The sequence below is a fragment of the Pseudaquidulcibacter saccharophilus genome, from assembly GCF_019455445.1.
In the GTDB taxonomy this organism is placed as follows: Bacteria; Pseudomonadota; Alphaproteobacteria; order Caulobacterales; family Aquidulcibacteraceae; genus Pseudaquidulcibacter; species Pseudaquidulcibacter saccharophilus.
Window position 1 is genome coordinate 1 of the sequence record NZ_JAHWUS010000001.1, and the last position, 115,343, is coordinate 115,343.

Annotated in this window: 94 protein-coding genes (1 of these 94 running past the window's edge); 38 read left to right on the forward strand and 56 right to left on the reverse strand. The window is 42.4% G+C overall.

Annotated elements, in window-relative coordinates; genetic code table 11:
• Positions 1–415: 415 nt before the first annotated feature.
• Both KXV15_RS00005 and KXV15_RS00010 read right to left on the reverse strand, forming a co-directional pair.
• On the reverse strand, positions 416–853 hold the full coding sequence (locus KXV15_RS00005; RefSeq protein ID WP_240006100.1) for a CBS domain-containing protein: 438 nt from the start codon (positions 851–853) through the stop codon (positions 416–418).
• A 132-nt stretch (positions 854–985) separates the two neighbouring features.
• Entirely contained in the window at positions 986–1,771 is a 786-nt protein-coding gene (locus tag KXV15_RS00010) for a rhomboid family intramembrane serine protease (RefSeq protein ID WP_240006101.1), read from the reverse strand.
• A 400-nt stretch (positions 1,772–2,171) separates the two neighbouring features.
• Between KXV15_RS00010 and hfaA the strand changes: the two genes are divergently transcribed.
• The 3 genes from hfaA (at position 2,172) to KXV15_RS00025 (ending at position 5,196) form a co-directional block, all read left to right on the forward strand.
• Positions 2,172–2,714 (forward strand): holdfast anchoring protein HfaA, encoded by a 543-nt coding sequence (hfaA, locus tag KXV15_RS00015; protein WP_240006102.1) that lies wholly within the window; start codon positions 2,172–2,174, stop codon positions 2,712–2,714.
• Entirely contained in the window at positions 2,714–3,718 is a 1,005-nt protein-coding gene (hfaB, locus tag KXV15_RS00020) for a holdfast anchoring protein HfaB (RefSeq protein ID WP_275671504.1), read from the forward strand. The genes hfaA and hfaB overlap by 1 nt, the downstream gene beginning before the upstream one ends.
• Positions 3,719–3,795: 77 nt before the next feature.
• Complete coding sequence (locus KXV15_RS00025) at positions 3,796–5,196, forward strand: hypothetical protein (RefSeq protein WP_240006103.1); 1,401 nt, start codon at positions 3,796–3,798, stop codon at positions 5,194–5,196.
• Between the two features lie 77 nt (positions 5,197–5,273).
• On the opposite strand, the gene KXV15_RS00030 is transcribed toward KXV15_RS00025, so the two are convergent.
• The 3 genes from KXV15_RS00030 to KXV15_RS00040 all read right to left on the reverse strand — a co-directional run bounded on the left by KXV15_RS00030 (position 5,274) and on the right by KXV15_RS00040 (position 10,481).
• Complete coding sequence (locus KXV15_RS00030; RefSeq protein ID WP_240006104.1) at positions 5,274–7,148, reverse strand: hypothetical protein; 1,875 nt, start codon at positions 7,146–7,148, stop codon at positions 5,274–5,276.
• Between the two features lie 121 nt (positions 7,149–7,269).
• A complete protein-coding gene (locus KXV15_RS00035) occupies positions 7,270–9,450 on the reverse strand; it encodes a transglycosylase domain-containing protein (RefSeq protein ID WP_240006105.1) in 2,181 nt (726 codons plus the stop codon).
• Positions 9,451–9,569: 119 nt separating this feature from the next.
• Positions 9,570–10,481, reverse strand: coding sequence for a LysR family transcriptional regulator (locus KXV15_RS00040; RefSeq protein ID WP_240006106.1), 912 nt, complete (start codon positions 10,479–10,481; stop codon positions 9,570–9,572).
• 95 nt (positions 10,482–10,576) lie between these two features.
• Here KXV15_RS00040 and KXV15_RS00045 point away from each other — a divergent pair, with 95 nt between their 5' ends.
• Entirely contained in the window at positions 10,577–11,332 is a 756-nt protein-coding gene (locus KXV15_RS00045; protein WP_240006107.1) for an SDR family NAD(P)-dependent oxidoreductase, read from the forward strand.
• A 61-nt stretch (positions 11,333–11,393) separates the two neighbouring features.
• A complete protein-coding gene (locus KXV15_RS00050) occupies positions 11,394–11,858 on the forward strand; it encodes a GNAT family N-acetyltransferase (RefSeq protein WP_240006108.1) in 465 nt (154 codons plus the stop codon).
• A gap of 105 nt (positions 11,859–11,963) precedes the next feature.
• On the opposite strand, the gene KXV15_RS00055 is transcribed toward KXV15_RS00050, so the two are convergent.
• The 9 genes from KXV15_RS00055 to KXV15_RS00095 form a co-directional block, all read right to left on the reverse strand.
• Positions 11,964–14,942 carry a TonB-dependent receptor gene (locus tag KXV15_RS00055; RefSeq protein ID WP_240006109.1) on the reverse strand — a complete coding sequence of 993 codons (2,979 nt, stop codon included), beginning with the start codon at positions 14,940–14,942 and terminating at the stop codon, positions 11,964–11,966.
• Between the two features lie 56 nt (positions 14,943–14,998).
• Complete coding sequence (locus KXV15_RS00060) at positions 14,999–16,018, reverse strand: LacI family DNA-binding transcriptional regulator (protein ID WP_240006110.1); 1,020 nt, start codon at positions 16,016–16,018, stop codon at positions 14,999–15,001.
• A 229-nt stretch (positions 16,019–16,247) separates the two neighbouring features.
• On the reverse strand, positions 16,248–16,718 hold the full coding sequence (locus KXV15_RS00065) for a PTS sugar transporter subunit IIA (protein ID WP_240006111.1): 471 nt from the start codon (positions 16,716–16,718) through the stop codon (positions 16,248–16,250).
• Between the two features lie 189 nt (positions 16,719–16,907).
• On the reverse strand, positions 16,908–17,249 hold the full coding sequence (hpf, locus tag KXV15_RS00070) for a ribosome hibernation-promoting factor, HPF/YfiA family (protein ID WP_240006112.1): 342 nt from the start codon (positions 17,247–17,249) through the stop codon (positions 16,908–16,910).
• A gap of 85 nt (positions 17,250–17,334) precedes the next feature.
• Positions 17,335–18,816 (reverse strand): RNA polymerase factor sigma-54, encoded by a 1,482-nt coding sequence (rpoN, locus tag KXV15_RS00075; protein WP_240006113.1) that lies wholly within the window; start codon positions 18,814–18,816, stop codon positions 17,335–17,337.
• A gap of 49 nt (positions 18,817–18,865) precedes the next feature.
• On the reverse strand, positions 18,866–19,606 hold the full coding sequence (gene lptB, locus KXV15_RS00080; RefSeq protein ID WP_240006114.1) for an LPS export ABC transporter ATP-binding protein: 741 nt from the start codon (positions 19,604–19,606) through the stop codon (positions 18,866–18,868).
• Between the two features lie 11 nt (positions 19,607–19,617).
• Complete coding sequence (locus tag KXV15_RS00085; RefSeq protein WP_240006115.1) at positions 19,618–20,169, reverse strand: LptA/OstA family protein; 552 nt, start codon at positions 20,167–20,169, stop codon at positions 19,618–19,620.
• 1 nt (position 20,170) lies between these two features.
• On the reverse strand, positions 20,171–21,118 hold the full coding sequence (gene lptC, locus KXV15_RS00090) for an LPS export ABC transporter periplasmic protein LptC (protein WP_240006116.1): 948 nt from the start codon (positions 21,116–21,118) through the stop codon (positions 20,171–20,173).
• On the reverse strand, positions 21,118–21,729 hold the full coding sequence (locus tag KXV15_RS00095) for a ribonuclease D (protein ID WP_240006117.1): 612 nt from the start codon (positions 21,727–21,729) through the stop codon (positions 21,118–21,120). The genes lptC and KXV15_RS00095 overlap by 1 nt, the downstream gene beginning before the upstream one ends.
• 254 nt (positions 21,730–21,983) lie before the next feature.
• Between KXV15_RS00095 and KXV15_RS00100 the strand changes: the two genes are divergently transcribed.
• Complete coding sequence (locus KXV15_RS00100) at positions 21,984–23,687, forward strand: methyl-accepting chemotaxis protein (RefSeq protein ID WP_240006118.1); 1,704 nt, start codon at positions 21,984–21,986, stop codon at positions 23,685–23,687.
• Positions 23,688–23,748: 61 nt separating this feature from the next.
• Here KXV15_RS00100 and KXV15_RS00105 read toward each other — a convergent pair whose 3' ends face one another.
• From KXV15_RS00105 to KXV15_RS00120, 4 genes are all read right to left on the reverse strand, one after another.
• Positions 23,749–24,339 (reverse strand): Tll0287-like domain-containing protein, encoded by a 591-nt coding sequence (locus tag KXV15_RS00105; RefSeq protein WP_240006119.1) that lies wholly within the window; start codon positions 24,337–24,339, stop codon positions 23,749–23,751.
• A 65-nt stretch (positions 24,340–24,404) separates the two neighbouring features.
• Complete coding sequence (locus KXV15_RS00110) at positions 24,405–27,761, reverse strand: trifunctional glycoside hydrolase family 18/polysaccharide deacetylase/glycosyltransferase family 2 protein (protein ID WP_240006120.1); 3,357 nt, start codon at positions 27,759–27,761, stop codon at positions 24,405–24,407.
• Positions 27,762–27,847: 86 nt separating this feature from the next.
• Positions 27,848–28,591, reverse strand: a complete 744-nt coding sequence (locus KXV15_RS00115) for a polysaccharide deacetylase family protein (protein ID WP_240006121.1) — start codon at positions 28,589–28,591, stop codon at positions 27,848–27,850.
• On the reverse strand, positions 28,591–30,387 hold the full coding sequence (locus KXV15_RS00120; RefSeq protein WP_240006122.1) for an HAD-IIIC family phosphatase: 1,797 nt from the start codon (positions 30,385–30,387) through the stop codon (positions 28,591–28,593). The genes KXV15_RS00115 and KXV15_RS00120 overlap by 1 nt, the downstream gene beginning before the upstream one ends.
• A gap of 148 nt (positions 30,388–30,535) precedes the next feature.
• Between KXV15_RS00120 and ettA the strand changes: the two genes are divergently transcribed.
• Positions 30,536–32,197 (forward strand): energy-dependent translational throttle protein EttA, encoded by a 1,662-nt coding sequence (gene ettA / locus KXV15_RS00125; RefSeq protein WP_240006123.1) that lies wholly within the window; start codon positions 30,536–30,538, stop codon positions 32,195–32,197.
• Between the two features lie 130 nt (positions 32,198–32,327).
• A complete protein-coding gene (locus tag KXV15_RS00130) occupies positions 32,328–33,245 on the forward strand; it encodes a DUF2971 domain-containing protein (protein ID WP_240006124.1) in 918 nt (305 codons plus the stop codon).
• A 595-nt stretch (positions 33,246–33,840) separates the two neighbouring features.
• On the opposite strand, the gene KXV15_RS00135 is transcribed toward KXV15_RS00130, so the two are convergent.
• From KXV15_RS00135 to hisI, 6 genes are all read right to left on the reverse strand, one after another.
• Positions 33,841–34,836, reverse strand: coding sequence for a bifunctional helix-turn-helix transcriptional regulator/GNAT family N-acetyltransferase (locus KXV15_RS00135; RefSeq protein WP_240006125.1), 996 nt, complete (start codon positions 34,834–34,836; stop codon positions 33,841–33,843).
• Between the two features lie 78 nt (positions 34,837–34,914).
• Positions 34,915–39,813 carry an NAD-glutamate dehydrogenase gene (locus KXV15_RS00140; protein ID WP_240006126.1) on the reverse strand — a complete coding sequence of 1,633 codons (4,899 nt, stop codon included), beginning with the start codon at positions 39,811–39,813 and terminating at the stop codon, positions 34,915–34,917.
• A 113-nt stretch (positions 39,814–39,926) separates the two neighbouring features.
• A complete protein-coding gene (locus KXV15_RS00145) occupies positions 39,927–41,036 on the reverse strand; it encodes an AI-2E family transporter (protein WP_240006127.1) in 1,110 nt (369 codons plus the stop codon).
• 26 nt (positions 41,037–41,062) lie between these two features.
• The gene (ccmB, locus tag KXV15_RS00150) at positions 41,063–41,740 is read right to left on the reverse strand and encodes a heme exporter protein CcmB (RefSeq protein ID WP_240006128.1); all 678 of its coding nucleotides are present in this window, start codon (positions 41,738–41,740) and stop codon (positions 41,063–41,065) included.
• Positions 41,737–42,372 (reverse strand): heme ABC exporter ATP-binding protein CcmA, encoded by a 636-nt coding sequence (gene ccmA, locus KXV15_RS00155; protein ID WP_240006129.1) that lies wholly within the window; start codon positions 42,370–42,372, stop codon positions 41,737–41,739. Before ccmA ends, ccmB begins: the two co-directional genes overlap by 4 nt.
• Positions 42,373–42,765 carry a phosphoribosyl-AMP cyclohydrolase gene (hisI, locus tag KXV15_RS00160; protein ID WP_240007181.1) on the reverse strand — a complete coding sequence of 131 codons (393 nt, stop codon included), beginning with the start codon at positions 42,763–42,765 and terminating at the stop codon, positions 42,373–42,375. It abuts the gene before it with no gap.
• 132 nt (positions 42,766–42,897) lie between these two features.
• Here hisI and KXV15_RS00165 point away from each other — a divergent pair, with 132 nt between their 5' ends.
• The gene (locus KXV15_RS00165) at positions 42,898–44,268 is read left to right on the forward strand and encodes an MATE family efflux transporter (protein ID WP_240006130.1); all 1,371 of its coding nucleotides are present in this window, start codon (positions 42,898–42,900) and stop codon (positions 44,266–44,268) included.
• On the opposite strand, the gene KXV15_RS00170 is transcribed toward KXV15_RS00165, so the two are convergent.
• Positions 44,269–44,580, reverse strand: coding sequence for a TM2 domain-containing protein (locus tag KXV15_RS00170; RefSeq protein WP_240006131.1), 312 nt, complete (start codon positions 44,578–44,580; stop codon positions 44,269–44,271).
• 115 nt (positions 44,581–44,695) lie between these two features.
• Positions 44,696–45,088: a helix-turn-helix domain-containing protein gene (locus KXV15_RS00175; RefSeq protein ID WP_240006132.1), complete on the reverse strand. Its 393-nt coding sequence runs from the start codon at positions 45,086–45,088 to the stop codon at positions 44,696–44,698.
• 225 nt (positions 45,089–45,313) lie between these two features.
• On the opposite strand from KXV15_RS00175, the gene KXV15_RS00180 reads away from it, so the two are divergent.
• Positions 45,314–46,192 (forward strand): 3-hydroxybutyryl-CoA dehydrogenase, encoded by an 879-nt coding sequence (locus tag KXV15_RS00180; RefSeq protein ID WP_240006133.1) that lies wholly within the window; start codon positions 45,314–45,316, stop codon positions 46,190–46,192.
• 32 nt (positions 46,193–46,224) lie between these two features.
• On the opposite strand, the gene KXV15_RS00185 is transcribed toward KXV15_RS00180, so the two are convergent.
• The 3 genes from KXV15_RS00185 to parE all read right to left on the reverse strand — a co-directional run bounded on the left by KXV15_RS00185 (position 46,225) and on the right by parE (position 49,545).
• On the reverse strand, positions 46,225–46,998 hold the full coding sequence (locus KXV15_RS00185) for a response regulator (protein WP_240006134.1): 774 nt from the start codon (positions 46,996–46,998) through the stop codon (positions 46,225–46,227).
• Between the two features lie 84 nt (positions 46,999–47,082).
• The gene (locus KXV15_RS00190; protein WP_240006135.1) at positions 47,083–47,412 is read right to left on the reverse strand and encodes a chorismate mutase; all 330 of its coding nucleotides are present in this window, start codon (positions 47,410–47,412) and stop codon (positions 47,083–47,085) included.
• Between the two features lie 96 nt (positions 47,413–47,508).
• Positions 47,509–49,545 carry a DNA topoisomerase IV subunit B gene (gene parE / locus KXV15_RS00195; protein WP_240006136.1) on the reverse strand — a complete coding sequence of 679 codons (2,037 nt, stop codon included), beginning with the start codon at positions 49,543–49,545 and terminating at the stop codon, positions 47,509–47,511.
• Positions 49,546–49,773: 228 nt separating this feature from the next.
• On the opposite strand from parE, the gene KXV15_RS00200 reads away from it, so the two are divergent.
• Positions 49,774–51,201 carry an aldehyde dehydrogenase family protein gene (locus KXV15_RS00200; protein WP_240006137.1) on the forward strand — a complete coding sequence of 476 codons (1,428 nt, stop codon included), beginning with the start codon at positions 49,774–49,776 and terminating at the stop codon, positions 51,199–51,201.
• 582 nt (positions 51,202–51,783) lie between these two features.
• Here KXV15_RS00200 and mutL read toward each other — a convergent pair.
• Genes mutL through lspA form a run of 3 tightly spaced genes read right to left on the reverse strand, consistent with a single transcriptional unit; the run spans position 51,784 to position 54,765 of the window.
• Positions 51,784–53,622, reverse strand: a complete 1,839-nt coding sequence (gene mutL / locus KXV15_RS00205; protein ID WP_240006138.1) for a DNA mismatch repair endonuclease MutL — start codon at positions 53,620–53,622, stop codon at positions 51,784–51,786.
• Positions 53,623–53,634: 12 nt separating this feature from the next.
• Positions 53,635–54,201, reverse strand: coding sequence for a DUF3035 domain-containing protein (locus tag KXV15_RS00210; protein ID WP_240006139.1), 567 nt, complete (start codon positions 54,199–54,201; stop codon positions 53,635–53,637).
• Between the two features lie 57 nt (positions 54,202–54,258).
• Positions 54,259–54,765, reverse strand: coding sequence for a signal peptidase II (gene lspA, locus KXV15_RS00215; protein ID WP_240006140.1), 507 nt, complete (start codon positions 54,763–54,765; stop codon positions 54,259–54,261).
• Positions 54,766–54,962: 197 nt separating this feature from the next.
• On the opposite strand from lspA, the gene KXV15_RS00220 reads away from it, so the two are divergent.
• Complete coding sequence (locus KXV15_RS00220) at positions 54,963–56,639, forward strand: MFS transporter (protein ID WP_240006141.1); 1,677 nt, start codon at positions 54,963–54,965, stop codon at positions 56,637–56,639.
• Between the two features lie 55 nt (positions 56,640–56,694).
• Here the strand turns inward: KXV15_RS00220 and KXV15_RS00225 are convergent, their stop codons facing one another.
• The 3 genes from KXV15_RS00225 to KXV15_RS00235 form a co-directional block, all read right to left on the reverse strand.
• Positions 56,695–57,405, reverse strand: coding sequence for a TorF family putative porin (locus tag KXV15_RS00225; RefSeq protein WP_240006142.1), 711 nt, complete (start codon positions 57,403–57,405; stop codon positions 56,695–56,697).
• 265 nt (positions 57,406–57,670) lie between these two features.
• The gene (locus KXV15_RS00230) at positions 57,671–58,567 is read right to left on the reverse strand and encodes a class I SAM-dependent rRNA methyltransferase (RefSeq protein ID WP_240006143.1); all 897 of its coding nucleotides are present in this window, start codon (positions 58,565–58,567) and stop codon (positions 57,671–57,673) included.
• Positions 58,568–58,584: 17 nt separating this feature from the next.
• Positions 58,585–59,403, reverse strand: a complete 819-nt coding sequence (locus KXV15_RS00235) for a TrmH family RNA methyltransferase (RefSeq protein WP_240006144.1) — start codon at positions 59,401–59,403, stop codon at positions 58,585–58,587.
• Between the two features lie 259 nt (positions 59,404–59,662).
• Here KXV15_RS00235 and KXV15_RS00240 point away from each other — a divergent pair, with 259 nt between their 5' ends.
• The 3 genes from KXV15_RS00240 (at position 59,663) to KXV15_RS00250 (ending at position 62,179) form a co-directional block, all read left to right on the forward strand.
• Positions 59,663–60,472, forward strand: a complete 810-nt coding sequence (locus KXV15_RS00240; RefSeq protein ID WP_240006145.1) for an OmpA family protein — start codon at positions 59,663–59,665, stop codon at positions 60,470–60,472.
• A gap of 30 nt (positions 60,473–60,502) precedes the next feature.
• A complete protein-coding gene (locus tag KXV15_RS00245; RefSeq protein ID WP_240006146.1) occupies positions 60,503–61,312 on the forward strand; it encodes a hypothetical protein in 810 nt (269 codons plus the stop codon).
• Positions 61,313–61,477: 165 nt separating this feature from the next.
• Positions 61,478–62,179, forward strand: coding sequence for a TorF family putative porin (locus tag KXV15_RS00250; protein WP_240006147.1), 702 nt, complete (start codon positions 61,478–61,480; stop codon positions 62,177–62,179).
• Between the two features lie 48 nt (positions 62,180–62,227).
• On the opposite strand, the gene KXV15_RS00255 is transcribed toward KXV15_RS00250, so the two are convergent.
• Positions 62,228–66,016: an intermembrane phospholipid transport protein YdbH family protein gene (locus tag KXV15_RS00255; RefSeq protein ID WP_240006148.1), complete on the reverse strand. Its 3,789-nt coding sequence runs from the start codon at positions 66,014–66,016 to the stop codon at positions 62,228–62,230.
• Positions 66,017–66,263: 247 nt separating this feature from the next.
• Between KXV15_RS00255 and KXV15_RS00260 the strand changes: the two genes are divergently transcribed.
• Positions 66,264–67,682: a M23 family metallopeptidase gene (locus tag KXV15_RS00260; RefSeq protein ID WP_240006149.1), complete on the forward strand. Its 1,419-nt coding sequence runs from the start codon at positions 66,264–66,266 to the stop codon at positions 67,680–67,682.
• A gap of 34 nt (positions 67,683–67,716) precedes the next feature.
• Here KXV15_RS00260 and mutM read toward each other — a convergent pair whose 3' ends face one another.
• Complete coding sequence (gene mutM, locus KXV15_RS00265) at positions 67,717–68,589, reverse strand: bifunctional DNA-formamidopyrimidine glycosylase/DNA-(apurinic or apyrimidinic site) lyase (RefSeq protein WP_240006150.1); 873 nt, start codon at positions 68,587–68,589, stop codon at positions 67,717–67,719.
• 205 nt (positions 68,590–68,794) lie between these two features.
• Here mutM and KXV15_RS00270 point away from each other — a divergent pair, with 205 nt between their 5' ends.
• Entirely contained in the window at positions 68,795–69,391 is a 597-nt protein-coding gene (locus KXV15_RS00270; RefSeq protein ID WP_240006151.1) for a TetR/AcrR family transcriptional regulator, read from the forward strand.
• 83 nt (positions 69,392–69,474) lie between these two features.
• Positions 69,475–69,870, forward strand: coding sequence for a hypothetical protein (locus KXV15_RS00275; RefSeq protein ID WP_240006152.1), 396 nt, complete (start codon positions 69,475–69,477; stop codon positions 69,868–69,870).
• Here the strand turns inward: KXV15_RS00275 and KXV15_RS00280 are convergent.
• Positions 69,867–70,655: a type 1 glutamine amidotransferase gene (locus KXV15_RS00280; protein ID WP_240006153.1), complete on the reverse strand. Its 789-nt coding sequence runs from the start codon at positions 70,653–70,655 to the stop codon at positions 69,867–69,869. The genes KXV15_RS00275 and KXV15_RS00280 overlap by 4 nt on opposite strands.
• A 370-nt stretch (positions 70,656–71,025) precedes the next feature.
• Here KXV15_RS00280 and sdhC point away from each other — a divergent pair, with 370 nt between their 5' ends.
• The 3 genes from sdhC to sdhA are packed head-to-tail and all read left to right on the forward strand — an operon-like array spanning position 71,026 to position 73,639.
• A complete protein-coding gene (sdhC, locus tag KXV15_RS00285; RefSeq protein ID WP_240006154.1) occupies positions 71,026–71,436 on the forward strand; it encodes a succinate dehydrogenase, cytochrome b556 subunit in 411 nt (136 codons plus the stop codon).
• Positions 71,437–71,445: 9 nt separating this feature from the next.
• On the forward strand, positions 71,446–71,838 hold the full coding sequence (gene sdhD / locus KXV15_RS00290) for a succinate dehydrogenase, hydrophobic membrane anchor protein (protein ID WP_240006155.1): 393 nt from the start codon (positions 71,446–71,448) through the stop codon (positions 71,836–71,838).
• Between the two features lie 4 nt (positions 71,839–71,842).
• Positions 71,843–73,639 (forward strand): succinate dehydrogenase flavoprotein subunit, encoded by a 1,797-nt coding sequence (sdhA, locus tag KXV15_RS00295; protein ID WP_240006156.1) that lies wholly within the window; start codon positions 71,843–71,845, stop codon positions 73,637–73,639.
• A 192-nt stretch (positions 73,640–73,831) separates the two neighbouring features.
• On the opposite strand, the gene KXV15_RS00300 is transcribed toward sdhA, so the two are convergent.
• Entirely contained in the window at positions 73,832–74,164 is a 333-nt protein-coding gene (locus tag KXV15_RS00300) for a winged helix-turn-helix transcriptional regulator (protein WP_240006157.1), read from the reverse strand.
• An 83-nt stretch (positions 74,165–74,247) separates the two neighbouring features.
• Between KXV15_RS00300 and KXV15_RS00305 the strand changes: the two genes are divergently transcribed.
• Positions 74,248–74,559, forward strand: coding sequence for a nuclear transport factor 2-like protein (locus KXV15_RS00305; protein ID WP_240006158.1), 312 nt, complete (start codon positions 74,248–74,250; stop codon positions 74,557–74,559).
• Between the two features lie 113 nt (positions 74,560–74,672).
• Here the strand turns inward: KXV15_RS00305 and KXV15_RS00310 are convergent, their stop codons facing one another.
• Positions 74,673–74,993 (reverse strand): 2Fe-2S iron-sulfur cluster-binding protein, encoded by a 321-nt coding sequence (locus KXV15_RS00310; protein WP_240006159.1) that lies wholly within the window; start codon positions 74,991–74,993, stop codon positions 74,673–74,675.
• A 13-nt stretch (positions 74,994–75,006) separates the two neighbouring features.
• Positions 75,007–76,236: an NAD(P)/FAD-dependent oxidoreductase gene (locus KXV15_RS00315; RefSeq protein WP_240006160.1), complete on the reverse strand. Its 1,230-nt coding sequence runs from the start codon at positions 76,234–76,236 to the stop codon at positions 75,007–75,009.
• A 333-nt stretch (positions 76,237–76,569) separates the two neighbouring features.
• Here KXV15_RS00315 and KXV15_RS00320 point away from each other — a divergent pair, with 333 nt between their 5' ends.
• Both KXV15_RS00320 and KXV15_RS00325 read left to right on the forward strand, forming a co-directional pair.
• Positions 76,570–77,754 carry a type III PLP-dependent enzyme gene (locus KXV15_RS00320; RefSeq protein WP_240006161.1) on the forward strand — a complete coding sequence of 395 codons (1,185 nt, stop codon included), beginning with the start codon at positions 76,570–76,572 and terminating at the stop codon, positions 77,752–77,754.
• A 44-nt stretch (positions 77,755–77,798) separates the two neighbouring features.
• Positions 77,799–78,839, forward strand: a complete 1,041-nt coding sequence (locus tag KXV15_RS00325; protein ID WP_240006162.1) for a 1,9-bis(guanidino)-5-aza-nonane synthase — start codon at positions 77,799–77,801, stop codon at positions 78,837–78,839.
• A gap of 33 nt (positions 78,840–78,872) precedes the next feature.
• On the opposite strand, the gene KXV15_RS00330 is transcribed toward KXV15_RS00325, so the two are convergent.
• Positions 78,873–79,919 (reverse strand): AraC family transcriptional regulator, encoded by a 1,047-nt coding sequence (locus tag KXV15_RS00330; protein WP_240006163.1) that lies wholly within the window; start codon positions 79,917–79,919, stop codon positions 78,873–78,875.
• 21 nt (positions 79,920–79,940) lie between these two features.
• Entirely contained in the window at positions 79,941–80,987 is a 1,047-nt protein-coding gene (locus KXV15_RS00335) for an AraC family transcriptional regulator (protein ID WP_240006164.1), read from the reverse strand.
• Between the two features lie 807 nt (positions 80,988–81,794).
• Here KXV15_RS00335 and KXV15_RS00340 point away from each other — a divergent pair.
• From KXV15_RS00340 to KXV15_RS00350, 3 genes are all read left to right on the forward strand, one after another.
• Positions 81,795–82,886: a methylmalonyl-CoA mutase family protein gene (locus tag KXV15_RS00340; RefSeq protein ID WP_240006165.1), complete on the forward strand. Its 1,092-nt coding sequence runs from the start codon at positions 81,795–81,797 to the stop codon at positions 82,884–82,886.
• A 10-nt stretch (positions 82,887–82,896) separates the two neighbouring features.
• Positions 82,897–85,038, forward strand: coding sequence for a methylmalonyl-CoA mutase (scpA, locus tag KXV15_RS00345; protein WP_240006166.1), 2,142 nt, complete (start codon positions 82,897–82,899; stop codon positions 85,036–85,038).
• A 151-nt stretch (positions 85,039–85,189) separates the two neighbouring features.
• Complete coding sequence (locus KXV15_RS00350; RefSeq protein WP_240006167.1) at positions 85,190–85,480, forward strand: DUF1294 domain-containing protein; 291 nt, start codon at positions 85,190–85,192, stop codon at positions 85,478–85,480.
• 11 nt (positions 85,481–85,491) lie between these two features.
• Here the strand turns inward: KXV15_RS00350 and KXV15_RS00355 are convergent, their stop codons facing one another.
• The 5 genes from KXV15_RS00355 to KXV15_RS00375 form a co-directional block, all read right to left on the reverse strand.
• Entirely contained in the window at positions 85,492–86,319 is an 828-nt protein-coding gene (locus KXV15_RS00355) for a glycosyltransferase family 2 protein (protein WP_240006168.1), read from the reverse strand.
• Between the two features lie 46 nt (positions 86,320–86,365).
• The gene (metZ, locus tag KXV15_RS00360; RefSeq protein WP_240006169.1) at positions 86,366–87,568 is read right to left on the reverse strand and encodes an O-succinylhomoserine sulfhydrylase; all 1,203 of its coding nucleotides are present in this window, start codon (positions 87,566–87,568) and stop codon (positions 86,366–86,368) included.
• Positions 87,569–87,844: 276 nt separating this feature from the next.
• Positions 87,845–89,422: a phosphoglycerate dehydrogenase gene (serA, locus tag KXV15_RS00365; RefSeq protein WP_240006170.1), complete on the reverse strand. Its 1,578-nt coding sequence runs from the start codon at positions 89,420–89,422 to the stop codon at positions 87,845–87,847.
• Positions 89,423–89,563: 141 nt separating this feature from the next.
• A complete protein-coding gene (locus tag KXV15_RS00370; protein WP_240006171.1) occupies positions 89,564–90,739 on the reverse strand; it encodes a phosphoserine transaminase in 1,176 nt (391 codons plus the stop codon).
• A 169-nt stretch (positions 90,740–90,908) separates the two neighbouring features.
• Entirely contained in the window at positions 90,909–92,477 is a 1,569-nt protein-coding gene (locus tag KXV15_RS00375) for an ATP-binding protein (protein WP_240006172.1), read from the reverse strand.
• Positions 92,478–93,014: 537 nt separating this feature from the next.
• Here KXV15_RS00375 and KXV15_RS00380 point away from each other — a divergent pair.
• Positions 93,015–93,545: a hypothetical protein gene (locus KXV15_RS00380; RefSeq protein ID WP_240006173.1), complete on the forward strand. Its 531-nt coding sequence runs from the start codon at positions 93,015–93,017 to the stop codon at positions 93,543–93,545.
• A gap of 163 nt (positions 93,546–93,708) precedes the next feature.
• Here the strand turns inward: KXV15_RS00380 and odhB are convergent, their stop codons facing one another.
• From odhB to sucC, 4 genes are all read right to left on the reverse strand, one after another.
• Entirely contained in the window at positions 93,709–94,893 is a 1,185-nt protein-coding gene (gene odhB / locus KXV15_RS00385) for a 2-oxoglutarate dehydrogenase complex dihydrolipoyllysine-residue succinyltransferase (protein ID WP_240006174.1), read from the reverse strand.
• A 9-nt stretch (positions 94,894–94,902) separates the two neighbouring features.
• On the reverse strand, positions 94,903–97,857 hold the full coding sequence (locus KXV15_RS00390) for a 2-oxoglutarate dehydrogenase E1 component (protein ID WP_240006175.1): 2,955 nt from the start codon (positions 97,855–97,857) through the stop codon (positions 94,903–94,905).
• Between the two features lie 65 nt (positions 97,858–97,922).
• Positions 97,923–98,807: a succinate--CoA ligase subunit alpha gene (gene sucD / locus KXV15_RS00395; protein ID WP_240006176.1), complete on the reverse strand. Its 885-nt coding sequence runs from the start codon at positions 98,805–98,807 to the stop codon at positions 97,923–97,925.
• 2 nt (positions 98,808–98,809) lie between these two features.
• Positions 98,810–100,021: an ADP-forming succinate--CoA ligase subunit beta gene (gene sucC / locus KXV15_RS00400; RefSeq protein WP_240006177.1), complete on the reverse strand. Its 1,212-nt coding sequence runs from the start codon at positions 100,019–100,021 to the stop codon at positions 98,810–98,812.
• A gap of 291 nt (positions 100,022–100,312) precedes the next feature.
• On the opposite strand from sucC, the gene KXV15_RS00405 reads away from it, so the two are divergent.
• The 5 genes from KXV15_RS00405 to leuD all read left to right on the forward strand — a co-directional run bounded on the left by KXV15_RS00405 (position 100,313) and on the right by leuD (position 105,479).
• Entirely contained in the window at positions 100,313–101,089 is a 777-nt protein-coding gene (locus KXV15_RS00405) for a LytTR family DNA-binding domain-containing protein (RefSeq protein ID WP_240006178.1), read from the forward strand.
• A 53-nt stretch (positions 101,090–101,142) separates the two neighbouring features.
• Positions 101,143–101,649, forward strand: coding sequence for a hypothetical protein (locus tag KXV15_RS00410; RefSeq protein WP_240006179.1), 507 nt, complete (start codon positions 101,143–101,145; stop codon positions 101,647–101,649).
• A gap of 179 nt (positions 101,650–101,828) precedes the next feature.
• The gene (locus KXV15_RS00415; RefSeq protein ID WP_240006180.1) at positions 101,829–103,880 is read left to right on the forward strand and encodes a TonB-dependent receptor; all 2,052 of its coding nucleotides are present in this window, start codon (positions 101,829–101,831) and stop codon (positions 103,878–103,880) included.
• Positions 103,881–104,015: 135 nt separating this feature from the next.
• Positions 104,016–104,867 carry a 3-deoxy-8-phosphooctulonate synthase gene (gene kdsA / locus KXV15_RS00420; protein ID WP_240006181.1) on the forward strand — a complete coding sequence of 284 codons (852 nt, stop codon included), beginning with the start codon at positions 104,016–104,018 and terminating at the stop codon, positions 104,865–104,867.
• Positions 104,868–104,876: 9 nt separating this feature from the next.
• A complete protein-coding gene (gene leuD, locus KXV15_RS00425) occupies positions 104,877–105,479 on the forward strand; it encodes a 3-isopropylmalate dehydratase small subunit (RefSeq protein ID WP_240006182.1) in 603 nt (200 codons plus the stop codon).
• Positions 105,480–105,485: 6 nt separating this feature from the next.
• Here leuD and KXV15_RS00430 read toward each other — a convergent pair whose 3' ends face one another.
• Both KXV15_RS00430 and KXV15_RS00435 read right to left on the reverse strand, forming a co-directional pair.
• Positions 105,486–107,291 (reverse strand): cation:proton antiporter domain-containing protein, encoded by a 1,806-nt coding sequence (locus KXV15_RS00430; RefSeq protein WP_240006183.1) that lies wholly within the window; start codon positions 107,289–107,291, stop codon positions 105,486–105,488.
• 1 nt (position 107,292) lies between these two features.
• A complete protein-coding gene (locus KXV15_RS00435) occupies positions 107,293–107,646 on the reverse strand; it encodes a Rieske (2Fe-2S) protein (RefSeq protein ID WP_240006184.1) in 354 nt (117 codons plus the stop codon).
• A gap of 65 nt (positions 107,647–107,711) precedes the next feature.
• On the opposite strand from KXV15_RS00435, the gene KXV15_RS00440 reads away from it, so the two are divergent.
• Positions 107,712–108,590, forward strand: coding sequence for a sterol desaturase family protein (locus KXV15_RS00440; RefSeq protein WP_240006185.1), 879 nt, complete (start codon positions 107,712–107,714; stop codon positions 108,588–108,590).
• On the opposite strand, the gene KXV15_RS00445 is transcribed toward KXV15_RS00440, so the two are convergent.
• Both KXV15_RS00445 and KXV15_RS00450 read right to left on the reverse strand, forming a co-directional pair.
• Positions 108,559–110,004 carry an NAD-dependent succinate-semialdehyde dehydrogenase gene (locus KXV15_RS00445; protein ID WP_240006186.1) on the reverse strand — a complete coding sequence of 482 codons (1,446 nt, stop codon included), beginning with the start codon at positions 110,002–110,004 and terminating at the stop codon, positions 108,559–108,561. The two genes, KXV15_RS00440 and KXV15_RS00445, sit on opposite strands and share 32 nt — an antisense overlap.
• A gap of 10 nt (positions 110,005–110,014) precedes the next feature.
• Positions 110,015–111,301, reverse strand: a complete 1,287-nt coding sequence (locus KXV15_RS00450) for an NAD(P)/FAD-dependent oxidoreductase (RefSeq protein WP_240006187.1) — start codon at positions 111,299–111,301, stop codon at positions 110,015–110,017.
• A 143-nt stretch (positions 111,302–111,444) separates the two neighbouring features.
• Between KXV15_RS00450 and KXV15_RS00455 the strand changes: the two genes are divergently transcribed.
• The 4 genes from KXV15_RS00455 to KXV15_RS00470 form a co-directional block, all read left to right on the forward strand.
• Complete coding sequence (locus KXV15_RS00455) at positions 111,445–112,107, forward strand: GntR family transcriptional regulator (RefSeq protein ID WP_240006188.1); 663 nt, start codon at positions 111,445–111,447, stop codon at positions 112,105–112,107.
• Positions 112,108–112,185: 78 nt separating this feature from the next.
• Complete coding sequence (locus KXV15_RS00460) at positions 112,186–113,601, forward strand: transaminase (protein ID WP_240006189.1); 1,416 nt, start codon at positions 112,186–112,188, stop codon at positions 113,599–113,601.
• Positions 113,602–113,611: 10 nt separating this feature from the next.
• On the forward strand, positions 113,612–114,982 hold the full coding sequence (locus KXV15_RS00465; protein WP_240006190.1) for a glutamine synthetase family protein: 1,371 nt from the start codon (positions 113,612–113,614) through the stop codon (positions 114,980–114,982).
• 11 nt (positions 114,983–114,993) lie between these two features.
• On the forward strand, positions 114,994–115,343 hold the 5' end (the start) of the coding sequence (locus KXV15_RS00470; RefSeq protein WP_240006191.1) for a glutamine synthetase family protein. Its footprint extends 1,042 nt past the window's final position; the window shows 350 of its 1,392 coding nt (coding positions 1–350); the start codon lies at positions 114,994–114,996; its stop codon lies off the right edge, out of view.

Below are 115,343 nucleotides of genomic sequence, written 5' to 3' on the forward strand. Positions count from 1 at the left end.
GCAAATGAGCGCAAAAATTACCGTCGAGACCTATCACTAAATCCCGCCATATTGTCTTCACTCATTGCTTGAGGTCGGCTTAACTAGTCGCTTCAACCAACCATGTCAACTACCATCTGCAGTCAACTAGCAGCGAAAATTTCTTCTGATTAAATTGCTCGCAAAAGCACGAAAATCAAAGGGTTTTCACCATTTCTCGAAGGTCTTTCAACCACCCCGTCAAACCGTCTTTCGAAGGATTTCAGAGCCGCGTTGCCGCGCCGAGGTGGGCTATCTAGTGGGCGGCAAAAAACTTTGCAACCCCCTTTTGCAGCGCAATATCAGCAATCATCACGCATGGCGTTACCGCGTTTTTTCATATCGTATAGGGCATAGGGATTCTATGACTGATTCATGACACTGAATTAAGTGCAGCTTATGATGTGATATATGTTTTTATGGCATCAGCCTCGGCAAGTATCATATCTATTTGCGCTTTTACGAGATCGCCAATGGATACAATTCCCACTAAATGCCCAGAATCTACAACTGGCAAATGGCGAATCCTACGGTCTGTCATACGGGCAAGTGCACTTTCGACAGAATTTTCAGAGGTTGCCAGCTCAAGATTCCTTGTCATTGCCTCCTGAACTTTATAATCAAGTGGATTATTTGCCGCCAATGCACAAATTCTTACAATATCGCGCTCTGACAATATACCGATAAGCGCCCCGTTGGTATCAACAACAGGCAAAGCCCCGATTTTACGCGCATTCAACGTCTCGGCAGCAGAGCGCAACGTAGCATCAGGCGTAATGCTTATCATTATTGCGCCCTTGGCTTTATGATTTTCCAATATGTGTTTTATAAGCATGCGGCTCTCCCTTACAATATAATGTTCAAGCACCTTAGAATGGTGCCATTATTCTTGCCGGTTAATCCGACATATATTGGGAGAGGTTTTTAATAGAATGAAAGGTTTTTATATTTTTGCAAGCTGATTCTTTTAATAGCCCGCAAATCTTTCGGATATTTTCATAAAAACTGGATAAAGAATCATTCCAGCCACAAATCCGGCAAGGTGCGCCTCCCAGGCAATTGGAATCATTCCCGATGCCCGCAGTAAATATGCACCAAGAACGTTAACCAGCAAAAATACAATTCCAGAGCTTACGACTGGTTTAAAGACATACCGGCCCTCTGGTGCCATTTTAAATGCCGCAATAAGGTAGCCGCCGAAAATACCACTAATCGAACCAGAGGCACCAACAAGATACCCCTGTGAATTCATATTAAGCAGATAATAGCCAATGCCAGCCGCAACCCCACACACTAAGAAATAAATTATAAACAGGATTGCCGCCGCAATCTTTGCCCCCTGCACTTGCGGCAAATATTTAATATGGCGATAATTAACAATATTCGCACCCTTTATAAAAGAGATTTCGGTAAATGGCCCAACCTGCATAAGCATTGCCGCATTCATAACCAAATGGAAAACCCCACTATGGATGAATTGATAACCTATTAATGGCCAATAGCGTTGCACAAACCCCATGCCATCATATTCAGAGGTGCCTTTTAATATGTTGGTATCAAATACAGAATCTGCCGCCCAGTTAAACTCATAACCCTGCGGTGCAAATTGTCTAACGATATGAACAAGCACCATAATGCCAAGCAGGATAACCGTTCCATAATTTAAATTATTAAACATAGGCTCGTGCTTATTGCCTTGTTCAATTAATTCGGGCGGTTGGTTTTCTTGTGACATATCAGATGGTTCGGACATATATAACCCTAATGTGGTAATTTATCATTATATATAATGACGCGATGACCAAAGTTACAAGTCGCATATACATACGCGATTTATAATAAAGATTACTTTTAATTATAGAAAACAAAATAAAATTGCAGTTTTGTTTACCATATATAAATCTCACTATAATAGTTTTAAGTAATATTAGAGATTTATTAACTTTTGAAAGAAAAGAGCCAAATAAAGAAATACAATTAATAACATTTAATCAAACATTACAATCCGATGTGTGGTTAATTATTTTCATTGATACTGTCCCATTTTGGGAATTTTGGCACAGCACTTGCATGGTTAACAAAGAATAAAAAAATATAGGACTTTTTTGCCTAGCCCAAAGCAAAGATAAAAGCGTCCGAATAAGGAGTTAAATATGATGGAAGCCGATTACGAGCCGACAGAATCATTAGAAGACAATGATTTAGCCGTGCCATACGATGGCTTGAAGTTTAAAAGGCGTGCTGGTGCAGCATTCAGTCTTGCCGTAATTGTTTTATCGGGGGCGGCATTTCTTGCCGTATCAGATGCCAATGCGCAGACCGTTCCTAGCTATGCTAATGAATTTACACAACCATATGGCTCCAACTCATATAATATGATGACACCATATGATGCCACAACGCGCGATAGTGCGGCAAACCGTGTAATCATTGATGGCGTTATTATGTATGGTGACAATATCGCACAAAGTCTTGCCAATAAAGCAATTGGTGGCGACGGAACATCATATTCAGGCACAGGATACGCAATCGGCAACCAATTAAATGTAAGCGTATCTGGCTCTTATAACAACGTAATCGTCGATTCGACACAAATTAATAATGGCGATCAAACGGTCATAATCAATAATGGCTCAGCCAGCACATCAACAAATTCCAATTCTTCTAGCATTCTGAATGGGGGGCTAAACTTCTAATGTTAAAGGTAACTCAAAAATCATTTGCAACAATCGCTTTAGCCTCTTGTGTGGCTTTAACTGGTTGTATTTCACCCGTTCCAGCCTACAAAGGCAATTATGCAAAACCAATTGGCTCTTCGCCAGTTACTGCAAACCCAACGCCATATTCAAATGCGCTGGTATGTCTTGGTAACTATGCACGCGCGAACGGAATTCGCGGGCCAAAAATCACGGTTGGTCGTATCCTTGACTTTACTGGTAAAGCAGATGCCGAAGGCGGTCGCCAAATTACGCAAGGTGGATCTTTGATGGCAATGTCGGCATTCGGAAAAGCCGGTGCAAGACTTGTAGAACGCTTTGACACTTCGGTTTCAGAACTTGAATTAAAATATGCCAACAACCGCCTTATTGGTGACGAAGGTACGGATTACCGCAAAATCATGGCAGGACAAGTTCCGGGATCTGATTTCTACCTTGTCGGTGGTATTACGGAATTAAACTATAACATCCGTTCTATTGGTTCTGACAACTATGTTGGTGACAAACGTTCCGACAAAGCAAAAGGCATTGTTAATGGCAAGCTATATGTGATGAACGTTGGTCTTGACCTTCGCCTTGTTGATACACGCACTCTAGAAGTGGTTGACGTTATTTCATACCAAAAACAAATTATTGGCCGTGAAGTTGGTCTTGGCTATTTCCGCTTCTTTGACAATCTTGTGGTTGACCTTGGTGCAGGTGAACGTTCACTAGAACCAATTCAGCTTGCGGTTCGCTCTGTTATCGAGCGCGCGGTTGTTGAAATGATGTCAAACATTTACGGTGTTCCGGGCGCATCAGTATGCCAAGGCTCTTTTGGCCCAGGTGGCGACCCAATGGGCCCAATTGGCGTAACCGGCGCGTATGTTCCACGCTCACAGGCAACTGCTTCTGGCGCTGATGAACGCGCAGACCCTAGCAATTGGAAAAATGTTGGCGGCACCACCATTCTTGGTGAACCATTGCGCGGACGCAAAAACTAATCAGATAAAGGGCAGGCATTATAGTGACTGCCCTTATTCCGTTTATGGCGGGTAATTTTAAAATAGTGCGGTGGCAAATGACAAATAGAAGCAATAAATTTTTAAATGGTGGCATCAGTCCACTATTATTTGTTGGTGCCAGATTATTTGTTGGTGTCAGTATTATTGTTGGTTCTAATGCTTTTTTTGCAACAGCAGCAAGCGCACAATCTTCTATACCTTGTGACCAGATTTTACCCTCTTGCCAAACTGGTAATCAAACCAATGACATTACCCAAGATCAAGTCGGCAATGTCGCCGCAAGTATCGTTATAAATGGTGAAACCGTAACGATTGACGTTCCCAATAATAATGGCGGTACATCGCCGGTAGAAATTACTGCAACCGATATTTCAAGCGTTTCTAGTGCTGCGGGTAATGTGATTTCTGCTACGGCCGCCAATAATACAAATCTTGATTATAAATCTTTACAAAACTTGTCAGGCAATGTCTCTGCATCCAATAGTGTAACCACAACAGGCCATGTACCTGGAATGGTTTATATGGTTACTTCAGCAAGCGGTAACTCATCACAAGCAGAGACCAATAGTGGTGATATGAGTTATGTTGCAACACAAAACGTTGCCTCATCATCACAAATTACGGCCACTGCTGCGGCAGATACTGCACCCGATATGGGTAGTCTACTTATAAACACGCAAGCAAGCGCCAATACCGCCGCAATTAATAAGAATAATGGCTTGGTCAGCCTTGAAGCAAATCAGACAAATTATGGCACGGTTAATGCCAACACCAACGAAGTGAATTGCTGTAACGTTGATACAATGAACACCAATTCAATCGCGACCGGCAATACAACCAGCAGCGTTTCGGTAAATTCGACATCATATAATTATGTCTTGCAAAATAATTACGGCGATATCACTTCAAACACGCGCCAAACAGTTACTAATGACAATAGTGATACAACAGTAACGGCACAAACCGCGGGCAATAGCGCATTTAATTACAATCAGTTTGGTTATACTGAAATGAATGCCGCACAATATTCTGGTGGCAATATTAGCTCTAATGCCAGACTTGATAGCGCATATTTCGATGGAACTGTTGTTGTTGGTTCGGCATCACAAGGCAACTCGACCGTAATGTCATCAATCGGTACAAGTGGTGCACTTTATGCAACCCAAGAAACAGGCGCAGGAAGTGTGATTTCGGCAAATACGATTTTTGACACCTTTACAGAATATGGCGTGGGTTATGGCACAGCTTCGGCAAGCGGTAACGCATTGGCAGGGTTTATCTGCGCGGGCTGTTCAACTGATTCTGTTTCTATGAACGGAACTATTTATCAAGAGAATAACGCGGCCGAAGTTGCAACCATTGGAATGAGTGCGTCTGGAAATGGCCGTCTGCATTCATATGGCGTTGCCGCAGGTAATAGCGCGACAATAATAACCCAAAACGGTCAAAGCTATTAATAAAGCCGCTACATCAATTAATAAAATAAAAAAAGCCGGAAATTAATCCGGCTTTTTTATTATACTATTCAAGACACTTAATTAGTAACGGTCATAACAAGGCCTGTTTCTTTTGATGTTGCATCTTTTGCAAATAATCTTGTAATCTTTACAGGCTGCTCAGGATTGAATTTAAAGCTGATAGAGCCACCCTTTTCAATGAATTGTCCGAATGATGCCGCAAATTCGCGTGCAAGCGGGCTATTATTCTTGTCTTTTGATTGTTTCACAAAAGATTGCGCCCAGTCTTTACGAACCGCTTTTGCAGTTTTGCCTTTGCTTGCCGCTTCGGACAAGGCAAGGCGGTTTAAGAAGCCGAATTCTTTTAAGTTCAGATTTAAGTCGATGATGGTAATGTCTTTATATAACGACAATCCTTTGTCCATCGCCTTGACTTGCATTTCAAGCAATTTTTTACTGTCTTCTTTGCCATTTTTATTTTTTGCGGCTTCTGCCTCAATAGATTTACTATAATCAGTAAGATCTTTTAATTTGGTGTTTTTCATGAAGTCATTCATGCCGCCCATTCTGCCCGCTGCAGTTAATTCACCAATATCGGCTGCGGTAATAACATTGTTATTATTAGAAACAACGCCTGTAGCAGGATCATAGACGCCGTCACCGGCCATACTCAAACGCAGGCTTTTCAAACCAAATTCAGATAAGAACTCGCCGAATTCAGATGCGGTTTTACGGGATTTATCAGTAACCGATGCTTCAAAAGTTGCTTTTGGCATTGAAATAGCGGTCACGATATTTTGCGCATTAATGGTTGGCAAATAGCTCATATCATCGAGGGTGAACTTCATGCCATCAACCGCAAGCAAAATGTCCGCAAAACGCGCTTTGGTTATTACCATGCCATAAGGGCCAAACGGCGCAATATCAGCCAAGGTTTTATCGCCAATTGCTTGGTTTTTGCTGCCCTCTAAAGATTGAATGATAGTTTTGAAATACAAAAGGTTCAGATTATCAAAGCTAAACTCACCAACTTTAATATTAATTGGGGCTTTCTCCGCGGTTCCACCAGTTTCAAAGCCATTAATAGTAAAATGTTTCAGAATATTTTTCTCAAGCCCTGAAATTTCAAAATTTGCAAGTTTTAAACCATCAAATGAATTACCGCTATCTTTGTTTTTACCCATCATTTCTGATGTAACTTCGACACCGCCAATTCTGAATAAATCAAGGCCGACATTATCCCAATCTTTCTCTAGGCTTTTGCCGTTTGAATTTATAATGTTAAATAATGCATCATTAAGGCCCGCAACGTCGATTTCTTTCATTTTCACACGCGCAACCATAAAGTCTGCGTCAACGTCGCGAACATGAATATCATTGAACTTCACATTCTTATCTTTGGCTTTAAGGCCATTGATAGAAAATTTGCCAAGTTTAATCGGCATTGAACCTGCATCAATTACCAAATTTTCGGCCGCAATATCGCCGTTCAAATCAGTTTTATCAAGATTATTCGGGTTGAATAAATCGCTTGTCGCACTTGCGTTTGGTAACTCATCGAAAACCATGACGAATTTATCGCCATTAAGCGACATATCATCTTCACTAATGGCGACACCGTCCATTGTAATCCGAATCCGTCCGGTTTCCTCTTGATTATCAACCGTCATTTTCTCAACGGTTAGGCCTTCGGGTGTTTTAACATTATAGAAAATAATTGCGCCGTTTTTCTTTTCCTGCTTGGCAAATTTAAAGTCTTTATTTTTAGGGGTAAGGTTTAATTTTTGAACTGCCACTTCGGCTCTTAGAGGGGCACTTGCAGGAACCGCATTTGAAAGATTAGGAATAAGCACCGCAGAAATTGCAATTGCCGATACCATCATAGGGAAAATTTTAGATGGGAAAATTTTTGTTTTTGAAAATTTATTTTCGGACGTTACAAACATACTCATTTATTTCCCCATTTTATGTGGTTTAACGAATTAATTTTTCACAGTTTTTACAGATTGGCAAATAATGTCAAATCAAATTTTCAAAAATGAAACTTTTAATAGCAATCAGCAAAGTTTTTGCTTATTTGCCTTTTTTATCAACTTCGCGCACCAATTGATCAATTGATTTAACCTCGCCCTGTGGCTGATTATTTGGTGAGCTTGCCTCAGGATTAACAGGTGCTGTCCCATTGCCTTTTGGCGCAGGTCTATTTGGGGCAGGTTTATTATCAGGCGAAGTTGCAATATTTGGCGTGGTCTGTGCCGCAGTTCCATCAACCGCTGCCACACCATCTGAACCATAATCATCCATTGGCGCATCAACAGGTGCAACCTGATTAGAAGAGGCGTCAACATCTTGAATAGCCTGTGTCACACTTGAAAGCGGAAGCAAGAAGTCTTTGCGCGGTATATCTGCTGAGGCTTGGGTCATAAATGCACGCCAAATACGCGCCGGCGCAGAACCACCAGTAACCTTGTTCATACGCTTACCAAAGTCATCATTACCAACCCATACACCTGCGGTATAACCACCGGTAAAGCCAATGAACCAAGCATCACGATAATCAGATGTTGTGCCGGTTTTTCCGCCCACCATTCTATCTGGCAACGCAGCAGAACGTGCGGTTCCCGCCAATACCACTTGGCGCAGCATTAAATTCATATTGCGTAGAACTGAATCTTCGATTGCGCGTTGTGGCTGTGGATTTGGTTTTTCCCACAAAATTTTACCAGAACGGGTACGAATTCTTTTAAAGCCATAAGGCGTTACCGCAGCACCACCATTGGAGAATGGTACATAAGCGCCGGTTAATTCCATTGGTGTCACCACCTCTGTGCCCAATGCCAAAGTTACCTCGGGGTCAAGGCGGGAACGAATACCAAGGCGGCGGGCAACACGCACAACCGCATCACGCCCAGCTTCTTCACCTAATTGAACCGCAATTGTATTCACAGATAATGCAAAAGCATTAAGCAAGGTCATAGGGCCACGATAGCCACCATCATAGTTTTGCGGCTGCCAATTTCCAATTTTAATTGGTCGGTCAACGCGCACACTATATGGGGTTTCACCCTTTTCAAATGCCGCTAGATAAACAAATGGTTTGAACGAAGAGCCTGGCTGCCGCTTTGCATCGGTTACGCGGTTAAATTCACTTTCGTTATAATTACGACCACCAACCATGGCACGCACGCCGCCGTCACCCGCAATTGCCACCAATGCCGATTGTGACATATTAAGTGCCTTGGCATTTGCATTAAATTCATTGTCAATTGCCGCCTGTGCCGCAACCTGATCCCGAAGGCTAAGCGTGGTTTCAACGATGATATCTTCTTTTGGCTCATCAATGATGGCACCAACTGATGGCTCGATCCAATCAAGGAAATAACCATTGTTATTGGTTTTCCCAGTTGCCGAGAAACGCAATGGTTCTTTTACTGCGGCAAGGCGTTGTGCATGGGTAATAACGCCTTCTTTTTCCATGATATCAAGCACCACTGTTGCCCGCTCTGCCGCGCGCTTGGTGGATGAAACCGGATTATATTTTGATGGGGCCTTTAACATACCCGCCAAAAGTGCCGCCTCAGAAATTGTAAGGTTTGATGGCGATTTATTAAAATAACGTTCTGATGCTTCGGTGATGCCATATGTACCCGCGCCGAAATAAACCCGTGCAAGATATAATGACATAATTTCATCTTTTGAAAATTTACGTTCAAGCCAAAGGGCAAGCAAAACCTCTTGTGCTTTACGTTTTAAATTTTGATCCGATGAAAGAAATAGGTTTTTTGCAAGCTGTTGGGTCAAGGTTGAGCCACCCTGCACCACGTGCCCAGCTTTTAGGTTTACCACCATCGCCCGCATCAAGCCAAATGGGTCAATACCAAAGTGATGGTAAAACTTGCGGTCTTCAACCGCCATTACCGCCTCGGGGACATATTTTGGCAAGGTTTTTAAATCAACCGGTGGCGCATCTGCGGCCCCCCTACGGTCAATAACTTGTCCATTAATATCAACATAGGTGATTGATGGCCTATCAGTTTTTTTCCATAATTCTTCGGGATTTGGTAAATCGGATGCCACATAAATAAATAATATTACGCCCGCAACCGCCGCCCAAAGGCCAAGCACCGCACCCCAATAAAAGATAGTTCCCCAAAAGCCACGCCCCCTTTTTTGCGGGCGGCGCGGTGGCGGCGGATAATTCCCACCACCATATTCATGACCATAAGAACCATTTCTCGCACCACGTTTAGCCAAGGGCGTACTCCATATAATTATTAACCTTTTAAACACATTTTTGGTTAATAGGCGGTTACTCACTTATGAATTAGGCAAAATTGAGGTGATGCGCTGTTATTTGCATATTTTGGTTATAATTAATCGCTAGATGGTGCACAATAATCATCCATTTTTGTTTCTAACCAATTGAAAAACACAATTGTCCTCGACGGCAAGTTACGCCTTTGTGGGGTTAAAAAATTTATAGGCATTGGCAAAGGTTTATAATGCGGCAATATTTCAATTATATCACCACTATTAATTAAATCTCTAACCCCAATAAACGGTATTTGTATGATGCCGAAACCCGACATACAAGCGGCATGATAGGCCACTGAATTATTAACACTAATCATATGCTTCATTGGGGCTTCAATTGTTTTATTGCCGTCAAAATACTCAAAACATGGGTTCTTTTCGGTGAAATTCAGTGCGTAATCAACCACATAATGACTATCTAAATCTTCAAGGCTTTTGGGAATACCGTATTTCTCTGCATAGGTTCTGCTGATACAATTTATAACGGGCTTTTTACCTAATTCACGTATTCCGGCGTTATTATCATTGTTCTTGCCTACCCTGATTACACAATCGAAACCTTCATAGATAATATCAACATTTCTATCCGTGCTTGATATTTCAACATTTAGTCGTGGGTATTTATCAATAAACTCCCATAATGATGGGATTACTAATTTTTGGGCCATTCCAATTGGCATATCAACTCGTAAAGTCCCGCTTATTTTATCAATATTGGCACGGAACATATTTTCCAATTCGTGGGCGTCATATAGAATTTTTTCTGCGCGTTCATAAAATGAACTGCCGTCTGGTGTTAATTGCACCTGTCGTGTTGTGCGCAGCAAAAGCCGTGTACCCAGTTTTTGTTCAAGGCGCGCAATCGCCGCCGAAACAGCACTCTTTGGTAATTCTAAATCATCGGCTGCATTGGTGAATGATTTTAAATCTGCAACCTTTTTAAATATCATTAGCGATTTTTGAAAATCCATTGTTCAATATATCCGAACACATTAATCATAATTACTAACTTTATACATCAAAATAAATACAATAAATAGGTGCAATTATTACCTAGGAGAGATAAATGACCAACAAAACAGCAATTATTACAGGCGGAAGTCGTGGCATTGGCAAAGCAACGGCTTTAAAACTTGCCGATAATGGTATCAATGTAATTATTACATATAATTCAAAAGTCGATGAAGCACACGAAGTAGTGGCGGCAATCAAAGCAAAGGGGCTTAAGGCAAACGCATTCCAACTTGATGTCAGCAATCGGGAATCGTTCATGGATATTGCCAATAAAGTTCAGTATTCATTGAAAGAAATTGGCGAATGCAAATTTGACTTTCTTATTAATAATGCGGGAATAGGTCTTACAAGCCCATTTACCGAAACCAGCGAGGAAGATTTTGACATACTTGCCAATGTTCACCTCAAATCAGTATATTTTATCACCCAAAAATTATTACCGATAATCAATGATGGCGGTGAAATTGTTAATATCTCAAGTGGTTTAACACGCATTGTTTATAATGATTATGCACTTTATGCCTCTTTAAAATCTGCCATAGAAACCCTTACACGTTACCAAGCAAAAGAACTTGGGGCACGTAAAATTAGGGTGAATGTCGTTGCACCAGGCGCCATTGAAACAGACTTTCGTGGTGGCGCTGTTCGTGATAATGCCCAGATTAATGCAGCAATTGCAGGGCTTACCGCGCTTGGTCGCGTTGGACAAGTGGCCGATGTCGCAGGTGCAATTGCTAATTTGCTTCGCGATGATTCTTATTGGATTAATGCCCAAAGAATTGAGGTTTCGGGTGGGCAGGCGATTTAAACCCATTTGACAAACCGCATTATTCATAAATATGGTGGAGGTTCGCAAACGGACTTCCACCATGAATGAATTTAAAATAACCCCCGACCCTTTAACATCTGATGCCATCAAACATTTATTGCAAACGCATTTGAATTTGATGCATTCGCAAAGCCCGGCATGTTCGGTTCATGCATTACCGCTTGAAAAACTACGGGCAAAAGATGTGAGTTTTTGGTCCATTTGGAATGGCGAAGAATTACTTGGTTGTGGCGCATTAAAAGAAATAAATCCCACACATGGCGAAATTAAATCAATGCATGTCTATAAAAAATACCGTGGTCGCGGAATTTCAAAGATAATGCTTGAACATATTATTAAAACCGCCAAATCGCGCGGTTATAATAAACTTTTCCTCGAAACCGGCTCGCAAATTGAATTTGCCCCAGCACGCGCACTTTATAAAAATGCAGGTTTTAGCGAATGCCCACCTTTTGAAGGCTATAATGAAGACCCTAACAGCACTTTTATGACCCGTGAAATCTAATTTTAAAATAAAATAACCGGTGCGCTGGGGACGCACCGGTTTAGTTAAGCTCTATCATGGGTAGACAGGCGACCAATGGCCGCCTGCCCTACTGGGGAGGAAGAATTACCACTTATATTTCAAACCAATTTGGTAAGAACGTGCAGGGCCAGTTGTGTTATTTTCGCCAGCACGTGTTGCACCTGAACCAGTGTCACGACCACTAGTCCAACCGCCATAAGTGTGGTTGACCCAATCAAATACGTTGATTGCCTGACCTTCTACGGTAAACACATTTCCATTTGGAAGGGTAAAGTCTTTACCAATTTTCAAATCAAGCTGTTTGTATCCGATTTTGTCTTTCGGGAAGTAATAAGCATCAATGATTTGTAATGCAGTTGTATTAGGCGCAACGGTCACATCCGCAATACGGGCAAACGGTGTGCCAGATGACAAGGTCAATAAGCCTGAAAGCTGGGTATCCCAAGGGCCATCAACGATTGCCGAACCAACAAAGCGCCACTTTTCAACATCTTCGGCATGGTGCCAACCAGTTGCAGAAGCATTGGCATAATCAAAGATAAATGGGTCGTTGTGACCGGTGCTTTCGGCATTGTTCAAATCAAGTTTCGCAGTCCAGCCATATTTGTCTTCTTTGGAATATGCTTTTTCCGCAGTGATAAATAATGAGGTTGAACGTGCCTTGCGGTCATTGGTTGACACAATTACCGCACCATAGCCAGGCGCACCAAAGCCCCATGGTTGGCAAGCATATTGTGAACCATACTGACACCAGCCACCATTTAGTGATGGGTCGCGGTTACCCAATACCCAGTTGAACAAATCACGTGCTTCGGTATGCGATAAAGTTACAGAAGTTTGGATTTTGCCAAATTTCTGACGAACACCAAGGTTGAATTGATCTGAATAAGGTACTTTTTGGTTATTATTCAGAACAATAATCTCACCCTTGATATTTTTCGCAATAGCAAGTGAAGTTAGCTGCGAAGGATCGGTCGCATATGATGAGTTCCAAGGTGTTGTGCTATCAAAATAGATTGTTGCATTGTGTAATGTTGCACGACGTTGCTCAAGTTGAACAATATCAAAGATGTTACGGTCATAATAACGTCCATAGCCAGCAAAGAATACTGTTTCCCTATCACCGTTCAAGTCATATGAAACGCCAAGACGTGGCTGAATTGCACCTTTAAAGCTTTTACGATTTGAACCATTTGAAATATAATCTTCTGGGTTAAATACGTCATTAAAGCCGTTAAGGTTACGAAGGGCAGTTGCAACATCCGCAGGGGTTTGGAAATTATTGTTAAACATATTTGATTCCCAATCCCAACGAATGCCGAGGTTGAAGGTCAAATGCTGGTTAACTGTCCAATCATCCTGCACAAAAAGACCAACCTGGGTGTTTTTGCTTTTAATGGTTGGGTCGCCATCCACAATAGTTGCCGCAAATGGGGTATTATTTCCGCCAACAACATAAGTTGCAGCGTCATAATATAATTGCGGATTTGTTGTTGGAATGGATTCCATTGCAGTATAGTCATAAACCGCAAGTTTAAAGCCAGCTTTCACAATATGGTCACCATGCCAATTAAGGCCAGTGAATGTCATATTATTTTTGAATGAAATGCTATCCTGTGCTTTTTCTTGGGCATACGGCAGACCACCAAATGAAAAAAGAGTGGGATTATATGAATATAGGTCATACGTTGCATATCTTATATCATTAGGATGATTAGGGTCATATATAATATTAGTTGGCTTAACAAGCTGCGTACCCGGACCCGTTGTTAATGGTGAGTTGCGCCAGTGTGCAGATTGCCAATCAAGAGAAGCTTCGTTCAAGAAGTTGTTGTCGCGGTGTTTCCATTGCAATGAACCTTCACGAACATATTGGTCAAGGTTGTTGCCACGTTCATATGCGGTGCTAGCATTAAATCCACGGATATCACTTTCATCACGGTTACGATAGGTCAAATCAACACTATCAACCTCATTGATGAACCATGTTAATTTACCAAAATAGCTTTCTTGTGAGAAGTCTTTTGGATAATTGCCATCATATTTTGTCGCTAATGCGTTTGCAGCAGCTGGATTGATAGCAACCAAATCAGCGCTGTTTTTAACATTAACTGTATCGCCAGGGCGGGTATCTTCACGTTTTTCATAGGTGAACATATAGAACAATTTATCTTTGATAATTGGTCCATCTAGCTCAACACCATATTCCTTATTCTCATACTTATCATGGCTTGGGCGAGAATAATAAGGAACACCAATCATGTCATTTGATTGATAGTTTACAAAGGCTTCACCATGATGCTCATTAGTACCAGATTTTGTAACCGCAGTAATAATTGCCGAAGCAGATTGTTCATATTCCGCCTTAAAGTTCTGTGTTGAAACTTTATATTCCTTGATAGCAGATTGCGGGAACGGGTTACCGCGTGACGCATCCTGACCAGCAACACCACCTTGAAGAACTTGGTTTTTCTGTGAAATACCGTCAATGAACACGTTCACGGCATTGGCATTCAACGCACCACCTTGGAAAGTTTTACGTTCATCATTGGTTGAAACCGATACGCCCGGCGCAAGTGTTGCAAAGCTTAAGAAGTTACGACCTTGTTGTGGAAGGGCATCAATCTGCACCCTTGAAATAGAGGTTGATACTTCAGATGATTTGATGTTTGCACTGCCGCGACGGCCAATAACAACAACTGCTTTGGTTGCTTCTTTCATATCACCATCAAGATATGAAGTTTCACCAACTGATAATGTGATTGTTTGCACCAACACATTGCCATCCGGTGCCAAGAAGGTAACTTCATAATTACCTGGGCGCAGGCCAACAACATCATAAGTACCATCGGCACGCACAGCAACAGTCGCTTTTGCACCGTTTTCAACGTTGCGTGCAGTAACTTTTGTGCCTTGTGGCGCATCGGCAACTTTACCCTGTAAGGTCGCGGTTGTTTCAACTGCGGCTGCTGGGGTAGCTACTAGCGCGACCAAGCCAAATGCAACACCAATTGCAAGTGCCGATGCGCTGCTAACCCCTTTAAATTTACTGAAACCCTTCATGCTAGTTCCTCCCCTAAACGGTTTCCAAACCAAAAATCCAAACCTTCCGCAAAATATTAAACTTTGCGGACCTTTTGCGTAGAAGCACGAATTATCAACTCCGGTAAAAAGACAATTCCACTTCGCTTGTCGGTGCTTTGAAACTCTTTGTCTTCAAGCATTGAATACAAATAGTTTAAGCCCCTTTTCCCAACCTCAAATATTCCGACGCGAATTGTCGAAATAGTCGGGCTGGTGAAACGTGTAATCGGAATGTCGTCAAAGCCGATAATGGCAACATCATCGGGAACTTTGATTCCAATTTCCTGTAATCTTGTAAGCGCACCCACCGCCATCATATCATTGGCGGCAAAAATACCGTCTGGCGGGGTGCCATTTTTAAAAAACTCATCAATTGCGGCGCGACCGGCTTCTTCGGTAAAATCGCCCTCAAATACAAGTGGTTCTTGACCTATGAAACAGGTCTCTAAACCTTTTAAGAAACCATTTTCACGCTCATTGGCCTCAAAGTTTGATTGTGGGCCACTTATGTGGGCAATACGTTTGCAGCCGACATCATATAAATGACGAACCGCCTTTAAAGCGCCACCACAATTATCAACCGATATAACACCGCCATTGTCATCATTAAGCTGGCTAGAAATTGCAACAATAGGAAAATCATTCGGCAATATTTCGCGCAAACTATTTGGGCTGGCAAATGGCAACATTACAAGCATACCATCAACACGGCCGGCCATAGAACGAATTGCGCCAACCGTCTCATTCAAATCACCATGTGAACCCGAAACCATAATATGAAGGCCACATTCACGGGCACTTTGATCAATGCCACGAATAATTTCCGAAAAGAATTCGCCGTAAATATCTGGTAAAAGTACGCCAATTGTATTGTTGCGACTGGTGGCAAGTGAGCGCGCGCCACCATGTGGAATATATTTTAATTTAGAAGCGGCAGAAAGAACACGCGAACGAACGTCATCGGTCACATTATCAAGGCCATTTATGACCCGTGACACAGACGCGACAGAGACCAAAGCCTCTCTGGCAACATCTTTTAGCGTTGCACCCTTCATCCTTGCGTTTCCCTTTGTATACCTTTTCGGCATCCCTGCTGTTTCAACCCTTTTATTTAGGCCTAAAACATTGGCTTTTTTGGTTTGTTACCAATTTTTAAAATTGTGTAAACGTTTACAATAATCTTGTCAATAAAATTATGTAATCGTTTACGCAAATAAATATAATTACGCTTTTGGCGTATTATTTATGAAACCAAATCAATAAATTAAAGGAAATTGTGGGAAGCTACGCTACCTGAGAGCTTTCGTCTTCATCGGTCAATAACGCCAATAATGCCGCCGCAGAACGTGCCGAACGCAAAGAAGAACGGTTCTTTGGCTCACGCATGATGCGGGTTACTTTGGCAAGTGCCTTAAGATGGCTTGCGCCCGAATCTTCAGGAGACAAAATAAGGAATACCAAATCGGCAGCGATATTATCAGGCCCTTCGAAATCGGTAGGCTTTTCAAGCAAAGCAAAAACACCAACCGATTTAGCAAGACCTTTTATACGAGCATGCGGAACCGCAACACCTTCGCCAACGCCGGTGCCGCCAAGTGCCTCACGCTTCATTGCATTTTCGAATGCTTCATCGGCGTCAACGCCATAAGCATCGTGTGCAGTCGTGCAAAGACGTTTCAAAACCTCACGGCGGTTTGCACCCTTTGCACGATATAAAACGCTGTGCGCATTAACTAAATCGCCTAATTTAGGCATCGCAATCCTCACACATAATTTGCAAAATCGAACCGACATAAAGGTCGAAAAACACACAATTTTTGCAATTATGTAAAACTTATAAAAACCCACTGTAATACAGTGGGCGCACCAGCACAATAATCACGAACGAAATTCACAATTATCAGGCGCGCCCAAATAGCCTAAAGTGTTATTTCCCGCAAGTCATTATTCAGTGACTTCTCTAGGGGCTTGTCCATGTGGGTGATGGTCTTTTAATTTTCTTTTATTTCTTCTTACCCGTTTTTCGATTTTATCAAGGGCAACGGCAAATGCGGCATGCGGATCATCCGCATCGGCACTAGCCTCCATTTTGACCTTCGAATCGAGGTGGAGATGAATATCGACCGTGTAAAGATGTCGTTCCTTGCTTATAATGACGTTTGCTTCACCATCACGAGAGCTTGCATATTTTGCAATGCCTTTGCTCAAATCTTCTTCGATTTTGCCGCGTAGAGCATCACCAACATCAAGATTTTTTCCAGTAACACGTGTGCGTAGTTCGGTCATATAAGCCTCCTTTTGTTGTTATTCTTCAAACTGTAACACAAAAATGGCAAATTTAAGATTTGATTACATATTGCAGCGCATCAAATCAGAATGACTTTTGGCGTTTTCTCGTTACAGATGACGGGATACGCATTGCTTCGCGGTATTTTGCCACAGTCCGGCGGGCAATATCTATACCGGTCTGTTTTAGAATATCCACAATGGCATCATCCGATAATGGGGCAAGAACCGGTTCTTCGTCAATAAGTGTTTTAATTTGATAACGCACAGATTCGCTTGAATGTGCCTCACCACCATATGAAGAAGAAATTGATGTTGTAAAAAAGTATTTTAATTCAAAGACACCGCGTGGGGTCGAAATATATTTATTTGATGTAACGCGACTTACAGTCGATTCGTGCATATCAATCACATTTGCCACATCTTTAAGCACAAGCGGGCGCAAGTGCGACACACCATAAGTCAAAAAGCCGTCTTGTTGACGAACTATTTCGCGGGCAACTTTTAAAATTGTGCGCGCACGCTGATCAAGGCTTTTTACCAGCCAGCTCGCCTCATTTTGGCATTCAGTGATATATGACTTTTCATCTTCGGTGCGGGCATGGCGTGAAACCATTTCACAATATGAATTATTAACCAAAACTTTTGGCAAGTTTTCAGTGTTCAATTCGACAACCCACAAACCATTTGGCGCCTCGCGCACAAAAACATCCGGTGTTATGGCATCGCTAGAGGTACTTCCAAATGAAGCACCAGGTTTTGGGGTTAGAGAGCGGATTTTACCAATCATCCCCGCCAAATCCTCACCATCTACCTCAAGAATATGGCACAAAGAGCGCAAATCATGTTTGGCTAGCATATCAAGATTATCAAGCAAAAGCGCCATTTTTTCATCCAATTGCTTTTTCTCGTGCAATTGGGCCGCAAGACATTCCTTCACATTGCGCGCACAAACGCCAATCGGGTCAAAGGTTTGCAGAACCGCAATGATGTCTTCTAGTTTTTCTTCATCAATACCAAGATTGCGGGCAACCTCTTCGCCATCAATTCGCAAATAGCCACCATCATCAATCGAATCTATCAAATAGGCGGCAATCATTTTGTCTTGTGGATTTTCAAAAGCGAGATTTGCCTGTGTCTCAAGGTGGTCGCGCAGACTTACTTCCTGCGCCAATGTTGATTCGAGAGAATCAAGTTCGTCATACGAACGCCCCGAACCCGCGCTTGACCAATCGGTTTGCGAACCATAACTTTCAGCTGCAGGAATATCCGCATCATTATAAACATCTTCGTATGATGCATCGATAGAATCAGAAGCGCCCGGTTCATCGCCTTCGGCGGAAACACCCAATTCGGTAACATCATCGGATTTTGCAAATTCGTCTGAAGCTTCTTCGGAAAACTCTTCTTCTTCACGCTCTAGCGCAGGATTACGTTCAAGTTCTTGATTTATATAGTCATTCAGCTCAAGGTTTGACAATTGCAGGATTTTAATTGCCTGTTGCAATTGTGGGGTCATTACCAGACCCTGTCCCTGCTTTATTTCCAACCTATTGGCAATTGCCATATAATTTTCCCTCTTGAACCAGAGGAAAAATTAAAATTCCTTCCCCTGACTAAAAATCTTTTCCAAGATAGTATCGTCTTACTAAATCATTGTTAAGAACTTCTTGTGATGTCCCTTCGAACAGCACACGCCCCTCAGCAATAATTGCAGTTCTGTCCACAATTTGCAGAGTTTCGCGCACGTTGTGATCAGTTATAAGAACACCAATACCGCGTTCTTTTAAATAATTTACTAACGCGCGAATATCGGCAATCGCAAGTGGGTCAACACCGGCAAAAGGTTCATCCAAAAGGATATATTTAGGGTCGGTAGCAAGCGCGCGCGCAATCTCTAATCGCCGTCTTTCACCACCAGAGAGGGTTGGTGAGGGCTGATTCTTAAGTCGTTCGATATTTAATTCGCGCAATAATTCTTCCATTTTGTCTTGGCGAACTGATTCGTTGCTTTCAACGGTTTCCAAAACCGCAAGAATATTGTCCTTTACACTAAGGCCACGGAAAATTGATGGCTCTTGTGGCAAATAACCAAGACCAAGGCGGGCACGAACATACATTGGTAAATCGGAAACATCGGTTCCATCGATTTCAATATAACCAAAGTCAGCCTGAATAAGGCCGGTAATCATATAAAAGCACGTAGTTTTACCCGCACCATTCGGCCCCAAAAGCCCCAAAACTTCACCGCGATCGAGGCGCAGTGAAACGTCGGAAACCACCTCACGCCCCTTAAAGCTCTTGCCCAGATTACGGGCAACCAAACCAGATTTATCTTTTTTCGCAGAGCTATTCATCATATTTCCGATTATTTTTTTGCTTTTGGTTTAGTGGCGGTTTGATCATTAGGGAACATTACCGCTTTTACCCGCCCAGAACTCGACTTTAACTGGGATTGATTGGTGATGGTATTTACGCGCAATTCATCGCCTTGGGCAACGCTTTGCCCCTGTACCAAAATAACATTGCCGGTAAAAATAATGATATTGTTTACCGCATCATAGAATGCCTTATCGGCACGAACTTTTTGCGTTGGGGAAACAAGGAAAGTTTCGCCATCTGAATAAACTTTTTGAATTTTACCAGCCTGTGCAGTTCCCTCTGCCCCACTAATGATACGGAAAGAAGGCGCACGCAACACCTTGTCTTTGTTTACAACTTCGGCATGGCCACTAATAACGGTTGTATTATTCTGCGGTTGAAAATCAACGCTATCGGCGCTTATGCTTATTGGGCCATTGGCGGTTTGTTGTGCAAAAGCAAGTATTGGACAACCCAAAACAGCAAGGCCAGTTATAAAAAATGCCGATACGGAATTGGCAAATTTCTTTTTAACCGCATTGCAATCAATCGCTTCCATTTTAGTTTTCCTTCACCATCAAGCCGTTTACCTGGCCCTTAAGAACCACGCGCTTGGTATCAAGATTATATTCATAACTTTTCGCGCTAGCAGAATTTCCGCCTGAAGTAATTACAATATTGCCAAAGCCATACATAGTTTTGGTTTTATTATCATAATCAAGCGTTTCCGATTGCGCAGTAACATTTTTTGACGTTACTGTAACGCCACCCGCTGCATAGGCATGGCTACCAAGCCTATCGAATTTTATGCTATTTGCAGTAACACGATTTTCTTCCGAGGTTAATACAACGCTTCCTTGTGTATCCAATATTTGCGTTTTGTCATTCCATATTGCCAAGGTCGAGGTTAAATTTTCACCGCTTTCACGGAAAAGCCTTACATTACCCATTAACCAGATTAATGGCTGGCCCATTGGTTTTTTCATTGCATTTTTGGGTGCGGGCGCTTTTACATCATGGGTGCGCGGGTCGTCCGCCATCCAATACGCTTTATCAGACGTTGAATTATCACCATTGGTGTTTTTATATACCACATTATCAATAAGCTCTAACTCTTGGGTTTCTTGGTTCCAATTACCGGTTTTAGCAACCAAATCAGCGCCCGATGCAGATGTAACATGCGGATTAACCAATGAAACCACCGCAGCATTACCATTTATAGAGCGTAATGCCTTTTCAGCAACAATCGTTATTTTGCCACCAGATTCAGAATGCCCAATGAAACGTGGGTTGGAAATAACCAAATCATTGCCAACAATTAATTGCTTTTGCAAATCTTGCTTTGGCAATAATAGTGACAACCCAAGGAATCCACCAAACAAACCCGCACTTATGGCTGCCGCAAGCAATAAGCCACGACGCAGCAAATTAATCCGCATATTGCGCAAAGTGAATTGCGGTAGCGAAAATACATTATTCTTTGGTGATACAGGGGCTTCGGTTGTCATTAGTGGGAGAATATATCAGTTTCTCCAAAACCAAGCAAATCAATATCTGCCTGTGTATTGAGAAAATTAAAACATGATTTTGCAATTTCTAAACGCTCATGACGTTTTAGCATCATGACCAATTTTTCCTTGGCGGCATGTAAATATAATACATCAGAAGCAGCATAATTTTGCTGCGCCTCGGTAAGTTCGTCTTGCCCCCAATCTGAAGATTGCTGCGCCTTATTCAATTCAACGCTAACCAATTCACGCAATAAATCTTTTAGACCGTGACGGTCAGTATAGGTACGAACCAGTTTTGATGCAATTTTTGTACAAAATACAGGGCGACACTCTACGCCAAGGTATTTTTTTATCATCGCCACGTCAAAGCGCGCAAAGTGAAACAGCTTTTCAATCTTTTCATCGCCAAGCAGTTTTTTAAGATTTGGGCAATCATAGTTTTTACGGTCAAGCTGCACAACATGGGCATTACCATCACCCGCCGAAAGCTGAACAACACATAATTGATCACGAACTAGGGAAAGCCCCATGGTTTCGGTATCAATGGCAACACAATCGCCAAAATTGATACCTTCTGGCAAATCGCCTTTATGGTAAAAAACGGTCAAAATATTATTCCTTTAGAATAGCCTTCTTTAACCAATACCGCCGCAATTGCCAAGTGCGTTGTTTGCTTTATGTCAATGCCATATTTTTTGGCATAAGTTGCTAATTTTCATAGTATTTATGCATAAATTACATGCCCGCAATCGATTTCTTACCTCCAGTAGTAATTTAATTAACCTGTCGGTAACTGTTTTGCGTGAACATTTAATTTAGCAAATGCTAATTTAGATAACTTATCTGGGACTGGGGACGGTATATGCGTAAGTTGAGCGCGATTTTCTCAAATTTCAACATGCCTACAAAAATTAATCTTATGATAGGCTTTTCTCTAATCGTTATGCTGTTCCTTGCGATGATGTCGTTAGCGCAAACACAGAACACATTGATGCGCGAAAAGAGCATTCTGATAAAACAACATGTTGAAATGGTCGATAATATCGTCCAGCAATATTATTCAAAGCAACAAGCCGGCACCATTACCGAAGCACAAGCCGAAGCAGGGGCAAAAGAAGCAATCCAGAAATTGCGTTATGACGGCAATAATTATTTTTGGATTATGGATAAAAATGCCAAAATTATTCTTCACCCTATAAAACCAGAATTAAACAACAGCGATGGCAATAAAATAAAAGATCCAAAAGGAAAGCACCTTTTCACCGAAATGGCGCAAGTTATCGCAAAGGATGGCAGTGGTTTTATTCGCTATGAATGGTCAAAACCAACAGCAGATCCTAAAAAGTCTTTTGCCAAAATGGCTTATGTGCAGGATTTGAAAAAATGGGGTTGGACCGTTGGAACCGGTATTTATATTGATGATGTAAATCGTGAAATACTAGCTGCATTTTCACGCATCGCAATTGGTATCTTTTTCACAATGATAATATTTGGCTTTGTTGCCTATCTATTCTCAATCGATACAGTTGGCGCAGTAAAAAATATTATTGCAAACCTTGAACTGCTTTCGCATGGCAAAAGATGCCAAGATCTTCCGGTTTCAAGACGTGATGAATTTGGCAATATGGCGAAGAACATTTCTGATGCTGATGAAAAGTTACATATCGCCCGCCAAAGCGAAGCACAAAGAATGGAAAATGCGCAAAATGAAATCAAGAAAAAAGAAACTCTTGAAAAATTAATTTCCGAATTTGAGGCGCGCTCAGGAACTATTCTTACATCTGTTGATAATGCTGCGGATGTTATGTTTGAAACCTTTGAAAATATGACATCACTTGCAGAAGAAGTAAAAACCCGCGCAACCAGCGTTGCGCACGCATCTTCTGAAACTTCTGAAAATGTGCAAATGGTGGCATCGGCAACCGAAGAAATGTCAAGCTCTGTACAAGAAATATCTACGCAAACCCAAATCTTTACCGACACAATGGTTAGCAGTGTTGTACAAATGCAAAAAGCGGATCAAACTTCGGTATTGTTAAATGCGGCAACCACCAAAATTGATGAGATTACAGGCGTAATTCAATCTATTGCCGGACAGATTAACATGTTGGCACTTAATGCCACAATTGAATCTGCACGCGCTGGTGAAGCCGGTCGTGGTTTTGCCGTTGTTGCCAATGAGGTTAAACAACTTGCCGGACAAACCGAAAAGGCAACAATAGAAATTTCGGAACATATCCAAAATATCAAAGATGCGTCATCACAAGTTATTGAGACCATTGGCCAGATTAAAACAACAATTGAATCGGTTGATGGAATTTCAGGCTCAATCTCTTCTGCGGTTGAAGAGCAATCCGCAGTGACCCGCGAAATTGCGCAAAATATGGCAAATGCATCAAGCGGAACTTCCACAATTGATGCCCATATCAATGAAGTTAGCCAGTTCTCAGCGGATGTGGCACAAGCCGCAACGCAAACCGGACAAAGCGCGCATAATATGGTGGATCAAACCAGAATTCTGGGCAATGAAATCAATAAATTCTTGCAGGCAGTTCGCGCCGCATAATTTCGGCATATAAACAAAAACACCGCCCAAAAGGCGGTGTTTTTTTGTGCGATTAAAAAACTTATTTTGCTTCTTCGGATGACATTTTTACCAAGAATGCACCGCGCAAATCACCTTCTTTAAAGCCTGTTGCATCGTCATGCGGATAAAGGCTTTTAATCTTTGCATTTAATGCAGGGTCAATATTTGTTCCGTGGCAAGTTGTGCAAGGCTTATCCTTTAGCGTAATTGCGCGCATGAAATATACATAGTTTTTGCCATCTTCTTTGGCGGTGAAAATCGCTTCTTTTGGGGTTTTGTCTTCATTTAATGGTGCGGCAACCCATTCGGTTAGATATTTCTTTTCAACCTCATTGGGCATAGCAATTGGATTACGTGCCTTTAGGCTAATCCGTTTTATACTTATGCCATTTTCTTGTGAAACATCTTGGGCAATTGCTGGTGCTGCTTGTTGGCAAACTTCAACCGCACCCACAGGTCCACCCGCCTTAAGCGCAGCACCAAGGGCAGCTTGCAATTTTGATGAATATTGTTTGATTACAATATCCGATTTTGCACTTACTTTTGCTTTATCGTATTTAACGGCCTCATCGGCGGCACATGATGCAACCAATGCCATAAAGGGTAATATTAAAATTTTAAGATTTTTCATAACAATCCTCACTCGCTCAGCCCTTATTAGTCATCACTAATATATTGTGCAAGTGGGATTATTATTTATTCTGAAACTTTAACCCGTCCGCTTCTTTCTAACTGCCCCCAACCGGCCCAAAGACCAGAAATAGCAGTGAAAATTGCTTTGATGCTTACTATATACATAATTTGGCGATAGGCGAATTTTTGAATAATCATCAAAAGCCATGGGAAATTACTTTTACGGGTTTCAATTGAATAGGCAATGAAACCACCGCCAACATCAATCGTTACAAAGCATAACCAATAGACAAGCATACGCAATAAATCGGTATGGGTCGCCATAAAGCCGTGCTGATGCACTTTGATAATTGTATTGATGATACTTATGACCAATGCCAAATCAATCAATGGCGAAATTAGCGCAAAGAAAATTTGGAATACCCATGCTTGTGTCATACCAATGAAGGCAAGGCCATTTGGGCGGGTCTTTGGATTATCAAAGAATATACCACGGTGTTTCCACAAACATTGCAAAGTACCATATGACCAGCGGAACCGTTGTTTTGAAAGCGCCTTAAAGGTTTCTGGCGCTTCTGTCCACGCAACAGCATCATCATCATAGACAACTTTCCAGCCATTACGCTGGATGGCGATGGTTAAGTCTTGATCTTCGGCAAGGGTGTTTTCTGGATATAGGCCCGCTTGTTCAAGTGCCGCACGACGCCATGCACCAACCGCACCCGGAACAACCGTAATCGCGTCAAAATTTGCAAGGGCGCGGCGTTCAATATTTTGTGCCACAACATATTCAATACCCTGCCAACGGGTTACGAGGTTTACCTCATTACCCACGCGGGCATTTCCTGCCACCGCACCAACTTTCTCATCAATAAACCAACGCACCAATTTTGAAATTGTGTCGGGTTCAAATTGGGTATCGGCATCAAGGGCAATGATAATATCGCCTTTTGCAAGCTCGATAGCCTTGTTAAGGGCGCGGGCTTTGCCACCATTTTCAAGATTTAATAATGTAACTTTTGGATTGGCTCCGAAATTTTCTTCAACAATTTTGGCGGTATTATCTTTTGAGCCATCATTGGCAATGATTATTTCAAAGCTTGCGTTGCGCGTCATTAACACACGCTCAATCGCGTCTTTAATCACCATTTCTTCGTTATAGGCAGGGATGATAACCGAAACAAATTCTTGCGCATTAATTGGTGGCGGGGTTGATTTTTCAACCTTTATTTTTTGCCATACGCCCAAAATAGTCATGCTTAGGGCTTTGACAATTCCAAGGAAGATTGCAATCGCAAACAGCCATGCCAATATTGCCTTTAAAACCGCCATTGAAATAAAGATTGCAACATCGGCATCAACTGCGGCCCTATCTTTGCCGCTGATTTCAGGCATAGTGAACCCTTTGGGTTTACCCAAAAATTCTGACAGTGTAACAAATTGATAGCCTTTGGCTTTTAGAGTTTGAATAATAACCGGAAGTGCTTTTAAAGTCTGCTCACGGTTACCACCGCTATCGTGAAGCAAAATTATTTGTTCTGAACGGTCGGAATTCGCACCCTCTACTTGAGCGATTGTGGTCTTGATAATATTATCAACGCCAGGGGTTTTCCAATCGTTCGGGTCAACGTGCAGACCAACATTCACATAGCCAAGTTTTTGCGCATTAAGGGCGGGAATTAATTCGTCTGGTGTTGTTGGTTCCGCATCACCAAAATATGGCGCGCGAAATAGACGCATTGAGTGTTTTGTATATGCCTCGACTAGGCGCTGGGTTGTGTTTAGCTCAATCTCTGTGCCTTGCTGGTTATCGCGGGCAAGATTGGGGTGGGTATAAGAATGGTTGCCGATTTCATTTCCTTCGGAAATTACACGGTTTAAAAGACTTGGGTGCGAAAGTGCATTTTCACCAATTACAAAAAAGGTCGCGTTGACCCCTTCTTTTTTCAAAACGTCAAGAATTTTTGGCGTCCATGTAGCATCGGGGCCATCATCAAATGTTAATGCCAACATATTTGGCTTGGCAGCAGAAATTCGGTTTACAACAAATGGTGTTGGAAGCGTTACAAAATCCTGATTGCTGATTAATTGATTTTGGTCAAATATAATGTTCCTGAAACCATCTTTTGGGGTTTCGGTAATGTAAAACACCTCCCCATTGCCTTCGACATCCACATCACCAATTGTTTTAAGGTTATTTAACTGTGGCAGGGTGTTAGTAATGATTGCGCTTTGCGCTTTCCAATAATTACTGTCCTCTGAACCAAGGCGCCAAAGTGCTATGCCATAGGTATTTTCAACCTGCACCGCCTTCATTTCATTCCATGCACTTGCGGCATCAAGAAGCCAAACAGTATGGTTCACGCCATTTTCTTGATAGTTAAAATAGCTATTGCCGCTTTTGGGGTCGAATGTAATCTTGGCACTACTATCATGGGCAATAAGCCATGCTTCTTCTATCGATAGCGCCTCGGCATTTTGCCCATTATCGGCCCAATCATAAGCATAATTGCCGATGGCAATAATGGTTTTATCGGCGCCAATTTTCGCTGTAACTTCGCTTATATTTTTTACAAACCACGCTTGAGACGCTATTGGCCCTGGCGCGCCGCCAACCCAATTTTCATCATATGCCATTAAAAAGATTTTATCGCTTACAGCCGCATATTTTTTGAAATCCCACGACGCATCAGCAGCCGGCGCAGTTATTGTAACAATAATATTATTTTGATTTAGAACAGACTTTGCAGATTTTAAAAATTGCAAATATTTGTCGTGGTCGCCATTATCAAGGTTTTCAAAGTCAAATACCACACCGCTATAAGATGAGTTTTTCGCGGTTTGAATAATTTGATTCAAAAGGTTTTGCTGCCGCATTGGGTTGGCGATAAGCTTTTTCAGAACATCTTTGTCCCATTGATCATTGGCAATATTTTGCACCATCAATAATTTTGCAGGATTCTTTGGCTGTGCCGATAAAAATGCGTTTAACTTACGGTCATTAACCACATTAAGGCTTTGATCTGTTGGCGATAGTGTTCCCGAACCTACAACCAGCCAGTCAATATCATTATAATGGTGCTTTAACGAGGCAAAACTTGCGTCATCCCACGGCACATAGAACGCAACACGCACCGGATTAAAATGTTCATTGGCGGCTTTGCCCTTTTGCTCTTTTGGCAACCAATTACCAATTTTGGTCAAGGTTCGGTTAAATTTGCCAACTTGATGCGAAATTGGAACCGATGACGGATGCTCAAAATTCAATTTAATTGCATCGGGAACCCGCGCCGAAAGAATGGTTATTACAAAAACCACGCTTGCTGCAAGAATTATGAAAATGCCTATGCCAAGGCTAAGATATGAGATGTGCAAACGTTTGCGCGAAGGGTCATAGAAAACTGGTTTATGGGCACTCATTAATTATTGTCCCTGATATTTTTCACCCATATAGCAAATGCGTGGGGCGGCTAATAATGAATTTTCTGTATAGTTTGTTAAAATAGCTATTCATCAAACTGTGTCAATGCCATTGCGGCTTTGACAGTATGCACTTCTATTTCATATTTTTTTAGCATCGCCATAGCGTGATCCAGCATTTCAGGGGTCGCACCCCACGGTGTCGGGTTTTCACATATGTCATGGGTAAATAAGCAAAGCCACGAATTAGTTTCTTTTGCATGACGCACCCAATTTTCAATAAATTCCGGCGTCCATAAACGCGCCTCGATTGGCACTGCCTTTAGCTGTGCCATATCAAACCACTTGCCATTCAAACCTTGGCGAATGCCACGTGAAAGCGGGTAAAGTTCGGAATAAAGTTTTTTGGTACGCGGTGAAATATCACCAAATGGATAGGCAAAGGTTGAAACTTGATAATCGCCCAAGACTTCGTTGAAGAATGCCTTATTATCGGCCTCTTCCTTGCGTAACGCCGCATCGGATGCGGTATAGACCGATGTATGTTTATTGGTATGCGAGCCTAATTCATGCCCCTGGGCCACCAATTCACGAAGATCATCCTCGTCATATTGCTGAACACCCTCTGCAACCTTACCGCAAAAGCCGCCAACAGCATAATAAGTTCCTTTTACGCCATATTTATCAAGGATTTTGCCGCCGACTTGCCATGCAGACTTGGCAAAATCGTCAAATGAAATACTTGCAAGAGGTCGGTTTGCCTTGTTTTTCACAATTTTCACTGGAAGATGTGCAGTAATTTTCAAATTTAGTGAATTAAGAATATTCATTATGCCACTTTCCAATCCAAATTATCGGTCAAAACAACAATTTCTGATGATGCAAACTTTGTGCCATTATCATAAATATAACTATTTTTGTCTTGTTGTTTAAAGCCAAGTTCATCAAGCATGTCGCGTGATGCCTTGTTTTTTGGTGTTTCATGATATGAAACCATTATTTTATCGTGTCCCGATGCCTGCAACTTCTGGCGTAGCCATTCATAAAACGCATTTTCGACACGTTTCTTTTGCGCGCGGCAAGACATAAAAAATTGGTCGATTTTTCCCGCCGCTTTGTCAATAACTACAAAGCCAATCAACCCATATTCGCCAAAATTATCACGACAGGTAAGGGTAACACAAACATGGCTCTCATCGTCTTTTAATGCCAATAATTCATCAAGCGGATATTTATAGCCATTATAATTAAGTTGGTTGGTTCTTTGCGATAATTCATGAACCCGCGCCATATTTTTATCGTTAAGGCGGTCGATTATAAGGCTCATATTAGCTTTGCGCAAAAACTCTTCATAATCATCTCCACCGGAAACAAGTGCCTGATTACGCACCTCATCGGCCTTATACATTGCGCGGCGGTTTTTGCTTTCTTCGGTTACAGACGTTGGAAAGAAATCAAATTCCGGCAATTTACCAACATCTTCATGCGTTAAAATTCGCATTTGCGGGTGGGCATTGCCCACTTCGGCGCGTTCAAACGGTTGGTCATCAACAAAAACAAAGCTATCAATCCCAAGGCTGATTTGCTCTGCAAGGTTTTTAATAGAAATTGATTTTGGCCCCCACCCAATTTGCGGATAAAGGAAATATTCATCAAGCCCGAAATGTTTCAGCGCCTTTTCAACCAAATCTGGATCATTTTTTGAGGCGATTGAATGAACAATGCCGCGTTCATCAAGGGTTTGGATTGCCTTAACCGCTTCGGGGCGAACTTTGACCCCCTCTATGCCATCTTCAACCAAAATCCCATGCCACAGGGTTTCATCCAAATCCCAGACCACAAGTTTCGCCGCTTTTGCCGGTTTGGTTGCGGCGGGTTTTGCAACAATCGCTTTTGGCTTTAATTCCGCAGCCTCTTTAAACGTCACAAAATCACATAGACCAAAAACAATTGCCCGCCCCTCGGCCTCATTCATTGGTTCAATTTGGATTAGGAATTTTTGGTTTAAATCAACATGCTTTTTAATATCATCAAGATTGATAACAAGACACCCATATTCAGGCGTAACTGCAACCTGCCCCAAATACATTTTGCCATTTGCGGCAACGTCAACATTAAAAATCGACACCGTAATTGCGTGGGTTTCACCATCCCCACTTATGGCCTCCAATACAAAGGCATCGGCCGCAAGTTCAAGGTGTGCATCGGCCTTTTGTTGTTGATTTAAATTATAGGCAAAATTTCGCTTTACAAAATATGGAACAATTGGAAGCCGGTTTGCAACCTCCATAATAATCACTTTGGCATCATTTGTGCCGTGTGGTTTTTCACCGCCCACAGCCTCGATTTTTCCCCATTTGCGAAAGCGAACAAGTTTACATTCTTTTGAATTTTCAAATGCCTCAAACCCCGCAACAAAGCGGCGGCAATGCAAATCTTCACGCGGCGAATAAAAGCTACAAGTTGCATAACAAGACGGATATGAGCATTCCGAACAATGTTCCTCAAACACAAGACCCATTTTGGCGCCTATTTGCGCCTTTAATGCCTGATGCTTTGCGGTAAAATCTTCGGGAATGGCAAAATTTGTATAGGATTTTTTGCCTTGCTGCTTCTCTGTAATCATTGTCCACCAGTTATTTTTAATAAAACTATCACCTTGGGCTTAAAATGGGGTTAAGCCTACTGTCACTGGTTTTTTACTGCCCTTTAAAATTTCACAATTTTAGGCTAAACGAGGCGCAATCAGTTTTAACAACAATTGGGGCATTAAATTGGCACAACAATATATTTTCCAGATGCAGGGTCTTTCTAAAACTTATGCGGGCGGTAAAAAAGTTTTTGAAAACATCTGGCTTAGCTTTTATCCAGATGCGAAAATCGGCGTGGTGGGTGTAAACGGTTCGGGTAAATCAACCCTTCTTAAAATCATGGCCGGCCTTGATAAGGATTTTAGCGGTGAAGCAATGGCCGCCAAAGACGTTAAAATGGGCTATTTGCCCCAAGAGCCAGTGCTTGACCCAACCAAAAGCGTTTGGGAAAACGTAATTTCAGAATGCCCTGAAAAAATCTTGCTTGATAAATATAACGAAGTTTCCATGAAAATGGCGGAAGATTATTCCGACGAATTAATGGAAGAAATGACCGCATTGCAAGAGCAAATCGACGCCGCCGATGCATGGGATATTGATTCAAAAATTGAAATGGCAATGGGCGCATTGCGTTGCCCCGACAATGATGCGGATGTCGCCAAACTTTCAGGTGGTGAAAAACGCCGTGTTGCGCTTTGCCGCCTACTTTTATCTAAACCAGATATGATTTTACTCGATGAGCCGACCAACCACTTGGACGCGGAATCTGTTGCGTGGCTTCAACACCACCTTGAAGAATTCCCTGGTTGCGTAATTCTTGTAACCCACGATCGTTACTTCCTTGACCAAGTAACCAAATGGACACTTGAGCTTGATCGCGGCAAAGGCATCCCATACGAGGGTAATTATTCCGCATGGCTTGAACAAAAAGCCAAACGTATGGTTCAAGAAGAACGTGAGTCAGACAGCCGTAAACGCGCCATCGACCGCGAACTTGAATGGGTGCGCCAATCACCAAAGGCGCGCCAAGCCAAATCAAAAGCCCGTCTTGCGCGCTATGAAGAATTGGTCAACGCGGCGGAGCGTGAAAAACAAACCTTTGCCACCATCCAAATCCCACCTGGTCCACGCCTTGGTAACAAGGTTATCGAGGTTGAAAACCTTGTTAAGGCCTATGGTGATAAATTATTGGTCGATGGTATTTCGTTCAAACTTCCACCGGCAGGCATTGTTGGGGTTATTGGTCCGAACGGTGCGGGTAAATCAACCCTGTTTAATATGATTACCGGCAAGGCCCAGCCCGATAGTGGCACAATCACCCTTGGCGACACCGTGAAACTTGGCTTTGTTGACCAATCACGTGATGCACTTGATGATAATAAAAACATCTGGGAAGAAATTTCAGACGGCCTTGATATTATCGAGGTTGGCGGTCGTGAAATCAACTCCCGCGCTTATGTTTCATCATTCAATTTCAAAGGTGGAGATCAACAGAAAAAAGTCGGTCTTTTATCAGGCGGTGAAAGAAACCGTGTTCACCTTGCCAAAACCCTTCGTATGGGTGCGAACGTATTACTTCTCGATGAGCCGACCAACGATTTAGACGTTGAAACCTTGCAGGCATTAGAAGCGGCACTGGATGATTATCCGGGTTGTGCCGTGGTTATTTCCCACGATCGCTGGTTCCTTGACCGTGTGGCAACCCACATTTTGGCATTCGAAGGCAATTCACATGTTGAATGGTTTGAAGGCAACTTTGAAGCCTATGAAGAAGACAAAAAACGTAGATTGGGCGTGGATAATCTAATCCCTGAAAAGATTAAATTCCAAAAATTTGCGCGGTAGTTTTACCCACCAACCACAATTGTTTTATCAAATAACAAAGCCCCCGAAAGTAATTTTGGGGGCTTTTGTTTTCTACAAATTCAATATAAAATTGCTTTGGTGAAAATGATTACTATGTGGAATAAAGAAAATGACTCCACCCTTTTTATATAAATACAAACCAGCTATAAATTTTGCGGACAAAAACAGGCACCCAGATTTTCTTGAGAGTGGACTGTTAAGGATGACCCCACCATCTGAATTCAACGACCCTTTTGAGGGGCTTTTTAATATATCTGATTCTAATGAATATGCTGAAGAATTTGTTTGCGATTATTTAAAAGAAAACAAAGCATCCCAAGCTTTTGATATAAGAATACAAAAAATAGAAATGGGTATCAAAAAAGGCACCTCAAATCGTCATGAAAGAAGAAAGTCTATAAAAGTTATTAAAAGTCCAAAAATTAAAAAAAGCTTCATTAAAAAAATAAATAGCAACCTTAAATCCTTTACTCCAGTCGTTGCAGAAAGCATAGATAATGCAAGTAGTAGTTTCGCAACGACAAGAGATAAATTTGGTGTATTATGTCTTACTGAAAATTGTTTCGATACGACAATGTGGGCTCATTATGCAGAAGAAGGAAAGGGATATTTAGTTGAATTTGATAATTCAAAACACATTATAAATGATGAGTTTTATAGGGAAGGCATACTTTATGAACCGCAAAAAGTTTTTTACTTAAAATCCAAGTCAATATCTCTGTCAAAAAATAATATTGAAAGTTCTCAAAACCCTTTGCTTTCCAAACATGATAATTGGATATACGAAAACGAATGGCGTATAATTGGCGAAACAGAAAAAATTAACCTTCATAAAAATTCGCTTGGAATTGGATTAGTTGAAATTAAACAGGATTCTGTAAAAAGCATAACTTTGGGATATAATATTAACAACGCCGACCTAAAGCAGTATCGTGAAGTGATAAAAAGTGGTCCATTCAAGAATGTTAATTTACGGCAAGCAACAGTGAATAAGGAAAAATTAGAATTAGAGTATATTGAAATATAATCTAATGCTTTTATACAAATAAATAAGTTTAAAATTAATTACATAGCAAAGCATTACCCCGTATTTATTGCGGGGTCTTATTTTTCCAAAATCCCGCAATAAGTGCGGGATGATAGATGGATAGCTTTACGACACCCTACCGTCCGCTTAGCGTCCACCTTCCCTAAAGGGAAGGATTTATAGAAAGTGCGCCTTTTGCTTCGCCCGTTGCTAATGAAGCTGTCGCTATGATGAGCCCCGAAAAGTTTTTAACTTTTTGAATAAGGCAAAGAAAAAAATAATGTGGGTGAAGGGTGAGCCGTAATTAAAAATTTGTTGTCATCCCGGAATTTTATGAAATAAAATGTCCGGGATCTCATTGTAATAATTACCAAGATACCGGACAAATCCTTTGGATTTTCCGGCACGACAAGGCTTAAGTATCTCACCCGTGACTTATCCACCATGTTAACTTCCCGTGATAAAATCAAATCTTACAAACGGCTTGTAAAAAGCCTTGTGCAAGCAAATTATATCAGGAAATGTCAGGTTTTTTGGTGGTGACAAATTTTGGAGGAAGAAAATATATTTAAAAAAATGTAGGATTACAGGGGTTTTATTCCGCCACCCATTTCATCGCAACATCGGCGCGTTCATATTCATGCCCGTATTTATCCATAATCTCTCCCGAATGAACAAACCCCAATTTTTCATATAAATGGATGCTTGAACGTTGTTGGTGGTTGGTCAAAAGGAATAGGGATTTTAAACCCATTTCGCGGGCGCGGGCGAATGCGGCGTAAATAAGTTTTTCCCCAATCTTAAGGCCGCGGTAATGGCGCGAAACCCCAAGTTTGGTAAATTCATACTCAGGTTCCTCCCCATTTTGGGCATCCATTTTCATAAGCGCACAAGTGCCAACAATTTCGCCATTCGACAAACGCGCCAAAAGGATAATGCCGCCCTTGTCCAAAATGGCCTCATTAGGGTGGGAAAGGACGTATTTATCAATATCTTCGACCACAAAGTTTTCGGAAATCCAATCAATATTGATTTTGTAAAAATCACCGGCGTATTCGTCCGAATATTCGATAATTTCAACATCTTGGGGCGTTAATTTTGCCTGTTTTTCAAGGAGGGTTTTAAAGCGCGTGTCAAAACTTTGGTCATCTAATGCCGCCTCGATTTTATTTAGGTTTGAGCAGAAATCGGGCGCAACCTCAAGCAATAAGTCGCGGATAACCCCGTCAACACGTGGCCAAATTTTGCCGCGCAACCCCGCCAAAAGCCCCTGCCCGTCATGGGTTAATGACACCATACGAACCCGACTATCCGCCTTGACGGTGACGGTTTCGATAAGGCCCATATCGCGAAGGTTGTTAAGGTTGCGGGTTATTGCCGGCTGGCTTTGCCCCAAAATTTCGGCAAGCTGGGCAACAGATATTTCGCCCGCATCACCAATTTGCGCAAGCAAAACTGATTGCGATGGAAACATTTCAAAACCCAAATCATGATGGATTTTGGCGGCATCGGTTAAAAAACGATCGGACAGGCGTTTAAGGCGGCTTCCAAGGAAAATATATGGGTTTTTTAAGATTATATCATTTTGCATAACGTGTTATATAACATGTTATATTATTTATGCAATACAAAAATCCCCGCATTATTTAAAAATGCGGGGATAAATGTTTTAACCAATCACCGCGCGGGCGACAAAGTCTTTTAATTGCGTATTGGCAATGGTTAGTTTTGCAAAACTCCAACCACCGGCTGCTTTAAGGTCTTTGATTGCGCTGGTTGCCCTTGAAGCCTCAAGTGAATTTAGCGCAAACCATTGTTTCACAATACCATCAGACCATTTTTTATCTGCCTTATCAGGGATTGCGCCTTTTGACTTGGCAAATTCGATGATTTTTCCGGTTAATTGCGCCTGCTCACCCATGAAATCTTCGATGATGCGGCGGGTTGCAACCTTGTCCCAATGATCTTGACCAGTAACCATGCCTGCGGCGTGGCGCATTTCGTCAAAGCCGATTTCCGCGCCAATTGCATGATAAATTCGTGCCGCACCCAAAAGCGGTGCATCAGAATTTTTGGCAATATCAACAATATCGGTCGATGAAATCATAACCCGAAGGTTGGCGATTTCATGCGCCAAATCAGATGGCGCCCCTTCATTGATAAATTCCTGCGCCAATGCTTCGATACGTGAATATTCATAAGGCGATACCACATTATCAATAACAGGTTTTAGTTGCGCGATTTCAGGGCTGTATGAATTAATCATATCTGTAACCTGATCATTTACGCCAATGCTTGCGTGCGGGGTGCGGCGCGCCAACCAATAGGTTTGACGACGGATTACATTCTGCACCTCTAGCATCATTTTATATTGAAGCGCGGCCGGAATTTTTAAATCTTGACCATTGATTTTTTCAATCGCTTTATCAAGTTCAAAGATTTTACGTGCCGCCGCATATGCCTTTACAATTGCGCCAGTGTCGGCAATCGCGCTTTCACGAACCCTATCCATAAAGGTGATGCCACCAATATCAACAATTCGGTTTGCCAAAACTGTTGCAATGATTTCACGGCGCAGGCGGTGACCACGCATTGCGGTTTCAAACTGATGGCAGCCTTCAGGGAAATAATTGACAAGTGTTTTTTCAAACCATTCATCATCAGGGGCATGTGATGCCACAATCTCACCGAAAAGCTGTATCTTGCTATATGCCATCAAAACCGCAAGTTCAGGACGGGTTAGCCCTTCGCCACGTTCAATTTTGGTGCGCATTTCATCATGAGCCGGCAAGAATTCCACCGCACGATTTAGCTGCCCCAATTCTTCTAGTTGCACCATAAATCTTTCATGGGCATCGGCATCTTGTGCGGCATTTATCTGCTGCAATGATAATGCAAGAGTTTGGTTATAATTATGCTCAAGAACATGGTGCGCGACATCATCGGTCATTGAAACCAATAATGCGTCGCGTGCCTCTTCGGTCATTGCGCCACTACGCACCAAGGCATTAAGCAGAATTTTGATATTAACCTCGTGGTCGGATGAATCCACACCTGCAGAGTTATCAATCGCATCGGTATTAAGACGAATGCCGGCCTTTGCCGCCTCAATACGACCCAATTGGGTTACGCCAAGGTTTGCCCCCTCGCCAATCACTTTAACCCGAAGGTCAGAACCATTGATGCGAATTGCGTCATTGGCCTTGTCACCAACATCTGAATTAGCCTCAGTTTTAGATTTGATATATGTACCAATACCACCAAACCACAATAAATCAGCATTCGCCTTAAGAATTGCGGTCATCAATTCAAATGGTGTTACCTCATCATTGGCAATATCAAGCAATTCCTTGATTTCCGGTGTAAGTGTGATTGATTTTAAAGAGCGTGGGAAAATGCCACCGCCCTTTGAAATCAACTCTTTATTATAATCCTGCCAAGAAGAACGTGGCAATTCAAACAAACGCTTACGTTCGGCAAAGGATTTCGCACAATCAGGATTTGGATCAATGAAAATATCGCGGTGGTCAAACGCCGCCACAAGACGGATTTTCTCTGATAATAGCATACCATTACCAAACACATCGCCCGACATGTCACCGACACCAACCACATTAAACTCTTCGGATTGTGTATCATGGCCCATTTCGCGGAAGTGGCGTTTTACCGCTTCCCAGCCACCTTTTGCGGTGATACCCATCTTTTTGTGGTCATAACCATTTGAACCACCAGATGCAAAAGCGTCACCAAGCCAATGCCCGTATTGAAGTGAAATCGAGTTCGCAATATCAGAGAATGTTGCAGTGCCCTTATCGGCGGCAACCACCAAATATGGGTCATCACTATCAAGGCGAACCACATCTTTTGGTGCAATAATTTTACCCGCCGCATCGATATTATCGGTTATATCCAACAAGCCGCAAAGGAAGATTTTATATGCCGCAATACCCGCCGCCATAAATTCTTCACGCGTTCCACCCTTTGGCAAAGCTTTGGGGAAGAATGCACCCTTTGAACCCACGGGAACAATAACCGCGTTTTTAACCTGCTGCGCCTTTACAAGCCCCAACACCTCGGTGCGGAAATCATCACGGCGATCTGACCAACGCAAACCACCACGCGCCACCGGGCCAAAACGCAGATGCGCGCCTTCAACAATTGGTGAATAAACCCAAATCTCACGGAATGGTTTTGGATTTGGAACTTCGGCAATTTGCGAAGTCGCAATTTTGAATGAAATATATGGCTTGTTTTTGCCATCGGCATCTTTTTGGTAATAATTGGTGCGAACCATATTATTAATCAAATTGGTGATGCGGCGTAATACGCGGTCGGCATCAAGACTTGGAACCTCATTCAACAATGTTGAGATTTCAGTATTGATTGCCTCACATTTTTTACCACTTTCTTTGCCCAAAGCCGGGTCAAAGCGAGTTTCAAAAAGCTCGATAATTTTTTGGGCGATTAATGGATAATCGGCAAGTGCTTGCTCTTGCACCGCTTGTGACGGATCAAGACCTGTCTGACCACGCCAACGTGCAAAGGCCCGAATGAGGCTTGCTTGGCGCCAAGTAATACCAAGTTTCAATATAAGGCGGTTAAAGCCATCATTTTCCGAAGTTCCGCCAAAAATCGCGGCAAAGGCATCTTCAAATGAATTTTCCACCGCCGCAAAATCAAGCGGTGCGCCATCTGATGAACGCATTTCAACATCATGCACCCAAAGAACTTGCGTTTCTTCATCTTGTGACGCAGTTTTCGGTTTGATTTTGAATTGCGCCTCGGATTCAACATAAAGACCCATGCTTTCAAAAATCGGCATTGCTTCGGATAAGGCAACTGGATTATCACGCTTATAAAGTTTACAGCGTAAAATATTATCCTTGTCACCATCCATGCGATAAGCACGAACCCAAACATCAACTTCTTTTAAAATCAGCAATTCCTGAATATCTAAAAGCGCTTCGGATGGGGAGAATTTTTCTTTATAGCCCGCAGGAAAAGCACCAATGAATGGTGCGGCACGAACATTGTTTTTACCCGCACAAACGTCAAGGTCATCATCCCAAGTACGTGTGATTTCGATAATATCACTTTCGAGCTTTTCTAAATCAGGCTCAAGATGATTATAAGGATTAATGCCGATAATATAATGGATGCGTGCCAATGGCGCGTCACCAAATAATGGGTAATAAGATGATAAACGCCCGCCATAGCTTTCGGCAAGTTTCTCACCAACCCGCATTCTTACCGCAGTATTATATTTATCACGTGGCACAAAAACCAAAATTGATAAAAAGCGATTGAATTGATCGCGGCGCGCAAACATTGCGGTGCGCGGCCTGTCCATCAAATGTTGCACACCCATTGCGATACGCAATAGATCATCTTCTTCGATTTGGAATAATTCATCACGTGGATAGTTTTCCACAATATTGCGAAATTTCTTATCATTGTGCGAACCAGGGTCAAAACCAGCTCGTTTGATAACCTTGTCAATCTTGCGGCGCAAAAGCGGAACGTCACGCACCATTGAATCATAGGCCTCAGCAGTGAAAAGGCCAACGAACCGCTCTTCACCAATTAATTTGCCTTTTTCATCGTATTTTTTAATGCCGATATAGTCCAAAACTGCGCGGCGATGCACTTTTGAACGAAGGTTGGATTTTGCAACCACAAGCGGGCTGCCATCCTCAAGATAGGCAACCAATTTATCAGTTAGCATGGTTGGCTCTGAAGAGCGGCGCAAAATACTACGTAATGGGTCACGCAAAATACCAAGATTGCGGTCTTCGACAATATCCGGCTCTTCTTTTGAAAGAGTGCCATCTTCATTGCGTAAATAATTATAAGAACGCGCACCAATGAAAATAAAATGCTCATCCTCAATCCATTTAAGGAAGGCGATATATTCACTTATTTCGTCAGCATTAAGGCCAACATTGGCAACCGCAAGACCCGCAATACATTCTTTCATGCGTGCCTTCATTGCGCGGAAATCTTTTACCGACATTGAAACATCATTCAATGTTTCACGTACGCCCATTAGAATTGCATCGCGTTTTGCCTGTGGCAAAGACGGTAAATGAACCTGAATCATGCTTTCGCGGATGATATGCCCATTATCTTTGGTAACATCATCGATACGTTGCCCATCATCGTCACGTATAACGTCAACAATCGGGTGGAACATGGCGCGGACTTCAACGCCTTGCGCACCGATTTCGCCCATAATGGAATCAACCAAAAACGGTGCATCTGGGCCAACAATTTCTAAAATATCGCGCCCTAATGGCTGCTTGTTTTCGCCTACGCCCTCGATAAGGCGGATTTCTTTCTTTTGCGGGTGCTTGCTTGATGCCCAACTCCAAAAATCATAGGCAAGGTGAGCCAAATCACCAAGTGATAATGCACCAACATCATCAATTGTCGCGTCGCGACCAAACTGGCCTAAAAACTCATTAGCAGCATGGGTTAGCACACCTCCTTGAGTAAAACCATCATATTTTTTTGCAATTTTTAAAAACTCAGCAACATTAATGCGCTCATCAGTGGCATCAACAGACATTCTTCCCCTCCGCAATTTGGTTTCGCGAAAATTTTTCTTTTATCTTACAGAAACCATAATTCTGTTTCAAGCAAAGTATCTTTACACCAATAGATTGCCAAAAGATTATGATTTTAAGAAGTTTTTCCATCCGTTGCCGTAACGTCACTATCAGGACGACCATTTGCACTCATAAGAATAGCTAGGGCGCGGGTTTGTTTAAACTGCGCAAATATAATCATAATCATTACAGTAAGTGGAACGGCAAGGAACATTCCAGATCCACCCCAAATTTTGCCCCAAAATGCCAATGATAGAAACACCATTAACACTGATAAATTAAGGCTATCACCGGTCATACGGGGTTGAATGATGTTTCCAACCACAAACTGAATGCCCTGTGTAATGGCAAGAATCAAAATTGCTGGGATTGGAGTTGTAAATTGCACCAATGCAAAAAGCGCAGGAAAAACAGATGCAAGCGCCCCGCCCAATGCCGGAATATAACTTAGGATAAAGGTGACAAGCGCCCAAAACATTGCATTTTTAAGCCCCATAATCAAAAAGACTACATAACACGCAACCGAGAGCATTATTCCAGTTATGGTTTGCACCCACAAATAATCTTCCATTGATTTGCGAATTTTCGCCGAAAGCGCAACAACACGATCTCTTTCTTCTTTTTCTTGGAAAATATAGATGATTTTTTTCGGCAAAGTTGACTGCATGGCGAAAAGGCAAAGCACATAAATAACAACAAACAATGCCTCGCCGCCAAAACCTTTTAAAACCTCACCGACCTGATTTAATAAGCTGGATGGGTTTATTTTGCCAAATAATTGCACAAGTGTTGGCGCGGGGGCGTTAATATGCAACATGGTATAAATCTGTATAATCACATCATTAATGCGATTGTTATAAAGATTTATGTCTTTTGCAAAAGCTGATGCGTAATCTGCAACAAAAGCAACTAGACCTGCAAGGCAGGCAAAAACCAAAATAAATACAATCGGCAATGCCAGTTTGCGTGATATATTTGGAATTTTTTTATGAATTAAGTCTGCAAAACCATCAATCATAAGCCAAAGGAAGATTGCCAAGGCCAATGGGGTTAAAAGATCGGCAAAATATATAAGACCAAGCACAACAACGGCAGTTGCAGTTATTGATAAAGATGCGGATGTGATTTTTTCCGGGTTCACTTTTTTGAGCGTAGTTTTTTCAGACGTAGTGTTTTTATTCATTACGCCAAAATACCGCGATTTTTGCCTTAATCAAGGTTTAGTTTTATCGCAGCAGCAATTGCAAGCGGGCAGAGAACAATTGCAAACAAAACAATTGCCGACAAAAGGAAAAAGCCTTGGGTAAAAACCCCGTTGCCCATCATTATCTGCCCTGCGGTTGATGAGCCAAAAATCACAATCGGAGTATAAAGTGGCAACGCCAAAAGCGCCACCAAAAGGCCGCCACGCTTTACACTTGCGCCCAATGCCGCACCAACCGAGCCAAGCAAAAACATCGCCAAGGCCCCAATAAAAAGCGTAAATGTCATTGGCATAACATATTCAGATGGAATGTTTAGCATTAATCCAGCGACCGGCATCGCCACCAAAAGCGGTAAGATTATTGCCACAAATTGCCCTAAAATTTTGCCAAGCATTGCGATTGAAAATGGCAACCCAGATAAGGACAATTGTTCCATTGTGCCATCATCAATATCGCCCTGAAACAACCGTTCCAGTGAAACAAGCGAGGCAAGCGCCAAGGCAAGCCATAAATAACCACCGCCAATTTTGGCAAGTAACTCCCGATCTGGCCCCACCGCGAATGGCAATAATAACATTGCACCGGCAAAGAATGCGGTTGGCAATAATGCGCCGCCACCTGTTCCAAGGTTTAATTTAACCTCACGCGTGATGATTGATAAAAAGGTTCTTAGCTCTTTCATAAATCATCCCCCGCATATTCAGGGACATAATCCATCAAATTAAGTAATTGCATGGGTTTACAATTTGGTGTGTCATGAACGGCGGCAATGATTATGCCACCATTTGCCCGATGTTCATCAATAATTTCGCCCAATTGCGCACGACCCTTTTCATCCAATGGGGCAAAAGGTTCATCAAGCAGCCAAACAGGACGGTTGGCAATTAAAATTCGCGCCAAAGAAATACGCCGCTTTTGCCCAGCACTTAAAGAAGCGCCCATTAGGGGCAAAAGATGCGGAATATTAAGGCGGGTAACAATTTTTTGGATATTGGCGCGGTCACCGCCAAATAAATCGCACCAAAACTCAAGCTGTGCCTTTATGGTTTGGTTGGCTTTTATCGCGTCAAGATGCCCCAAAAAACATAGGCTTTCGGTAAGCTCGCGACCGCCATGACCGTTAAAAACAATCTTACCAGCAAGTGGTTTATGCATATTGGTTATGGCGCGCAAAAGCGTTGATTTGCCCGCGCCATTCACACCGCGCAATTCAACCGCATCCCCAGATTTAAGCGCAAGATTAAGACCAGAGATTAACAATCTCTCGCCCCGTTTTAGCGCTATTTCATTTAATTCAAGGGTGCAATCAAACATTTATTTTTCTTGTGGCTTTTTACCATTAATTACAAGTGCGGCATTATCATCAAGTTCACGGTAAAAGCAATTTGCAAATCCAACATGGCAACATCCGCCATCACCCCCAACCTCAACCAAAAGCAAAACCACATCCTGATCACAGTCGGTTTTAATTGCCTTCACACTTTGGATTTGACCAGAAGTTTCACCTTTTAACCACAATGATTTGCGAGAACGTGAATAATAATGCGCCTGTTTCGTTTCAATGGTTTTCTTTAGTGCTTCTTCATTCATATAGGCAAGCATGAGAACTTCACGGGTTTCAAAATGCTGGGCAATCACTGGAATCAAGCCGTTTTCATCAAATTTTGGGGTAAATTTCGACCCCAATTCCAATTCTTCTTTACCCATAATTTCTAATCCTTTTATCCAAAAAGCTTTAGAAGATTTAGGAATAATGGTCAAATTATAAGTATCTGTTACCAATCCACATTTATAAAGGTGTGACTTTTAATTTTCACCAACCAATGCTATGCGCACCCTATGTCAGAGAAATTAAAACCATGGAAAGACGAATTTACGGCAACATTTTTGTTGGCGCTGCCGATTATATTGTCAAATCTTTCCAACACTTTGATAAATGCAACCGATGTATTTTTATTGGGGCGCTTGGGCAAAGATGCCTTGGCGGCATCGGCAATTGGTGTGGGGCTTGTGATTTCACCGTTGGTCTTTGGCATTGGTGTAATTTCGGCATCTTCGGCAATGATTGCCAAAGAATTGGGGGCAAAGGCACATTCGGTGCGTGATGTTCGGCGCACAGTGCGCGCATCATTCTGGGTCGCATTTCAATTTTCATTGCCGGTGATGGTTGCACTTTGGTTTACGGGTGATTTTGCCCGCTTTGCAGGTCTTGAGGAACATCTTGCCAATAATATCGGCCTATTTGTTCGCGGGTTGGAGTTTGAAATCCTTCCGGTTTTGTTGATTGTGGCATTACGAAACTTTGTGGTGGCACTACATAAACCGATGTGGTCCATGATAATTGGTTTTATAAATGTCGGTTTTAATGCGTTTATCAATTCTGGCTTAATTTTAGGATATTGGGGTTTTCCCCAAATGGGGCTTTTGGGCGCGGGGATTGGTTCATCATTTACGGCATTATTCTCATTATCATTATTCATTTTTATCATAAGCACGCAAAAACCATTTAGACGCTATTCCATTTTTGGACGGTTTTGGCGCATCGATAAAGTTCGCCTCAAAGAATTATGGAATTTGGGTATGCCAATTGGCTTCCAAGTTGGTTTTGAGGTTTCAGTTTTTGCCGCCGCAGTTTTTCTTATGGGCTTTATTAGTACCAATGCAACGGCGGCCCATTCAATCGCGTTACAGATTGCATCAATAAGCTTTATGGTGCCGATGGGAATTGCCCAGGCGGCAACGGTTCGGGTCGGTAACGCGCTGGGTCGTGGCGATGAAATGGGGATTGCCCGTGCCGGTTGGGCATCATATATTATTGGGGTTGGCTTTATGGCAATGATGGCATTGGTCATGTGGAACATTCCATACACACTTGCCGGACTATTCATTGAAAAAGACGCCGCCGATGCCGCAACCGTTATTATGATTGCCGTAAGCTTTATAAAAATTGCCGCCATTTTCCAAATTTTCGATGGCGCGCAAGTGGTTGGTGCAGGTATGTTGCGCGGGCTTCATGATACCAAGGCTCCAATGATTTTTGCACTTATTGGCTATTGGGTTATCGGCCTTGGGGTTGGCGCATATTTGGCGTTTTACACACCATTACAAGGTGTTGGCATCTGGATTGGTCTTGCCACTGGTCTTGGTGTGGTTGCAATATTAATGATTATCCGTTGGCAGTTTAGACGACAATACGGTCTTTTGCCATAATTACCGATATTGCTGTGCCAATATACGGGCATATTCTATGCTTTTTTGGCGCGCCGTTCCGGCCGCAACAAACCAGTCAATCATGACCCAAATCCCCAAACCACCAAAAGTTATTAACTTTAGAAAACCTAATAAAAAATCCCCTAAATAAAATTTGTCAGCCCCAAAATTACCCAGCCACATATTCCAACCATAAGCCAAAACGGGGTTCTTTTCATTTTCCAAATATGTTGAAATAAAAGATTCACGACGATCAATTGGTATTGAATCATAAATTGAAAAAAGTTCACGCATATAAGTTTTTCTATTCATAATATCCCCCAAAACATAGAAATACTTATGGGTGAAACAAGCACCATGTCAACCAAAAAAATCCCGCCAATAAAGGCGGGATAGTTGATCAGTGTATGAGTGGGATAATTTGTTTCTATGCCGCGTCAGTAGAAGTTTCTTCCATCGCTTGTGCCAAATCCAAAAGACGGCGGCGTGTACGTTCACCAAGGCGGTAGTAAGTGCGAATAAGTTCGCGTGTTTCTTTTTGACGCAAGATTTCAGGGCTAATATCATCATGATCATTCGCAACAGGTGCATTTGCAGGCGTTACATTAAGGCCATCATAGAAATATTGTACTGGCACAGATAATGCAGAAGATAATTCAAACAAGCGGCTTGCAGTGATGCGGTTTGCGCCACATTCATATTTTTGAATTTGTTGGAAACGAATGCCAACAATATTTGCAAGCTGTTGTTGGGTCATACCCATTAGCCTTCTGCGGCGGCGAAGTCTGCGTCCTACATGAAGGTCAATTGAAGTAGCCATTAAAAAATCTCCTTAAGTATCATTTTGAAACAAAATTTTTCTTCAAAAGGAGTAATTGCAACCGTTGTGCCATTCCCAATTGGGGAATTTTGAAACACCAAATCAAATTTGCCACCAAAAACTCGACCAAAGCATATGAAAATTTGCAACTTTTGCATTGCACAATTCTCTTGAACCTTTATTTTATTGCGCCTAAGTTCACGCAAATTTTGCAAAGGTATATTTATGAGCCAGATTACGACTGTTGGGGTTATTGGTGCAGGACAAATGGGAAATGGTATTGCCCATGTTGCCGCACTAGCAGGTTATAATGTTGTTCTTTCCGATATCAGTCAGGAAAGCCTTGATAAAGCACTAAAAACAATTGAGAAAAACCTTGGCCGTCAGGTTTCAAAAGCCCTTATTACAGATCAAGAATCCAAAGACGCATTCGCAAAAATTACTATTTCTACTGACCTTGCTGCAATGAAAGACGCTGATATTATCATCGAAGCAGCAAGTGAAAATATCGAAATCAAAAAAGCAATTTTCAAAAACCTTTTGCAACACATTAAACCAGAGGCAATTCTGGCTTCTAATACTTCATCAATTTCTATTACCCGCCTTGGGGCATCAACCGACCGTCCGGAAAAATTCATTGGTCTTCACTTTATGAATCCGGTTCCAGTTATGAAATTGGTTGAGATTATTCGCGGCCTTGCAACCGATGAAACCACTTATGCGGCGGCGCTTGAAGTTGTTACCCGTATGGGAAAAATTACAACCAATGCCGAAGATTTCCCTGCATTCATCGTAAATCGTATTCTTGTGCCAATGATTAACGAAGCAATTTACACCCTTTATGAAGGTGTTGGCACGGTTGAATCAATCGATAAAGGCATGCGCATGGGGGCAAATCACCCGATGGGTCCACTTGAATTAGGTGACTTTATTGGTCTTGATACCGTTTTGGCAATTATGCAGGTTCTTAACGAAGGTCTTGCCGATACCAAATATCGCCCTTGCCCACTTTTGGTTAAATATGTTGAGGCAGGGTGGCTAGGCCGTAAAACTAACCGCGGTTTCTATGATTACCGTGGTGAAACACCGGTTCCAACCAGATAATAAAACAAAACCCGCCAAATTAGGCGGGTTTTTTATTCTTCAAATTCAAAACGACCACTTCGGGCAAAGGCGGTTTCTATCGCCTCCAATAATTTATTCACGTCAAATGGCTTGACCACAATTGCGTCCGCACCACGGGTCAAAGTATTGAATAATTTGTCATCAACATTGCCCGACATGGCAATGATACCAACATCCGGAAACTTCTCACGTAGTTTGGGAATAGTATCAATCGGCACAATCCCCGGCATATTCATATCGCTAAGGATAACATCAACATCTAGCAAATCCACTGAATCAAGGGCATCATTCATTGATTCCGCCAATGTTACCCGATAGCCAATTTCATTGAGGATTTTATAGCATATTGTGCGTATTGATTTTGAATCATCAATAACAAGTACATGTGGCGGATGTTCGCCATTTTCCATGTAATATTCAAGGCCTTCAAGAATTGAGGTAAGTCGTTCTTTATTAAATGGCTTGGCAAGCAGAAATTCCGCGCCCACCATTTTGGCATGCATCAGATGGGAATCCATTTCGTTTATTTCATCGGTCGCACTCATCGCGATGACAATAATATCTGGATCAGTGGCTTTTAGTTTTTTTACGTTGATGCTGCCCTCAGAATCCGGAAGCCCCAAATCCAAAAACGCCACCTTTGGATTGGTTGCCTTAACAAGCTCGATACCTGATGCGAGATCAAAAGCAATTTGTGCTTCCCAGCCCTTTTCATCGAGCATTTTGGCAATAAGCTTTGCTTGTATTTTTCCGTCTTCAATAATGACACAAAAATTGTTTGGCACAAAAGGCTCCAGCTATTTTAATAAGCTAATTTAAATTTTCAAATCATATACATCAAACATCTAAATATATTACCAACAGATGTTTCAAATTTTATGGGTCTGATCAAACCTTGAATACTCAAATTCAATGCATTGGGTGATTAATAAACGCCATACAGGCTCGGCAATATTGGGGGATAAACCAACCACCTCGGCTGATTTAAGAACTTTTTGGATTACATCCTCAATACGTGGTGCATCATAAACCATATCGCGGCTTTCTTTTATGCGTGCAGCCGCACCCATAAATGATTGTCTTTCGGCAACCAATTCCACCAAAATCCTATCAATACGGTCAACTTCATGTCTAACATCGGTCATCGTCTGACATTCATCAGCGGTTTTTAATTTCGGTAAATGTTCCAATTTCGTCATATCGCTTAAGTATCGGATGAAAAAATAAATTACAATAAGGTTTGGCAATAAATCACGCCAAAATAAAAGGCACTTTGCCAAGTGCCTTTTAAAAAATTAAATATCAATCTCTTCTGCGTATTTCGCATTTTGGGTAATCCAATTAAAACGGAGTTCCGCCTTTTTACCCATCAAAGTTTCCACCAAATCAGAAACCATTTCTTCATCCTCTTTGGCGATTTGTAATCGTGCCAAAGTACGGGTGACAGGGTTCATAGTAGTTTCTTTTAGCTGGGCCGGCATCATTTCGCCCAAGCCCTTAAATCGTCCGATTTCCACCTTGGCATTGGCACGGAATTCGGTGCGCAAAATTTCTTCTTTATGGGCATCATCACGCGCATAAAAACTTTTTGAACCGTGCGAAATTCTATATAGCGGCGGCATCGCAAGATATACTTTGCCCGCTTCAACCAGTTTTGGCATTGCACGATAAAAGAATGTCGCCAAGAGTGCGGCAATATGCGCACCGTCAACGTCCGCATCGGTCATGATGATAATGCGTTCATAGCGCAAATCAGCAAGATTGAATTTGGACCCCATGCCAACACCAAGGGCAAGTGCCAAATCATTCAATTCCTGATTCCCAGTAAGTTTATCGCCGCTTGCCGAAGCAATGTTCAAAATTTTACCACGCAATGGTAAAATTGCCTGTGTCATACGGTTACGCGCCTGTTTAGCAGAACCACCCGCAGAATCACCCTCTACGATAAATAACTCGGTTCCTTCGGCATCTTGTTTGGTGCAATCGGCAAGTTTACCAGGAAGGCGAAGTTTACGAGTTGCAGATGCGCGTGAAACCTCTTTTTCCTTACGACGCTTAAGACGTTCATCACAGCGGGCAATAACCCAATCAAGAAGCGCACGTGCCTCTTTTGAATTACCAGCTAACCAGTGATCAAATTTATCACGAACCGCATTTTCAACAATACGTATTGCCTCTGTGGTTGCCAATCTGTCTTTGGTTTGCCCTACAAATTCAGGCTCTTTAATAAATACCGAAATCAAAGAAGCCGCAGAATCAAACACGTCATCCGCAGTAATATTTGCGGCCTTTTTATCATTTAACAATTCACCATAGGCACGAAGCCCCTTGGTAATTGCCGCCCTAAGGCCTTGTTCATGCGTGCCGCCTTCTGGGGTTGGAATGGTGTTACAATAGCTTCTCATAAAGCTATCGGCATCGCCAAAGCCGCGCATCCCCCACGCCACCGCCCATTCAACCGAGCCATGCCCCTGTTGTTTATCGGTGCGCCCGGTAAAGGCGTTTTGGGTTACGGTTGGTGAGCTTTCGACAACGGTCTGTAAATAATCGGCAAGACCATTTGGGAAGCAGAACACCTCCTCGGTTGGGATGTTTGACCCTGGCTTAATACGCTCTGGCGCGCATTTAAAACGGATTTCAACCCCGGCAAAAAGATAGGCTTTTGAGCGCGCCATATTAAACACGCGCGCCGGATCAAATTGCAAATTTTCACCAAAAATTTCGGCATCGGGATGGAAACGTGTTAATGTACCACGGCGGTTTTGAACAGCACCCAATTCCTTAATCGGACCTTGGGGAATACCGCGTGAAAACTCCATAGCATAAAGTTTTCTGTCGCGTGCCACCTCGACATAAAGCCTATCGGAAAGGGCGTTTACCACAGAAACACCAACCCCGTGCAAACCGCCCGAAGTTTGATAAGATTTATCAGAGAATTTACCACCGGCGTGAAGCACGGTTAGAACAACTTCTAATGCTGATTTCCCCTCATATTTCGGGTGGGGGTCAACCGGAATACCACGACCATTATCAATAACCACCAATGATCCGTCTTCTTCAAGGCTTACCTCAATTCGGTTGGCATGCCCTGCGACCGCCTCATCCATTGAGTTATCGAGAACTTCGGCAAAAAGGTGGTGTAATGCGCGGCTATCGGTACCGCCAATATACATGCCCGGGCGTTTGCGCACGGGTTCAAGCCCTTCGAGAACCTCAATCGAAGATGCCGAATAATCAGAAGAACTGCTTGGTTGTGTGTTGTTTGTTGCTTTTGGCTGTGGTTTTTGTTCTGGTAACTCGCCGCCAAATAGACTTTCCGCACTTTGCGTCATTATTCTTTGCCAAACCTTCTTTAATTACATTAACCCCTATCCCAAAAGCTATTTCGCGCATTTGGTCAAGATTTACGGCTGCTTTGGGCGGGGGATAGTTTATTTAGGCTCGCATGAAGGGGTTGCATCACGACCCCATTCGTTATAACAAATCACCACTTGATTTAAGGCAGGCAAATTGCCAAGTTAAATAATAACCCAGATTGAATAATAACTAAGGGACAGATCATGCTTGATAAACGCAAATTCTATATCAATGGCGAATGGGTAAACCCGACAAAACCAAATGACCATTTCATCATCAACCCCGCCAATGAAGAGCAAATCGCCGTTATTTCGCTTGGCACAGAAGACGATGTCAACAAAGCAATCGCCGCCGCCAAAGCCGCATTTGAAACATTCCAATTTTCATCAATTGATGAACGCATTGCGATTTTGGAAAAAATCACCAACCTTTTAAAAGAACGCAATGAAGAAGTTGCACAAGCAATCAGTGATGAAATGGGTGCGCCTTTATGGCTTGCACGCTCATCCCAAGCACCTTCTGGTTATGCACATTTTGCCGAAACTTTGCGGGTTTTAAAAGAATATAGCTTTGAACGTAAAATGGGGCCGTCACAAGTATTGCGTGAACCAATTGGCGTTTGTGGCCTTATTACCCCTTGGAATTGGCCAATTAATCAGGTGGCGTGTAAAGTTGCCCCTGCGCTTGCGGTTGGCTGTACTATGGTTTTAAAACCATCCGAACTTGCACCACTTGATGCCATGATTCTTGCCGAAGTTATTGACGCGTCAGGGGTTCCAAAAGGTGTGTTCAACCTAGTAAATGGTGACGGTATGGGCGTTGGCGTTCCATTGTCTTCGCACCCTGATATTGATTTTGTTTCATTTACTGGTTCAACCCGCGCAGGGATTGAGATTTCAAAAAATGCCGCGCCAACCGTTAAAAAAGTCGCCCTAGAACTTGGTGGCAAATCACCAAACATCGTGCTTGAGGATGCCGATATTGAAAAGGCAGTCCGCCAAGGTGTAAGAATTTGTTTTGGCAACTCTGGTCAATCGTGCAACTCTCCAACCCGTATGTTTGTGCCGCGCGCCAAATTGGAACAAGCCAAAGAAGTCGCAAAGGCAACTGCGGAATCGGTTGTGGTTTCCAATCCTTCTGATGAAAACGCGCCAAAAGGCGCAATTGGCCCGCTTTCAAATGCCCGCCAATTCACCAAAGTCACTGGCATGATTGAAGATGCTATCAAAGAGGGCAATGAATTAATCGCCGGAGGTACTGGTCGTGCCGATGGTTTTGACAAAGGCTATTTTGTCAAGCCAACCGTTTTTGTTTCCAAAGATAATAATTCAACCATCGCCCGCGAAGAAGTATTTGGTCCAGTTTTAACCATTATCCCTTATGATAATGAAGAACATGCAATTCAAATGGCAAATGATACCGTTTATGGTTTATCGGCCTATGTTCAATCATCGGATAATGACCATGCACGTGCGGTTGCCCGTAAACTTCGGGCGGGTATGGTGCATCTAAACGGCATCCCAACCCAAATCGAAGCGCCATTCGGCGGATATAAACAATCCGGCAATGGGCGGGAATGGGGTGAATTCGGCCTAGAAGAGTTCACAGAAGTTAAGGCAATTATGGGATAGGGTTTTCCCTACCCCATTCCCTATATTTTGTTGTTCTTCGCCCTATCCGAAAAGTCTCCAACTTTTCGGGGCTCATCAATGAATGGGGTGAATTCGGCCTCGAAGAATTCACCGAGGTTAAGGCGATTATGGGATAGGGTTTTCCCTACCCCATTCCCTATATTTTGTTGTTCTTCGCCCTATCCGAAAAGTCTCCAACTTTTCGGGGCTCATCAATGAATGGGATGAATTCGGCCTCGAAGAATTCACCGAGGTTAAGGCTATTATGGGATAGACACTCAAGTTGCCACCCTCCTCGCTTCGCTCGTCACTCAGCGACTTGGAGCATAAAGAGAAATAAAATCCAAAAGCTTGGTTTTCGATTTTATTTCACATATTTTTAAAGGCCCTGCATCGCAGGGCTTTTATTTTTACGGCTTCTTTATTTTTTTTACGACCTTAATTATCGCGCCTTTAGTTTGCATCGGCTAGTTTGTACTTGTCACGGGGAATGTGCGCGCCAAGACCTTCCAACTGCCCCCAACAGTAAGCGCTGCCCCGTGACAATAATTTATATGTGACAATAATTTTCAATTAAATTTATTATTTTCTACCAAATAATTTTTCAATATCATTCAGGCTGAGCTTAACGAATGTTGGTCGCCCGTGATTGCATTGCCCCGAACGTGGGGTAACTTCCATTTCACGCAAAAGGGCGTTCATTTCAACTGGCCCCAATTGGCGCCCCGCCCGCACCGAGCCATGACATGCCATACGCGACAAAATCTCGTCAATTCTTTCTTTAAGACGCATGGCATTATCAAAACCAGCGATTTCATCGGCAAGGTCTTTTAATAATTCTTTGGCGTTTATCTTACCCAAAATAGCCGGGGTTTCGCGCACCAAAATGGCACCATCGCCAAACCCTTCGATAACCAAGCCAAATTGTGCCAATTCATCGGCCTTGGCCAACAGATTATCGCAATCAACCGCATCCATTTCGACAACATCGGGTATAAGTGATAATTGGCGCGGAATTCCGGTTTCGTTCATTGCCGCCTTCATTCTTTCAAGCACAAGGCGTTCATGCGCGGCATGTTGATCAACAATTACGATGCCCTCATCAGTTTGGGCAACAACATATGTATTATGAAGCTGTGCCTTGGCTGCACCCAATGGGAAATTTTGTGGCGAAGATTGTGGCTGTACTTCTTCGGTTTGTGGTTCTTCAAATGCCCTTGCCATTGGTGCGGGGGCTTGTTGCGGCGTAAATTCACGCGGCATGCCTTCATAAAAACCTGTCTGAACAGGTTTTGGCGCGGGAGTATAATTATAATTACCCTGATAAAATTTCGGCGCATCAGTTTGTTGCAATGACTTCCCAAGTGCGCCAATGGTTTGGCTCGCAAGGCTAGTGCTGGCACGAACCGAAACTTCGCCAATTGCGTGCCGTAATGCACCAATTATAAGACCACGAATTAAGGCAGGGTCACGAAACCGCACTTCTGTCTTTGCGGGGTGAACATTGACATCAACCAATTTGGGTTCAAGTTCCAAAAATAGTGCCAAAATCGGATGGCGATCTTTTGCCAAAACATCCTGATATGCCGCGCGCGCCACACCTTTCAGCATTGGATCTTTTACAGGGCGATTGTTCACAAATAAAAACTGAAAACGCGAATCTGAACGCGATGCCGTTGGTAATGATGCAAGCCCATATAGCCTCACCCCCTCGCGCTCGACATCAATTACAAGGCAATCATCCGCCAAATCTGCACCAATAATATCGCGTATTCGTGCGGCAGGTTCGGTTTCATCGTGATTTTTGGTACGAAAAGAAATCTTGCCATCAAGATAAAGCGAAAAACCAATTTCCGGGCGTGACAAAGCAAGGCGTTTTACAACATCAATAATGGCGATATTTTCACTGCGCACGCTTTTCATGAATTTAAGACGAGCCGGTGTCGCAAAAAACAAATCCCGCACCTCAATACGTGTACCAGAATTCAACCCAGCCCAAGCACAAGGTTTTATTGGTGAAACCTGCCCACCTTCAATATTTATTTCCCATGCTTCGGAAGATAAATAATGGCGTGATTGAATTTTCATGCGTGCGACCGCGCCAATTGATGGCAAGGCCTCACCGCGAAAGCCGAGGGTATTGATATTGGTTAAGTCAGCCGTATTACCATCATCTTTTAATTTTGATGTCGCGTGGCGCAAAATCGCAATTGGTAACTCATCCTTGGTTATGCCACTGCCGTCGTCTTCGATTAAAATACGTGCCAAGCCGCCTTCATCGCACCAGATATTAACACTCTGGGCGCCCGCATCAAGTGAGTTTTCAATAAGCTCTTTTAAGGCAGATGCGGGTCTTTCAATAACCTCGCCGGCAGCAATCTGGTTTATAACCTGTTGTGAAAGCTGTCGAATACTTCCCATATTATCCGGCCATTATAATCCCGGAAGTTTAAAGCCTTTTGGGGCGTTCTGCTGGATTTTAACGTCTTTGCCGCCAGTTGTGTTTTCAATTGCGCCTTTTTCTTCGAGGCGTTCCACCTCAGAAGTCGCATCAAGCGGAGCCGAACCATTAACATCAACCGGAGTTTTACCAAAGTTCAAAATCTTATCAGCAAACTTTTCTGGCTTATGGGCAATTTTTCCAGTTTCTTCGTCAAGAATCGCACGAATACGCGGATCGGCATTTTGTGCGCCCATTTTATAGATAAGTTCTTTTTCGCCAGAGCTTGCATCAGTACCAAGCTGCACACCAAAAATCGCAGATTTCGCCTGCATATCAGCACGAAGTTCCAGAGGTCTTGCCTCACCTGGACGAGGTGGGCGAAGATTATATTCAGGTGGAATAACCAATGGTGCCTTTGTAACCACACGGAATTCATCAGGTGTAACTTTTTCGCCACCGGCAGCACGTCTTAAGCTTTCACAGCCAGAAAGACCAATCGCGCCCGCGCAAAGCAGGACAAGCGGAATAATTTTTGCGATTTTATTTGTATTAATCAAGGTTACACTCCAATATTCCGATTTTATAAACTTTAAATTCTTTCTGGTCTAGCGGCTTCATACATCTTTATTTTTTAAGTTTTTGTCATTTTCGGGCGTAATAAGCATATCAATCAACAAAATTGCAGCGCCAAGCACCACACCACTGTCGGCGATATTGAAAACCCACGGGAAGTAAAGCCCTGAAAAATCAAGAAAATCAGCAACTGCACCAAATCTAATACGGTCAATCATATTACCCAATGCGCCGCCAATTACCAAACCAAGGGCAAGAATAGTAATTTTACGTTCTGATTTCAAAAGCCAGTTTAAAAACAAACCTGAAATAACCAATGATAAAACTACAAGCCCCCAACGACCAATTGGAGAATCGGCACGCAATGCACCAAAACTTACGCCATAATTCCAAACCATTGTTAAATCAAAAATTGGTGAAATTTCGATTTTTTGAATCTCACCAAGTTTTACAACATTCAAAATCAGATATTTTGAAATCTGGTCCAATGTCACAACCAATAAAATTGGCAAAATCGCGAGAAACTTGTTTAGTTTTGGTTTGTTCATATCAGATGATTGGGTTTGAATTAAAAGTACGCTTTATTTAGGGAATTAATGTTTTTGTGTAAACCATCAAAATGTAATCTACAGACAAACATCAAATCCATTGTTTTGCCCGTGCTTTATACTTTATGGCATGTTTAATGCGGCATGCTTGAATTATTGTAATAATTCGTTCTATACAAAATAATATGCGGGGGGCCATGAACAAAACAATTCAATATAATAATGACGAAATTTCACCAGAAAAATTGCGCCTTGTGGTTTTTGCCTCAAGCCTTGGGACAATGTTTGAATGGTATGATTTTTTTATCTTTGGGCTTTTGACACAAATTCTTGCCGACCACTTTTTTGCAGGCATTAACCCAACAGCAAGCTTTATCTTTGGGCTTCTTGCCTTTGGCGCCGGTTTTATGTTCCGCCCACTAGGTGCATTGGTTTTTGGTGCGATTGGTGACAAAGAAGGGCGTAAAGGCGCTTTTTTGATAACCGTAAGCCTCATGGGAATGTCAACATTTTTGGTATCCGTATTGCCGTCTTATTCCACGATTGGTATTTGGGCGCCAATTTTATTAATGGCACTCCGTATTATTCAAGGGTTTGCTTTGGGTGGTGAATATGGCGGCGCAGTTATTTATGTTGCCGAACATTCACCGCATGATAAGCGCGGATTTAATACATCTTTGGTACAATCATCAGCGGTCGCAGGTTTATTGACCGCGCTATTGGTTGTTTATAGTACACGTACAATTTTGGGCGAGGCTGCATTCCATGAATGGGCATGGCGTATTCCGTTTGCGGTTTCATTGTTTCTTTTGGCAATTGCAATTTATATTCGTATGCAACTTGAAGAAAGCCCAAGCTTTAAACGGATGCAGGATGAAGATAACCATGCCAAGGCGCCTTTAAAAGAAGTTTTTGGCAATAAAAAATACCTTGGCCTTATGCTTGTGGCATTATTTGGCCTAATGATTGCCCAAGGGGTTACATGGTTTACGTCACATTTTTATTCGCAAGTATTCCTTGGGAAGCAATTAAAAATCCCCGAAGCCACGATTAATTTCATGCTTATGATTATTTCGTTTGTATCAGGGTTTTTATACGTATTTTTTGGGTGGCTATCTGATAAAATTGGGCGCAAACCGGTGATGTTATTTGGTATTACGCTTGCGCTTATTAGTTTTTATCCCGGTTTTAATGGCTTTGTAAAATTTGGAAACCCGGATTTTGCCACCGCAATTAAAAATGCGCCAATAAAAGTAATTGCCGATCAAAAAGAATGTTCGATACAATTTAACCCGATAGGCAAAACACCCGATGGGCGTGATGCCTTTGCCACCTCATGCGATGTGGCCAAATCATATTTGGCGGGAAAAGGAATACCATATCAAAATATTAGCGCCACAAAGGGAACAGTTGCCAAAGTGATTATTGGTGACACAACCATCAACAGCATTGATATTTCCAAACTTGATTTAAAAGCACAAAAAACGACCAAAGAAGCATTTGGCAAGGAAATGGCGGCCGCATTGGCAAAAGCTAATTATCCTGAAAAAGCAAATCCAAAAAAGATTAATTTCTACGGTATTCTTGGCATATTATTTGTGTTCATTATTGCCGCCACCGCACTTTATGGCCCATTGGCAGCCAGCCTTGTGGAATTATTCCCGATGCGTATTCGCTATACTGCACTTTCAATACCTTATAATATTGGCACAGGGATTTTTGGTGGCTTTGTACCCGCGATTGGTTTTGCGATTGTTGCCACAACGGGCAATATGTTTTCGGGGCTTTATTACCCAATGATAGTTGCAGTGATTTCAATTATTGTAACACTGATATTTTTACCGGAAACCAAAGACCGCGATATTCATATATAAATGCAATAAAAAAGGGGGCAAACGCCCCCTTTAAAATTTCTAGCTATGATAAATCTTAGTAAGATTTTTTCAAAGCGATATATGCGCGACCTTTAACGTCGTCATATTTGCCGTTCAAAGCCCAATAAGAAGTTGCAGCTTCTGCTTTTTTGATGTCGGTGTCAGTGTAACCAACTTCAAGAGCGATACCGTTTTCAGTTGTACCAGTTACAGCAGCTTTCCAGTTTGCAAAATCGTCAGTTGCGTTTTTGATACCGATAGTTTTACCATAAGTAGCAGCACCAGTAAGTGCAAATGGACCAACTTTTGCGCCGAATAGAGGAGCAGAAACACCAACTTCAGTGTAGTTGTAAGTGTCAGTGTTGTAATAGTTAGTCAAAGAAAGAGCAACGTCTTTAGCAACAACTGCGCTTACGCCAGTTTTGTATTCAACGAAGTTTGCACCAGTTGCATTTGGATAGTTTGCAGTTGCAACACCAAGGTCAAAAGTCAAAGGACCAACAGAAGGCTTCCAACCAGCATAAAGGTCAGCTTCGATGTTTGCAGAACCGAAGTCAACATTTGACAACCAAGTACCTGCATACAAAGTGCCAGCAGTTAGGTCAGCACCAGCAGAGATTGCTGCTTTGCTGTCAGTTTGTGAAGTACCACGCCACAAATAGTCAGAAGCAACCGCAGCGTTATAAGAAACAGTTGTGTCGCCAGCAGTTGCTAAAGCGGGAGCAGCAACAGCCAATGCAAGAATAGATAGAGCTAATTTTTTCATAATTTTGAATCCCCTCAAATTAAGGTGCGGTCATAATGCCGCACCCTGATAGATAAGTCACAAAGGTTAATAATTCAATGACATTTATGCAACACATGTTTTCCAAACATCACATAAATTTTATAACATACTGTTTATATTGAATATTTTATCTTGAACATTAAATTGATTTAACAAAGCAAGGTGATGCAAAATAAGCACATTGCATAAAATGTGGTCATAATTAATCGTACATTAACCGTATCTTATGGAAAACAAGGGGCCTTTAGAATGTGGCGCGCGCAAAAATAGCGGTTGGTAATGCCCTATCAATTTGCGAAAAAGGCAAGGCCATTTCACCGGATTCAATATTTGCATTTACAAAACCATTCGCGCTTAGCGAATCTTCCATTGTGTTTTTAAGCGCCATAAAAGACAAACGAACCGCATAAACAGTTGCTACAAGAAATAATGGTTTCTCACTTAAGATTTGTGCGCAGCTTGATAAAAGCTCATATAGGCTTTCTTCTAGTTTGAAAATTTCACCATTTGGTCCACGACCGTGTTTTGGTGGATCAAGAATAATGCCATCATATTTATTACCGCGCCTTATTTCACGCTCAACAAACTTGATTGCATCCTCAACAATCCAACGAATTGGCGCATCCTGCATGCCACCCAACGCCTGATTTTCGCGGGCAAAACCAATTGCCTTTTTCGAGGCGTCAATATGCGTTACCTGTGCCCCGGCTTTTGCACAAACCAATGACGCAAGACCGGTATAACCAAACAAGTTTAAAACTTTGGGCGCAGATTTTGCCGCCTTAATCCTATCAGAACAAAATGCCCAATGTGTCGATTGTTCTGGAAATAACCCAAGGTGACGAAACGGGGTGCAGCGGGCATAAAATTCAACATCGCGCCACTTCATTTCCCATTTTTCCGGGACACGATTTTTAAAGTTCCAACGCCCCATTTCTTCGCCATCGCGCCCCGTGAAAGAGGCATCAGCACGCCATTCACTAACTGGATTTTTTGGCTTCCAATAAGCTTGTGAATCTGGGCGGATAAAGCGATATTTACCAAACCGCTCTAATTTAAAGCCATCGCCAGCATCAATTAGCTCATAATCACTCCAATCATCTGCAAGCAATAAAGGAAATTGGTTTTGGTTTTTATTCATTGATTTTTCCATATAAATTAGGAATTTTTTCCATTAAAGTCGCGTTGACGCCAAATTTCATAAAGGCTTATACCTGTGGCAATTGCCAAATTCAAACTATCGGCGCGACCTTTCATAGGAAGTTTAATTAACTCATCACAACTATCGGCAAGGTCGTCATCAATACCAGATTGTTCATTACCCATCAAAAGAATTGTTCGCGCGCCCATATTGGTTTTGGTGTGCAAATCATGTGCCTTAAGCGATGTACCAACAAGCGTGAAATCGTTTTGCTTTTCCCAAGCCAAAAATTCTTTAATTGGTGATTTTACGATTTTTACACTAAACAAAGAACCCATTGTAGAGCGTACGGCCTCTACGGAAAATGGATCGCACGCATCCTCAAGTAAAATAATTGACTTCCCGCCAACACTATCCAAAGTTCTAATAATTGTGCCAAGATTGCCGGGATCTTTTGGCCGTTCCAAGGCAACAATCAAGTCTTCGCCAATAATTGCATCAAGGGTTGAGAATTGTTGATAGAAAATTCCGACCACGCTTTGGGCATTATCGCGATGGGTTATGGATTCCAAAATTCGGTCATTAACCCGCCCAATCTTTATTTCTGGATCTTGGCATGATGCAAGCAAATCCTTGACATGCGGCCGGCTTTCGACCGCGCCCGAAAACAATAGCGCATGAAGACGCCACCCAAGGTCCACCCCCTCTTTAACAAGACGCGCACCTTCGGCACGAAAAAGCCCCGTTTCTTTACGTTCTTTTTTGCGATCAAGTGCACGGGCAAGTTTTACCAAAGGATTTTGAGGACTAGTTATATCATTTATGATAATTGTCATCTTTTCAATTCTATATAATTAAAGACATCATTTTTATAATGATTTCGCGAATATGGCATAATACCACAAGGCAACTGCAATTTTATGCCCTAATTAAGCGAGTTGAGTTGCAAATCCTTTAAAATATCGCAAATTGCAAGAACTAACTTAAAGTCGGATAATTCCCATTTTACCGGGGGTTTAATTCTTTTGCCAATGAAAATACCCAATAGGGCATTACCAATGGCGCTGAGGATGGCTTAATATATTGGGGAAAAATATGGAAGAGGTTAAAAAGAGAAATTGTATGCCGTGGCTGCTGCTAGGTTTACTTTTGTTCGGATTATTAGCTCTTTTATCTAATTGCGTTGGTGCCTCTAATTATAAAATCATGGCCGATAAGGCAAAAACCACCGCACAAGACGGCCTTACAAAAGCTGGCTTTGCCTATGCCACTGCAAAACTTGAAGGCGCAAATGTTGCTATTGAAGGCAATGCCGAAACCCAAGATGCCAAACTAGCGACATGTGAAGCCGCCAAAACCGCGCTTGAAGCAAAAAGAATGGTTGGGCTTCCTGGCGTTGTGCGCGATGTAATATGTAAAGTTAAAGCCCCAGGTGACGATGCCAATGGGGCAAGTGGATTTAATATGGGCGCAGGTTATGGTGGAAGCTCTAATAACATTCCTTCCCCTAAACTAAGCGCTGCCGCACAAGCATGTCAGACAGAATTATTAAATACAGCCAAAACTGGAAAAGTAACCTTTGTAAAAGGTAGCCCAAATATTCAAAATGGCAAACCATTATTAAACGATATTGCCAAAGTAGCCATTAAATGCAGTGACTTTAAAATTGAAGTTGCGGGCCATACCGATACTGGCGGCGATGCCGCAATGAACCTTAGCTTGTCACAATTGCGCGCCGATGCAGTCAGAAGTTATTTGATTGGTAAAGGGGCACGACCAGAACAAATTATCGCACGTGGTTATGGCGAAACCAAGCCATTGGTTGATGACCATGCGGTAGTTGGTGTTGACAACCCAGACCGCGAGAAAAACCGTCGTATTGAATTCAGTATTTTAGCGCAATAGTGCAAATTAAAATTAGTGTGAGATTGAAATATGCCTTATATAATTGCTCAAAACTTATTATATCTGCTTCTGGCAATGCTTTTGGGTGCATTGATTGCGTGGTTATTCGGACTATGCAAATGCAAAAGTGACGACCTTCAAATAGAGCTTGATGGTGCAAGAGCGGAACGTGACGCACTCGCAGAAAGGCTTGCAAGAGTTGGCACCAATAATGGCGTTGCCAATAATAGCGTAACAACAGAAAACAACGAAGCGGACGCGGCAAAACTTAAATCTCTACAAGCACAACTTGATGCAGCAAATGAAAAAATTGCATCACTTGAGGCAAATGGTGGCATGTCTAATACTGCGGCTGGCCTTGTTGATGCTGGCGCCATATCTGCATTAAAGAGCAATGAGGTTGCAATTGATAGCGATGAATTGGCTACAATAAAGTCTCGCAACAAGTTTTTGGAAACTAGGCTTAAATTTATTGAAGAGGCACAAGCAACCAAAGAACCTTCAAAAGAGAGTTTTGCGCCATCTGATGCTGTAAATATGTCACCTGATCAATTGGAAGAATTGGTGGTTGCAGCAGGAGAAGGCACAAAACCAAAAGCCGTAAAGCGTGGCGATGATGCCGATGATTTATTGCTAATTGAAGGCGTGGGGCCTAAAAATAATAAATGGCTTAATGAGAATGGAATCCATTACTTCTGGCAAATTGCGACAATGAATCCTGCGGAATTGGCGTGGATTTCAAACAATCTTCCGAAATTTGGAACACGCGTCTATCGCGAAAACTGGGTCAAGCAAAGTGCAAACCTTGCCAAAGGTTTGGCGGCAAGAACTGGTTTTTAAACCCTAAAAATAAGCAAATAATTACAATGCCCCGAAACTCGGGGCATTTTTGTGTTATGAATTCGCAACAGTCTGTGACTTTTTTGTCATTGTTTAAAAACTAAATATAAATTATAGAAAGCTGTTTGTGTTTTCACAACACAGCTCTATTAGGAGATGGGAATAATGAAATTAAAAACTGTATTGTTGGCTGCTGCATTGATTGCTGCTCCTGCATTTGCTCAAGCTGAAGGCGTTACAACATCTGTTAAAGCAGGCGTAAGCACTGATTATATTTGGCGTGGTCAATCACAATCAAACAACCAAGCAAGCGCTTTTGCTGGTGTTGATATTGGCACTGACCTTGTTTATCTAGGTGCATGGGCTGGTCAAGTTAAATTTGACACTGCTGATCTTGAAACCGATCTTTATGCTGGCGTTAAACCTGCTATCGGTCCTGTTACTTTTGATTTGGGCGCACTTGCTTATATGTATCCTCAAGATACCGACCTAAATATGTATGAAGGTAAATTGGGCGCGACCTATAATTTCACAAACGGCATCACTGCTGGTCTAGCTGCTTACTACACTCCTCATGTTGGTAAAGATGGCCCTAAAAACACCTATACTGAACTTACTGTTGGTGTTCCTTTCAAAAACAAAATTGGTCCATTTGATGTTGCTATGAACACTTCTGTTGGTTACAACGACCCAGAAGAAGGTGACACATATTACAATGCAAAAGTTGCTTTCGCTGGTGTTACTGAAGCTGGTTGGGGCGTTGAAATTGGTGCAACTACCACCGATATCGACAAAACAAACCTTAGCGTTCACCAAGCTAAATTCAGCGCAAACAAAGGTTATTTGACCCTTTCTAAAGCTTTCTAATTTAATTGAAAGTTTTAAATATAAGGCCGCCCCAAAAGGGTGGCCTTTTTATTTTGGCGCATCGTCTTTGCCAACATTTGGCAGATATTGATATGTGCCATCCTCATTACGCTTCAATGCATTAGTGTCAAATTCAAACGCTCTTTGATAAAAACTACGAAGGCTTCCAACAGGCGCATCAAGCCCAATACGGAATAAAAACCCTTTGCCTGATAATAAGTCTGGGTTATTACCCTCTAGCAAAATTTGAAAGTTCATATCGCCTGTTATGCGACCATTAATTTCCATCGCCAAAACTTTGTAATGGAGATTTCGCAATGCCTGAATTGCCAAATCCGCACCTTGAGGCGCAGGCTTGCCAGTAAATTTTTCTTTTAGTTTTTCAACATTGGTTTCTTTAACTGGCTGCTTTCCAGAAACATCGGGCCCGATGTAGCGTAAAATACCACCTTCATCAGCACTTAATTTACCCGAGACAATTTCAACGTCATTATCTATCATACGTACAGGTAATGTACCACTCATCCGACCTTCTACTTCAATGTTTGGTACTTTTGTAAGCAATAATAATTTTGCGATATCAATATTCTCTGCCGATACCGTAAGATTCTTCTCACCTTGGCTAAAATCAATTTTCGCGGGATCAAGGCGTAGAATACCGTCCGCAAAAGGCCATTGGGCATTAATTACATTTATTGAATTGTCGCCATCCAAAGAAAACGTAAGAACGCCATTTTCAATCGGAAGGCCACCTGGGTTTAATTCTTTTATTCTTATTTCTTGATGCGGTGCGGTTTTAAGGCTCAATAAATCATCAAGAACCAAATTACCCGCCACACCATAAAACTGTGCCGGAACGGTATTAAAATCCAAACCATCTGTATTTATATTGGCATTTGATTTCAAGGCCTTGCCGCGCCCCCATTCAAAACGGGCATCGCCATTTATTATGCCAGATGTATCAACCAAAGTACCGCGCAAAATTGGCACCAAATCTTCGATGCCAAATTTCGGCTTTTTGTCCGCATTATTATATGGATAGAATTGAAGTGCGGTGGCGTTTATATCGGCCGAACCTTCACCACTTGCCAATTCATGATTAACATAAAAAGTCGCAATTTGGTTGGCGCTGGCTTCATGATTTATAACGCCTTGCAAGAATAAATGATTGTTTTTAAGGTTTCCACTACCGCTAAGGATTAAGTCGCCAAAACGTTTTTCTTTTTCAGCATCTTTGACACGCAAATCTTTAAAAGCAAATTTGCCATTCATTCCATCTTTTTGCGAAATATTAATGGTGGCATCGGCGCTTCCATCAATGGTCATTGGCATATTTTGCGCACTAATTTGCGATAAAGTGCCTGATATTGTCGTATTGCCGCCTTTTACTTTCAGTGCAATTTTTGCGTTTTCTGCGTTGAAGTTTCCAAATTGGTTTTCACCAGTTTTAATACGCAAATCAAGATTACGAACATTGCCATTATAAAGGATTTCACCATTTTTGCCGCCAGAAAATGCGCCATCAACACCCGTAAAACCAATGGTTTGGGCATCAGCACCACTTCCCATACGAATTACTGCGCCATCAATTGCCGTGCGCGCATATAAATATGTTTGACCATCATTTATTAACGCAAGACGACCCGCATTATCGGGGCATAGGCGCCCCTTGGCATTCGGAAGGTAATAATCATTGGCGGTGAAATCTTGCAAATTGATGCCAAGACATTTGGGCGAATTAAACGCCATACGACCGCCGGCAATATCGGCAACCATTGCACCATTTATTGATAATGCCTTTGATTTAATGCTGTTTGAATTTAAAGACGCCGCCGTAAGCGATAAATTATTACTTGATAGCTTTATTCCATTTTTGCCAAAACTGGCATTAAACGGCATATTGGCATTAACACCCGATAGCGCATATTCACGATTTAAAACCATTTGCGCACTTTTGGCCAGGAAATTACCAACCAAAGCACCGCCATTGCCAGAGGTGGCATTCAATACGACGTCCGAATTGGCAAGGCGCAAACCACCAGTATCAAGGCTCTTAATTTTTGCATTTGCCTTTAGGCTTATTTTTTTACCAACAATTTGCCCACTAAAATTAATTAAAGATGGGCTAAGCCCATATTTAGAACTTTGGGCAACAATTCTACCAGAAATATTGCCTTGGGTATTTTGTTTAGGTGCGGATATATATTTTGCGCTATCAACCGCGCCATTCAATATCAAATCTGCAATTTGCAAATTGTGCAAAGAGGTTTTACCAAATTCAACCCCGATATTTTCAGAAGAGATGTTAAGGCCTTTTAATTCTGCAACGGCATTTCCTAATTTAGAAATTAGATTAACTTGCCCTTTGGCAATTAATTCACCCGACCATTCATCACCACTTTTTTCAAAATTATAAGCAGTGATATGTGCGGTATTGTCGGCATCCTTAAAAACAAGACGGGTTCCACGATTGTCATGAACTTCAAGCGCATCATCAAGATATATTGCGATTTTATCGCCTTTTTTTGAAAGCAATAATTTTGAATTAAGCCCAAGATTATTACCAATATTAAATCCTGTCGAACGCGTTTGGTTTAAAATCTTTTCAATCGCGCCCCCATTTATTCCATTCCCATTAACGGCAATTTGTGAAGACAAATTATCGGGGTTAAACTTCTGCAAATCTGCAAGATCAAAATCGCTTAGCGATTTAATAATTACATTACCATTGCCAAATTTACTTCTAATTCCACCGGCAACCAGCGATGCCTCAAGTTTTGACTTGCCATTTTTTTCACGCTTAAAGGCGAACCCAAGGTTAGATGCGCCGAAACCATTCCCTGCAAGATTAGCGGATGCAAAGTTAAACTTGCCATTGGCATCAATCACGGCATCTTTGAATAAATTATTACCGCCATTAATGTTGGTGGCATCAATGTTTGCCAAAGCACCATTAATCACCATATTTTGCGAAGCAAATTTTTCGGCAAATATTTGCGATGGTTTTAGTTCTATCTTTACATTCTCAAATTTACCATTCGTCGTTATATTCGCCGATAAATTTGTATTTAAGCCTTTGAGGTTAAGGCCCTTGATAATCTCATCGGCCGTAAAATCATTACCATTTGTTTTTAATGCCGCGCCAATTGTAAAGCGATTGCCGGTCATTTTGCTTGTGGTTATTCCAATGCCGATTGGGGAATGTTTGGCATCAATTTTTTCTGGCAAAAGGCTTTTGATACTAATTATAAAGCCGGAATTCCTATCGCCCTTGGCAAAACCATGATTGGTAATAATGCCATAAGATGTGGCAAGATTTACATTGATATTATCCGCATTAATCGCATCAATCGCGACAGGGGATCCTTGGCTTTTGCTGGTTGGGCCACCGGTAAATTTTTTAAAATCCCGAAGATCTATGCCGTTTTTATCAAGCCCAAGATTAATAGTAACATCTTTGGCGCGGAAATCATCGATAATAAGTTTTTGAGTACCCCATGAATAATGCCACTTTAAAAAGCCATTGTGCGCAACCAGCGTCTCTTTACCCTTTTCACCAAGTGTAAGGGTTGTAAATTTTGCGCCACCAAGACCAAGCTGATCAATTTTGACATCCGAAGAAACACCTTTGGAATTTGTAATGTTCTTTATTACTGCTTGAGAAAGCGCGACACGATTAAGGTATAAAATACCACCGCCAACCAGAATCAACGATAGAATCCCAACCGAGCCAATCTTTAAGGCTGTGGCTGATACAGATTTCAGCAGCGATTTTTTTACGGTTTCACCCGTCGCTGCATCTTCATTATTTTTCTGATTGAAACTATCTGAATCCATATTTTTTATAAGCTTGTGATTAAAACTCGGTCTTCATTTATGCCATAAATGTCAGTCATGTTTCATAAATAAAACATTAAATTTACACTTCGCGCTATTTTAACGCAGTCCCAAAGGCTTGTGAAAGGTGTAAATTTGTGCAAATTTGGCACATTCGTAAAAAAAATTCAGGTTTTTGGGGCGAATTGCCAAGAAAAACTTAACTTTTCTGTGGATAAGTTAGTTTGTTTTAGCAAAGGGGCAAGTATTGTCAAAAATTTGCAGAATGCGTGATGGGCGGATGCCTATGATATCCGTTACGTCCACAGATGCGGTAAAGACCTTGTCAAAAGGCGGAAAACCGTTAGCTGATTTACAATATGGTTCATACCAATTGGTTAAAAGAAGCAACTCTTCGGTGTGGCAATCAGGATGGCTTTATGCCGGTATGGTTGCTTTGTGTGCGGCTATGTCTCCGCTCGCTAATAATATTGCACATGCGCAATCCGCGTCTCAATCATATGCTTCTGGCAATAATGAGGTTGAGCGTCGCACTATTTCTGTCAATGGCAATGAAGGCATCGGCGGTGCGTTGAACCGTATTGGTGCAAATTCAAGTGACGTTAGACTTGCAGTTCGCGCTTTGGGAAAAGTCGTTAATACAGATGACGTAAAGCGCGATGACCAATTAACAGTTTTCATGCGTAATGATAGTGGCACAAAGCGCCTTTTGGGCTTTAACCTTGCTAGTGGTGCCGATCGTTCAATTACCGTAACTCGCACAATTGATGGTGATTATAAAGCGCGCGAGCTTACCACCAAAATGCAAAAACGCTCATTGCGCGTTGCTGGCGTAATTGGTGAAAATGGCCTTTTGGCAAGCGTGCGTGAACAAGGCGCACCAGACCGCGTCGCAGATTCTCTTGCAGATGCATTTGCTTATGACGTTGACTTCCAACGTGAGATTGGCCCTGGTTCAAGTTTTGAATTAATGTTTGACCGCGTATCAGATTCACGCGGTGCCGTTGTCCGTGAAGGCGAACCAACCTATGCCCGCATCACGACATTAAGTGGCCGCTCCATCGAGCTTTACCGTTTCCAAGCATCAGGTGAATCATCATCTGAATGGTATGATGAAAACGGTCGTTCAGCACGTAAATTTCTTATGAGAACCCCAATCAACGGCGCACGCCTAACCTCCAACTTTGGTTATCGCGTACATCCGATTTCTGGCTATACCAAATTGCACGAAGGCGTGGACTTTGGCGCCCCAACTGGCACACCGGTTTATTCGGCTGGTGATGGTGTTGTTACACGTGCGGGTATTATGGGTGGTTATGGTAACGTTGTTGACATTGACCATGGCAATGGTTGGTCAACCCGTTATGGTCACCTTTCACGTTTTGCATCTGGTCTAAGCGTTGGTGATCGGGTTAAGCAGGGGCAAACCATCGCCCTAAGCGGCAATACGGGTCGTTCAACTGGTCCACATTTGCACTTTGAAATTCGTAAAAATGGCTCTCCATTAAACCCAATGTCAGCGCAGGTTCCAAATGGAAAAACCCTTGCCGGAACTGATTATCGCAATTTTCAGGCACAGGTTTCACGGGTTGATAATTTGAGAAGAAGTGCAATGAACGGTGTTAATGTCGCCAATAGCGGCATTAGCGTTCGCGCCGCAAACTAGGCGGAAAGCATATCGGTAAAATTATTTTTGGCATTCATTTTTGACATTCGGGGCAAAAGAATGTTGAACGTCCACCCTGTACGATACGGGTGATTTTACCGTTGCATTCCGGCGTGGTGCAATCTTTACCTTCGCAATCATATGCTAAAAAGTGGTTTTGAAACCCACCAAGATTACCATCCGCATGCTGAAAATCACGCAGGGTTGAGCCACCCTGCTCGATCGCACGCAGCAAAATATTCTTGCTGCTTTCAACCAATAAATCAGCCTCTTTGACGCTTAATGAATTTGCCGGTCGCTCGGGATGGATGTGGGACATAAACAATGCCTCACAAACATAAATATTGCCAAGCCCAACCACAATTTCTTGATTTAATAGTGCAAGTTTAATTGGTGCCGCCTTTTTACCAATTTGTGCCAAAAGTTTTTTGCCGTTAAAATCACTCGCCAATGGCTCTGGCCCCAGGTGGGCAAAATGCTTGCTCGTGTCAATATCCGCCTTTTGCGCAATGTCCCAAAGCCCAAAACGGCGCGGATCGTTATAAACAAGCTGAAAGGTTTTTCCATCTTTGGACAAATCAAGCTTAACATGGTCATGCTTGGCTTTTTCACCGGTTTGATAAAGATAAGAATCAAATGAAAGCGCCTGCCCATCGCCGACCAATGTGATGCGACCAGACATGCCAAGGTGAATAATCGCACTTTGATCGCTATCAAGTTCGGCAATTATATATTTCGCACGCCGCCTAACAGCAGTAATCGTGCGCCCAATCAGGCTTTGAACAAAACCTTGCGGATATTCAAAACGCAGTCGATGCGCGCTCAAGGTGACATTATCAATCCTTGCACCAACAAGATATGGGGCAAGGCCACGGCAAACAGTTTCAACTTCTGGCAATTCAGGCATATTTATTTGTGGAATTAAATTGCCAGTTTTTCAATATCAATGTTGCAGAAAACCTTATTTTTAAAGCATGACCCTATGCTTTAGTAGTAAAATCACTTTGTTTTCCGCCAGTTACCAGCAAAATTTTCTACCTGCGACCATATTAGCACTAGCTAAAGTGAATTTAAATAGTATTTTCGGCGCAACAATAAGGTCGAGGTATATTATGATAGCCAAATTAGGTAAAGGTAGACCCAGAAAATTTAACAAGGATGAAGCGCTCTTGACGGCCATGCAATTGTTTTGGAAACATGGTTTTGAAGGGGTATCAATTAATATGTTGGCGGGGACAATAGGTATTAATGTCCCTTCACTTTATGCTGCTTTTGGGAATAAAGAAGAATTATTCTACAAAGCAGTAAGCCTATATAATGAAATTTTCGGGCAGCAATATGATAAAATTCTTGAATTGCCCACTGCGCGCGCGGCGGCAAAGGCACTTTTAATCAATCAAATTGATTTGATTGGTGATGATAAATTGCCGGAAGGTTGCTTTTTGGTGCAGACGGCATTGGTGACAAGCCCGAACGCGGAAAAACAATCGGCATTTATGGCAAATTTGCGCAAAGCAAATCAGGATAAATTAGTCAAACGTTTTGAACGCGCAATAATTGACGGTGATTTGCCGGCGGGCACAGATTCAACAACTTTGGCGATTTACATTATAACGATAAAGCATGGCATTGCTGTTCAGGCCAAAACTGGTGCCAACCGTGATGAATTATACAAATTGGTTGATACTGCGTTGGCAGTATTTCCATAATTTATGGAATTTTTATTCCATGTATATAAAAATAAATTTATTTAATATTCCAATAACGCCATACTTTGGGCATGGAGTATGCGATGAATAAATTTATTATGGCATTTTTTGCCTTGGCAATGCCATTGGTTTACACTGGCTGTTCCAAGGTAAAAGGCGCAGATTCAAGTGACGCAAAACCCGTTTATATAAACCTAATCCCACCCGCATTCCAAGGAAGATGGGTAAGAGATTTATTAAATTGTTCAGATAAATTCGATGATTATCAAGTTAATATTCTTGAAAATCAGCTCGTTTTTAAAAGCAAATTAGCACACCCAAGCCAATTACAGCTTGCAGGTCGCGCGCTTTATATCGATGCCGATGTTCATACAGAAAATGGCGAAAAAAAAGAAAAATATGAATTTATTCTTTCCGCCAACGGAAAGACACTCGTATCATCCGATGGGGTAGAGCGTTATAAATGCACGCTAAGTTAGGCGGCTTTACGCTGTTCGTGTGCCGTCTTTAGCTGGCTGGCAAAAATTTGCGCAACCAATTCCCCATCAACTGGTTCATTAATATCCGCCAAAGCCTTGTCGGCAAAATCCTCTGGGAAGCGCGTACCGCGCCTAGAGGCAATTAATTCATGGGCGAATGATGGCGTAAATTCTGGGTGGGCTTGGCATGAAATTATATTGTGCGCCTCATAATGAAGGACCGCATTTGGTGTAAATTCAGAACCCGCGACCACTTTTGCGTCCCTTGGTTTTTCAAGCACCTGATCTTGATGCGAAACCAAAAGATTTAATGCTTTTTTGCTTTTACAAACCACAGGACAGATTTCACCAATATTTTCATGGGCAATTTCATATGAATGCCGACCAATTCCCCAGCCTTGCGGTGCTTTTGCAACATGACCACCCATTGCCTTGGCAATTAATTGGTGCCCAAAGCAAATACCGATTTGTGGGATTTTATGCTTGGCGGCATTTTGCACAAACCCCACCAGCTCATTAATCCACGGTAAATCCTCATAAACGGAGTGCGGCGAACCCAAAATAACCACGCCATCATATTGAACAGCATCAGGAAGGCAATCGCCACAAATTACCGAACAAACATCAAAATGCGCACCTTTTATTTCGCTAGAGACAAGGCGTTTAAACATTGCTGGATAAAATCCGCTTTCAGCTTTTAACGGTGCAGGCGGTAAGCCGGGTTCAATAATCAAAATTTTCATCATGCTATTCATATCATTAAATTCTTTAATTTTGGTAATCAATCAGTCAGCTATCATTAATGGCTTTGGCGAATGTGTAAACGATTTCACTTGTTTAACTATGTACTATTTCTTGCTAATAAATTGTTCTTATCCTTTTTAAGGGATTGACCAATCCCAAAAAAATATTAATAGGGGTAACGTTCAGGGATTTTATAGTCAAAAGTGCCGCATTTTCTTTGTTCCTAATGCTTTAAACTGAACCAAAATAAGATTAAGGTCTAATTTAAAGGGCATTGGATTTTGTGGTCAAAGTATGTAAAGGCAAAATGCGTTTCAAACGTATATTTGAACAATCTTTGTTATCTTTGACTAAAATTCCGGCATATAAGACTAGGATTAAAACTGGGGTTTAAAACTGGGGTATCACCTAATGACCGAAGTACTAAAATCACAAAAAAACACGCGACCCGTTTCGCCGCACCTGCAAATTTGGCGTTGGCACGTCACAATGACCAGCTCAATTTTGCACCGTGTAACCGGTGTTGGTAACACTGTTGGCATGATTCTTCTAATTGCTTGGGTTTGCTGTTTGTCAAACGGCCCAGAGGCATATGCAAAATTCACCGGACTTATTGGTTCTCCATTAGGGCTTTTGGTGGTTTTAGGAAGTGCACTTGCAATTTCATATCACATAATTAATGGCATCCGCCATTTGTTGTTCAACCTTGGTGTTGGCCTTACCAAAGAAGTGGCAAGTAAAACCGCATGGGCGGCAATTATTCTTGGCATTTTGGGTGGCATTGGCATGTTCTTGCTGGCACTTCAGGCATTGGCGAAATAGGGGGCATATATGAATAGCGCAAAAAACCTTCGTACCCCGATGAAAAAAGCCCTTGGTAAAGGTGCATCTGGTCACGGGACCGAACATGTTATCCAACAACGCGCACTTGCGGTTGGACTTTTAGTTGGCTTTGTATTTTGTTTTTCTTCTTTGGTATTCACTACCAATCTTTCATATGAAAGCTTGAGAGTTTGGTTCCGCAACCCACTTAATGCCGCGACAATGGCGGTTGTTATTGCTGCGGGTGCTGGTCACTTCCGTCTTGGGGTGCAGGTGGTAATCGAAGATTATATCCATAAAGGCAGCACTAAATTATTGCTTATGCTTGCATCTACATTGTTTGCGGCATTGGTTGCGATGTTTGGTGTTTTCGTAATTTTAAAATTATATTTGGGGGCATAGGTCAATGAGCACGGCTTATAAATGGAATGACCATACTTATGACGTTGTTGTAGTTGGGGCTGGTGGCTCTGGTCTTCGTGCGGCTTTGGGCTGCGCGCAAGAGGGTCTAAAAACTGCTTGTATCACAAAAGTATTCCCAACCCGTTCGCACACTGTTGCGGCACAAGGCGGCGTTGCGGCATCTTTGGCAAATATGGGTCCTGATAATTGGCAATGGCACATGTATGACACCGTAAAAGGTTCAGACTGGCTTGGTGACCAAGATTCAATTGAATATCTTACCCGTAACGCACCGGCTGCGGTTTATGAGTTAGAGCATTGGGGCGTTCCTTTCTCTCGTACCGAAGAAGGCAAAATTTATCAGCGTCCATTCGGTGGTATGACCACTGATTTCGGTAATGGCCCTCCTGCACAGCGTACTTGTGCGGCGGCTGACCGTACTGGTCACGCGATGTTGCACACTCTTTACGGCAACTCATTGAAATATGATGTTGATTTCTTCATCGAATATTTCGCTCTTGATCTTATTAAAGATGAAGACGGCGTTATTCGTGGTGTAACCGCATGGGAACTTGCAACCGGTAAACTTCACCGTTTCCGCGCGCAACGCACCGTATTGGCAACTGGCGGCTATGGTCGTGCTTATTTCTCTTGTACATCTGCACATACTTGTACTGGTGACGGTAACGCAATGGTTCTTCGTGCCGGCCTTCCACTTCAAGATATGGAATTCGTACAATTCCACCCAACTGGTATTTATGGTGCAGGTTGCCTAATCACAGAGGGTGCACGCGGTGAAGGTGGCTACCTTACCAACGCAAATGGTGAGCGTTTCATGGAACGTTACGCACCATCGGTAAAAGACCTTGCCCCACGTGACATGGTTTCACGCGCGATGACAATGGAAATTCGTGAAGGTCGTGGTGTTGGTAAAAATAAAGACCACATCTTCCTTCACCTTGATCACCTTGACCCTGCAATCCTTCATGAACGCTTGCCTGGTATTTCTGAATCTGCAAAAGTATTTGCTGGTGTTGACCTTACAAAAGAACCAATTCCGGTATTGCCGACCGTTCACTATAACATGGGCGGTATCCAAACCAACTTCTTTGGTGAAGTGGTTATCAAAGACGGCAACAACCCTGATAAAGTTGTTGAAGGCCTTATGGCAGTTGGTGAAGCGGCATGCGTTTCGGTTCACGGCGCAAACCGCCTTGGTTCAAACTCATTGATTGACCTTGTGGTATTCGGTCGTGCGATTGGTCTTCGTTGCGGTGAAACACTTAAAGCCGGTGCAAAACAACCGGAAATTAAAGATAACCAAACCGATGCCCACCTTGCACGTCTTGATGCGGCGCGTCATGCAAAAGGTTCTATCCCTACTGCTAAGCTTCGCCTTGAAATGCAAAAAATTATGCAAAACCATTGTGCGGTTTATCGTACTTCTGAATCACTTGCCGAAGGTAAGGTTAAAATTGATGCTGCCTATGGCAAAATGGGCGACATCGGCACAACCGACCGCACAATGATTTGGAACTCCGACCTTATGGAAACCCTTGAATTGCAAAACTTGTTGCCGCAAGCGGTTGTTACCATGCATGGTGCGGAAAACCGTCATGAATCACGTGGCGCACACGCCCATGAGGATTTCCCAAATCGTGATGACGAAAATTGGATGAAGCATACACTTGCATCAATCGACATCCCAACTGGCAAGGTTTCAATCGATTATCGTCCGGTTCATATGAACACCATGACCGACGAAATCAAAACCATTCCGCCAAAGGCACGGGTATATTAATTCACCGCTTCCGCCTTCGCGCATTCGCGCTCACTTGGTCGGGTGGAACAAGGTTGAAAGGAATTTTTGAAAAGCGCCGTTTACAAAAATTCCTTGCATAAAAGTTTTAAAAGGCACTTCGATTGAAGTGCCTTTTTATTTTTCATATTTTCATAAAAATTCAAAAATGCCACATCGATAAAATGCGCCATCTCACCTCGGTCTTTTGCCCGTCCAAGTTAATAAGGCGTCAAGTGCGGGGCATAAATCTTGCCCCCATTGGGTAAGGGAATATTCAACACGGGGCGGAACCTCGGGATATGCCGTGCGCTTTATTATGCCATCCTTTTCAAGTTGCTTAAGCTGTTGTCCAAGCATTTTTTGGGTAATACCGGGAATTGCGCGCTCTAATTCTGAAAAACGCATTATTTGTCCACCAAAAAGCTGGAACAAAATAAGCAATTTCCAACGCCCTTCAAGGAATTTTAATGCCTCGGTAACGCTTTGCGCACCTGAATAACGTGTATATTTCTCGTGATTATTCATAATTTTCCATACATACTTTTTTGTATGTACTTGTCAATTAGTATTTAAAGATTTACCTATTAAATATAAATTATGAGGATAAAATGGAACATAAATCACTAATCGAAAATTATTTCATTGCAGCTGATAGCCATGATATAAAAAAAACCATCAAATATTTCTCAACATCTGCTGTGGTTTATGATGAGGGTAAAGAATATCATGGTCATGATGAAATTGAAAAATGGCTAAAAGAAACCAATGCCAAATATGACACACATTATAAATTTCTAGAATTAAATCAAAATACCGCCCGCGCCCAAGTTTCCGGAACATTCGCAGGTAGCCCAATTGTTTTAAGTTCTGAATTTACCATAAAAAACAACCAAATAACAAAATTAAGATGTGGAATCTAATGTGATCTGCTTCATCAAACAAAGTGCGGGCAATGAAATATTATCCCGCAACAAAAAATTGCGTTGCCACATCTAGCAGCACACATATGACGATTAAATTCTTATTAGATTAATTAACCCTGACTTTCAGGAATGGTTACAACCAAGCCTTCAAGGTCTTCGTTAACAACAATCTGGCATGAAAGGCGGCTGTTCGGCTGCACATTTTCGGCGAAATCAAGCATAGATTCTTCCATTGAACCCATAGGGTTGATTTTATCCAGCCATTTTTCGTCAACATAAACATGGCAAGTCGCACATGCACATGCACCACCACAATCGGCATCAATACCAGGGATATTGTTTTTGACCGCAGCCTCCATAACCGAGCCACCACCAGCAGCGTCAACCTTATGCTCTTTGCCATTATGTTCGATGAAGGTAATCTCGGTCATGATAAAATCCGTATTAAACTATATTCTTTAAAAACTCTTTTGCAGGAATTGCAATATCACTAATTATTTCCGGCGCAAGTGCTGTTTTATTAAATACCAATTGTTTTCCCACCAAAAAATCAGGTGGTGAATTAATGGCATCAACCGCCAAAACATGGTTTTCAGAATCAAGGTGATAAATGGCAAATTTATTTTGCGTCATATCACCACGAACAATTGATTGTGTGGCATCATTCCAAAGCCCAACAATTTGCAATTTAATTTCATATTGATCCGACCAAAACCACGGGCTTTCCAGTTTTGGCATTGGCGCACCCATAATGTGTGCGGCGGCAATTTTACCTTGTTCAATTGCGTTATGCACGCTTTCGATACGCATTCTTTTATCGCCCATTTCACGATTTGCACAATCGCCACAGGCATAGATATCTGGGTCCGAAGTTTGTGCAAAGCTATTGGTATTTATCCCGTTTTCACAAACAAGACCTGCATCCTTGGCAAGTTCGTCATTCGGCAAGATACCAATCCCCACCAGTGCAACATCACATTCGATTTTCGTGCCATCGCCCAAAAGCACGGCATTTAATTTATCGTCACCCTCAAAACCTGCAACCTGCACATTTGTATGAATATGCACGCCGCGTTCTGTATGCAGGCGTTCAAAAAAGCCTGATAATTCAGGGCTGGCAACGCGGGCCAAAACCCGTGGTGCAAGTTCCAAAACATGAACTTCCAAACCAAATTTTCTGGCAATTGCCGCCGCCTCAAGCCCGATATAGCCGGCACCAATAATGGCGATTCGTTTACCCGCAACCATATGCCCCTTAATGGCATCCGAATCCTTTAGGGTTTTTAGATAAAAGATATTTTCAAGATTTGAGCCAGCGATATTTAATTTTCGCACTCGTGAACCGGTAGCAATTATAAGTTTATCATAATTATGGAAATTGCCATCAATGTCGGAAATGAATTTTTCCTTTGCATTGATTTTTACAATTTCAGTGTCGGGTAGGATTTCAATATCATCACCTTGCCATTGCTCCAAAGAGCGGAATTGCAAACGCTCCACATTTGTGTCGCCCAACATATATGCCTTTGACAATGGCGGTCGTTGATATGGCGCAAGATTTTCATTCCCAAAAATCTTTATCCCACCCGTAAAACCATTTTGTCTTAAGCTATTTGCCGCAGATGTCGCCGCCTGACCTGCGCCGATGATAATTATTTGACTATTGTCGTTCATTGAAATGCCTTTGATTGCAGCCCTATATCACAGGGCTTATAAAAATTTTTGCATTATGAGAACCAATTTGCTGCAAAAATTATTGAATTTTTAAAATACAACGTATATACGCCACAGTTCCGGCGGACCTGGAAACAGCAATCCAGTCCACTAACACCTAAATAACTTGTTTTTTAGGTGGACCTGACAACATTTTGGAGGTTTTTATACCTCTGGCATGTCCGACTAACGCCGCAAATTCGTTGTCCGATTTAATTCGGGCTTTTAGTTTGATAGTGCAGGCGTGGGTCGTCAACCCCCAATTGCGCATTTGCTTTTAAGGGGGGTTCAGCGATGAATCACTTTAACAACGCTATTGATATTGTTGCAAAATTGCGACCTGATGTTCCTGTGGCGGCAAACCGTCCACATGTTGTGAAACGTGCTGCAAAATGGTTTTTGCGTAATTTCGCGGGCGACATTTTATATGCCGTAAAAGCAAACCCTTCCGTTTGGGTACTTGATACCCTTTGGGAAGCAGGTGTGCGTAATTTTGACGTTGCATCTATCAACGAAATTCAGTTGATTTATAACCGTTTCAAGGGTGCAAATCTTGCATTCATGCATCCGGTTAAAAACCGTAATGCAATTGCGCGCGCCTATCATGAATTTGGGGTTCGCACCTTTTCACTTGATTCGATGGCAGAGCTTGAAAAAATCCGTGAAGCAACTGGCTATGCAAATGATTTGAACCTTTTAATCCGCCTATCTGTTTCAAATACTTCGTCTTCAATTTCTTTGGACGGAAAATTTGGCATCAAGGGTGACGAAGCGGTCGAATTGCTGCGCGCCGCGCGTGCGGTAACCCGTGAAGATTTGGGGATTTGTTTCCACGTTGGTTCACAATGTATGGATCCACATGCCTATGTCCGCGCAATGGATGCCGCCAAATCATTGATTATTCAGGCCGGTGTTGTGATTGATATTTTGGATGTTGGTGGTGGTTTCCCCGTGAATTACCGTGGTATCAACCCACCTGACATGAAACAATATATGTCATTAATCGCGCAAAAATTTGAATCGATGCCGGTTACTGAAAACTGCTCACTTTGGTGTGAGCCTGGCCGCGCATTGGTTGCCGAGGCCACAAGCATCATCACCCGTGTTGAACTTGTAAAAGGCGATATGGTTTATCTGAATGATGGCGCATATGGCAATTTGTTTGACGCAACCCATGTTCAATGGCCGTTTGAAACCAGACACATCCGTGCCGATGAAACACTTCAAGGCAAAATGAAGCCATTCAAGCTTTATGGCCCAACCTGTGATTCGATTGATGCATTGCAAACCGAATATTACCTTCATGAAGATGTAAAAGAGGGTGATTATATTGAATTTATGATGCTTGGCGCATATGGTGTTGCCATGACAACCGGCTTCAACGGCTTTGGTGAAACTTTGGAAGTTATTTCAAACGATCTTCCACATGTCTCCATGTTTGATGAGGCTGATAAAATTATACTAACAACCGAAGCATAATTTGCCAGCAAAAGCATAATTTATATTGAAAGGTTAAACCCCAAATGACTGATAACCGTAAAGCCGAACTTTTGGCAACAAAAGTCGAGCATGTTGATATTACCTCATATGATGCGCGTCCAATTATCGATGCCATGAGCAAAATGTCATTCACTTCACGCGATACTGCACGCGCCGCAAGCATTTTTAACCAAGCATTAGAAGACAAAACCTGCTCTATCTGGCTTACTTTGGCGGGTTCAACCTCTGCCGGTGGCTGTATGCACGTTTACCGTGACATGGTGAAAAATGGCATGGTTGACGCAATCGTTTCAACCGGTGCATCAATCATTGATATGGACTTTTTTGAAGCATTGGGCTTTAGCCACTATCAAGCGCTTGAAATCCCTGATGATGAAACCCTGCGTTCACTTTATATTGACCGTATTTACGATACCTATATCGATGAAGAAGAGCTTCAAGCATGTGATTCAACCATTTATGAAATTGCTGAATCACTTGAACCACGCCCATATTCTTCACGTGAGTTCATCAAAGAAATGGGTAAATGGCTTGCAAATGGCAATGCCAAAAAAGCCGGTTCATTAATCCAAACTTGTTATGAAATGGGCGTTCCAATTTTCTGCCCTGCGTTTACCGATTCTTCTGCGGGCTTTGGTCTTGTAAAACACCAAGTTGAACGCATGAAAGCGGGCAAGCCATATATGACAATCGATTCAATCGCTGATTTCCGCGAATTGACCGACATTAAGATTAAAGCAGGTCGTACCGGTCTGTTTATGGTTGGCGGCGGCGTGCCGAAAAACTTTGCACAAGACACTGTTGTATGCGCAGAAATCCTTGGTATCGAGGCTGAAATGCACGCTTATGCGGTGCAAATCACTGTTGCCGATGTTCGTGATGGCGCGTGTTCATCTTCAACCCTTAAAGAAGCTTGCTCTTGGGGCAAAGTTTCTGTGGCGTTGGAACAAATGGTTTATGCCGAAGCAACCACTGTTGTGCCGCTAATCATGTCTGATGCATATCACCGCGGTCATTGGAAAACCCGCAAATTACCACGCTATGGCGATATGTTTGAGAAATAAGATACAAAGAAGCCGCCTTAACGGGCGGCTTTTTTAATAATTTGCGGCAAATCTTTTGCGATATTCCATCGGGCTATAATTGGTTTCACGCCGGAAGGCGAATGAAAAGGGTGCCGCGCCAACATAATTAAGGAATTTTGCAATATGCTCAATCGGTAAATTGGTTGTGCATAATAATTCTTTTGCCTTTTCGACCCTTACAAAAAGAAAGAGATCCTTGAAATTATTCCCCTCTGTCGCCAAAAGCCTTTGCAATGTCTTTGGCTGAACATTAAGCATCGAAGCAACATTAACAAAGTTGCAGCCATCCGTTCCAAAGAAATTGGGAATTGCACTTAAAACCATTCTTGTGGCACTTGATTCAAAGTGATTGGAATCATCAAAGCGCTTTTGTACGAATTTACGTAAAAACCCACTAAAGACCGAGATATTACCCGCAATTTTCCAATCCATCATTTCTTTATGGAAAATTATCTGGTCAAATTCCATATCAAAATAAACGGGGCAATCAAATAATTTCTTTGTTACTTCTTCAAAACCGTCAACATTTTGTTTGGTGTGGGCCAAATGAATTTCAAGCGGGCTGGCATCGGGTCGGCGCAAAACACTTCGGCATAGGCGCATCCCCTGCCCCAACGCACTTTGCGATTCTTGGCGCGATCTATAAATATATGGCGGCATGATAGATCGCAAACAAACCTTATCTGGCGCATAATCTTCGTTTAATATTCCATATGATGCCGTGGAATGTAGTGACCAATATTCCATCGCCGCTTTACCAAATGAGCGAAAATCAGGATAAAGCCGCGCCGCCAAAACCGCCCCCGGAAGGGTTGGGATAGAATCATCAAGCGAAAGCGCAAACTCAAAACCAAGCCATGGTTTTTCCCATTCAATCGCCGCAAGCTCCAATAGCTCGCAAAACCTTTGATATGAAATAAACATGTCGGGTTTTTTAAGGCTTTCAGCGGCCAAACCAACAGTTTGCATAAGTTCAATTACGCTTGGCTTCCCTGCGACTTGTAATTTATCAAGCCCAATTAGGGACGACGATCTTATATAGGATTCATATTTGCGCATATTCAAACTTTTTTGAAAGAATTAATATAATAGTTTGAAACGCTTGCGGTATTCAAGTGGGCTAAAACCAGTAGATTTACGAAAAGCAAAACTAAAAGGGGCCGAACCAGAATAGGCAAGAAACTGTGCGATTAATTCAACTGATAATTCGGTGCTTGCCAACATTTCTTTGGCTTTTTCACCCCGAACATAACTTAGCAATTCTTTGAAATTTGTATTTTCTGCCGCAAGCATTCGTTGCAAAGTTTTGGGATGAATTCCCAGCATTTCGGCAACCGAATTAAAATTACAAAATTCTGTACCAAAGAAATTGGGAATTGCGTGAATAACCATATCGGCGGCTTTTGAACTATAATTACCAACCTCATCAACGCGAATTTGTATAAGGCGGCGCAAAATCCCGTTAAACAAAGAAAGCGCACCATGGATTTTATATTCATAGAATTCAGTAGGGAATAAAATCTGGTTCCGGTCACGACTAAAATATACGGGGCAACCAAATGCTTGTTCCGCTAGTTCATCAAAGCCATCTGCCTTTTGTTTTTCATGCATGAAATGCACCTCAATAGGGCGCATATCGTGCTGATTAGTGATGATGCGGATTAGTTTGCAAATATTTGCCGCACCATGTTGTATCATTTGGCGGGGCGGCGTTAAAAACGAATTATTTTTAATAATAAGCGTACTAAGCCCCGGGGAAATTTCCTCTTTTAATTCAACGTTGAATCCATTGGTGTGAATTTCCCAATATTCAAGCGCGTCAGTCATAAAAGAGCGTAAGGTTTTATGAAATTTTGCCAGTAAAACCAAACTTCCAGCCGTTGGAAATGACTCATCTGTCGCGATTGTAAATTCAATCCCCAAATAGGGTCTTTCCCATTCAATTGATGCAATTTCAAGCAAAGTACACAAACGGAGATATGGGATGAATGAATCTGGATTGTTTATTGCGTCTGGGTTGATGCCAACTTCTACAATTAATTCCTTAAGTGATCTTCGCCCCGCAGGTTGAAGCTTCTCCAAGCCTATTAAGGCGCTAGAGCGACCATATAATTCGTATTTATACAAACCCCAAACCCCAAGTGTCGTTTAATAATACAAACAAAAGACGAAATATTCATTCAAATTGAATGAAAAATAAGAAGAGAAATATTAAGCATATACTTAAATATATCTAACTGAAATTACTCATAATTTATGTCAAATTAAATGTAAATTACCGCAATTTACGTAGGGTCATATATACAACTTATTTATAGTTAAAATCGGTTGTCTTTGCTTAAAAACATACCAATAATATTCTCAATATAGAGCAAAAATATTTAATACCGAAAAATTCAACAAAAAAAGACACGCATTTGTCCTCTATTATAGATGTTTTGGGTTTAATTCATAATTTTTTGCCTTTTAATGTGATATTTCATGATTGAAAATGTCTCGATAAATGCTTTTTATTCCAAACCTTGCCAAATTTTCGTTATATTACAATAGCTTATAAACATGGCTCTTTGTTGGCAAATCTTAATTTATAGCTGCAATTGCTAAATCTAAACTTGAAATTTTCAATCAATTGGCGGATTAGAAGCCATAATTTGAATTAGGGCATCTAATTTTCTGATTCTTATTATATTTCCCTCTCTCAATCATTTCCCGATTACAACCTAGGAATTGAGAGATTCTTTAATGCGGCGTCTATATGGCGTCGCATTTTTTTACCCACAATAACTTGTATAACTAGGTTTTATATCAAAAGCAGCAAAAACAGTGATTTTTATGTTATTATTTGACATATTAAGACTTATTTATAATACCCTAAAGCACCTTTTCTGCTAAAGAGAAACGGCAAAATTTGCACAACTTTTTTAAAATATTGATATGAGCACACAAGTGAAATCTACATTTGCCCCAGATACCGCGCACAATTCAGTAGGTGTCGAAGAATGGAAAGTCGAAGCCACCAAAGCCCTAAAAGGAAAAGAATGGGAAACATTGGAAAAGCAATCATCTGATGGTGTTGCGGTTCACCCATTATATTTCGATTGCCCAGAAGCGTTCACGCTTGCAACAAAGCCACAAGATTTTAAGGGCACTTGGGACATTCGCCAAATCGTCAATATTGTTGATGCAAAAGCCGCCAATAAAACTGCTTTGGTTGATCTTGAAAACGGCGTAAATTCAATCGAATTTACGGGCAAAGTTGGCGAATGTGATTTCAAACCCCTGCTTGAAAATATTCATTATGATTTGGCATCAATCGCAATTGATGGATGCGACATTGAAACCGCCAAATCATTATTTGCGGCAATCCCTGATGCAAAACAAAAAGATGCATTGTTGGTTTTAAACCTAAAAGCCGACGCGGCATCAATTGCATTATTCAAAGAATTTAAAGACAAATTTGCCAAGACCACTTTTTTCGTTGCCGATGCAAAATGCGAAAATAAAACCCGCGCCGAACAGGTTGCTGCGGCAATTATCGAAGGCATCAAGGCATTAAAGGCGGGCGAAGAAAATGGCCTAGCCCCACAAGAAATCGCCAAATCATTACTTTTCAAAGTGGCAGTAAACCAAGAAAACGTGGTGGAAATTGCCAAATTGCGCGCCCTGCGTAACCTTTGGGCCAAAGTATGCGCAAAGGCGGGGATTGATGCGCCAATGTCGGTTCATGCTTATAGTTCAAAAGCAATGATGACCGAAACCGACCCATATTCCAACGTATTGCGCAACTCGGTTGCGGTATTTGCGGCGGCAATTGGTGGGGCAAATATTATCACCACACTTTCCCATGAAATTGGTAAAGAGGATGATTTTTCACGCCGACTTGCCCGTAACACGCAAATCGTTCTTGCCAATGAATCAAATCTGGCGCGGGTTAATGACCCCGCGGGCGGTGCTTATGGCTTTGAAACCCTTACCGGTGAAATCGCCAAAAGCGCATGGCAATTAGTTCAAGAAGCTGGCTTATAGGGGATAGATGATGAGCAAATTACCAAACTTTTCCGAAATAAGCTTTGACGATTTAGAAGCACCCGCAACACCTGTCCAAAGTGGCGAAAGCTGGCTTACCCCTGAAGAAATTGCGGTAAAGCCACAATATTCGGCCGCCGATATTCAATCGCAAGAATATATCCACACATTCCCTGGGCTTGCGCCATTTATTCGTGGCCCATACCCAACCATGTATGTTGGCCAACCTTGGACAATCCGCCAATATGCGGGCTTTTCAACCGCAGAAGAATCCAACGCATTTTATAAACGCAACCTTGCACAAGGGCAAAAAGGTCTTTCAATCGCATTCGACCTTGCAACCCACCGTGGTTATGATTCAGATCACCCACGGGTTTCTGGTGACGTTGGCATGGCGGGTGTGGCGATTGATTCAATTTATGACATGCGCACCCTTTTTGACGGTATCCCACTAGATCAAATGTCGGTTTCCATGACCATGAATGGTGCGGTTTTACCAATTCTGGCATTGTTTGTGGTTGCGGGTGAAGAGCAAGGTGTTGAACCTGCAAAACTAACCGGAACCATTCAAAACGACATTTTAAAAGAATTTATGGTGCGTAATACCTATATTTACCCACCTGCACCATCAATGAAAATCATTGCCGATATTTTTGAATATACATCCAAAAATATGCCGAAGTTCAATTCCATTTCAATTTCTGGCTACCACATGCAAGAAGCGGGTGCGACAGCGGATCTTGAACTTGCCTATACTTTGGCAGACGGCATGGAATATCTGCGCGCCGGTATTAATGCGGGCATGGATATTGATACATTTGCACCGCGTCTTTCATTCTTCTGGTCGATTGGTATGAACTTCTTTATGGAAGTTGCCAAAATGCGTGCGGCACGTGGGCTTTGGGCAAAAATCGTCAAAAACATGGGCGCAAAAAATCCAAAATCATTGCCGCTTCGCACCCACTCACAAACTTCTGGTTGGTCACTAACTGCGCAGGATGTTTATAACAACATCACCCGCACCGCGATTGAGGCCATGGCAGCCGCCAACGGACACACCCAATCACTTCATACCAACTCACTTGATGAAGCAATCGCACTTCCGACCGACTTCTCGGCGAAGATTGCGCGTGATACCCAAATTATTCTGCAAAAAGAAGCTGGTTTCACCACGCCAATCGACCCATGGGGTGGCTCTTATTATGTTGAGGCACTAACCCAAGAACTTGCCGACAAAGCATGGGGTTATATTGAAGAAGTTGAAAAAGCCGGCGGCATGGCAAAAGCCATCGAAGCCGGTATTCCAAAAATGCGCATTGAAGAAGCCGCGGCAAGAACCCAAGCCCGCATCGATTCAGGTGAGCAAATGGTGGTTGGTGTTAATATCTTCCAACCAGAAATCCCAGATGAGCTTCCGGTTCTTAAGGTTGACAATACCGCCGTTAAAATGGCGCAATTTGAAAAACTTGCCCGCCTAAAGGCCGAGCGTGACAATGCAAAAGTTACCGAATGTTTGGCGGCATTAACCGATGCGGCAAAAACCGGAAAAGGCAATTTGCTTGCGTTGGCAATTGACGCGGCACGCGCCAAGGCAACCGTGGGCGAAATTTCCTATGCCTTGGAAAAAATCTATGGTCGCCACGAGGCAGTGCCACAATTAGCACGTGGCATTTATGAAAAAACCATTGGCGCAAACGAGCAAACATTTGCTGCCGCCAAAGAAAAAGTTGCTGCATTCACCCAAAAATACGGTCGCGCACCAAAAGTTATGGTCGCCAAAATGGGGCAAGATGGGCACGATCGCGGTCAAAAAGTTATCGGAACCGCCTATGCCGATTTGGGTTTTGAAGTCGTGCTTGGGCCATTGTTCCAAACCCCGGAAGAAGCCGCAAAAATGGCGGTTGAAAACGATGTTCATGTGGTTGGTGCATCGTCCTTGGCGGCTGGTCACTTAACACTTGTTCCTGAATTACGCTCCGAGCTTGCAAAACTAAACCGTTCTGACATTATCATTGTTGTGGGCGGCGTTATTCCACCGGATGACATCCCTGTCCTTAAACAAATGGGTGCAGCAAGCGTTTATCCACCTGGTACAATCATTTCTACATCAGCATTGGATTTGATTGATATTTTGAATAATCGATTAGGATAACTAAAAAGGCAAAGTTTTTAGATTTTGCTAGGGTTAAATAATGCCCCCTTTCCACAATGTGGGGAGGGGGCAAATAATTTGCGCCATAATATGTTTAAATTTACCATGTAGGATAATCGATAATTAAAACATAGGCGTTATAAAAACTGCTATGTTTTATGCTTTAATATATTTCATTGGCATCAATGTTTTTACCGTCTTTAACTATTATGCCGACAAACAAGCGGCAATTAATGGCGGCTGGCGCATACCAGAAGCAAACCTTTTATTCTTTGCCTTAATTGGTGGAAGCCCAGGCGCACTTCTTAGCACGCACCTATTTCGCCATAAAAGACGCAAAAACTCCTTTATGGATGTGCTTTATATAATTATTGGCCTGCAGATAGTTTTAGCAAGTTTTGAATTAACCGGCATCTTGTCAATAAAATCATTTTTTGCCTAAATCTGGCAATCCTAATGCTTCATACCGTCTAATGTTCCCATCAAGCTACCATTATAACGCGCCATTGTCGCTTGGTTAAAGCTTAGGATTGATAGTGTATATTTAAGGGCAAATTTCACAACATCGGCAAGGGGTTTGGTTTTAATACCATATTTTCGTGCCACATAGGCGCGGGAATACGCCATATGATAGCGAACTTTGTAGATATTGTCGGGATTAGGTTTACTAGACTTTCCGCGCCCATGCTTTGCTTGCCAACCGTCACAGTGAATTAGTGGAAGTTTTGCATCCCACAGGCGGCGGCATAAATCATCATCCTCATAAAATAGGAAAATATTTTTATCAAAACCGCCCAGTTTTTCAAAAACTGCTTTGCGCATCAAAAAACATGCACCCGATAAAAATGGATAACACGCATCACCATTCGGCAATGGCATGGATTTTACGTTTAAATTAGCGGGTGATAATAATGACCGTGGTTGCAGAAAAACCCGCCCATCATCTTCAACAATTTTGGGCGCAATCATCCCAAAATCAGGATAATTTTTAACCGCTGCCGCAAGGTTTTTGATACTTTCATCAATTTCAATATCGGGATTTAAGAATAATAAATATTCGGCACTTGCCGCACTTGCGCCAATATTATTGGCAACGCCAAACCCAAGGTTTTCACCATTTTCAATGGTTTTTGCGCCGAATGATGCGGCAACTTCCAAAGTATTATCGCTTGAGGCATTATCAACAACAATTGCAGATACCCCTTGCGCTTGTAGGGCTGCAAGGCATTTATCGATTATATGCCCACTATTAAACGTGACAATTATTGCCTGAATATCCATTTCTCATGAATGGAACGAAAGCGGCATAAGGGCAAGCAAATTTTGCTTATAGCGCCCCATCAAGTGCTGCTTTGACGTCTTCAAGCAAATCATCAATATCTTCGATACCAACTGAAAGCCTTATTAAACCTGGGGTAACACCCAATTCCAATTGCGCCGCCACTTCTAATGAACGGTGGGTGGTGGTTGCCGGATGGGTGGCAAGTGATTTTGCATCACCAAGATTGTTAGAAATATCAACAATCTCAAGACCATTCAGGAATTTAAACGCGCCCTCTTGCCCGCCCTTTACCTCAAAAGCGATAATTGTGCCGCCTTTTTTCATTTGCGACATCGCAAGCGCTTTTTGCGGGTGATCATCACGTGATGGATAACGAACAAATGATGCCGCAGGGTGTGAACCAATTAAATCGGCAAGACGCGCCGCATTATCGCACATTCTATCAACCCGTAGCGATAGGGTTTCCATGCCCTTTAACACCACCCATGCCACAAATGGCGACATCGCAGGGCCAGTATGGCGAAGATATGGGTCAAGTTCTTCGGTAACCCATTTTTCATCGCCAATGATTGCGCCCGCAAGAACGCGCCCTTGCCCATCGCAATGTTTGGTCAATGAATAAACCACAACATCCGCACCAAGCTCAAACGGTTTTTGTAAAAGCGGTGTTGCAAATACGTTATCAAGGATTAGGCGCGCACCCGCATTATGCGCAATTTCGGAAATTGCCTTAATGTCGGTGACTTCTAATGTTGGGTTGGCAGGGGTTTCGGCAAAGAAAACCTTGGTATTTGGTTTTACTGCATCCGCCCATTCTTGTGTGTTTGAGCCAGTAACAAGCGTGAATTCAACCCCATATTTTGGTAAAAGAGTTTCAATTATATAGCGGCAAGACGAAAACAATGCCTTGCCCGCAACAATATGATCCCCCGCTTTTACACTTGCCATAAGTGCGGCATTAACCGCCGCCATACCAGACGCCGCAAGACGGCAAACGCCACCGCCACCTTCTAATGCCGCAAGGCGTTGTTCAAGCATTGTATTGGTTGGGTTGGCGTAACGACCGTATAAATACCCCTCAACCTCGCCCTTGAAACGCGCTTCGGCTTCTTCGGCACTATCATAAACAAAGCCAGAGGTTAGGAAGATCGCCTCGGAGGTTTCTTTATGTCCCGAACGACGCGTTCCACCACGCACCAATAATGTGTTTTGGCGTCTTTGGTTTTGTTTGGGGTCTTTGTTGGTCATTGGAATTCTCTTTCGCACTTTTATATCTCTGGCTTTATGCCTTTAAAATTAGTGTTTCAACCTTATTATGCAAAGCTAATGTCAAAAAAATACCCCCCGATTTTGTCGGAGGGTATTTTTATTTATTTGAACATAATGCCAAGCGCATTCGACGCACTAATTCGCCACCATTCATCAATTTTGTTAGTTTGTGCGAAGTAGCAGGAGAAAAGCGACGGCTGTATTGGACATACAGCCAAGCGCATTCGACGCACTAATTCGCCAAAATAACTAAATTTAGAATTTTAGAACTTTGGCGTAGCGCACATTCTCGATAGAGTTTAGCTCATCAACAATGTTTTGCGGCAAATCAGAATCGATACCTACAAGTGCGATTGCGTCTGCACCTTCTGCCTCACGGCCAAGGTTGAAGGTTGCGATATTCACACCTGCTTTACCAAGCATGGTTCCAAGTGCGCCGATAAAGCCTGGTTTGTCGTTGTTGTTGATGAAAAGCATATATGGGTGGAAGTGTGCTTCAAGATCCATGCCTTTAACTTCAACGATTTTTGGCTGACCAGCGACCATAGTACCGGCAAGAGTTCTCCATTTGCCTTCGGTTTTAACTTTTACACGAACCAATGAATCATAGGTTGGTGAAGTTTCGCGTTTTGCTTCAAGGAAGCTTGTGCCACGCTCTTTAAGAATAGCAGGGGCCGCAACCATATTAATATCTGCCATCATTGGGCGAAGGATTTCCGCAATAATTGCCGCAGTTAATGGCGCGGTTTTCAATTTATTGATTTCGCCTTCATATTCGATTTCAACGGCTTCAAGGTCTTTATCAACCACTTGACCCGCAAAAGCGCCAAGTTTTTTCGCAAGTTCAACAAGCGGTTTTAATTTTGGTGCTTCTTCGGCTGTGATTGATGGGGTGTTCAAAGAGTTTGTAACCGCGCCGGTGGTCAAATAATCGGCGATTTGTTCGGCAACTTGAAGGGCAACGTTTTCTTGTGCTTCTGTGGTTGATGCACCAAGGTGTGGGGTTGCGGTAAAGTTCGGGCAACCGAAAAGCGGGTTTTCTTTTGCTGGTTCGGTGGTGAATACGTCAAACGCCGCGCCGCCAACATGACCAGATTTTAGGGCTTCCGCCAATGCTTCTTCGTCAACCAAACCACCACGGGCACAGTTTACAATCAACACGCCTTTTTTAAGTTTTGCGATAACGTCTTTTGAAATGATGTTACGGGTTTTGTCGGTCAATGGCACGTGAAGGGTGATGGCATCGGCACGTTTGAACAATTCTTCTAGTTCAACTTTTTCAACGCCAATTTCAACCGCACGCTCTGCACTCAAGAACGGATCGTATGCAACCACTTTCATTTTCAAGCCAAGTGCGCGATCGGCAACGATTGAACCGATGTTACCACAACCAATAAGGCCAAGGGTTTTGTTATAAAGCTCAACACCGTTGAAACGGTTCTTTTCCCATTTGCCGGCTTGGGTTGAAACGTCCGCCGCACCGATTTGACGGGCAGCAGCGAATAAAAGCGCGATTGCATGTTCCGCAGTGGTGATTGCGTTACCAAATGGGGTATTTTCAACGATAACACCGCGTTTTGTTGCTTCTGGAATATTGACGTTATCAACACCAATACCTGCACGACCAATAACTTTAAGGTTTTTTGCCGCCGCCAAAACATCGGCGTCAACTTTGGTTGCAGAACGAATTGCAAGACCGGCATATTCACCGATACATGCGATTAATTCTTCTTTGGTCATGCCTGGTTTGTAATCAACCGCAACATTACGATTTTTGAAAATGTCGATAGCAGCTTGTGAAATTTTATCTGAAATAAGAACTTTGTTTGTCATAATGGAATCTCTTTTTAGGAAAAAAATTTGGAAACTGTCACCCTTCCGCCTCGCTTCGCGAGCCACCTTCCCTCAAGGGAAGGAATTAACTGCTTCCCTTGAGGGAAGCTGTCGCTAAAAGCGACTGAAGGGTGTCAGGAATTAGCCTAATTTTGCAACTTCGGTTGCGAACGCCCAATCAAGCCACGGTAAAAGTGCCTCAACATCGCTGGTTTCAACGGTTGCACCGCACCAAACGCGTAGTCCCGGAGGGGCATCACGATAGCCACCGATATCCAAGGCTGCACCTTCTTTTTCCAAAACAGATGATAATGCTTTGGCGAATGCTGCTTGACCGTCGGCGTCAAGTTTGGTGACGCGTTCATCAACCACTTTTAGGCATACAGATGTATTTGATTTGGTTTCATTAACCGCAGCAAGGTTTTCAACCCACGGAGTTTTGGCAATCCATTTTTCAACCGCCGCCAAATTGGCATCGGCACGCGCCATAAGACCTTTAAAGCCGCCCAAAGATTGCGCCCATTCAAGTGCGTCAATATAATCTTCGACCGCAAGCATTGACGGGGTGTTGATGGTTTCGCCTTTAAAAATACCTTCGATTAATTTTCCGCCTTTTGTCATGCGGAAGATTTTTGGCATTGGCCAAGCAGGTGTATAGGTTTCAAGACGTTCAACAGCACGCGGTGAAAGGATTAAAATCCCGTGACCACCTTCACCACCCAAGGCTTTTTGCCAAGATAGTGTAACAACGTCTAATTTTTTATAGTCCAAATCCTGTGCAAATGCCGCAGAAGTCGCGTCACAGATAATAAGACCTTCGCGGTCGTCTGCAATCCAATCTGCATTTGGAACTTTTACGCCCGAAGTTGTGCCATTCCATGTGAAAACAACGTCATGGGTTTTGGTCGGAATTTCCGCCAAATTTGGCAATTCACCATAAGGGGCTTTGAAAACTTTATTTTCGACTTTTAACTGTTTTACAACATCGGTAACCCAACCCGCACCAAATGATTCAAAATCAAGCAAAGCCACTGGCTTTGGTCCAAGCATTGACCAAAGTGACATTTCAACCGCACCAGTGTCTGATGCAGGAACGATACCAATGCGATAATCGGCGGGAACACCCAAAACCTCACGGGTCAAATCAATCGCAAGTGCAAGGCGGTTTTTGCCAAGTTTTGAACGGTGCGAACGACCAAGTGATTCGGTTTTAAGATTGGTGGCTGACCAGTTTGGACGTTTTTTAGTTGGTCCAGAAGAAAAATGTGCGTCAGCAGGTAATTCAGCGGGCTTTGCCGCATTCAATGTTTCAGTCATGTAAATCATCCTTTCAGATGAGCGTCCTACGGTGGGATAGGATGGCCCGCCGCCTCTATAACAGATGAAAAGTTAATTGCAAATGAAAATTTAGAGAGGGATGTGAATTGCTGCTATGCGGGAATGGGGCAAGGCACATTTTGTGCCCTGCCCAATAATTCATATGAATTTACAACAAAAGAGTTCTCAAATTCGAGGCCATAATGGATTTGAAATGGTTAATAATTTCAAGCGTACCATCATCATCAAGGTTTTGAGTAAGCTCTGCGGTTGCCATGCTATAAACAAGATAGTCAATTCCTGCCACCAAACTTCTATCATTCTCCCCTATGCCTGAAATGAATTTCCTATAAAAAGGATGGTCCACATTATAAGTAATAACGATAGTCCTTCCCTTTTGGTCAACCTCGTAAATATCACCACTAACTCCCATACTTGATTGTTTAAACTCACATTTCGCAGTTAAACCATCTTGAATATTATCTTTTGGCTCTCGAGTAGATGAGTTTTTCGTGATGTCTTGAGATTGTTTATCAGAAAAAATAGGCGACGCTCTTTTTTCAATATTTGCTTTAGGGCGAATTAATAATTTCGATTTTTTACTAATTTCTTTGGCAGCATTTTCATGTATTTCGTTTATTTCATCAGGAACATCTTTTGCTGTTTCTCGTGATAGTTTTTTTGAAATTGAAGCTAATTGGCCTTTTAAGAATTGTGCTAACTTGTCCTGCAAAGCTTGGTTAATTGAGATATTTTTTTTGGTAAAGTTAATACCAAAAACTTTATCTAGATTGCCGCTAAAAGAAATTTCACCCCTCATTCTGTTAAGAGAGTTATGTTTAGCTGTCAAATCTAACATTGTATGAGGCAAAATTTCACGATTATTTCTCATTATATAAAAGCCTTGATTTACCATATTTCGGGCAGTTTCATTTTCACCCTTTTCATAATCTGGCTTGATTATCGCAATTTTAATTTTCAAACTTTCTGTTATTTTAGCACCTAAATCATTTTGGTATTCGAATTCTAATGTTTCATCACAATACTTTTCAGTTTTATTACTTTCCCATTCTAGCGGATCTACTGGCGCTAATACATCATCATTAACCCAGATTTCCTTACCAGCAATAATGTAGTGTCTAAATATTCTTGACAATTCTCTCTTTAGAGTATTAGTAAAAACTGTTATATTTGAGTTGGTTAAATTATCACAGTTTTGCAAATAAACTATTGTCCCAGATGAACTATAACTACCATCTTCATAACACAACATTTCGTGAAAAAGGTCTTCATCTGAGGAATCGCCTTCTTCAAATACACTTACAAACTTGTTGCTTTTAATAACCTCGTCAACGTCATTAATAGCCTTCAACAACTTGCCTGTTTCTGTTTTAGTTAAAACTGTTGTTCTGCGACATATTGATAATGTTGCCGTACAAAGCCCCATACCAAACTTTCCTAAATCGCTTTGGCTATCTTTTGTAGTGTCTGAGCCAAGTCTAATTGCTTGGCTCAAAATATCTTTGGACATACCATTTCCGTCATCCGAAATAATAATTTCAGTTAGCTTTCCTTTATTCCTGATGGTAACACCAACAAATGATGCCTCTGCATCTAATGAGTTATCAATGATATCAGCAATAGCTGAATAATTGTCATATCCAAGGTATCTTAAAGAATCAATTAGTTTAGCTGGATTGGGCGAAGTATCGTAATTAAATGTACTTTGAGTATTCATAAGTTATATCTCCATGATAAAAAATTTTCACAAAGATAAAATTCCCCAGAGTTGGGCGCTTGAAACAATATCATATATAATTATGACTCAATCTATACGACTAAATCAGGAGCAATTTTACCATTTTCAAAAACTAATGTTTCTAAAAACGTTGTAACTCTATCACAGATTGTTTTTTTGTCAACATGTTTTTTTGATTAATAATTAACAAATTTATCCCCACGTGTCTAAACAGCGCTAAAATTCATATTGAGTTAGTTTTGGTCTGGTTGATTTGTGCGGTTTTGTGATGTCAGGAAATGTCAGGGTTTTTGGGCGCTGTTAATTTGGGGAATGTCAACAAATGTCAACATTTTGGGCGATGCAAAAATATGCATCAATAATCGACTTAACCAATTGATTTATATTTATTTTTATAAAAATAATCGCTGTTACACATTGTCAATAATGGATTTGAATGGGGGTATTGATAAAAATACTTTACACCCATAAAGAATCGTTAATCACTATAACCACTTATAATTATTGGAGTGGAATATGGGCTTATCATACCTAAACTTAGATACAGAAACTCGTAATTTGATGCTGTCCGAAATTGATTTGGATATTTCTGATATGAGTATATATATTAGTAGTTATTTAAATGAGCACGGCGTCCATGAATGGCCGAATTTGACTAGATTGGCAGCAGAACTTCATAACGACGACTGGCTAGCAATGCAATTGAATAATCAAGGTTTATTACTTACGCAGCACAAAAGAAGAAATCCAAGAGGTGGTGGGTTTACTTTAGCTAAAGTTCCGATAACAGCCGCAAATACATTGTCCGAAGCTCAGTTTAATTTATATTATATAAGAGCTCTAGCTATAAGAGCATCTAAAGAAGGGGCTAAGTTAATAGTATACAGAGCAAAAGAAGTTGAAAGACCTAGGCCTGAATCAGAATTATTAATTGGCTCTTCTTTTGATGCAGTAAAATTACTTGATGAGTTGAGAATCACGAAAGGGGTTAATCCAGCTAGTAACATCCCTTTACCTAATAGTGGTTTAACGTTTAAGCTTGGGTAGCCAATAAGTAAATATTCCAATTAAATAACGTTCTCAAAATTGGAAATTTTGTTTGTAGCAATTTATCTATCGTAATTAAGATACATTCAAACAAAAAACGACCCCCGCAAGTTGCCTCACGGGGGTTAATTAGCTTGCTTAGCTTAAACTTTTGGGTAAAAAACTAGATTTCGAGTAAGATACGTTCAGGGTTTTCCAAACATTCTTTTACACGAACCAAGAATGTAACCGCCTCTTTACCGTCAACGATGCGGTGATCGTATGAAAGCGCAAGATACATCATTGGGCGAATTACCATTTGACCGTTTTCAACCATTACGCGGTCTTGGATTTTGTGCATGCCCAAAATACCTGATTGCGGTGCATTCAAAATTGGTGATGACATCAAAGAGCCATACACACCACCGTTTGAAATGGTGAACGTGCCGCCTTGCATATCTTCCATAGTAAGTGCGCCGTCACGTGCCTTTTTGCCGTAACCCGCGATTGCTTTTTCGATGCCGGCCAATGAAAGCTCATCACAATTGCGAACCACAGGAACAACAAGACCCTTGTCAGTACCAACCGCAACGCCGATGTCATAATAGTTTTTATAGATGATGTCGGTGCCGTCGATTTCCGCATTAACCGCAGGAACGTCTTTAAGCGCGGTAACAACCGCCTTCACAAAGAATGACATGAAGCCAAGTTTTGTGCCGTGTTTTTTCTCAAAGATGTCTTTGTATTTGTTGCGTGCGCCCATAACGCCAGACATGTCCACCTCATTATAGGTGGTAAGCATTGCAGCGGTGTTTTGCGCATCTTTAAGGCGTTTTGCAATGGTTTGGCGAAGGCGAGTCATTTTCACGCGCTCTTCACGAGGACCAGTTGCACGTGGTGCAGCAGCCGGCGCAGCAGGTGCAGCCGGTGCAGATGCCGCCGCCAAAGCGTCACCCTTGGTCACACGACCGTCTTTACCAGTGCCAGAAACCGATGCAGGGTTAATGCCCGCACCTTCAAGAATAACTGCCGCAGATGGCATAGGTGCATGACCAGCAGCAGGTGCAGGTGCAGCCGCCTTTGGTGCTTCTGCAACTGGTGCAGCAGCAGGCGCAGCCGATGCAGATGCCGCAGCGCCCGCCTCGATTTGACCCAAAACATCACCCGGAACCACGTTTTCACCTTCTGGCTTAAGGATGGCAGATAAAACACCATCAGCCTCAGCAAAAACTTCTAGGGTTACTTTATCGGTTTCAAGTTCAACCAATAATTCGTTTTTCTTTACAGCTTCACCAGCTTTTTTAGACCATTTTGCAATTGTTGCCTCGGAAACTGATTCACCAAGTGCAGGGGTAAGAATATCAACCATTTTATCCTCTTAATCCAATGCTTCCGAAAGGAAATTTTCTAATTCTTTTGTGTGTTTAGACATTAAGCCCGCCGCAGTCGATGCAGATGCAGGACGACCGGCATAACGGGCGCGACCATATTTCGCTTCGACCTTATTCAAGACCCATTCAAGATTTGGTTCCATAAATGACCAGCCGCCCATATTTTTCGGCTCTTCTTGGCACCAAACCATTTCCGCGTTTTTAAAGCGTGATAATTCATTAATTAATGAACGCGCAGGGAATGGATAGAATTGCTCAACGCGAAGGATATAAATATCATCGCGACCGCGTGCTTCACGGGCATCAAGCAAGTCATAATAAACTTTACCAGAGCATAGAACAACGCGTTTAATATCTTTGTCCGCTTTTAATGCGATGGTTGAGCCTTTTTTGATTTCGGCATCATCCCACAATACGCGGTGGAAAGAAGAACCAGGGCCAAAGTCCGCAATTGATGAAACGCACTTTTTATGGCGCAATAATGATTTTGGCGTCATAATAACAAGTGGTTTACGGAATTTACGGTGAATTTGGCGACGCAATACGTGGAAATAGTTTGCCGGGGTTGTACAATTTACAACCTGCATATTATCTTCCGCGCATAGTTGCAGATAACGTTCAAGGCGTGCTGATGAGTGTTCAGGACCCTGACCCTCATAGCCGTGTGGCAATAACATTACCAAGCCCGACATACGCAACCATTTGCGTTCACCCGATGAAATAAATTGGTCAATCACCACCTGTGCACCGTTGGCAAAGTCACCAAACTGACCTTCCCAAAGGGAAAGAGTATTTGGCGAACCAAGTGAGAAACCGTATTCATAGCCAAGAACCGCTTCTTCAGATAATGCCGAATCGATAACTTCGTATTCCGCCTGCCCTGCACCAATGTTATTTAGCGGGGTATAGCGGTTTTCAGTTACCTGATCGATAAAGTGGCTGTGACGTTGTGAGAATGTACCACGGCAAGAATCCTGACCCGCAAGGCGGATTGGGAAACCTTCGTCAAGAAGTGATGCAAATGCAAGGTGTTCACCCAATGCCCAATCGATATTCTCACCGGTTTCAATTGCGTCACGGCGGGCTTTTACCACGCGTTCAACAGTTTTATGGATGTTGAAATCTTTTGGAATTTCAGTGATTTTTAGACCAAGCTCTTTTACTTTTTCCGCAGAAACTTCTTTTTCGCCTTTGCGATCTTCGTCTTCTGGAAGGCCAAGACCTTGCCACACGCCGTCAAGCCAATCGGCTTTTTGCGGTTTATAGGTTTTGCCAGCCTCAAATTCAGCATCAAGGAAGGTTGCAAAATCGGCATACATTTTGTCAACTTCTTCTTGGGTTACAAGACCCTCAGCAATCAGGCGTTTGGCATAAATATCCAATGTTGGCGGCTGATCTTTGATGCGATTATACATAATCGGGTTGGTCATTGTTGGGTCATCACCCTCATTGTGACCATAACGACGGTAACAGAACATATCGATTACCACGTCCTTTGCGAATTTTTGGCGATATTCGGTTGCAACCTTTGCCGCATAAACCACCGCCTCTGGATCATCACCATTAACGTGGAAAATTGGCGCCTGCACCATCAATGCCACATCAGAAGGATAAGGCGTTGAACGTGAGAAGCGCGGCGCAGTGGTGAAACCAATTTGGTTGTTCACGATAAAGTGAAGTGTACCACCTGTACGGTGACCTTTAATCATTGTGATTGCAAAACATTCGGCAACCACACCTTGACCCGCGAATGCCGCATCACCGTGAAGCAATACCGGCATAACTTTGCGGAATTGTTCAGGACGATCGACCGGCTTTTGCATCATTTTTGCACGCACCTTGCCAAGAACCACAGGGTTCACGATTTCAAGGTGTGAAGGGTTTGGCGCAAGTGAAAGGTGAACATTATTGCCATCAAACGAACGGTCAGAAGATGCACCCATGTGATATTTAACGTCACCCGAACCCGCAACATCATCAGGTGTCGCAGAACCGCCACGGAATTCGTGGAAAATAACGTGATATGGCTTACCCATAACCGCAGAAAGAACGTTCAAACGACCACGGTGCGGCATACCAAGAACCATATCTTCCATGCCAAGATTGCCACCGCGCTTGATGATTTGTTCCATCGCAGGGATTAACGCCTCACCGCCATCAAGGCCGAAACGTTTTGTACCCGGATAGCGTTTGTGAACAAATTGCTCAAAGCCTTGGGCTTCGATAATTTTTTGCAAAATTGCCTTTTTACCCTCTGGGGTAAATGAAACACCCTTATCAGGGCCTTCCATACGCTCTTGCAGCCATGCGCGTTCCTCAGGATTGGAAATGTGCATATATTCAAGACCAAGGGTAGAGCAATAAGTACGACCCAAAATGTCAAGCATTTGGCGAACTGTTGCATATTCCATCGAGCCAATGATTTTATCGATGAAAATTGGGCGATCATAATCCGCCGCAGTGAAGCCATAAGTTGCCGGATCAAGTTCTGGCTGTGGCTCACGGAAATCGTTTAGACCAAGTGGGTCAAGATTTGCCGCCAAGTGACCACGGGCGCGATATGCTCGGATCATCATAAGCGCTTTTAATGAATCTTTGGTTGCCTGCAACACTTCTTCTGTCGAAGGTGCGGCGCCATTTTTCGCAGGCTTTGCAGCAATTTTCTTGGCAATCTTATCTTCAATTGCCGCCCAATTACCGTCAAGCATTGCAAGGTTTTCTGTCGCCTGAATAACTGGCCAGTCCTTACGCGCCCACGAAGGTGAAGTTTTATGAGGCGTGTCCTTGAGACCGTTAAAATAATCCGCCCACGATTTATCTACGCTATTAGGGTTCTCTAGCCATTGTTCATATTGGCTTTCTAAATAAAGGCTGCTTCCTGCATCTAAAAAGGAAGTTGCCAGAAGTGCCTGATTTTGCGCACTTCGACCCGCATCACTCATAAAATTCTTCCCTGAATTCCTAATATTAATTAATGGCGCAGGTTTTAACACCTGCGCCTTAATAATTATTTACCTAATACTTCAAGAAGGGTTGAGCCCAAAGCCGCAGGAGATGGTGCAACTTTGATACCCGCTTCTTCCATTGCCGCGATTTTATCTTCTGCACCGCCTTTGCCGCCAGAAATAATCGCACCCGCATGGCCCATACGACGTCCCGGAGGAGCAGTACGACCAGCGATAAAGCCAGCCATTGGCTTTTTACGGCCTTTTTTCGCTTCATCGATAAGGAATTGTGCCGCATCTTCTTCCGCAGAACCGCCGATTTCACCAATCATGATGATAGATTCGGTTGCAGGGTCAGCAAGGAACATTTCCAAAATGTCGATAAATTCGGTTCCCTTTACAGGGTCACCACCAATACCAACCGCAGTTGTTTGGCCAAGACCAGCATTAGAAGTTTGGAACACTGCTTCATAAGTAAGTGTACCAGAACGTGAAAGCACGCCCACAGAACCTTTTTTGAAGATTGAACCAGGCATAATGCCGATTTTGCATTCATCAGGGGTCAAAACGCCAGGGCAGTTTGGACCAATCAAACGAGATTTTGACTTTTCCAATTTCGCCTTAACTTTCACCATATCAAGAACAGGAATACCCTCTGTGATACAGGTGATTAGCGGGATTTCCGCGTCAATCGCCTCGATGATAGCAGCCGCTGCACCAGGAGGTGGAACGTAAATCACGGTTGCATCAGCACCAGTTGCGTCTTTTGCTTCGGCAACAGAATTGAATACAGGCAAACCAAGATGGGTTTGACCACCTTTACCAGGGCTTACGCCGCCAACCATTTGTGTGCCATAAGCAATCGCTTGCTCAGAGTGGAAAGTACCGTTTTTGCCAGTGAAACCTTGGCAGATAACTTTGGTGTCTTTGTTAATTAAGATAGACATTATTATACACCTTTCACAGCTTTAACGATTTTCTGTGCCGCGTCTGCAAGGTCATCCGCAGGGATAACATTTAGACCAGATTCAGAAATGATTTTCTTGCCGGCTTCAACATTTGTACCTTCAAGACGAACCACCAAAGGAACTTTAAGGCCAACATCTTTAACCGCTGCAACAACACCCTCTGCGATAATATCGCAACGCATGATGCCACCAAAGATATTTACCAAAATACCTTTTACAGCAGGGTCAGAAGTAATGATTTTGAATGCAGCAGTAACTTTTTCGCGCGATGCACCGCCACCAACGTCAAGGAAGTTAGCAGGCTCTTCGCCATAAAGTTTGATGATGTCCATGGTTGCCATCGCAAGACCTGCACCATTTACCATACAACCAATTGTGCCATCCAAAGCGATATAAGCAAGGTCATATTTTGACGCTTCGATTTCTTTTTCGTCTTCTTCGGTTAAGTCGCGCATTTCGTTCCATTCAGGGTGACGGAAATGTGCGTTCGGGTCGAATGAAACTTTTGCATCAAGGCAAACCAGCGCATTTTTATCTTTGTCGATAATCAACGGGTTGATTTCGAGCATTGACATATCTGTGCCAACAAATGCAGCATAAAGATTTTCTGCAAGCGGCTTAACTTGTGCAGCTAAATCACCAGTTAAATCAAGACATTTAACAATTGCAGCAACATCATCAGCAGTAACACCAGTATCAGGATCAACCACAACAGTTGTGATTGCTTCAGGTGTATCGTGCGCAACTTGTTCAATTTCCATACCGCCGGCTTGTGAAACCACAAATGCCACGCGACCAGTGCCACGATCTACAAGTAATGAAAGATAGAATTCTTTGTCAATATTTGCACCTTCTGAAATATAAAGGCGCTTTACCTCTTTACCAGCAGGGCCAGTTTGGACAGTAACCAATGTATTGCCAAGCATTTCTGTGGCATTTGGTCCAACCATTTCAATTTTTGGGCAAAGGCGAACACCACCTTTGGCATCGGCAGGCAATTCTTTGAATTTACCTTTACCGCGACCACCAGCGTGAATTTGCGCTTTTACAACCCAGAAATCACACCCTTGTTCTTTGGCAAGCTTTTCAGCGGCCTGAATAGCTTCTTCGACGGAGAATGCGGGGTAACCCTTAGGAACCGGCACCCCATATTTTGCCAGCACTTCTTTGGCTTGATACTCGTGAATATTCATGGAACCATTCTTTATTTTTAGTTTTCAAAAACAAATGCCGCAGAGCGCAAACAATGTCGGCACAATTAAACCCTCGCGACACTTTGCCACAAGACTTAATTACGGGGCTTATAAGATTGAACTGTCTCATTATCAATACTTAATCGCGCTTACTTTGGTCGAAACTGCACATAGTTTGCAAAAAAATTGCAACAACTGCCTAATGCGCAAAGCGAAACTTTATTTTTGCCTATTATCATGTCAAAAGAACTTACGGATAACACAAATACCTTATAATTATTGGGGTTTTTATTGCAATTTTTAAACGTCAAAAGTCTTTCACTTAAAAACAGCGTTGCACAATATTTGCTTGTCGGATTTGCAATAATCATGCTGCTTGGATTTTCGGGGGCATTTGGAACTTCTTACTTTCCACTAATGAAACGAATTGCATATTGGTTTGTTTCAATTACCCTTGGCTATATTATTGCAATTTTGGTCGGCTTTGCCCTTGATAGGGTTAAATTCCTTATTAATCGACCTATCGCTTATCACATTATATATATTGCGATTATGACCCTTTTGATTGACGCCTGCATTAGTCTTTCAACATCATATTTTCAAAGAAAGGCTTTTGATTTCAATAATTATTTTTACCTGTTAATGCCGGTTTTTATAGTCTCACTTTTTATTACCATTATCCATGTTTTGCTTTATCAAAAACCTATGCAAAGCCATGGCTTAAACAATATTTTGGAAGTTTCAGAAAATAAGAGACCGGAGATTTATAATCGCTTTGAACCAAAATTCCGCAATGCCGAGATTTATGCAATAAAATCCGAAGATCACTATTTACGTTTTTACACTTCTAGCGGTGAGTTTTTGTTATTAATGCGGCTTTATGATGCCATAAAAGAATTAGAGGGTATCGAGGGTACGCAATGCCACCGATCTTGGTGGGTTGCCAAAATGGCAGTAGAGAGTAACGAAAACGAATATGGCAAAAAATATTTTATTCTTAAAAATCAAGTCAAAGCCCCAATAAGCCGCAGCTTTGTAAAAAGCCTAAAAGACATGAACTGGTTTTAATTTGCCAAAATATGTTTTGATGGCACAATATGCTTCAACCAATGGAGAATACGATGAAAAAAATTCCTACTTTGGCAACAGCTTCATTTGTTTTTGGTGCAATTGCTTTCGGATCTTTTAGCGTGGCAATGGCTGAACCGGTTGCACAAAATAACGAGATAAAAGCGAAATATAATTTCACATATTCAAAAGATATGCAAAAGAAAATCGATGACCGCTACGGTAATCGCGAAAAAGAAACTTTGGAAGATTTAATCATCAAAGAAACCTATCCACTCGTGGGCAAAGATGCGGCAAAGATTGATGTTGAAATTGTTGACGCGACAGCAAATAGACCAACATTCGAAGAAATGGGTAAAGTTGGCGGCCTTTCATTCCAAAGCTTTGGCATTGGCGGCGCAAACCTTAAAGGTACGCTTTATGACAATAGCGGAAAAGTAATTAAAACTGTTGATTATCAATATTATTCAACAATGGATCCAATGACCAGATATAAATGGACATGGGATGATGCCGAATATGCATTCGAAAATTTCGCCAAAAAACTTGCAAACAAATAATATGCGGTCAATTTGAATAAGCATATTGTCGCAGCTAAAGTCATTATAAACAAAGGATTCACCGAAATTATAAGTACATTATAATTTGCGGGTTGGACAAAATGTCCAATTTAACGTCCCACCCAGAAGATTAAAGCACCCATTAAATCTAGTTCTTTGGGTTCTTCTGGAGGGGAATTATGAAATCCAAACTTTTATATAGTGTTTCGTTTGCATTGATGCTTATGCCAGCCTTAAGTTTTGCAGATGATTTAGCAAATACAGACAAAGATACGACCGTGGTTGTGGTCACCGCGTCAAAACCTGTTTTACCGACACTTAATGTAGTTGCCGGTAATCCGATTGAAAATGACGGCGCACGCGATGCGGGGGCATTAATTGAAAACCAAAAAGGCGTTGCAATTATTCGCCATGGTGCACAAACTGGTTTGATACAGCTTCGTGGCCTTTCACAAGACCGTGTAAAGGTTCGTATTGATGGTGTGGAAATTGTTCCTGCCTGCCCTAACCATATGGACCCACCATTCCATTATGTTGGAACAAATGACATTGGCGCAATTTCAATTGCCAATGGCGCGACCTCTATTGCGGACAGCGGTGATTCAATTGCCGGAACCATTACCGTTAATACAAAGTCTCCTGAATTTGCCTCAGGCGATAAAGAAGAATTATCAGGCGATTTAAACTTTAATTATTCTGATGCCAATCGCGGCACAAATGGCGACCTTGGCCTAAACCTTGGTTTTGCAAAAGCGGCATTCCGCCTATCTGGTGGTTTTCAAAATGGCGGCGACCTTGAATATAAAGGCGGCACCGCCAGCGTAACTGGTTATAAAATGAACCATTACAAATTCGAAGGCGAGTTTTTGACACCAATCGGTCAAATCGGCTTTGGCGCAGGTGGTGATGATTCCCGAAATGTTGGCACACCTGCACTTGCAATGGATATGGTATATGACCACGCCGAAACTTACCGTATTGGCTTAATCGGAGACTATTCATTTGGCAAACTAACTGCCCGCATTTTCCATAATGACATTGATCACATTATGGATAATTATGGCATGCGCACATATAACACTACAAGCCGCATGAATGCACCGGCAACCAGTACCGATAACGGCTATTTCGTAAGCCTAGATATGCCGCTTTCTGCCTTTAACCTAAAAATTGGCTCTGATGGGCACTTGAATGATTTTGATGTTTATATGCAAAACATTGCCAATGGCATGATTTCACAATCTTTCAACGAAGCATCACGTGACCGTTATGGGGTTTTTGCCGAACTTGATGGTAAATTAAACCAACACATTCACGCAAAATTCGGCGTTCGTTATGATAATATCAAAGCCGACACTCATGATATTACTAAAAGCATGATGTCGGACGCCCCATACCTTCCGGCTTTCAATGGCACTAATCACGAGCGTACTTTTGACAATTATGAACTAAGTGCGGGTCTAAGATGGCATGTGGTCGATGCACTGGTATTCGAATTTATGGCAGCACAAAAAATGCGTGCGCCAAGTATCGTCGAACTATATCTTTATAAGCCATCTGCAACATACGGCTCTGCTGATGGAAGAAACTATATGGGTAATCAGGATTTAGATTCTGAAACTTCGCGCCAAATTTCTGCGGATGCTTATATCACGCTTGGCAATTTAAAACTAAATCCAAGCGTATTCTACAATAAAGTAAGTGATTATATTCAAGGTGTTGCCATGACTGCTACACCTGGTGCAACACTTAAATTCCAGAATATTGACGCCGAAATTTATGGTGCTGAATTCTCTGCTGATTATGCCTTAACTGATAATTGGGCATTATTTGGTGCGGCATCATACGTTCATGGTGAAGATACCACCCATAACGACAACCTTTACCGTCTGTCACCACTTCGTGGGATTGCAGGGGTAAAATATGACAGCAAACATATAGAAGCAATGCTAGAAACCAAAATGGTCGCAAAACAAGACAAGGTTTCGGCATATAATGGCGAACAAGTTACCCCATCTTATACTTTGGTAAATCTGCGCGGTCGTTTGAAATTAAATGAAAATGCAGGTTTAAACTTTGGTGTCGAGAACGTGTTTGACAAATTCTATTATGACCATTTGTCTGGCATTAACCGCGTTAATGACGCTGCATTGGGTGGCAATCTTGCAATCGGGCAGAAAATCCCAGGCGCAGGCCGCACATTCTACATGGGCGTTAATTACAAATTCTAAAATATAAATTCCCCTTCTAAAAAACTGACCCCGCATGAATAATGCGGGGTCTTCCTCTTTTTTTCCTGCAGATTGTGCATAAATTTTTTTGCAATAGCTTTTGATTGGCACTATATGGGCTCTTGAGGTATCAAAATGTCAGAAGCAAATAAAATAGTAAAAATCGGTGATGGTGCAGCACAAATTGCGGTTGGTAATGACCTTCCCATCAGTTTTATCTGTGGCCCATGCCAAATGGAAAGCCGTGAACATGCGCTTGAAACCGCGCAATTCCTAAAAGAAATGTTCGCAAAAATCGGCGCTGATTTCATCTATAAAACCAGTTTTGACAAAGCGAACCGTTCTTCAATCGGTGGAAAACGTGGTCTTGGGCTTGAGAAATCTCTCGAAGTTTTTGATGAAATTCGTGAAAAGCTTGGCCTTTTAACCCTTACTGATATCCATAATGAGGAGCAGTGCCAAATCGTTGCCCCACATGTCGATGTTATGCAAATTCCGGCGTTTTTGTGCCGCCAAACAGACTTGTTGGTTGCGGCGGCAAAAACCGGCAAAACCATCAATGTTAAAAAGGGTCAATTCCTTGCCCCTTGGGACATGGCAAATGTGGTAAAAAAAATCACCGATAGCGGCAACCCAAATGTTTTGGTTACTGAACGTGGCGTTAGTTTTGGCTACAACACTCTTGTTACCGATTTCCGCGCTTTACCAATAATGGGTAAAATTGGCGCGCCAGTTGTTTTTGATGCCACCCACAGCGTGCAACAACCAGGCGGCAAAGGTGATTCCTCTGGCGGTGATCGTACAATGGTTCCATATCTTGCACGCGCAGCAGCAGCAGTTGGCGTGGCAATGATATTTATCGAATCGCATCCAGATCCTGACAATGCGCCATCAGACGGGCCAAATATGGTTCGTTTTGATGAACTTGAAGAATTGGTGCAATCAATCCGTGCCCACGACAAACTTACAAAATCAATGATTAAATAAGAGATAAAAATGGAAGCCTTTACCCATCTTTCAACCCATGCCGCACCTCTTAATTTGGCGAATATTGATACCGACCAAATTATTCCAAAACAATTCCTCACCACTATTGAGCGTAAGGGGTTGGGCAATGGCTTGTTTTATGATTTTCGCTTTGACGAAAATGGCAATCCAAAACCTGATTTCGTTCTTAATCAAGAACGTTATAAAGGCACAAAAATGATTGTGGCGGGCGATAATTTTGGCTGTGGCTCTTCACGCGAACACGCCCCTTGGGCATTGTTGGATTTTGGCATTCGTTGCGTTATTGCACCATCTTTTGCCGATATTTTTTATAATAATTGCTTTAAAAACGGCATTTTGCCAATCAAATTGCCACAAGCCCAAGTTGATGAATTAATGCAAGATGCCAAAGGGCACAATTTCCGTTTTGACGTCGATTTGGAAACCCAAACCGTTACCGCGCCATCTGGCAAAGAATATCATTTTGAAATTGAGCCAAGCATGAAGCGCGCGCTTTTACTTGGTCTTGATGATATTGCCGATAGCCTGACACACAAAGTAGAAATTGAACGCTATCAAGAAAAGCGCAAAACCCTTACACCTTGGTTATAATTTAAACTAACCTTCACGACTATCTTTTATTCTTCGCATCCGCTCTGACGGCGTGGTTGAGGTTGCGGCATCCAAAATCTCATCACGTAATTCGGCACGCTTGGTATGGATTGCCACCAAAATGTGCGCCATTGGCACACCGGCCTCAACCATGATGGATTCTGCAAGTTGCAAACTTGATTCCAAGGTTGCCGGCACAGCCTCACTGACACCTAATTCATAAAGCTTGCGAGCATGTTGTGTATCGCGCGCGCGGGCAACAATTGGAATATCAGGGCGAACTTTGCGAATGGCATTTACGATTGTGACTGTATTCAAATAGTTTTGAATAGAAATAACCACCGCCTTGGCGCGATCAATTGCACAAGCATGAAGAAATTCAGGCCGCGAAACATCGCCATAATAAGCACGAATTCCATTATCCCGTGCCTGTGTCACCATATTAATATCAATATCGGTGGCGATATAGTTTACATTTTGCGCCCGTAAGAGATTTGATATCAACTCACCAGAACGTCCAAGCCCCGCAACAATTACATGCCCATCATCGCCAAGTGTTTCACTAGAGGCTTTTTCAATTTCACTTCCGGGGCTTTTAGGTTTTGGTTTAATTGCTTCCAAAATTTCAGAAAGAACGGGAACAATACACATTGATAAAGCCGCCACCGTAAGCGCAAAGTCACTAGAACGTGGACCAACAATATAATAGGTTTTTGCGATGCCAATCAAAACGAACGCGAATTCCCCTGCGCCACCTAGCAAAAGACCGGCATAAATCGCATTGCGGGTTTTTAACCCCATATATGGGCCGATGGCCGCAATAATTGCCGCCTTTACGCCAATCAAAAGTAGCGCAGAACCAATAGTTAAAAATGGTGATTCAATAATTTTTGCGACATTTACCCCCATACCGACAGAAACCAAGAACACCCCAAGCAATAAACCTTTGAACGGTTGTATGGTTGCCTCAACCTCACGTCGATATTCTGTTTCGGCAAGCAATAATCCCGCCAAAAAAGCACCCAATGTCATCGATAACCCTGCCGCAGATGTCGCAAGACCAGTTAGGATAACCACCAGAATACTTGCTGCCATGAAAACTTCGGTGCTTTCGATGGCCGAAGCCATTTTGAAAATGGGGCGCAAAATAATCCGACCAATAAAAATCACCGCTACGATTGCAACAGTTGATATTGCCAAAGCCTTTATTAATGGAAAAAATCCAAGACCCAATTTAGTTGGCGCCAAAAATGGCAAAGCGAACATTAACGGGATTACGATAATATCTTGAAACAACAATATGCCAAAACCGGCCCGCCCCTCTGGGGTATTTAAGCGCTTTTTATCAGACAAAACCTGCATCACGATTGCAGTTGAAGACATTGAAAGCGCAACGCCCAAAATAGCCGATGCAGTTGCAGAAACCCCAAAAACTTGCCACGAAATTAGGAATATGCCCAAGGCGCAGCCAAAAACCTGCAGACCACCCAAAGTAAAAATCAGTTTGCGCATTTTTTTCAAACGCTCAAATGATAATTCAAGGCCAATGGCAAAGAGCAGGAACATAACCCCCAATTCCGCCATGGTATGGATTGTATTTGGGTCTTTGATTGTTAGAGGCGCTAAAAAAGGATAGTCTTTTGAATAAGAGCCAAGACCATATGGTCCAAGCATAATCCCGCACAAAATATAACCAATAATCGGTGAAATTTTAAAGCGGTAAAATAGTGGCACAATAATCGCCGCCGCCGAGAGGATAATCATCACCTCGCGCAAGCTAATTGTCGTGGCTATGTGGCTGGTATTTTCCATATCATCTAACTATTATGGTTTCACCTTCAATTACAAGAGGGTATTTCCGCAATGGCTTACCTTTTCCAGGACCACCCAAAAAACTTCCATCTTTCCCTGAAAATGCCGCACAATGCCCCGAACAAATGATGTCGCCGGCATCATCAAAAAGAAGAACTCCATCATCCGTATCAAGACGCCAACCGGCGTGCGAGCAAATATTATGAAACCCACTTATCTGTTCCCCCACCCGGGTTATAATCACAGAAATCAGACGGTCTTCTGGATAAATATCAACCACAATACCCTTTCCATCAGGAATATCTGAAATTTTTAATTCCTTATACTCAGGCTTAATATTTTTGGTGCTATTCATTTTATGTTATTCCTACCACGAGTAATTAAGTTATATTTTAGGAATTAAGCGGGCAAGTCGAAAACATGTCAATAGCGGGCTTTGATAATATCTATAATCACCCATCTGGCTATGCACTGGTGTGGCTATTAATTTGTCTGGTTGTTTTCGGAAGCCTTGAAAAACTATTTCCCTATGAACGCGCGAAAAAAAAATTGCGAAAAGATGCCTATATTGATGTTATATATTGGGTTGTTGCGCCATTACTTTATTCATCAACTGCTTGGATTATGCTTGTCGCAGGTTTTTACTTGTTATTTGCAGGCAATATGGATGCCGCATGGCAATTTTTGAATGACGGTGCAAATTGGGCTAATAAAACCCCAATCTGGTTACAGGCAATAATGGTGCTTATAATCAGTGATTTTTCATTATATTGGACACACCGACTATTTCATCACGCAAAATTATGGAAGTTTCATGCCGTGCATCACGGTGCGCAGCAAATGGACTTTTTAACCGCAGCGCGGTTTCACCCAATAAACATTATCTTCCATACTTTGATTGCCAATTCGATTTGTTTATGGATAGGGTTTTCGCCATTATCAATTACCATGTTTGCACCGCTTAACACACTTTATTCGTGTTTTGTGCATTCAAATCTGAATTTAAAATTTGACGGAATTTTAAAATATATTTTGGTTTCACCTATATATCACCGCTGGCACCATACCGGCCCTGATGAGGGTGGCAATATGAATTTTGCCGCAACCTTTCCGATATTTGATCTTCTATTCGGGACCTATTTCCTTCCCGAAGACAAACTTCCGGGCAAGACTGGAATTCACGAAGATTATGTTCCCAAGACACTATTGGGGCAATTAATTTACCCCTATACTCCAGAACCCAAGTCTAAACCCAAGACGTTGGATATCAAGCGCCAAGCCCCAAATAAATATATTTAAGCTCGACATATTCTTCGATGCCATGCGAAGATCCTTCACGTCCCAGTCCTGATTGTTTAATGCCGCCAAACGGCGCAAGCTCATTTGATGCAAGGCCAGAATTAACCGCAACAATCCCTGCCTCTATCGCCTCAGCAACACGGAAAACCCGCCCCAAATCACGTGCATAAAAATATGATGACAGACCAAATGGTGTATCATTCACCATTTTTAAAACGTCTTCTTCGGTTGTGAACTTAAACACAGGGGCAAGTGGGCCAAAGGTTTCCTCCTGCGCACAAAGCATTTCGGTTGTGACGCCGGTTAATAGTGTTGGCTCAAAAAAAGTTCCACCGAGCGCATGGGGCTTGCCGCCCAATTCCAACTTTGCACCTTTTGAAAGCGCATCATCAATATGGGATTGCACTTTTTTGACTGCCTTCTCATCAATCAAAGGCCCTTGTGTAACGCCATCATCAGTTCCGACACCAACTTTTAAGGCCGCAATTTTTCCACGCAAAATGCCAACAAATTCATCATAGATGCTATCTTGAACAAATACCCGATTAGCACAGACACATGTTTGCCCAGTGTTACGGAATTTGGATGCCATTAAACCTTCTGCGGCCGCCTCTAAATCAGCATCATCAAACACTATGAATGCTGCATTGCCGCCAAGTTCAAGCGCTAATTTTTTAACCGTATCGGCGCATTGCTTCATCAATATTTTCCCAACCGCCGTAGAGCCGGTAAATGAAAGCCCGCGCACAATTTCGCTATCGCACCAAACCTTGCCAATTTCCTGCGCATTACCGTTTACAATATTCAAAACGCCATTGGGAATACCCGCGCGAATTGCCAACTCGCCAAGTGCAAAGGCGGTTAATGGGGTTTCCGACGCCGGCTTACAAACCACTGTGCAACCAGCCGCCAATGCAGGTGAAACTTTGCGGGTTATCATTGCCGCAGGAAAATTCCATGGAGTTATAGCCGCAACAACCCCAAGTGGTTGACGCAAAACCAAAATTCTTGCGTCCGCTTTTGGCGAAGGTATAGTTTCACCATAAATGCGCTTTGCCTCTTCGGCAAAAAATTCAACAAAACTTGCAGCGTAAAGGATTTCCCCCTTGGCTTCGGCCAATGGTTTTCCTTGTTCAGTAGTTAGGATAAGTGCCAAATCATCCAAATTGGCAATCATTAAATCATACCAATTTCTAAGGATTGTTGCGCGTTCTTTAGCTGTCTTTGCACCCCATGCCTTAAGGGCAGAATTTGCGGCATTCAAAGCATCTTGAGCGGCATCGCCACCTTCGAAAGCCACATCTGCGATTTTCTCACCCGTACCAGGATTAGTTACAATACCACCGATTTTGCCGCACCATTCGCCATTAATAAGGTTTTGGGTTTTAAAAAGGGTTTTATCTTTTAAATTCATCTTTTTGCCCTTATGGTAATTTATCAAGCACTGAATAATATGAAAGTGCCGCAGTTAATAGCGGAAAGCGTAAAAAACGACCGCCAGGGAAATCAGGGATTTTTAAGGCACTTAGAGTTTTGAAATATTTATCATCCCCCAATAATGCGATTCCCAAAATTTTACCAAAAAAAGGTGCAAGTAAAACACCCTGCCCCGAATATCCAGCGCTAATGAATGTATTTTTCCCAACCTTATTAACAAATGGAAGTCTGGTTGGGGTTATGCCAACACGCCCACCCCATGCAAAATCAATTTTGGTATTTGCAAGGTTAGGATAAATTTTAACAAGATTATTGCGCACAAATCCCGCAATATCCCTTGGCATGGCATCGGAATATTTTTCGCCGCCACCGAAAAGCAGCCGACTATCCGCGGTTTTGTGAAAATAATTAACGACAAATCGTGTATCCATACCACCCGCAGCATTTGGCAAAATTTCATCACCCAATGGTTCAGTGGCAATAACGAAATTACCAATCGGCATTATTTTGGCGTCAATTTTTTTATTGATCCCCTCAATATAGCCATCGCCACATAAAAGGATTTTATCGGCCCTTATTTGTGCTTTAGTGGTTTTTATAATATTACCTTCAACACTTAAAACCCGTGTATTTTCATAGATTTTCGCACCATTTTTAACTGCCGCAGAGGCAATGCCATACAATAATTTCAACGGGTGAATTTTTCCCGCACCATTATCTTTTATACCGCCATAATAAACATCACTGCCCAAGGCATTGGCACATTCATTTTTGTCCAAGATTTCAAATTTATCATAATCATATTGCGCGGCCATAAATTCGGCATCGCTTTTAAGCCATTCAAGTAATGAGGGGCGATGCGCCGCAAATACCAAACCGTTTTTATAATCGGCATTAATTTCATATTTCGCCATAAGCGCATGAAGGTTGGTTTTTGCGGCCTCGGCAATATTCCATAAATCATGGGCAGCTGTTACACCAATTTTTTCTTCAAACCATTTTTGATCATGTCTATAACCGCTACAAACCAGCCCGCCATTACGGCCAGACGCGCCATAACCAATTTCATTGGCCTCCAATAAGCAGACATTCACACCATTTTCCGCCAATGCAAGTGCGGCACCAAGTCCGGTTAGCCCACCGCCAACAACAGCAACTGAAAAATCAGCATTTTCACCCAATTCTTGCACAGCAAATGGGCGTTTGGCACTATTATGATAATAAGTCATAGGTGCTTTAAAAGTTTTTTCAGATAGATTATTTTGTAATACCATTTTAGCTATTGTAAGGTTGCATATTCTGTTTCATAAATAAAAATGTAATGTAAAATTCGTTATAACAATCATTTATTTCCGCAAAGATGTCAATGATTGTTCTTTATGATTTATTTTGAAGACGCAATCACTGGAAATAATTAATGACGGAAACAATTGAAGACGTTGAAAATAAGCCTCCACTGCACGAAGCAATTTATAAAAAATTGCGCTTACTATTGGAAACGGGTGCATTAGCCCCCGGGCAGGCATTGTCATTACGAAATTTGGCGCATTCGTTTGAAGGCTCGGTTACGCCGGTTCGCGATGCGGTTTGGCGTCTTGCCGCAGAGGGGGCATTATATATTGGCCCAACCCGCCGTATTTCTGTTCCAACTCTAAGCAGGAATCAGGTGCGTGAATTAATGCGTGTTCGTGCACTGCTTGAACCAGAAGCGGCGATTTTAGCGCTTGATAATATTACGCCTGAAATTATATCGCAAATGCGCGCCTATGATGCCGAACTTAACAAGGCGGCAATGGAAGGCAATGTGCAGGAATATATGGCAAATAACCATGCATTCCATTTTACACTTTATGCGGCATCAAATTCAGATGTTTTAATACCTCTTATTGAAAGTATTTGGGTGCGCTTTGGTCCTTATATGCGCCATGCTTATCCAGATGTTGCAGGTATGGAAGGCGTTGAAGATCATCATGCGCAAGCATTAGATGCATTGGAAAAGCGCGATGCAATTGCCCTTAAACGCGCTATTAAAGCCGATATTGGCGATGGTGAACAATTTTTGTTACATGAAATGGAATAAATTCTGTCCCCACTTGACAGTGACAGAATTAACGCCTTATATTTGTTATAACAAATACAAAGAACATCAGGGTGTTTTGTGAGTGGAATTAGCGATAGTATAACCGAATCTAATAAGCCCTTGGTAAAAAGGGTAAATCGCGACTTATTGAAAAAATTCATTGCCTCGGCACGTGCTGATTATATTGCCGCCCGCCCCAAATGCTTTGCCGCCCATGAAATAACTGGCAAATCTGGCAATGCAACCGGATTTTTGGGTGGGGTCCCGCAACATTGGATGCTTGATTGGTCCACCCCATTCCCGCTTCAGATAAAATCGGCCAAAGGCTGTAAAGTCACTGATATTGATGACAATGAATTAATTGATTTATGCCTTGGCGATACGGGGGCAATGTTTGGGCATTCGCCGGAAATTATCGCAAGTGCATTAAAAGATGCGGCAGAAAATGGCCTTACCACCATGTTGCCAAGCCAGTATTGCGCCGAAGTTGGGCAGAAATTGGTAGAGATTTTTGGCCTTCCATATTGGCAATTGGCGCTTTCGGCTTCGGATGCCAACCGCTTTGCACTTCGTGTGGCGCGCCTTGCCACCGGCCGCCAAAAAATACTTGTTTTTGATGGTTGCTACCATGGTGCGGTTGATGAAACCACCGTCTATCTTGATGGGCGCGGCAAAACCAGCGCCAAGCCGTCTTTATGGGGGTCTGCGTTTGATCCCGCAATAAATACCTATTGTGTTCCTTTTAATGACAAAGAAGAAATCTATGCCACATTAATGGGTGAAGATGTTGCATGTGTAATTATGGAACCTGCACTTACCAATTGTGGCATTGTGCCACCAAAGCCAGGCTTTTTGGAATTTGTGGTGGAAACTGCACACAAATTTGGAACCTATGTCTTATTTGATGAGACACATACATTATCAAGTGGTTATGGCGGCTATTGCCGAATTAACAATCTTGGCCCTGATTTATTTGTTGCCGGCAAGGCGGTGGCGGGCGGTGTTCCCACCGCAATTTGGGGCATAAGCGAAGACGTAAAACAACGTCTTGATGATGCACGCGCGGTTTTGCCAATTGGTCATTCGGGAATTGGCACAACATTGGGCGGATCATTGTTACAATTGTCTGCACTTTATGGCTCATTAAACCAACTTGTCACCCCAGAAACCTATGACAAGATGCTTGCCACCGCGCAAATACTTGAAGATGAACTAAACAAAATAATTTCTGAATTCTCGCTTGATTGGTCGGTTATTCGCATTGGCGCGCGAATGGAAATTATATTCTCAAAAACAATCCCGCAAAATGCCGAAGAAATGCGGGCTCTATTCGACCATGAACTTGAGGAGGCGTTGCACCTTGGGTTACTTAATCTCGGCTTTTTGGTTACGCCATTTCACAACATGCTTTTGGCAGGACCAGATTTAACCAAAGAAAACATTTTGAATTATGCCCAATCTGTGCGACAAATAATCGGGCAAATTTGCGATTAACAGGGATATCATGACTGAATATCAGGACGACCATAAAATCCTAGAAAACTTCATCCGCGAAAAGGGTGTTAGTGAGATTGAATTAATTTTGCCCGATATGAACGGAATTGTGCGTGGTAAAGTTGTTCCGGCATCACGCTTTTTGCACGGGGTTTCACGGCGCACCTTGCGAATTGCTTCATCAATTTTGACCGTTACGATGACGGGTGATTACCCAACCTTACCAAACGGCGAAGATGAGTCGGTACAAGACCCCGATTGCGTATTGCAACCCGACCCAATTTCAATTCGTGTTGCCCCTGGTTATTCGACCCCCACCGCCTTTGTTATGACTGATGCATTAAAAAATGACGGCACACCAATTGATATTGCGCCACGCCAAGTTTTACGCCGTGTTCTTGCACTTTATGAAGCAAAAGGATGGGAACCAATTGTTGCACCAGAGCTTGAGTTCTTTTTAACCGCCCGAAATATTGACCCCGATTTACCACTTGAAACACCAATCGGACGTTCAGGGCGCGCCGAAACCGTTTCTCAACCATATGGGCTAGAGGCAATCAACGAATATGAAGACCTAATTGAACAGGTTTACGAGTATTGCGAAGTCGCCGATATTGACATCGACACCATGATTCACGAAGCGGGCGCAGCGCAGCTTGAGGTGAACTTTAATCACGGTGGCTCGATGATGCTTGCCGACCAAGTGTTAATGTTCAAACGTATTTTCCGCCAAGTGGCGATGCAAAACGGCGTTTATGGAACATTCATGGCAAAGCCGATGGATAACCAACCGGGTTCCGCAATGCATATCCACCAATCGTTAGTGGATATGGAAAGCGGCAAAAACCTGTTCGCACTTGAAAATGGCGAGGATTCGCCGATTTTCCGCTCTTTTATAGCCGGATTGCAGCGGTTCTTACCTGAATGCGCACCATTATTTGCACCAAACGTAAATAGTTTCCGCAGGATGCGCCCGCAATATGATGCGCCAATTAACGTTCAATGGGGTCGCGATAACCGTTCATGTGGATTACGGGTTCCTTTATCTGATGGGCAAAACCGCCGTGTTGAAAACCGCCTTCCTGGGGCGGATTGTAACCCATATTTGGCAATTGCCGCTTCGCTTGCATGTGGTTATGTTGGTATTGAAATGGGTCTTGAGCCCACCGCACCATTACAAGGTTCGGCGTATAAATTACCACGATCTTTACCGCGCACCCTTGATGAGGCATTAGACAGATTTGCAATTTGCGGCCCAGTGCGCGAAGTTTTGGGCGAAGATTTCTGCAAAACTTTCTTTGCGGTCAAAGAAATGGAATTGGATCATTTTGAAGGTGTGGTTTCGGCATGGGAACGTGAACACCTGTTATTAAAAGTGTAGGGGAAGATTGATTGACTAAAGGTCACACAGCGCAAATCGCAAACTGGGCAGAAGCGGAAAGCTTTTTAAACGCCAATCCACAAATTAAATATATTGACATTATTTATTCCCCCCTTACCGATGTTCCACGCGGTAAACGTATCCGCGCGCATGAACTGAAATCGGTTTATAATCACGGTCGCTATTTACCGGGCTCTATTGCCGTGGTTGATACAATGGGCGCAGATTGTGAAGATACCGGTCTTGTTTGGGAAGATGGTGACGCCGACCGCCTTGGTAAACCTGCAACCAACACCATTTTCAAAGCACCTTGGCTTGGGGACGATGTCGCACAATGTGTTTTGTCGCTTTATGAGCTTGA

Excerpts from the sequence above, each read along its gene's own strand:
- scpA (WP_240006166.1), top strand. The coding sequence starts at position 82,897 with ATGAGCAAATTACCAAACTTTTCCGAAATAAGCTTTGACGATTTAGAA.
- KXV15_RS00390 (WP_240006175.1), bottom strand. The coding sequence starts at position 97,857 with ATGAGTGATGCGGGTCGAAGTGCGCAAAATCAGGCACTTCTGGCAACT.
- odhB (WP_240006174.1), bottom strand. The coding sequence starts at position 94,893 with ATGGTTGATATTCTTACCCCTGCACTTGGTGAATCAGTTTCCGAGGCA.
- KXV15_RS00040 (WP_240006106.1), bottom strand. The coding sequence starts at position 10,481 with ATGGATTTTCAAAAATCGCTAATGATATTTAAAAAGGTTGCAGATTTA.
- KXV15_RS00330 (WP_240006163.1), bottom strand. The coding sequence starts at position 79,919 with ATGCGCAAATATGAATCCTATATAAGATCGTCGTCCCTAATTGGGCTT.
- hpf (WP_240006112.1), bottom strand. The coding sequence starts at position 17,249 with ATGACCGAACTACGCACACGTGTTACTGGAAAAAATCTTGATGTTGGT.
- KXV15_RS00170 (WP_240006131.1), bottom strand. The coding sequence starts at position 44,580 with ATGAATAGAAAAACTTATATGCGTGAACTTTTTTCAATTTATGATTCA.
- sdhC (WP_240006154.1), top strand. The coding sequence starts at position 71,026 with ATGACCGAAGTACTAAAATCACAAAAAAACACGCGACCCGTTTCGCCG.
- lspA (WP_240006140.1), bottom strand. The coding sequence starts at position 54,765 with ATGAACAAACCAAAACTAAACAAGTTTCTCGCGATTTTGCCAATTTTA.
- KXV15_RS00355 (WP_240006168.1), bottom strand. The coding sequence starts at position 86,319 with ATGGATATTCAGGCAATAATTGTCACGTTTAATAGTGGGCATATAATC.
- KXV15_RS00340 (WP_240006165.1), top strand. The coding sequence starts at position 81,795 with ATGAGCACACAAGTGAAATCTACATTTGCCCCAGATACCGCGCACAAT.
- lptC (WP_240006116.1), bottom strand. The coding sequence starts at position 21,118 with ATGACAACCGAAGCCCCTGTATCACCAAAGAATAATGTATTTTCGCTA.
- KXV15_RS00275 (WP_240006152.1), top strand. The coding sequence starts at position 69,475 with ATGAATAAATTTATTATGGCATTTTTTGCCTTGGCAATGCCATTGGTT.
- ccmB (WP_240006128.1), bottom strand. The coding sequence starts at position 41,740 with ATGAAAGAGCTAAGAACCTTTTTATCAATCATCACGCGTGAGGTTAAA.
- KXV15_RS00375 (WP_240006172.1), bottom strand. The coding sequence starts at position 92,477 with ATGAATACTCAAAGTACATTTAATTACGATACTTCGCCCAATCCAGCT.
- KXV15_RS00200 (WP_240006137.1), top strand. The coding sequence starts at position 49,774 with ATGCTTGATAAACGCAAATTCTATATCAATGGCGAATGGGTAAACCCG.
- KXV15_RS00050 (WP_240006108.1), top strand. The coding sequence starts at position 11,394 with ATGAATGAATTTAAAATAACCCCCGACCCTTTAACATCTGATGCCATC.
- KXV15_RS00440 (WP_240006185.1), top strand. The coding sequence starts at position 107,712 with ATGTCAATAGCGGGCTTTGATAATATCTATAATCACCCATCTGGCTAT.
- KXV15_RS00145 (WP_240006127.1), bottom strand. The coding sequence starts at position 41,036 with ATGAATAAAAACACTACGTCTGAAAAAACTACGCTCAAAAAAGTGAAC.
- KXV15_RS00250 (WP_240006147.1), top strand. The coding sequence starts at position 61,478 with ATGAAATTAAAAACTGTATTGTTGGCTGCTGCATTGATTGCTGCTCCT.
- KXV15_RS00350 (WP_240006167.1), top strand. The coding sequence starts at position 85,190 with ATGTTTTATGCTTTAATATATTTCATTGGCATCAATGTTTTTACCGTC.
- KXV15_RS00315 (WP_240006160.1), bottom strand. The coding sequence starts at position 76,236 with ATGAACGACAATAGTCAAATAATTATCATCGGCGCAGGTCAGGCGGCG.
- KXV15_RS00220 (WP_240006141.1), top strand. The coding sequence starts at position 54,963 with ATGAACAAAACAATTCAATATAATAATGACGAAATTTCACCAGAAAAA.
- mutM (WP_240006150.1), bottom strand. The coding sequence starts at position 68,589 with ATGCCTGAATTGCCAGAAGTTGAAACTGTTTGCCGTGGCCTTGCCCCA.
- KXV15_RS00435 (WP_240006184.1), bottom strand. The coding sequence starts at position 107,646 with ATGAATAGCACCAAAAATATTAAGCCTGAGTATAAGGAATTAAAAATT.
- KXV15_RS00055 (WP_240006109.1), bottom strand. The coding sequence starts at position 14,942 with ATGAAGGGTTTCAGTAAATTTAAAGGGGTTAGCAGCGCATCGGCACTT.
- serA (WP_240006170.1), bottom strand. The coding sequence starts at position 89,422 with ATGACAAACAAAGTTCTTATTTCAGATAAAATTTCACAAGCTGCTATC.
- KXV15_RS00270 (WP_240006151.1), top strand. The coding sequence starts at position 68,795 with ATGATAGCCAAATTAGGTAAAGGTAGACCCAGAAAATTTAACAAGGAT.
- sdhD (WP_240006155.1), top strand. The coding sequence starts at position 71,446 with ATGAATAGCGCAAAAAACCTTCGTACCCCGATGAAAAAAGCCCTTGGT.
- KXV15_RS00455 (WP_240006188.1), top strand. The coding sequence starts at position 111,445 with ATGACGGAAACAATTGAAGACGTTGAAAATAAGCCTCCACTGCACGAA.
- KXV15_RS00025 (WP_240006103.1), top strand. The coding sequence starts at position 3,796 with ATGACAAATAGAAGCAATAAATTTTTAAATGGTGGCATCAGTCCACTA.
- KXV15_RS00005 (WP_240006100.1), bottom strand. The coding sequence starts at position 853 with ATGCTTATAAAACACATATTGGAAAATCATAAAGCCAAGGGCGCAATA.
- KXV15_RS00190 (WP_240006135.1), bottom strand. The coding sequence starts at position 47,412 with ATGACGAAATTGGAACATTTACCGAAATTAAAAACCGCTGATGAATGT.
- KXV15_RS00100 (WP_240006118.1), top strand. The coding sequence starts at position 21,984 with ATGCGTAAGTTGAGCGCGATTTTCTCAAATTTCAACATGCCTACAAAA.
- KXV15_RS00310 (WP_240006159.1), bottom strand. The coding sequence starts at position 74,993 with ATGACCGAGATTACCTTCATCGAACATAATGGCAAAGAGCATAAGGTT.
- KXV15_RS00085 (WP_240006115.1), bottom strand. The coding sequence starts at position 20,169 with ATGGAAGCGATTGATTGCAATGCGGTTAAAAAGAAATTTGCCAATTCC.
- metZ (WP_240006169.1), bottom strand. The coding sequence starts at position 87,568 with ATGACCAACAAAGACCCCAAACAAAACCAAAGACGCCAAAACACATTA.
- KXV15_RS00370 (WP_240006171.1), bottom strand. The coding sequence starts at position 90,739 with ATGACTGAAACATTGAATGCGGCAAAGCCCGCTGAATTACCTGCTGAC.
- KXV15_RS00120 (WP_240006122.1), bottom strand. The coding sequence starts at position 30,387 with ATGATTACAGAGAAGCAGCAAGGCAAAAAATCCTATACAAATTTTGCC.
- KXV15_RS00110 (WP_240006120.1), bottom strand. The coding sequence starts at position 27,761 with ATGAGTGCCCATAAACCAGTTTTCTATGACCCTTCGCGCAAACGTTTG.
- KXV15_RS00410 (WP_240006179.1), top strand. The coding sequence starts at position 101,143 with ATGAAAAAAATTCCTACTTTGGCAACAGCTTCATTTGTTTTTGGTGCA.
- KXV15_RS00450 (WP_240006187.1), bottom strand. The coding sequence starts at position 111,301 with ATGGTATTACAAAATAATCTATCTGAAAAAACTTTTAAAGCACCTATG.
- KXV15_RS00065 (WP_240006111.1), bottom strand. The coding sequence starts at position 16,718 with ATGCCTAAATTAGGCGATTTAGTTAATGCGCACAGCGTTTTATATCGT.
- parE (WP_240006136.1), bottom strand. The coding sequence starts at position 49,545 with ATGACGCAAAGTGCGGAAAGTCTATTTGGCGGCGAGTTACCAGAACAA.
- KXV15_RS00175 (WP_240006132.1), bottom strand. The coding sequence starts at position 45,088 with ATGGCTACTTCAATTGACCTTCATGTAGGACGCAGACTTCGCCGCCGC.
- KXV15_RS00165 (WP_240006130.1), top strand. The coding sequence starts at position 42,898 with ATGTCAGAGAAATTAAAACCATGGAAAGACGAATTTACGGCAACATTT.
- KXV15_RS00030 (WP_240006104.1), bottom strand. The coding sequence starts at position 7,148 with ATGAGTATGTTTGTAACGTCCGAAAATAAATTTTCAAAAACAAAAATT.
- KXV15_RS00140 (WP_240006126.1), bottom strand. The coding sequence starts at position 39,813 with ATGTCTGTTGATGCCACTGATGAGCGCATTAATGTTGCTGAGTTTTTA.
- KXV15_RS00230 (WP_240006143.1), bottom strand. The coding sequence starts at position 58,567 with ATGAATAAAAACCAAAACCAATTTCCTTTATTGCTTGCAGATGATTGG.
- KXV15_RS00180 (WP_240006133.1), top strand. The coding sequence starts at position 45,314 with ATGAGCCAGATTACGACTGTTGGGGTTATTGGTGCAGGACAAATGGGA.
- KXV15_RS00325 (WP_240006162.1), top strand. The coding sequence starts at position 77,799 with ATGACTGATAACCGTAAAGCCGAACTTTTGGCAACAAAAGTCGAGCAT.
- KXV15_RS00445 (WP_240006186.1), bottom strand. The coding sequence starts at position 110,004 with ATGAATTTAAAAGATAAAACCCTTTTTAAAACCCAAAACCTTATTAAT.
- rpoN (WP_240006113.1), bottom strand. The coding sequence starts at position 18,816 with ATGGCAATTGCCAATAGGTTGGAAATAAAGCAGGGACAGGGTCTGGTA.
- KXV15_RS00320 (WP_240006161.1), top strand. The coding sequence starts at position 76,570 with ATGAATCACTTTAACAACGCTATTGATATTGTTGCAAAATTGCGACCT.
- KXV15_RS00115 (WP_240006121.1), bottom strand. The coding sequence starts at position 28,591 with ATGAATATTCTTAATTCACTAAATTTGAAAATTACTGCACATCTTCCA.
- KXV15_RS00135 (WP_240006125.1), bottom strand. The coding sequence starts at position 34,836 with ATGCAAAATGATATAATCTTAAAAAACCCATATATTTTCCTTGGAAGC.
- KXV15_RS00415 (WP_240006180.1), top strand. The coding sequence starts at position 101,829 with ATGAAATCCAAACTTTTATATAGTGTTTCGTTTGCATTGATGCTTATG.
- KXV15_RS00060 (WP_240006110.1), bottom strand. The coding sequence starts at position 16,018 with ATGAAGGGTGCAACGCTAAAAGATGTTGCCAGAGAGGCTTTGGTCTCT.
- KXV15_RS00430 (WP_240006183.1), bottom strand. The coding sequence starts at position 107,291 with ATGGAAAATACCAGCCACATAGCCACGACAATTAGCTTGCGCGAGGTG.
- sdhA (WP_240006156.1), top strand. The coding sequence starts at position 71,843 with ATGAGCACGGCTTATAAATGGAATGACCATACTTATGACGTTGTTGTA.
- KXV15_RS00465 (WP_240006190.1), top strand. The coding sequence starts at position 113,612 with ATGACTGAATATCAGGACGACCATAAAATCCTAGAAAACTTCATCCGC.
- KXV15_RS00255 (WP_240006148.1), bottom strand. The coding sequence starts at position 66,016 with ATGGATTCAGATAGTTTCAATCAGAAAAATAATGAAGATGCAGCGACG.
- KXV15_RS00225 (WP_240006142.1), bottom strand. The coding sequence starts at position 57,405 with ATGAAAAAATTAGCTCTATCTATTCTTGCATTGGCTGTTGCTGCTCCC.
- sucC (WP_240006177.1), bottom strand. The coding sequence starts at position 100,021 with ATGAATATTCACGAGTATCAAGCCAAAGAAGTGCTGGCAAAATATGGG.
- sucD (WP_240006176.1), bottom strand. The coding sequence starts at position 98,807 with ATGTCTATCTTAATTAACAAAGACACCAAAGTTATCTGCCAAGGTTTC.
- hisI (WP_240007181.1), bottom strand. The coding sequence starts at position 42,765 with ATGGGTAAAGAAGAATTGGAATTGGGGTCGAAATTTACCCCAAAATTT.
- KXV15_RS00305 (WP_240006158.1), top strand. The coding sequence starts at position 74,248 with ATGGAACATAAATCACTAATCGAAAATTATTTCATTGCAGCTGATAGC.
- KXV15_RS00105 (WP_240006119.1), bottom strand. The coding sequence starts at position 24,339 with ATGAAAAATCTTAAAATTTTAATATTACCCTTTATGGCATTGGTTGCA.
- KXV15_RS00130 (WP_240006124.1), top strand. The coding sequence starts at position 32,328 with ATGACTCCACCCTTTTTATATAAATACAAACCAGCTATAAATTTTGCG.
- kdsA (WP_240006181.1), top strand. The coding sequence starts at position 104,016 with ATGTCAGAAGCAAATAAAATAGTAAAAATCGGTGATGGTGCAGCACAA.
- KXV15_RS00235 (WP_240006144.1), bottom strand. The coding sequence starts at position 59,403 with ATGACAATTATCATAAATGATATAACTAGTCCTCAAAATCCTTTGGTA.
- ccmA (WP_240006129.1), bottom strand. The coding sequence starts at position 42,372 with ATGTTTGATTGCACCCTTGAATTAAATGAAATAGCGCTAAAACGGGGC.
- KXV15_RS00240 (WP_240006145.1), top strand. The coding sequence starts at position 59,663 with ATGGAAGAGGTTAAAAAGAGAAATTGTATGCCGTGGCTGCTGCTAGGT.
- mutL (WP_240006138.1), bottom strand. The coding sequence starts at position 53,622 with ATGGGAAGTATTCGACAGCTTTCACAACAGGTTATAAACCAGATTGCT.
- KXV15_RS00045 (WP_240006107.1), top strand. The coding sequence starts at position 10,577 with ATGACCAACAAAACAGCAATTATTACAGGCGGAAGTCGTGGCATTGGC.
- hfaA (WP_240006102.1), top strand. The coding sequence starts at position 2,172 with ATGATGGAAGCCGATTACGAGCCGACAGAATCATTAGAAGACAATGAT.
- lptB (WP_240006114.1), bottom strand. The coding sequence starts at position 19,606 with ATGAATAGCTCTGCGAAAAAAGATAAATCTGGTTTGGTTGCCCGTAAT.
- KXV15_RS00300 (WP_240006157.1), bottom strand. The coding sequence starts at position 74,164 with ATGAATAATCACGAGAAATATACACGTTATTCAGGTGCGCAAAGCGTT.
- KXV15_RS00245 (WP_240006146.1), top strand. The coding sequence starts at position 60,503 with ATGCCTTATATAATTGCTCAAAACTTATTATATCTGCTTCTGGCAATG.
- KXV15_RS00380 (WP_240006173.1), top strand. The coding sequence starts at position 93,015 with ATGGGCTTATCATACCTAAACTTAGATACAGAAACTCGTAATTTGATG.
- leuD (WP_240006182.1), top strand. The coding sequence starts at position 104,877 with ATGGAAGCCTTTACCCATCTTTCAACCCATGCCGCACCTCTTAATTTG.
- KXV15_RS00010 (WP_240006101.1), bottom strand. The coding sequence starts at position 1,771 with ATGTCCGAACCATCTGATATGTCACAAGAAAACCAACCGCCCGAATTA.
- hfaB (WP_275671504.1), top strand. The coding sequence starts at position 2,714 with ATGTTAAAGGTAACTCAAAAATCATTTGCAACAATCGCTTTAGCCTCT.